The organism is Lacinutrix himadriensis (genome assembly GCF_001418105.1).
Taxonomy (GTDB): Bacteria; Bacteroidota; Bacteroidia; order Flavobacteriales; family Flavobacteriaceae; genus Oceanihabitans; species Oceanihabitans himadriense.
The window spans coordinates 403,700-519,042 of the sequence record NZ_LIQI01000022.1 but is presented as its reverse complement, the minus strand read 5'-3'; the positions used below and the strand labels follow the sequence as shown (position 1 = coordinate 519,042).

The following is a 115,343-nucleotide window of genomic DNA, read 5'->3' as shown; positions in this document are numbered from 1 at the left end:
ATGTTATAAGTAATGCTTTATTCATATTCATTAAGACTTGGTTAATATTATTTGCTCGTTATAAATAGCGTTTAATTTTGTTATTGCATCGTTCCAAGCTTCAAAATCGCTAGTAGTAATCGTTGCATTTTTTATTTCGAATTCCTTTTTGTACACAATAAAATCTGTTTCTTTTTGTAAAGAAATACTTATTTTAAAATTAGCATTATCTACACTAAAAGATTCAGGTAATGCGGAAACCGTATACGATTCTGGGATTTTCAAACGCATTTCTGTAATAACATCTTTCTTGTATGCAAAGTTGTAATTGGTTTGTCTTTCTTCAAAAGTATAGTTATCAAACTCTTTGTAAAAATCTAAATCGATATACATTTCATTGTCGAAAGATGAAACTGCTTTGTTGTGTTTTAAAACGTATTTAACATCTATTTCTGCTTCTCTATTTTCTAGATTAGAAGTTTCTATATCACTAATAAAAATGTTTCTGTTGTTTCTAGCTAGGTAGTCTTTTAAGGCTTCTTGTTTTTTATTGCTTTCTAAATTATTGAAATTATATAAAAAATCTGCTCTACTTTCCCCTTGATATTTTCTACTTGCTTGTCCTTCTATTTCTTCGTTTACAATACTTGCATTAAATAAAAAATACTCCTTGTTTTTTTTAGAGGTACTTGTTGGTACTTCTTCTAATAAAAAGGAATCTTTGTTTTCTATCATGCTTTGCTTCCCTTGAATTCTTTCGGCATATTCGCCAAAAGCACTAAATTTTTCGGTAGGATCTAAAAATATTTTTTTACCATCTTTAAACAAAGTACAAATCATGTGGTTGTCTACCGCTAAGGATGGCGTACTGTAATTGTAAGCAATTCGTTTGGTGCCAATCCAAGTTAATCTCGCATCAAAACCAGCAATAACTAGCATTTCTTTGGCTAAATTTGCCATTCCTTTACAGTCTCCATATCTTTTAGTAAGTACGCTTTCTGCGCTATCTGGTTTAAAACCAGCGATGCCATCTTCAAAAGCAATGTATCTAATATTGTCTTGAATCCAATAGTAGATGTTTTTAATTTTCTCTTCGTCTGTAGTAGCGTCTTTTGTTAATGCGGTTACTTTTTCATTTAACAATTCGCTTTCATGACTGATGTCTTCGGTTAAAGACTTATACCAAGTATATAAATCTTTGGTTTCGTTAAAAAGGATTTGTTTTTCGCCTTTATTGGTAAAGTCTTTTGCTAGTAATAGTACATGCGGATAAATATAACTTGGTCCAGGAGAACTATTTTCATCATAATAAGCTTCTATATTTGCTGTTGTATACGTGATGATTTTTTTATCTCCGACTTGCTCTTCGGTTTTTTGAATGTCGAAATTCTCAAAATTCTTTTCAAATAATTCTACATTTAGCCAATCGGGAATTTCAACAACAATCTTTCTACTTACACTAGGATATTCGCTAGTGAAATAAACACTTGTAAAATATTTAATGTCTTTGGTGTGTTTTATAGATTCGAAAAAATACGTATAACCTTGTGTTGGGAAATCGACATTAGCGTACTTTACACGAGCGTCATTATGAAATAAATCGTTATCTGTATACGAAACATCTTTGCTAAGAATGCGTGCTTCTTTTTTATTTCGATAATAGAATTGAAATTTTTGAATTTCGGATTCTCCATCATAAAAAACAGGTTTTTGAATATCCGATCGAGAGTTGATATTCATTAAATGTTCTTTGGTGTAATTGTTTACAGCAACTTTATTGTCTTCTATAGAAAAAGTAATTAGGTTATCACTTTCTAATAAAACAATATCTTCTTCGTCATAAAGACTTCTTAGTTCTTTTGCTTTGGAAATATCTTCTGGCGTTGGGTCAATTTTTTTCTGACAGTAGCCAATAAACGGAAGTAGCAAAATGATTAAAAATATTTTTTTCATTTTGTAATAGATTTGAGGTTGATTTTCAACTTAATATTAGAGTGAATGATCTCTATATGTTGTGCAATATTATCATTTAAATTGGTAAACAGAAATCTTACTTTTTCTTTATGGCTATTCGCTCTAATGATTTTGCGGATTTCTGGGGATTCAAAGTAATAGTAGGTTTTATTGTCTAAACTTGTTTTTTTGATGATTTTATACGCAATAGCGTATGTCTTTTCAGCTATTAAATGCTCCGTAATTAGGACTTTAAAATCTTTTTTCAATACGTTGATTAGTATTTTTTTATTGAGATCGTCTAGAATGTAATTTACGGTAAAATCGTCTTTATTAAAAGTAAAATCGAAAAGCTTGTTTCCCATTTCTGTGGTAAAAACAATTCTGTGGTGTTGGTCGCCTATTTTTTTGACAATAAAAATACCGCCAAAAGCATTATCATAGACTTCTATGTTCGCTTTGTAAATATAGTCTTGATTGGGATTTGCAAAATACGGATTGCTAATATTGCTAGTTACAGTCGTTGCTACAAAGTTGTTTTTTTTAGGAAACGATGCACAGCCAAAAAAGATAAAGCATATACTAATTAGTAAATATCGCATTATCTAATGTTTGGTTTAGTACTTTATTGCTGAATACTATTTTGGTGTAATCTTGTGAAGGCTCTATCATTTTTACTTCAATAACATCTCCTTTTGTGTTGAATGTAATATGAAAAGCTTGAATGTATTTGGCGAATTTTTTGTCTCTCGGCATAAAATAAACCAAGCTGTTTTGTCTTTATGGAAGTATTCTATAGTAAATTCTGCTTCATCAAACATATCGCCTTTTACACTGCTAATAATAAGTTTGTTTAGCTGTTTAAACATTTTATTGCTTCCAATATCGACATTACTTTTGTTGCCTTCGTCATTTATAAAAAGGGTTTCGTCTTTAAATAAAACCGCATATTTAAAAGGATCGAGATATTCCCATTTCACTAAATCTGGCGCTTTAAAAGCTAATTTACCAGAGGTTTCAATATCATTATCTAAAAAGTCTAAATGTTTGTATTGTATAAAATCGCTAGAAATGGTTTGCGTAGTGCTTGCCAATGCTTTTACTTTTGTTTTTAAAGCTGCTGCTTCTTGCGTACTCATTTGGGTTTGTGCTTGTGTAGCAAAAACGGTGAAAAACAATATATATACTAATTTACGCATACGCTTTTATATGAAATAGGTTGTCTATGGTAACAGACGTTATTTTTTCTTGTTGTAAAAATAACAATAACTGTTCCAAAACAGCAATTGTTTTATCGCTAGTATCGTGTAATAAAATAACATCGCCTTTTTTTAGGTTTTTGGTTACTCTATTAAAAATTCTTTTCTCTGTGATATTTCTGGTGTCTAGCGAGCGTTTGTTCCAACCAACAGGTTGTAGTTTTGTCACTTTTAAAGCACGTTTGATTCTTGGATTAGTAACTCCAAAAGTGGGTCTGTACAGTCTTGGTTCTAAACCAATTTTCTGGGTAATTATAGAATTGGTTTTTTGTAATTCTGCTATGACTTCTTCCGTAGAAAAGAATCCGAAATTAGTACTGTGTGAAAAGGTGTGATTGCCAATGGTATGTCCTTGTTCTATAATGCTTTTGAAGATTTCCGGATGCATTTCTATGTTTTTTCCAATACAGAAAAACGTAGCTTTTGCATTATATTTTTTAAGAAGTGCTAAAACTTTTGGCGTGTATTCTGGATTTGGACCATCATCAAAAGTAATAGAAACTTGATTTTTATTGATGGATGGGTTTGAAATTAAAGAGGTAAAATGATAGTTCCAACCTATTAATGAAGAACCTGCAACAGTAATTAGAAACCAGGCAAATAAGAATAAAATAATATACCCAAACGAAAAATTATAAAAGCTGTAAGCAAGTAACAAACCAATAAGAATTAGGCTTGAAATTATATTTACAGATTTAAATTTTAGCATTGTTTTAGTAACGTGAAACTATGATTTTCTCCACGATACTGATTGTATAACAAGATGGTTTTAAAGGATGTTGTGTCTGTGTTATTCGTTTTCACAACCTCAGGAAGCGTTTGTGTTTTAAGTACTTTAGAGGCTAACCAGAATCCAAAAGAGGACGCTGTGTTAAACTCCCCACATAAATGTTTATAACTAGCTTGTTGTGTGTTTTTAAAACCTTCGGCTAAAGTAGTATAGAAAGCATCGAAATCTACATCGCCATTATTTCCAAGAATTAAAACATCTACATCTTCGATATTTAAATTACTTGCATTTAAAAAGTGGATAGCTTCTTGTAAAACTTCTGTTTCCGCTAAAGTATTATAGGTTTTAATAGCAACGACTTCGGCATAGGTTGTAGCTTGTTTTTCGTTAGAAAGCACAAAGAAATTGGCACCTTCACCAAAAACTGCTCCTTTTGTTTTAGAATCTAATACTTCGGAAGTTTTCACGGCTTCCGCTTTAACTAGGTGTACTAATTTTTGAATTTCAGTAGTATGTTCTCCTAATTCGTCTACACCACCAATTAAGATGTTTTTTTCTTCGTCTAATTCTAATTGCAATTTAGCGTCTATCAAAGTAGATTCAAAAGAAGTACTAGCATGTACGTAGGTGAAATTATAGCCTTTACATTGTAATTCTAAAGCTATTTGTCCGCCAACCGTATTGTGTGTCGATTGAATAAAAGAAGTAGGAGTAAGGTATTGCTCGTCGTTATCAATAATAGCACTTACAAATTTTTCGGAATCGCGAACACAACCCATTCCTGTTCCTGTAATAATGGCGTCTACATTGTCTAATCCAGATTCTTGTATTGCTATTTTTGAAGCTACCACACCCATTTTAATTCCTTTTGCCATACGTCGTGCGGCAGCTGGCGGAATATATTCTTTGTAATTAGGGTTGATAACAGGAAGTACATTGGTTTCGTAATCTTCAATTGCATCTAAAAACGAAGTGTTATCCAATGTTTTTTGAGCAGAAATAGAAGCGATGCTATTTATATAAACGTTCTTCATAATTATTGCTCTTTTGAAAATATTACGGTAGAACAATTTCCTCCAAAACCAAAGGAGTTAGACATCACAGATTGCAATGGCTTTTCTTTTAATTCTAGTTGTGGTGTAATGTTAAATTCCTTCATCTGTGTTTTAAAATTCAGATTAGGGTAAATGATATTGTTTTGTAATGCTAAAATAGAATATACCGCTTCAATGGCACCAGCAGCAGCCAAGGTATGTCCGGTGTATGCTTTGGTAGAACTAAAGTCAGGAACGTTTTCGCCAAAGACTCTAATAATTGCTCTTCCTTCGGATAAATCATTATTTCCAGTTGCGGTTCCATGGGCATTCACGTAATCGATATCTTCGGGGTTGTAACCAGCAATATCTAATGCTTTTTGCATGGCAAGGGTTGCTCCGTCTCCGTTTTCGGAAGAAGCCGTTTGGTGATATGCATCATTCGCATTCCCATAACCTTTTACGTAAGCAAGTACTTTTTTATTTTCTGCTTGTACTACTTTATCGGATTCTAAAACTAAAAAAGCAGCAGCTTCCCCAAGGTTTAAACCTTTTCGGTTTTCATCAAAAGGTGTGCTATAGGTATCGGATAAAATCATCAAGGTTTTAAAACCGTTGATGGTGAATTTAGATAAGCAATCTGTACCTCCAACAATAACACGATCTAGTTGTCCCGATTTTATTAAGCGTGCACCAAGCATTATAGAATTTGCAGCAGAAGAACATGCCGTACTTATGGTGGTAACTAAGCTTTTTTCAATACCTAGTTGTTCTGCAATTTTTTGTGTAGAATCACCAGCATGATGACCTTCAATATATTTTTGAGTGCTTTTATCTTCTAAATAATCATAATAATAACGCTCTGTCATGTCCATGCCACCAACACTTGTTGCCGAAATTAAACCTGTTTTGTATGCATTAATATCTGTAATTCCAGCATCTTGTATTGCTTGTTTTGCAGCTACTGCACCAAGAAGTGCGGTTCTAGAATAATTATTGTCTGAAGTTAAACCAAGTTGTTGCTCTAAAGCTTCATTGGTAAAATCAATCTCTCCAACCATAATATCATTTACATGATTGGTTTTAATTTTAGAAACTCGAGAGATTCCTTTTTTACCAAGTATAAGCGATTGGTAATTTTCTGCAACATTGTTTCCAATGGCAGATATAATTCCCATTCCTGTTATAGCAACTCCTTTACTCATACTTAATTTTTACTTAGATCTGTTTTCTGTAATGTAAGCAGCCATTGTATTAATAGACTCAAAAATAGAACGTCCTTCTTTTGGGTCTGTTAATTTAATACCATAACTTTTATCTAACATTACAATTAACTCTAAAGCATCAATGGAGTCTAAACCTAAACCATCACCAAAAAGCATGTCATCATCTGCAATGTCTGCAATAGTCATGTCTTCTAAGTTTAATTGCTCAATAAGGTTTTCTTTTAATTCTTGTTTTAATGCGTCCATACTATGTATTATATAATTTTATTATGTCTTGTTTACTGTTTGTTATTGTGCCTTCTGTAGACACTAAATATAAAAATGCTTCGTAGTTGTCTTCCCCATCAAATTCTACCCAACCACAAAGTACTTGATCTGCTTTGTTGCTTGATAATAAACTATTTGAATACGTTAACAAATGCGTTGCGTTAAAGTTTTCAAAGATAAAAAAACTATTTTCAGAATACAGCTTATATTTTATACTTATCTCACCAATGCAAATATTTGGTAATGTATACACAAAAACGGCAGGGCTAGGAAAGTAGCTTTCTTTATTTTGAATGGATTCTTGGTGTTTTCTATCGGTATCTAAACTAGAGGCTTTGTTAGAAAATACAATAGCAATATTGTTTTCTTCTTCTAGATTTAGGTTTTCGTTTTTTAATAAAACATCTGCAGCTAAAAAAGCAAGTTTACTCAATTTATCCATTTTAAAAAACTTTGGATATTTTGTGTTTTGGTCTTTGTATGCTGCTTTTATAAAAGGAGAAAACGATTCCTCTTCATCTTTATATACCACAGAACCGTTTAAAGAAACTTGATTGTTCTTTATACTGCAATAGGATTTTATGTGGTAATTGGTATTCATCTATTATGCTTTGCTAAAAGTAAACATCGTGTGATATTCACCAATTTCTACATCTTCATTAAGTTGTAAGCCAGCTTCTTTTGCTATGTCTTTAAACTCTGTTGCTTTATACATTTTAGAATTACCATTTGCAATTACGGTAAAGTAAAGCGATGTTGCTTCTAAAATAAACTTAGCGTTATCAAATTTTTGTCTGTCGGTAAAAGTTTCTATGATGATTAATTCTGAATTTTCATTCATAGAATTCACACAGGTTTTAAGCACTTTTAGAATTTCCGCTTTTGAAAAACAATCTAAAAATTGACTCATCCAAATGGTTTCCGCATCACTTGGTATGGTTGGGTTGTCGGAAAGCCAATCGATTTCATGACCTTTTACTCGGTCTTGAAAACCTGCTTTTTCTACATTTGCTTTCGCTTTGTTTAATTGTCCGGGAAGATCAATCATGGTTATGTTCACATCGCTATTGTACGTACAGCATTTCACAGTGAATTTTCCTGTATTTGCTCCTATATCGAATATTTTTTTGCGGTCTTTTTTGAATAATAACTCTAAAGCTTCTGCAAAAATATCGTCGGAATAATGATGGTCAAAATCAAACCAAGATTTTTGTTGTAATGGTGTTAGTTTTGATAAGCCTTCGTAAACCGTTGGCCAATCTCCAAGTTCTTTTAATCCTGAAGGTTTTCCTGTTTTAATAGCTTCATCTAAATGAAATAAGCCTTTGTAGCAAACCTCATTGGTGAAATTAAGATTTACATTTACTGTTTCATTATATGCTAAAAAGTAACCAATAGTAGTAAGTTCATAATGTTCGGTTTCGTTTTTGGAAACGATATCGGAACTTTCCGCAATTTCTAATAATACACCAACACCATAAGTGCTAAGTTTTAATTCTTCAGCAATAGCTTCTAAAGTGATTCCTCCTTTTTTTCTTTTCTCGAAAATAAGATCGAAAATACCGAGTTTTCTTAAAGATACTGTTGCTTGAAACACAAAAGGAGCCATTGCAATTTTTTGTGCTTCTTGAATTGCGTCTATAGCTTTTATAGATTGGTTTGACATATTTAATTCGTTTTTTGAAATAAGATTGCTGTATTACAACCTCCAAATCCGGAAGCTGTTTTTAAGAATCTATTAATATTTTTTTTAGTTGTTTCAGTAATTACGTTTATTGGTTTAGTAACTCCAGAAGTTTCAAAACCTAACGATTTATACAAAGTGTTATTTTTTAATGCATGCATACCAACAATGGTTTCTACCAATCCGGAAGCGCCTAAACTATGACCAAAATAACCTTTTAAACTATTTAACGGTACAGTGCTTAAATCCATTCTGTTAAATGCAATAGCTTCCATTTCATCGTTGAACATGGTTGCTGTTCCGTGTGCAGAAATAAAATCTACTTCTGCTGCAGAAATATTTGCTTGTGTAAATGCAGATTGCATACTTCTATATAAACCTTCTCCAGTTCTGGAAGGACCAGAAATATGATTGGCATCATTGCAAGAACCTTCACCTAAAATGGTAACAGCTTCTTTTGCTAAAGCATCTGCATCTTTGGTTACTAAAACACTTGCAGCTACTTCGCCAATATTTATTCCTGTTCGGTTTGCATCATACGGTTTACAAGGTTCGCTGCTTAACGCTTGAAAAGAATTGAAACCAGATAAAATAAACTCTGTAATGACATCACCACTGGTAATAAATACATGATCGTACGTCCCTTGTTGTATATATCTTTTTGCAATGGCAACGGCTAAAATTCCAGAAACGCAAGCATTAGAAACTACAATAGCATCGTTTTTAAAATGAAAAAAATCTTTGACTTGATTACCAAGTTCGCTTAAATATGCTCTGTCTTTATGAAAAGGATTGTTTGCATCTAAAGCATCTATGTTTCCTTTGGTGGTAGAAATAATTAAACCTACACGATCGTTGATTTCTATGTTGGAAGCATCTATAACGCTACTTAAAGAAGTAATCATCATTTGCTCTAAACGCGTATATGCTCCTTTCGGATTACGTTTGTTAAAGTTTTCTTGTAAGTCTTCCGTAGAAATTAAGGAAGTATAAAAAGGTTCTGGTAAAATGGATTTGTCATCTATACGTTGTAAACCAGAAACTTCGTTGCTTATTTTTTCAACAACAGCTTCACTAGTAAAACCTAATGACGAAATAATATTATTATGTGAAACGTACACTTTACTCATCTAATAAGCCTACATTTTTTTTCCATTCCATAAAAAACTCAGGAATAGTTAATGATAAATCTCCTTCACCAATTTTATCTACAAATACTTGAACCGTTTCTCCTTTGCATACCAATTGATCCTTTTGGTTATAAATTTCGTAACGAAATATCATTTTAGCAGCAGGATTATCTACGTAAATTGTTTTTATAGTTGCAACATCACCATAACGTAAAGGATGTTTATGGTCTGTACTAGATTTTACAATTGGTGTTGCAAAACCATGTTCTTTTTGATCTAAATAAGATATGCCATGTTTTCTACCAAAAGATTCGCGACCATCTTCAAAGTATTGAATATAGTTACCATGCCAAACAATACCTAAAGGGTCTGTTTCTACAAAGCGTACACGTACCTGATTGGTATGTTCTACGAGTTTATTAGACTGCATTTTTCTTTTCATTATAAACAATAGCGATTAGCGTGGTTACTATAAAAAACACGAATAGTAAACCTATTTCTGGTAAAATTTCTACAAGACCGGAATTTCGTAAAAATACGTCGTAAAAAGCATTTAATCCCCAATTCATTGGAGAAATATTAGATAAAGTTTGCATAAACTTAGGCATAATAAAAACCGGAACCCAAACACCTCCAAGTGCTGCTAAAATAACAACAAATGTAGCGCCAAAAGGAGCCGATTGTTCTTGTGTTTTTGCAATAGTACCTAGTAATAAGCCTAATCCAATTGCTGCCAATCCTGAGAATATAGCAACAACGAAAAGGAGTGGTAAACGTCCCGAAATATCTAGCGTTGGTAAACCCATTACAGGGAAAAGATAAACGCCAATAGCAAGCATTAACATGAATTGAATAATGCAAACACACAGATAGACCAACGTTTTACCTCCTAAAACCGTGGCATAAGAAACCGGATTTGTACGTAAGCGCACAAAAGTACCTTGACTTTTTTCTTTAACAATATTGATAGATAATGGTACGATGATAAAAAAGATAGCAAATAATGTCCAAGCAGGAACGTTGTGTTGTACCGAGTTTGGTTTTATTTCTTCATCGTTTTTTATTGGGAGAATTTCTTTAAAACTAATAAAATTATCCGTTTCAAAAATAGCTTCTGTTGGGTCGTCTGTTATTTGTTGTTGAAAGGCTTTATAGATAGATTGTGTTTCAATTTTTGAAATCATTTTATCTATTCCATTTTTTACCGAAGACTTAAAGGTAAGCTGCGTTGCTGGATCAAAATAGAGTTTTACTTCTTTTTTAGGAATGACAATTGCTTCCGTTTCGCCTTCTTCATCTAAACCAAATTTAGAAAGAATACCATCTACGTTTTGGGTTACTTTTTTATTTAAATCGGAAGAAAGATTCTCTGGAATAATAATCGCGAGTTGATACTTTCCAGAAAAAACTAAATCTCTAGCAATGGTTTCATTTTCCTTTACAATTACTTGAAAAGTATTAGAAGTTGCTAATCCGTCTTGTATAGTTTGTGAAACGGTACCTTTATCATTATCTACAATTAAAACAGGGATTTTAGCATCGCTAATCGTTTTAAATGTGCTGTCTTGAATGATGGTGATGGTAATAATAAGTACTAATGGCATTACAAATAATACCACAAGACCTCCAAAATCTTTTATTAGAAGTAAATACTCTTTATATGCTGAAGCCCAAAGTTTACGCATGATCTCTTAAGGCTTTTCCGGTTAAACTTAAAAACACATCTTCTAGATTATGAGCACCTGTATGGTTGCTTATTAGTGTTGCTGGTTTTCCTGTTATTATTAATTTACCATGATCTATAATGGCAACTCTAGAACAGAAAGATTCCGCTTCATTTAAATGATGCGAAGTATAAATGATAGTCGTTCCTTTTTTATTTAAACCTTGAAGAAATTCTATAATTACATTTTTAGATTGTACATCTACACCAACAGTTGGCTCGTCTAAAAACAAAACCTTAGGTTCATGTAAAATACTTGCTATAAGGTTTATACGACGTTTCATTCCTCCAGAAAAAGTATCTATTTTTTTATGGGCAAATTGCGATAGTCCTAATATTTTAAGATATTCTTCAATTTTATTTTTTAGATATTTTCCATGTAAACCGTACATGCTTCCAAAGTATTTTAAGTTTTCGAAAGCGGTAAGTGTAGGGTAGAGGGCGTACTCCTGTGGTACAATACCAATAAGTTGTTTTAGCTCGTTTTTATTGTTCTGATATGTTAAACCATTAATGGTAAAAGAGCCGAAGTTGGTTTTATAAGCGAGCAAAGTATAGAGATTAGCGTCGTTTTTCCTGCACCATTGGGACCAAGAAGACCGAAGATTTCTTTCTCTTCAATGAGCAAATCAAAATCTACTACCGAAAAATCTTCGGCAGTTTTATACTTTTTAGATATATGCTCAATGTTAATCATATTATATAGCTTTTTTTAAAGCTTTAAAAAACACTTCTTCTTTGTCTGCAATAGTTTCTAATTGTGAAGCTACTTCATTATAACCATCTGCTTTTGCGCCTCTATTTTTATAAATTCGAGAAGCATCTACAGCAAAATCACGCCATAAATCGCCAATTTGAGTCATTTCTTTGGAAAGATCTGCAAGTTTCGGATTGTTTAAAATCTTACTAGATTCTTGTAAAAATGCTGCAAAAATATAACGGAAGCCTCCGCCACCAGTTCCTATTTCTTCTTGCATTCTTACTATTTGTCCTAAGTAATGATTCGCTTTTTTTACACCTAATTTCTTAGGCCATTTTCTTATTTGCTTTGCAGTAAAACGAATTCCTTTAACACCAAGAACAGGCATTGGAGCTAGCATATCTCTACAGGTATGTTTAATTCCTTTTAGTATTGCTTTCTCTAAATCAAGCTCTTTTGGGAAATTCGTTGGGTAATAAATATGTCCTTTTGGAGGTAAAGCTCCTTTAGCAAATCTAACTTTTTCAAGCTCTTTATCTGTTAAAGTGGTTACCGTTTCCATAACCGGATCACTTATCAAATAGGTGTCTTCTGTTTTTCCGTAAACGACTAAATTGTGTGCGTTAAAATGAAAACGATATTCATCTGGAAAATACGTTAAATTATAAACACCAACTTGTAAGCCAACAGGATTATTGTTGTTTAAGTTCTCGTCTAAAACAGCTTTCGCTTTTTTAGGATCTTTAAATTTTTCGCGTTCTATTTTTATTCCAACACGTTTTGCAAAACGTTTAAATATAAATCCAGGCATTGCTCTGTACGTAATTGCAGGAGCATGATTCACCTTTAAAAACGGGATATAACAAAATAGTAATCCCGAACCAATACCAAAAACCATTGGCTCACTTACGTTAAAGCCATGATGTTTCATTAAATTAGAAACCACACCATTTTCGCAATGCGCAGATTGATGATGTGTAAAGTTAATTTGCATGTTGTAGGTTTTTAAGTTGGTCTATGGTAATTTCAAAAACATCTGCATATTTTTGAAGTATTTTATTCGATAATTTGTGAAATACTTTTGGTTTGAAATGTCTTTTAACACGCCATTGCCAAATACCAACATAGCTGGCTAAAATTGGAAGATCCATTTTATGGAATTCCATATAATATTCTATCGGACTGGTTTGATTGTTTTGTACTCGGTTTTTTGCGTCTTCAATACGTTGATGGATATCCTCAATAGCATTGTCTAAAGCAATGGTTTTTGGGTCCCAACCTGTGGTATGCGCTGTGGTATATTCGCCATTTTCATCTACAGCATAGCAAAGTTCTCTGAAATTTGCAGACTCTAAATTACTTTTATCCTGAGGTACTTCGCTCTTTTTCATAACCTTTAGTTTTTAGGTGTTTCCTGAATAAACAAATTCAACTCACAAGATAATAATTCTTTGTTTGAAGTAGCAATAGTACAGGCTAAAGTGCAAATGCTATAATTATCTGTATCAAACCTAGATTTTAAATTTGCTTTAGATATTATAATGTCTCCTATAGCAGGACAAGCAAATATGGTTACTTTTTTTATTGCAGAAATAAAACCAATAAGTTTTGTTCCTTCGCCTTCAAGATCGTCTTCTTCAAAGTAACTTTTACCAACAATAGAAGAACAAGTCTGTGCTGCGTTTTCAATTAATCCTACTTCATTAAATTGCATGTCTTCATCTACAAAAATGCAATCTTCTTTTATTTGGAAGGAAGTGGTTACGTGTTCATCATCAATAGATATAACATGGTCTACCATTAAGAATGGCGTACGATGTGGTAAAAATTTTGTGATATCTAGTGACTGAAACTTATTCATTAGCTAGCAATAACGGTTTTCATTTGTGCAAAGGCAATTTCCTCTTTATCTTGATTAAAGGCTTTCACTTCTACCATAGTTACTCCCATAAATTCATGAAGTATCAATGCTTCGGTGGTAATAGTTTCATTAAGCTTTGGAAGCTTAGTAACTTCCACTTTTTTTATAGAACCAATATAACCTGTTGGCGCTTGTTCGCCTTTTAAAAAAAAGTCATAACCCGTATGTAAAGCAACGGTTTGTGCTAAGTTTTCTATGAGACCAGATTCTAAAAAGTAATTATCTTTTACAAAAAGGTTGGTATCTAAAATAGTGAAACTAGACACAACTTTATCTGCAGTGAAATCCAACAAAGTGTCTACCATTACAAATGGCGTTTTTTGCGGAATTAAATGCGATATATCTGTTATTGGTAAACCCATTTAGCAAACAGTTAAAAGTGCATAAGCGTAAGCAAAACGAGCACTTTCAGGAACAGAAAGTAATATTTTCTCTCCTTTTTTAAGCTTTCCAGAATTTGCTAATTCTTCTAACATGATGTAGATAGAACCTGCTCCTACATTACCTACTTTGCTTAGGTTCATGAACCAGTTTTCCCAAGGGATTTCAACACCTTGCGCTACCATTTCTTTATATAAACTGTCTTTAAAGTAATACGAAGAAACGTGTGGTAAATAATAATCTATATCTTCTGGTTTTAGGTCGTGTTTTGCAATAGCCATTTTTAGGCTATCCACACCTTTTACTAGTATGTTTTCACTTAGGAGTTTTACATCTTGCTTCATAGCAAATAATGATTTTTTACTCCATTGGTCTGAAGGATATTCGCTCCAAGGTTTTAAAAATCCATCTTCTAATTTATCTCCTCCAGCATACATACACGCTTCAACTTCATGAGCGTATGAGTAGCCTTCCATCCAATCTATTTTTAAAGGATGGTCCCCTTTTGGTTCACTTTCTAATAAAAATGCTCCAGCGCCATCGGATAACATCCAACGTAAGAAATCTTTATTAAAGGCTAATATTGGGTTGTCTTCTAATGTTTCTAAATGCTTTACTTCTTCTTCAAAAGTATCCGACATCATCCAAGAAGATGTACGTTCCGATCCTGTGCAAACCGCATTTTTAGTTTCACCAGATTTCACAGACATGTAGCCATATTTAAGGGCATTCATCCCTGAAACACATGCGCCAGAAGGCGAATTGATCTCTAGGTTTCCGTTTTTTAGAAAACCATGAACCATTGCTGCGTGTGATGGTAAAATTTGATCTGGACTAGATGTACCACAAGAAAGCAGTTCAATATCTTCTGCTTTAAATTCTGCATCACATAAGGCAACTATTGCTTCTTTTGTCAGTTGTGCATTATTGTGTGTGATATTGCCATTATCATCAATAGCATAATATCTAGTTTTTATTTGATTGTTACGCAAAACAATACGTCTTCCTTTTGAAGTCTTACCGTTTATGGTACCTAATTTATCTTCCATTTCGTCATTTGAAATTGGACGATTTGGTAAAAATTTTGAAATTTTGTTGATGTAAACTTCCTTCATATTAATGCCTTACTCTATATAATTTACAGACGAATAGTATAATTTGTCTTTTTTTATTTTATGTATTGAAAACACATAAGTCAACAAAAATAAGATAAAAACAATTGGTGCAAGAATCCAAATCGCAAATAATAAGTAATAACTAAAAAATTTAACCCAAAAACTGCGTTTAGGGCTGTTTTTGTCGCCTTTCGATTGAATTAATTTTGACCATTTAGAGAAAATAACGTTTGCGCGTCTATCTGTAACTACTAAAAAGGGCTTAATTAGGATTGCACCTTGTTTTAAAAGGTTGTCTTGTAAATTGTTGAAATTGTTTTCTTTTAAATGTTTTAATATAATTGGACCAAACTTTACCGCTTCATCGATATCCTTTTGCGACACTCCGGGTTTTGGAAAAACACCAAGGTAGCGTTCTTTTTTTGCAGAGAACATCCATTGCGCAATAGTGATAACACTTACGTGGTTTATATGTCGGTCTACCAAAGCAATATTACCAACTAAATTAGCTTCTAATGCTTTTAGTTTTTTCTTCATTTTTTCTTGCGCCATAATCCACATATTTCTGCAACCAATCACAGTAATTACTGGTGTATTCTTTAGGAGTTGCTTTGCTTCTGGTGTGTTTAAAAATGAATTTATAGGAATAGATGGTGTTAAGTACCAAACTTGATATCCTAAAATAACGAGGTCGTATTTTTTGTTAAGAATCTCTGATGAAACAGGTTTTACTTTTTCTGGAACTTGTTGAAAGGTTTCTGGAAAAGCGCCATAAAACGCATCTGCTTTCCATGGAAAAGGAAAAGGAGTTTCCATTTTTATATCATGATAATCTATTTGTATAGTATCATTGGCTAAAGGAGAAACTATATTCTTTACAATTTCTGTTAATTGTCCAGATTGAGAATAGTGTATGACTAAAACGTTTTTCAAAAGATAGATTTTTTGGTAATTTCCGAATAAAAGTCTAGATATAGAAGTTTCATTCTTTGTAAATAGTAGAACTTATTAACTTTTGCGAAAACGATAAAAAAACAGGAGTGTTCTTAGTTTTTTTTATCGAAAGTTCCCCAAAAATCAAAATAGTTAAACCATTGTAAAGGATATTTGTTCAACATCCAAGATACACTTTCTGTATATTCTTTTAAAAGTGCTTGTGCATCTCTATGTTTCGCTTCTGCTTTTCTTGTAAAAAGATGGTAATGTTTGTTGGTTTCTTTCATTACATACACAAAAAGCACAGGGACTTTTAAACGAGATGCTAGCATAAAGGGACCAGCAGGAAATTTTGCAACTTGGTCTAATAGATCTTGAGTTAAGTATTTGGAACCAGTGATGTATCTGTCACCAGTAATTACAACAAGTTCATTTCTTGTAAGCGCTGCGTTAATTTCGAAAATATGGCCTAAGTCTTCTTGAATTAGAATAATCTTTACTTTCGGTTTATCTGTAACGCTTTCTAAATATTCTTTAATATTAGAATGTTCGGCGTCGGTAGTTAAAATACTAATGGAAGTATTTTCTTCTAGTTCACCAAAAAAGTGTTCAGCAATTTCAAAATTACCAACATGTGCACTTATTAAAATACCTCCTTTTTTTTGTTTTAAGGCTTTGTCAATAAGTTCGAAGCCATCAAAATGATAGGTGAATTTGTCACGTAATCCAGAAGATATTGCAATTTTGTCGATGATGGTTTGACCAAAAACATAGTAGCTTTTATAAATGTTTATAAAGCTTCTAAGTTTAGAGTTTTTACGTCTTTTATGGAAATAATAGTAACTGGCTTTAGTGCTATCTCCTGCAAAAAAGCAAAAGTATAGCGCAACAAAATGCAGAATGAAGTATGCAGAACCAATTCCGAAAGTCTTCATACAAAACACAAAAATCTTGTATCCAAAAACAGTTCCTCTGGACTTTCCTTGCCATTCAGCAGCCATAAATATTTAAAGTAAAGTGTTTAGCTTAATTTTTTTTCTATTAAATTATAGAAATCTTGAAGGGATTCTACATTCACAAAATCTTCTCCAACTAATTTTACGCTGAAGTTAGACTCTACTGCAACCACAAGGTCGACAAAGTCTAAACTATCTAATTCTAGAGTGTCTTTTAAGTTTGCTTCAGGAGCGATGTCATCTGATTCTACTTCAAACTCGTCTATAAGAAAATCGTTTATCTTTTCAATAATAACCTCTTTAGTCATATTGTATTATAATTTTTTTATTATTAATGCTGAATTTGTTCCACCAAATCCAAAGGAATTCGACAAAAATACATCAAATTTTTTATCTAGCGTTTTACTTACTAGATTTAATTTTTTTGCGTCTTCATCTGGCTCTTCCAAATTAATGTTAGGGGCAATAAAATTATTTTGCATCATTAGCATAGAATATACTACTTCACTAGCTCCAGCCATCCAGCACTCATGTCCAGTCATCGATTTTGTAGAACTTACATAAGGGCCATTTTCTCCAAAAACTTTAACTATAGCTTTTGCTTCATTGGTGTCTCCTACAGGAGTTGAGGTAGCGTGGGCATTAACGTACTCTATTTCGGATGGTTTTAAATTAGATTGTTCAATTGCTTTAGCCATTGCTCTAGATGGGCCATCTACGTTTGGTGTAGAAATGTGTTCGCCATTGGAAGAGAATCCATAACCAATAATTTCGGCTAAAATTGGTGCTCCACGTTTTATAGCAGATTCATAGCTTTCAACAACTAGTGTTGCTGCGCCACCACTTGGCACTAAACCATCTCTGTTTTTATCGAAAGGTCTAGATGCTTTTTCTGGGTTTTCTAAGTTCATGGCAAAAACACCAAGACCATCAAAACTTCCCATGGCATATTTATTTATTTCTTGTGCTCCACCACAAATAATACAGTCTTGTAATCCGCTTCTTATAAGTTGAAACGCCATGCCAATAGCGTGAGATCCACTAGCACAAGCGGCACTTATTGTGAAATTTACTCCAGTAAGATTAAAAAGTGTAGAAAGATTCATGGTTACTGTAGAATTCATAGCTTGAAAAATAGCGCCAGAACCAACAAGTGTTGTGTCTTTTTTTTCTCTAATTTTATCTACGGAATCTACAATAGCCTTTGCTGTACTATCGTTTCCGTAAAGAATACCTACTTCGTTTTTCTTTAAAAAATCGATATCTATTTTGGCGTTCTCTAAAGCTTCGGTAGTTGCAACGTATGCATAAGCACCTTCATCGCCTAGACTAATGCGTTCTCTTCTTGTAAGTTGTTTTTTTAGATTTGGTTTTTCTACCATTCCGGTTAACGGAGAGCGATACCCAAAATCTTTTCTTTCTTGATCGTAGATGATTCCAGACTTCCCATTATATAATGAATCCTTTACTTCTTCTAGATTTTTTCCTATGCAGGAATAAATTCCCATTCCTGTTATAACAACACGCTTCATATTTACAACAAAATTATTTTAAGAGTAAATTCCTCCATTAATATTTATTACTTCGCCAGTAATATAAGAAGACTTTTTGGAAACTAAAAAGGAAACTAAATCTGCTACTTCTTGTGCTTCACCAAAACGATTAGCGGGAATCATTTTTTTGAGTTCTTTTTCATCCAACTCTGCAGTCATATCTGAATTTATAAACCCAGGAGCAACAGCATTTACCGTTATTTTACGTTTAGCAACTTCTTGAGCTAGTGCTTTGGTAGCAGCTATAATTGCGCCTTTTGCAGCCGAATAATTGGTTTGTCCAGGAGTTCCTTTTACACCAGAAACGGAAGCGATGTTTACAATGCGACCGTAGCGATTACGTAGCATTTTTTGAATACCATAATTGGTAACATTAAAGAAACCGTTTAAAGAGGTGTTGATAACGCTTTGCCAATCTTCTTTAGGCATCCACATAAATAGACCATCTTTTGTAATTCCGGCATTATTAACTATTACTTCTATTAGTGCATCTGGATTTGCTTCTTGCCAAGCATCTAATTTTGATGTTACTTCTTCAGCATCCGTTACATTAAAACCAATAATTTCTCCAGTATTTCCTGCTGCCTGTACTGCTTTTAAAGTCTCTTTTGCAGCTGCTTCATTACTGTTATAGTTTATTAATATGTGATAATCTGTATCTATTGCAAGTTGTGAGCAAATGGCTTTACCAATTCCTCTGGAACCACCAGTTATTAGGGCACATTTCATGTGTTAGTGTTTGTTTTTTGTAAGTGTAATTAGATTTGGAAATTTTAATAGATATGTTATCTAGATATTTAAGATTATTTAAATAATTCTAATTGTTTGTACCATTTGTTTTTTAGTACTTCCCCTTTAGTATTTATATAACCCCAAACTTTTTCTTCTTTTACTCTAGCTATACCATTAATAAAACCTTTTTCGTTGTTCTTTTTAAAGATAGAAAAACCTCCAGCTGTAATATTGTATTTGTCGTCTATTACTTGTTCTCCTGAAGTGTTTATGAATCCCCAAAGTTTGTCTATTTTAATAGGAGCTAAGCCGTCTTTACTAAAAATTTCGGCATCTCTGTATTGTAAGGATATAACTACTTTTCCTGTAGTGTCAATATACCCCCATTGTTTATCTCTAGAAACTGGAGCAAGACCATTAACAAAGGCTCTAACTTTATCAAAGCTTGGCTCTATAATCCAATCTCCTTTTTTATTAATGTAGCCAATTTTATCGTTTTTCTTAGCGTAAGTAATGTCTCCATTAACTGAGAAGTCCCAGATTTTTTGAGCACCATCTACTTTTTTAAATTCCCCATTAATGATTAATCCGTGACTTTCGCCAAGCGTTGCTACAACATTGCCATTGTACACATTACTAACACCATCATATTTGGTTTCTACAAAATAGTTTCCAGTTTTGTCTACTAATCCCCATTTTTCACCTTCTCTAACTTTTGCATATCCATTTTCAAAATCGAAAGCTTTGTTAAATTTTGGTTCGATTACTACAGTTCCAGAAGTGTTTATAAAACCTACATTATCTCCTTGTCTTATTTGAGCAAGACCTTCTGTGAAATCATAAATTTTATCGGTAGCAACATCTGTTAGTGTTTTTTCACCTTTAGTATTTATATAAAACCATTCTTTTTTACTTAGAACAACAGCTATTCCAGAGTTGAATGCTTTAGTTTTATCAAAAGTAGGCTGTATCACCCATTCTCCTTTTCTATTAATAAATCCCCATTTTTTGTTGCTATTCATAGCTTCGGCTAAATCTTCAGAAAAGTTTTTAGCAACTTTAAATTCTGGTTCAATTACCCATTCTCCAGCTTTGTTTATATAGCCGAATTTTCCATCATCATTTGCAAGAGCAAGTTCTTGAGCTCCAACTATGGTGCTTAAAAATAATAATACGATTAATAGCGATTTTGTTTTCATGTGTTTGTTTCTTTAATCTATTGTTTTAGACATTTATTCATTTCTTGGTTAAGGAAATGTTTGTTTATAAATGCTTCATAATTAGTGATGCATACGTTATGCTTTGCTATTAATAGTATAGTCTTTAGAAAGGTTAACATTAAGTAGCTTAATAAGGTCTTTTGTAAATATAGGAACTAATTATCTTTTTTCTTAATAGTATTTTAGAATTTTTAATGGAATAATTCCAGGTTTTTAAACCAAGTATTATTTAATAGTTCCCCTTTGGCGTTCACAAATCCCCATTTTTTTTTATATTTTACTCTAGCTAAACCATTGTTAAATCCTTTGTTAAGGTTTTTAAATTTTATAAAACCAAAACCTTGTTCTAATAAGATATCGTATTTAGGTTCCACAACAACTTTACCTTCTGTATTTATAAAACCCCATCTTCCTTTTAAGAAAATAAGAGCAAAACCATCTTCGCTAAAGGTTTCGGCTTCATCAAAAGTACAAGGTATAACGATGTCTCCAGTAGTGTTAATAAACCCCCATCTTTTGCCATTGTAAACGGGAGCTAAGTTGTTAGAGAATGCTTTAGCAGCTTTAAATTCAGGTTCAATAACCCAGTTACCTTTATGGTCTACAAAACCTATTCTCCAATCTTTATAAACAGGAGTAAGATTACTATTTTTTGGGAATTCCCAAATTCTGTTAGCATCGGCAATAGGGTGAAATTCTCCATCAATAATTACTCCAGGAGAACCTTTCTTTTTAACACCAATTCTGTTTTTATCGTATATAAATTTTGGAACAAAAGTGTATTCCGGTTTTAATAAATACGCTCCAGTGGTGTCAATTACACCAAAATCATCTTTATAAATTATTTTAGAATAGCCATTAAAAAAATCATCAGCTACTTCAAACTTAGGTTCTACAATTACTTTTCCGGTAGTATTTATAAAACCAATTTTTCCTCTTTTTTTTATTTGAGCAAATCCTTCAGAAAAGTCAAACATGTGATCGGTGTCTACATTATTAAGAATTTGTTCTCCCTTTTTGTTGATGTAAATCCATTTTCTTCCATCTAAAACGACAGCAATTCCAGAATCGAAATATTTAGCTTTTTTAAATTTAGGAGGAATAGCCCATTCCCCTTGACGATTTATATATCCCCATTTTCCTTTGTCATTCATGGCTGCAGCCATATCATCAGAAAAGTTTTTTGCAACTTTAAACTGTGGTTGAATATGCCAATCCCCAGTTCTTGAGATATAACCAAATTTACTGTCCAGTTTTGCTAAAGCGAGCTCTTGTGCATTTATGGAAATACCTACTAAAAGGAATGCAAGTAAAAGGAATCTTGTTTTCATAGAAGAAACCGTTTTATGCTTCATTGTTAATGATGTAATCTTTTACAAGATTCACATAAGGATACATAATAACGTCATCTTTAAATGCTGGAACTATTTCTCGTATCTCCTCATACATTTTTTTAGTTTTTGATGAGACTTTATCTTGTGCTTTTAAATATTCTATAGCTTGCACTACTGTAATTAATTCGATAGCCATCACCTCAAATGCATTTTCAATAACTTTTTTAGTTATTAAAGCAGCGTTTGTTCCCATACTTACAATATCTTGATTGTCGTTGTTGTTAGGAATAGAGTGCACATACATTGGGTTAGACAATGTTTGATTTTCGGCAGTTGTAGAAGTAGCAGTAAATTGCACACCTTGCATACCAAAATTCAATCCTAATTTCCCAAGATTTACAAATGCTGGAAGTATATTATTTAAGCTAGGATTTAATAAGTAGTTAAGTTGTCTTTCTGCAAGCATACTCATTTTAGTAACTACTATTTTAAGCTTGTCCATTTCTAGAGACACATAATCACCATGAAAGTTTCCTCCGTGATATACGTGTTGTTTTTCTACATTTACAATAGGATTGTCATTTGCAGAGTTCACTTCTTCTATTAAAATATTTTCTACGCTACTTAAAGTATCTAGTACAGGACCTAAAATTTGCGGTACACAACGTAACGAATAATATTCTTGTACTTTATCTTGAAAAACAGAAACATCATCATTGTTTGCCTCGTATAAATGGTGTTCTCTTTTTCTAGTAAGTTTACTATCTGCTAAATGCTCACGCATGCTTTTAGCAATATTTTGTTGTCCTTTATGTTTTTTTGAATTGTTTAATTCTTCCGATAAATGATCATCATACGCTTCAACAATTTCATTAATTGCAGCAGAACAAGAAATCATCCAGTTTAATAAACGTCTGGTGTACATGGTGTTTACAATACCAATTCCGGTCATTACCGAAGTACCATTCATTAGTGCTAAACCTTCACGAAGCTCTACAGAAATAGGCGTTAAATTCTCTTTTTCAAAAACGTCTTTAGTCGCTAATCTTTCGCCTTTATAAAACACTTCACCTTCACCAATTAAAACTAATGCTAAATGTGCAAGTTGTACTAAATCTCCACTAGCACCAACACCTCCATGTTCGTAAATTAAAGGAGTAATGTCTCTATTTATAAGTTCTGTCATTAATTTAATAACAGAAACATGCACACCAGAATTACCTAAAGATAAGGTGTTTAATCTAGCAAGCATTGCTGCTTTTACATATTCTGGAGCAATTGGATTTCCCGTTCCAGATGCATGACTACGAATTAAATTGTATTGTAATTGAATACGTTCAGAATCTTTAATTTTATATTGTGCCATTGGTCCGAAACCTGTATTCACACCATAAATTACTTTGTTTTCTGAGAATTTTTTAAGAAAGTTAAAACTCTGCTCTACCGTTTCAAAAACGGAGTCGTCTACCTTAATATTGCTGTTTTCTATTATTATTTTGTAAAAATCTTCTAATCCTAGTTTTCCGTTAAATGTTAGCATCTATATGTTTTATTCTGACTATTTTTAATATTAAATTTAATAACTCCAAGTAAAGTAGTTATTTTTGTGTGCGCTAATTTAATATAATTAAGATAAAATACTATAATGATTATGAATGAAATACATGTGGATGTTTTAATTATAGGAGCTGGACCTTCTGGTTGCGTTGCTGCTTCTTATTTGCACAATCAAGGAAAGCAGCTTAAAGTTGTTGAAAAGAGTACTTTTCCAAGGTTTGTAATAGGAGAAAGTCTGCTACCAAGATGTATGGATCATTTTGAAGAAGTTGGCCTTTTAGATGTATTAAAAGATTTTGGATTCGAAAAAAAACATGGCGCTCGTTTTTTAAGAGGAGATATCGTTTGTGATTTTGATTTTAGTAAAAAGCATACGGAAGGTTGGAATTGGACTTGGCAAGTGCCTCGTGCAGATTTTGATAATGTACTTGCAACCGAATTAGTAAATAGAGGTGTAGATATTGCCTTTAATCATGAAGTGGTAGATGTTGTGTTTGCAGCAGATGGCGCTTCTGTTACTAGCATAAAAGATGAAAATGGAGAGGAATATAAAGTACACGCAAAACATATTATAGATTCTAGTGGTTATGGTCGCGTTTTACCAAGAATGCTAGGGTTAGACAAACCCTCTTCTATACCAGAACATTCTTCTATTTTTACACATGTAAAAGATTTAAAAAGACCAGAAGGAGTAGAAGGAACCATGATTACTTTTGATGTTTTAGATAAAGATACTTGGTTTTGGGTGATTCCTTTTTCTAATGGAGATACTAGTATTGGTTTTGTTGGTCTAACCGATTTTATCGATTCTTTTGAAGGAGATACTACCGAAAGAATGCAGCAAATGCTGAAGCTCTCTAAGTATTACCACAAGCGTTTTGAAGGTTTAGATTTTAAATTTCCACCAGTTAGTATTAAAAACTATGCGAAATCGGTAAAACAGCTTTACGGAAAAGGATATGCTTTAACAGGAAATAGCGCAGAGTTTTTAGATCCTGTTTTTTCATCTGGAGTAACTTTTGCAACAGAATCTGCTCTTTTATCTGCAAAGCTAATAACGAAAGAGTTAAATGGCGAAACCGTAGATTGGGAAACAGAATACACCGGTTATATTATGAAAGGAGTCAAAGTCTTTTCAACATATGTGAAAGAATGGTACACAGGAAACTTGCAAACTTTGTTTTTTCATAGACCTGAAAACCCAGATATTAAAAAACAAATTTGTGCTGTACTTGCAGGATATGTTTGGGATGATACCAATCCTTTTGTTAAAAAACACGATAGGTTAGTGAAAAATCTAGCGTATTTAATAGATATGGAAGTACAAGAAAAAGAAAAAGCGAACCAATAGGTTCGCTTTTTTTGCTTTGAAATATAAAAGAGATTTATTTAATTTCTACTTTAATTAAAATATCTTCTTTTCTTTTTTTATTTACTTCCATTATAAATTCATTTTCAAAAACTTTAAAAAGTCTTTTTTTGCTAAAATCTTCAATGTTGTACTTGCCATCAACATCATCTGTATTGAATAGATTTTTTTTTGAAACTTCACCACTAGCATCATTCACTTTGTAATATGTAAAATAGCCACCATGATTATTGGTATGTGGTTTTGGTTTATCCGTTTGTGTTAGGTTTTTGTTTTTTAGATTATCTAGAAACAAAAAATAATGAGCGTTATCGATATTAAAGTAGTTATAAGACATATCTCCCAATAACGCTTTGTGTGTATAAGAGTGACCAGGTTTTGAGTTTCCTTTTTGTTCTTTAGGAATCTTGCGCATCCATAATAATTGATTTTCTGAATCCATTTTAGTTAAATAGATGTCATTATATCTAAAGTTATATCCTCCTTGATTTTGTAGATCCCATTTATGCGATTGTTCTGCAATTAGTAATAGGCTTCCATCGTTATTTTCTTTTATTTCTTTCAGTATAATATCTTCGAATTCTCTTTTGTCATTATGTTTCGCATTTTGTTCGATAATGCTTGTAGGGATATTATAAGCAATATTGGTAAGTATAGTACCATCTGTAGCTATTTTAGAAATGAATACACCATCAGAATGGTTTAGGTTTTTATGAAGACCATTGCTGTAATATCCAGAACATAATAGGTTACCATTAGATAATTCAAATAGATTGGCTGTGTTTATATATTTATTGGGTAATTCGATTTTGGTTTTTTGTATATCGTTAGCGTTTTTTGCTAAGGTTAACAGCTCTAAATAATAGTTTGCTTCGTTTTCTCGCTTCTTCTTTTTTTCAACACCACTATCATCTAGAAATACTTTCGTTAAAATGTATAGATTACCATTATCGTGCGTATTGTAATTTAAAGCTTTCATTCTGCGTTCAGAATATGGCATTTTAAACTTTTTATTAGAAATCCTATTAAGATTAGTGTCAAAATAATTAAGAACTAGCGTATCCCAACTTTTAACATCTTTCTTGTTTTTTCTATATTCTCTATAAAGAATAAAGATTTCATTCTCGTTTGTAGGTACTAGTATGTCGAATTTTACACTTGGTATTTTTCTGTTTTTAAAATGTTCTTGAACACCTCTGTAAGTGGATGTTGGAGATTTTGTGATTTTACCTTTAACTTCAATGAGTAGTTTTGAATCGGTAATAAACTCACCAGTTTTCATATTAATTTCACGATAATATAATTGTTCTAATTGCGACTCATAGCCGGTCCACATAGAATAGAAAAAGTAAACTTTATTTTGAACTCTAATTACATTTTCAATATCATAATTTAAATCTGGTTCGTCATATCTTTTTTCGGAGATTAAAGTTAAATTTTTAGCATTAAATCTTTGAATTATAACCGATTCGTCCCATGCTTTTACCATAAGCACTTCCTCTTCATTGTTGAAATAATAACGTTTATCGATATCAAAATTTTTATACGGTTCGCTAACCAAATAATTTTGATTTTCTTGAGCATAACAAATGGTTGCAAGTAAGTACAGGGAAATAATAGAAAGATATTTTAGCATAAAGAAGTATTTAAATATAAACGTAACTAATTTTGATTAAATAAGGAATAGAAACATAAAAAAAGCGAACCAATAGGTTCGCTTTTTTTTAATGAAATAAAGGTTTACTTAATTTCTACCTTAATTAATACGTCTTCTTTTTTCTTTTTGTAAAACTCAATTACAAATTCATTTTCAGCTGTTTTAACAACTCTATTGTTACTAAATTGGTAGACTTCTAGTTTGTCTGTTACATTTCTTGTGTCTAGTATATTGTCTTTAGAAACAGTACCTGTTGCATCATCAATTTTATAAGCGGTTAAATAACCTCCATGACCATCGCTGTGTAAAGCTGGTACTTGGTCTAGTTTTAAATCTATATTTTTCACATTATCTAAATATACTAAATAGTGATTTCCGTTGGTATAAAAATAAGAGTAAGACATTCCTCCTTGATAGGTTTTACTCATGTCGTATACTTGACCTATTTTTGGTGCTCCAGATTGTCTTTTTGGAAGTTTTTTCATCCATGCTAAATTACCAGATGCATCCACTTTAGAAAGTAGCATATCATTATTGTGGAAGGTATAATATACTCTTCCTTGAGAAGTACGATGCTGAATTACAAATGTTTGCTCTCCAATTAAAACAAGGCTACCATCAGTATTAATTACTAAATCACGAAGTTGTAAATTAGCAAATTCTGCCTTGTCTTTTTTATCTTTTTTAGCGTTCTTCTTTTGTGTTCTTTTGCTAACATATTGGTTTAAAACTTCTACTGGAATTTCATGAGATGTTTTTTCAACTAATTCCCCTTCCTTAGTAATTTTAAAAGTAAATAAACCATCCGAGTTTCCTAGTTTATTATTTAATCCATTGGTGTAAAAACCTGCACAAATCATAAAACCATCTTCAGATTCAAACAAAGAAATTCCGTTAATAAATTTATCATTTAAAACAATTTTGCTTTTTTCAATCCCTTCAGAACCATCTAATAATCTAAACAGTTCCATGTGGTAATTAGCGTCTGTATCTTTTTTCTTTTTCTTGTCTTTATTACTGTCGTCATGAAAAACTTTAGTTAAAATATAACCATGACCATTAGCATCTACAGCAAAATCTAACAAATCCATTCTTCTTTCGGTATAAGGCATTTTGTGCTCTTTAGCCCAAAGAGGTTTTAAATTCATGTCAAAAACATTAACACCAATAATGTCGTAACTTTTTGTGTCTCTTTTTACTTCTGGCTTTTTTCTGTATTGTACTAATAATTTAGATTCATCTTTAGAGGTTAAAAAATCAAACTTATCTACAACTCCAAATCCACCAAAGCTCATACCAAATCCACCAGCAGAAAAACCTCCTCCAGACGTGTATGTTGCCATTGGAGAACCTGCTAGTTTACCAGAAACATTAATTAACTCAATACCTTCTCCTGCAAATTCACCTGTGTTAAAGTTAATTTCTCTGTAGTATAAACGTTCTTCTTTTGTTTTTTTACCAGACCAAGAAGAGTAAAAGAAATAATATTTGTCTTGTAATTCTATCATACCTTCAACCACGTAGTTGTCTGGTAAGTCGTTATATTCTTTTTGAGAAATTAGATTTAAATCATCTACTCCAAATTTTTGTATAACCAAATATTTTTTCCAAGGTTTCACCGAAAGGATCTCATTGTTTTTACTGAAATAATATTTTTTAGCGGCATCATAAACCTGATAAGGTTCACTTACATTAAAATTATAATCTGGAGATATTTCATTTTGTGCGTTAGTTGTAAAAGCAAAAAAACAAATACAAAGCAGTAGGTAGATTTTTTTCATAGTTAAGTTTATAAGTTAATTCTTGCAAACATAACTAAATATTACACCATCCTCAAAAAGATGTTTATTTTCAATAGGTTATCAAGGTTTTATTTAGAAACTATTCTAATTTTTTTAGCAATATAATTTGCTAATAAGGCATAAGAATATGCAATTCTATCTCCAGAATTATAGTCAAATCCTTTGGCTCCTCCTCCTTTAATCCCTTTAATATTCGCAGAAAATAAAATGTTGTTTGGGTTTTTAATAGAATAGATAGTAACCGTTACACGAAGTTTAGAATCTTCTCGCCATACACCAACATTATAACCAGGGTATATAAAGGTAGTTTGTATATGCATCACATAGTTTGCATCTTCTCTTTTGTTGGATACTTTTACATTAAAATCTTCATGGTAGCTGTTGAAAAAGTCTATGAATTGTGGTTCATACTTGTCTTGTCTGTCTGCAAACCAAGACTTTTTAAAACGTTCTCCATCGCCTTCTTTTCTTTCTTCACGAAGTTGCATTTTATCTTTTAAAAAAGCTTCTTCACTTTCGTAATCTGCAATTTCTAAATGGTGATAGTCAAATTCTACTTTGTATTCCTGTATGTCTTTTAGATCTTTCCATTTGCCTTTATCAATTTTTGCTTTTTGCGCAAATGAATTTGATATAAAAAATAAAAGAAAGAGTATAGCTGCTAGTTTTTTCATTAGATTTTTTTAGATAATTACAAGATAAAGTTAACCTGTTACTTTTTACCTAATTGCAAAAGCATTTCTTTAGTAATATCTTTTAAAGAAAAAGCATGTTTCCAGTTCCAGTCTTTTTTTGCAGTAGTGTCATCTATGCTTTTTGGCCAAGAATCTGCAATGGCTTGTCTGAAATCTGGTTTATAGGTAATTTTAAAATCGGGAATATGCTCTTGAATAGAATTCGCAATTTCTTTAGGTGTAAAACTAATAGCAGCTAAATTATAAGAAGATCTTATTTTAATAGCATCTGCATCTGCTTGCATAATGTCTACCGTTGCTTTTATGGCGTCATCCATAAACATCATTGGAAGTTCTGTGTCTTCACTTAAAAAACATTCGTATGCTTTATTCTTAAGTGCTTCATGATAAATCTCAACGGCATAATCTGTGGTTCCTCCTCCTGGTAACGTTTTCCAACTAATAATTCCAGGATAGCGAATACTTCTTACATCTACACCATATTTTTCATGGTAATATTCGCACCAACGTTCACCAACTTGTTTGGTGATTCCGTAAACGGTTGAAGGTTCCATAATAGTATGTTGCGCAGTGTCTTCTTTTGGAGTTGTAGGGCCAAAAACAGCAATACTTGAAGGCCAAAAAACATGATCTACTTGTTTTGTTTTGGCTAGGTTTAATACGTGAAAAAGAGAATTCATGTTTAAATCCCAAGCTTCCATCGGGTATTTTTCGCCAGTAGCACTAAGTAAAGCAGCCATTAAATAAATGGTCTTTACATTATGATGGATGCAACAATCTTTAATTGCATTAAAATTTTTAGCATCCAGAATTACAAAAGGGCCAGCGTTTACTAACGCTAACTTTCTGGTATTAATATCACTTGCAATAACATTATCTACACCGTGAATTTCTCTAAGTTTATAGGTAAGCTCAGAGCCAATTTGTCCGCAAGCACCAATAATTAAAATTTTTGAAGTCATTAATCCATGTAATTTAAGGTGTTCAAAAATAATAAGATTTTAAAGAAGAAAATGTAAAATACTATTAAAATTACAACAGTGTAAAGTATTTAATAATAAAAGTAAAGAATACAATATATTTGTAAATATAATAGTTGATTAAAAATGAAAGCATTACTATACATTACCTTAATTTTTTGTGTTTTTTCTTGTAAAGAAGTAGATAAGACACAAGAACTAGAAGCAGAAACAGAAGTCGTTTCTTTAAAAATAACCAAAAGCGATATCGCTAACCTTAAATATGCACAGTTTCTTTTAGATGCTAAAACAAGAAATTCTCAAGAATTTTGGCAAAAATATGGCGAATTAAATACCGTTGTTTTAAAAGTGAATCAAGCAGATTTATCTTTTTTTAAAGAAAACAAAGAAGCCCTAATCGCTTTTATTAAAGACCTAAAAGAAACCATACCAGAAGAGATCAATACGCCACTTATTAACGCAAGATTAATCGCTTTAGAAACCCAAATGCTAAAACTGGAAGGTGAAATAAACTTATCTAATCCTGAGAAAAAAGAGGTGCTTTTGGTGGTTAAAGATTTTTTAACTGCGTTTTCAAATCTTAATCTTCAAATAAATAAAAAGGTAGAAAAAGAATCTCAAAATATTGTAAAACCATATTAGTATGAAACATCTTTACATATTTCTTTTAGTACTAGCAATTAGTTCGTGTAGTGTTAAAGTTAACGGGCAACAGCTAGCTTCTGCTTCCGATATTAAAAAAGAAATTAACACCAATTTAGACGCTTGGCATAAAGCTGCTGCTACTGCCAATTTTGATACGTATTTTAATTTAATGACTAAGGATGGTGTTTTTATTGGCACAGATGCTACCGAAAACTGGCAAAATGAAGCTTTTAAAACTTTTTCAAAACCTTATTTTGATCAAGGCAAAGCATGGAGTTTTACAGCAATAGAAAGAAATATTTATCTGTCTGATGATGAAAACTTTGTTTGGTTTGACGAATTACTAGACACACAAATGAAGATTTGTAGAGGGTCTGGTGTTATGAAATTAGAAGATAATACATGGAAAATTGCACACTATGTTTTATCTATTGCCATACCTAATGAAAATGTAAAAGAGGTAATTGCTATTAAGAAAGATTGGGATAATGTGTACACTAAAAAACTATTGGAGAAAGCTACCAATTAGTTTTATTACGTTTTATAAAAGCAAAAGCCTTACTATTTTTAGTGAGGCTTTTTTTATTAATATTTTGTTAAAGATGTAACTAGATTAATCTTTAGCAGTCTATTTAACATTAAATTGTAAACCAAAAAACAAAACACTAATTAAAAATGAAAACCAACTTTAAAAAACTATCACTACTTAGTGCAGTCGCTTTTATAGGTTTAGTATCTTGTAAAGAAGAAGCTAAAAAGGAAGTAGCAGTAGTAGAAACAACTCCAGGAATCAATTTAGATTATATGGATACTAGCATATCTGCTAGCGAAGATTTCTTTAAACACGTTAACGGAAAATGGCTAGAAAATAACGAAATCCCAGACGACCAATCTACTTGGGGAAGTTTTCAAGAACTACGTAAAAAAACAGACGAAGATGCTTTGGCTATTTTAAAGTCTGCAATTTCTAACAATCAAGACTTAGGAAACATTCAAGTACTTCCTGGTTCTGACCAAGAAAAAGCAGTATTTTATTACCAAACGATAATGGATACTATTAGCAGAAATAAAGCAGGTATTGATCCAATAAAACCATATTTAGCAAAAATTGAAGCGATTAATAATGTAGATGACTTACAAGCTTTCATGATTGAAATGGAGCCAAAAGGTGGTGCCGGTTTATATGGATTTGGTGTTGGTAGTGACCCGAAAGATAGTAATAGAAATGTTGCCTATTTAGGAGGAGGAAGTACTGGATTACCAGACAGAGATTACTATGTAAAAGAGGATGCAGATTCTAAAGAAAAGAGAGAAAAGTATGTAGCACATATTACTAGAATGTTTCAATATTTAGGAGATAGCGAAGCGGATGCAAATGCGCAAGCAGACCAGATTTTAGCTTTCGAAACTAGATTAGAAGAAGCTAAAATGGATAAGGTAGATCGTCGTGATGCACGTAAACGTTACAACCCTCGTTCTATTGCAGAAGTTCAAAAAATGGTTCCTGCAGTAAACTGGAAAAACTTTTTATCTGGTATTGGTGTAAAAGAATTAGACACGGTAATTATTGGTGACTTAGGATACTTTAATAGATTACAAGAAGTATTAGCAGACGCTAATGTTAACGATTGGAAAGCTTATTTAAAATGGGATACTTTTAGAGGAGCAGCTGGATACTTAAGTACAGATATAGAAACTGCTAATTGGGAGTTTTACGGAAAAGAACTTAATGGAGCCAAGGCACAAAGAGCAAGAGATGAACGTGCTTTAGGATCTTTAAATGGAACAATTGGTGAAGCTTTAGGGAAATTATATGTAGATAAAAAATTCCCGCCAGAAGCGAAAGTGAAAGCAGAAAAAATGATTAAAAACGTGATTTTAGCTTTCGAACACCGAATCAATAAACTAGAATGGATGAGTCCAGAAACAAAGCAAAAAGCGATTGAAAAACTTCAAGCAACGAAAGTGAAAATTGCATATCCAGATGTATGGAAAGATTATTCTGCTTTAGATATTAATAGTGTAGAAGATGGTGGTACTTACCTTCAAAATTCTTTAAATGCTAGTGCATGGAACTTTAAGAAAAGTATTGATAAATTAGGGAAGCCAGTAGATAAAAGTGAATGGTATATGGCGCCACAAGTGGTGAATGCATATTTTAATCCTGCATACAACGAGATTGTTTTTCCTGCGGCTATTTTACAACCACCTTTTTATAACTTTACTGCAGATGATGCTGTAAATTATGGTGGAATTGGAGCTGTTATTGGTCATGAAATCTCGCATAGTTTTGATGATTCTGGTTCTAGATATGATAAAGATGGAAACTTAAATAACTGGTGGACAGACGAAGATTTAACACAATTTGAAGGATTAGGAAAAGCATTAGCAGATCAATATAGTGCGATTGAAGTATTACCAGAAATCAACATTAATGGAGCCTTTACTTTAGGTGAAAATATTGGTGATTTAGGTGGTGTTCTTGCAGCTTATGATGCTTTACAAATGAGTTTTGAAGGAAACAGACCAGCAGATATTGATGGTTATACCGCAGAACAACGTTTCTTTATGTCTTGGGCAACCGTTTGGAGAACAAAAATGCGTGAAGATGCTTTAAAAACTAGAATTAAAACAGACTCACATTCTCCAGGAATGAATAGAGCGGTACAACCTTTATTAAATATAGATGCTTTTTATGAAGCGTTTGGAATTCAAGAAGGAGATAAAATGTACATCGCTCCAGAAGATAGAGTTAGAATCTGGTAAGATAGAATAGTAATATTTTAAATATCGTCATTTTGAAGGTAGTCGAAAAACCGTAAAGAGTATTAAAAATAGACTTCTTCACTTTGGTCGAAAGGATAAAAAAAAAGGCAACTCCATGAGTTGCCTTTTTTTATGATATAAACTAAAATTAGTCCTTTTTTACGTCTTGTGCTTTTTGAGTTAATAAAGCATTTTTACTTATTAGTGCTAAGTTAAAATTAGGATTTAAAGCAATAGCTTCATCTAAAATAGTAACAGCAGCATCTAAGTTTGTAGCCTTATTTTCATTAAACTTCAGCATTGCTTTTAAATATAAAAAGGCAGCTTTTAAAGAAACTTGATAAGGTGTTTTTGTTTCGTAATATGCATGTTGCATTTCTGCTGTAGCATTTGTTAATCCATAGGTTATGTACTTGTTTACTTCGTCAAATTTCTGAGTAGATAAATTAAGTTCTGCTAATTCATAAGCAATATTTACGTTGGGAGCACGCTTAAACAATGCCTCAAAATGTTGTGCTGCAAGTGCTGGCTGATTAATAGATTTTAAAGAAATAGCTTTTATTTCTAAAGCCATATCCGAATCTGTAGGAACAACATCTACACCAATAGTATTTAAAGCTTGCATGTATTTGTTTTCACTCATGTATATATATGCTAAAGTATCTTTTCTAGCAACAGATGGAGCAATAATGTTTAAATGTGTTAATCCATTTATAATACCTTGCACATCGCCTTGTGTTCGCATCTGCTTATAGTAAGCTTCATAGTGTTCTTTTAATTCAGAATTGTTCTGCGCACTTAAAGAATAACTAGCGGATAATAATGCGATAAAAAGTAATTTTTTCATTTGTTTTGTTTTTTCTGAGGCTAAAACTAAAAAAAATATGCAGTTATACTCTTAAAACTATACTAATTATTTAAGGTAACCTTTGTTTTAGTAACTATAGCATCGTTTAATATGAAAGGTTTCGGAATCATATTTTCTTCTCTTGGTGAAATAGTAAAAGCTTCGTTTTTTAATAAATCATAAGTAGCTTCATATACTTGTATGCTTGTTTTTTGCGAAACAGGAATCGTGAAAATCATGTCTAAAGGTTCGTTGTCTGCTACGTAATAACTAAACAAACGATTGTTTAATCTTTCCCTGAAAACGGTTCCAGTGGCTTCGTCTTTTTTAGCAGAAACACCATTGATTGTGAAAGAATTAAAAACATTAGTACTGTCTGAAAAAATTTCAAAACGTGCAGCATTTCGTCGCGAGGTTACACAAATAGCAACTTTTCGTTCCCCATTAATAATCGTATCGTGTGATATTTCAATCTTAGGTTTGGCAATATCTTTTACTGCGGCATTTTTTGTAAACGTAAAACTAGACTTATACTTACTACCAATGGTGTTTTTAGAAAGCGCTGTAGCACGATCAGGATTGTCGGTTAAAAAGCTTTCGGTCCATGTGTCTAATATATCATCATAGGTTGCCCAAACCGCAGTATTTTCATTCGTATCTAAAACATATAAAAGACTGTTTGGTTTTGGCGTGTCTTTGGTGAATTTAGAGTTGAAATGTGCCGTTATAAGAAAACCAATTCCGAAGACTAAAAAGAAATATGACCAGCGTTTTTTATGTTTTAAAAATCCGAAAACAGAAACTAATAATCCAAAAATTAATACTACAAATATGGCGGAAGCAAATAAGATTTTTAAACCCAAACCAACCGGAAACATTTTTACAAGAGGTGAGATGATAAACAACACCGGAATCGCTAATAACGCTAATAGAATTAAACTCGGTTTTTGCTGTCTTATCATTAAAAATAAGCTTAATAAACCAAAGTAAACCGGAATAATAAAAAAGCTAGCACCTTCTAGTTGTAAAGCAACAATAACACAAATAAGCAACCAGAAAACTATTGGTGCAATGAGTAGGTTCACGGGTTTTTCAGAACCTTTAAACACATGATAACTATAAAAACAGATTGCTAATGTTAAACAGGTGAATGCTGCAATGTAAGTATGACCATTATACGTAAAGCCATGAAGCATTTCTTGATACTGCGGATACAGAAATTTTAAAATTTCCCACCCGAAAAAAGTAAATAAACCGCCAACGACAAGACTTAGTGAAAATGGAATAAAACCTTTTAATATATCTTTTGCGTTTAACGACTTTTCTTTAAACCCATAAATAAGTAAACCAATAAATCCAATAATTGCTAGAATTAGCATGGGCCAAATCCATGAAAAAGGATAGATAATCGTTTTAAAAAATGGAACATTAAAGTACATATAATCTTCGGTACTTTTTACATTGTTGAGGTTCGCATTACTAAAATGATGGAGTAGTGGCATGAGGTAAGAACCTTGATGCTCTAAAGTGTTTCTATCTAATCTTTCATAGGTGTCTAAAGCGGTATGGTAATCAAAATGGTCATCAATAAAAGCAAAATTAAAACCATCAATATCTTTATCTGCTCTAAAACGCGTTAAATCGGTATCATTAGGAAGCATTTTATAAATGCTATATGCTAAGGAATTTGCCACAGGATATTTGGGGTTCGCCTTTACAAAGGCTTTCATTAGGTTTGCATTTCCTTGGTTGGTTTCAATAAGCATATAACTTGGTCCGCCAGAACCACGAGCTTCAAAATTTAAAACCAAACCAACATCTTTAGACCAAGGATGCTTGTTTACAAAAATATCTGCGCCATTTAATCCTAGTTCTTCACCATCCGAAATGAGAATAATAATGTCGTTTTTCGGAGTTTTATTTTCCGCTAAAAAAGCGCGAACACCTTCTAAAATAGTTACCACGCCAGAACCAGCATCACTAGCTCCAAAAGAAGAATGCGGATTGCTATCATAATGCGAAAGCAGGAGTAGTGCTTTGCTGTTATCCCTTCCTTTTATTCTTGCTAAAATGTTTTTAGGCTTCGATAGATTTCCCCATTGACTCATGGAATAATCCTCTTGTATTTGGGTTTCTAAACCAAGTTTTTCAAGTTCTTTTACAATATAATCTCTAACCTCTTGATGTGCTTGGTTACCAAGGAAATGAGGTTTTTTAGAAATTTCTTTCAGTTGAATTAATGCACGTTGGGTAGAAAAAGAAGTTTCAGGTGCATCTATTGTCGAAATGGTATTTGGCAGTAAAGCATCAAAACTACAATAGATAGCTAGGCAAATAATAAGGATTGCAATAATTTTTTTAAACATGGTTTAGGATGTATTATTTACCTATAAAAATAGGAAATAATAATTAGCATTTTTTGGTTTAGGATAAATCGTTTATAATCAGTATATTTAAGTGAATCAAACGCTATTATTATGGGTATTAAAAGTTTTCAAGGAGCAAGGAAGCAGCAGAACGCTGTAGACCAAACGCAATTAAGAGTAAGTGATTATATGACCAAGAATTTAATCACTTTTAGGCCGGAGCAATCTGTGGATGAAGTTATAGAAGCCCTTATTACCAATAAAATTTCTGGAGGACCAGTTGTAAATGCAAACAATGAATTGGTTGGTATTATAAGTGAAGGAGATTGTTTAAAGCAAATTAGCGAAAGTAGATATTATAATATGCCAATGGCGCAAGACAATGTAGAAAAACGCATGGTTAAAAATGTGGATACTATGGATGGTAATATGAATATTTTTGATGCTGCCAATATGTTTTTAGAATCTAAACATAGACGTTTTCCAATATTAGAAAATGGTAAATTAGTAGGGCAAATTAGCCAGAAAGATATTCTTAAAGCTGCTTTGCAATTAAAAGGACATACTTGGAAATAGCGTATTAACTTTCTCTTTTTACCAAAGCATAATAATCGCCTTCTAGAGGCAAATAACCTTGATCGTAAACAAAGTAGTACACCGTTCCTGCTTTAGTGGTGTAAATGCTTGTGAAGTAATTAAAGTCGAAGCCTTTTTCTATAAGTTTTGCTCTAGAACTTTTTGTTTTTTTATCCGGGTTCAGTGCTTCGAGAATTCTATAGTTTTTTCGCAACCTATTATTGGTGTTGCGTATTAAATTTTTACTGTCTTTATTTACACTATTGTTGTATGCATTTCTGCAGGCATCACTGCAAAATTTCTTGTCTATTCTACCAACAATTTTATCACCACATTCCGGACATTTTTTTTGCATAGTTATTTGTTTTCTAGTGTATACCAACGTAAGTTCATTTGCTCTTGTTCAAAATAAAAATCTTCCACATAATGTAATCCTAATTTTAATAATGCGTTATGTGAAGCTTCATTTCCAATTTCTGTGGTAGCATAAATTTCAGGAAGTTTTAAAACATTAAAAGCATAATCTACCGATGCTTTTCCAGATTCTGTTGCATAGCCTTTTCCCCAAAAACGTTTTATAAGTCGGTAGCCAACATCATAATATTCGGTAAAACCATTCATGTTGTATTCTGTGTTTAAACGCAAACCAGACCAGCCAACAAAATCTCCTGTGCTTTTTTCTATAACAGCAAATCTACCAATACCTCTTTCTTTGTATTGCGTTAATACACTTTCTAGTATTTTTTTAGATTCATTTATAGATTTTACGGGTTTATTACCTAAGTATTTATGTACTTCTGGATCCGAATCTAAAGCAAACATTCCTTCAAGGTCTGTTAATCTAAGTTCTCTTAAAAGAAGTCTTTCTGTTTCGATATGGAATTTCATTTAATCTCTTTTATAAGTGAATTTTATTTCTTCAGCTTTACCGTTATCTTTCACAACGACGTATATATTAATCTCGTTTTCGTTTATTTTTTCGAAAGTGAACTGGTCAAAGTAGATACGATTTTCTTCTATTTTAACGAGTTTAGCGTCTATAGTTTCGTCTTTTTCTTCCCAGCCTTTAAAATCATTTCCAAAATGTTTTAGCTGAAAAATTAAGGTGTCGTCAACTTGTCGGATGCCACCAAGTTCATAAAACACCACTTTATTATCTGCAACAAGTTTAAAGGAAAACATCATGGAATCTCCAAGCGGTGGACTCCAAATTTCTTCGGTAATTCCGCCAAAGGCTTCCCCTTTCCAGGAACCTGAAATCCAAGAAGCCTCTTGCAAAGTAGCGCTAGGTGATGTGCTTCCTTCTATAAATTTTAATGTATTTTCTTGTGCTGAACAATTTATTGCAATAAAAAATAGAATTGTAAAAACGGATGCGAAGTGCTTCATAAGTGCTGGTTTATAGGCTAATATAGTAAATTATTTTCCGTTTACAAACGACTACAAACATTTACAAACGATTTTAAATGTGTAACAACCGACTAATATTTGCATGTTGTTTCATCTTTGCAGTGTTGAATGGAACTAATGAAATTCAATATAATAAAAACCTTATCTTATGAATACGTTAAGAAACAAAGTACAGTTAATTGGAAACTTAGGAAACGATCCAGAAATCATTAATTTAGAAACGGGTAAAATGTTAGCCAAGTTTTCTATAGCAACCAATGAAAGCTATAAAAACGCAAAAGGCGAAAAAATAACAGATACGCAATGGCACAATATTGTAGCTTGGGGTAAAACTGCCGAGATTGTAGAGAAGTATGTTACCAAAGGAAAAGAAATTGCAATAGAAGGGAAGCTTACCACCAGAAGTTGGGAAGATAAAGAAGGTGTAAAGCGTTACACCACAGAAGTAGTTTGTAACGAATTGTTGATGCTAGGAAAATAGTATTTTATGAACCAAATTAAAGAAAAGCGACTTATGTCGCTTTTTTTGTTTTGTATAACGACAAAAATTGTTAAATAAATTATAAAAATGTAATATCGAGGAACTAAAAAACCCTCCAATGAAAAATATTACTTTTATAAAAACACATTATGTTTTGTTTTTAGTGGCTTTGTTTTTAACAACAAATATGATGGCCCAAAAACCTTCCTCAAAAAAGAATTTTGAAATTGATTTGCCCAAATTAGAGCAAGCCTATGTATTTAACGATAATAAAAGGATAGATAGAAGTACAGGTTTTCCCATTGCTATTTACGGTATTGAATATCAATCAAAAGCAAGTAGCCCAGAAAATATGGCAAAAGAATACTTGTTAGAATTTAAGAAAAGCTTAGGTCTTGAAAAAGAAGAAATCGAGGCACTTAACTTGCATGCCGTTAGAACCAGCCTTTCTGGAACCATCGTAAGGTTAAGACAATATAAGTATGGTTTGCCAGTCAACAAATCTGAGATTACAATGAATATTAATTCTAATAATCAGGTTACTTATGTAATGAATGGATTGCAATATAATGTAGAGCTATCCTCTGTTTCGCCAAGTATTTCTTTAAGCACAGCAGAAGATATCGCTTATAGACATGTAGGCGTGAGTGGCTCTTTTCAATATAAAAACAATAAGTTATTTATTTATCATCAAGGTAAATCTTCTAGGTTAGCGTATCAAATTAATTTTATTTCCAAAGATTTAATTGGGGAATGGGATGTTTTTGTAGACGCTAATAGCGGAGAAATTTTTAAAGCTCTTGATATTTCTTTCTACTGTAATGATGGAGAAAAGGATAAAAAGAAAAGTATTGAAAAAGAGAACAAAATAGAATGTAACCAAGAAAGTGTAAGTTATAGATTTGCTACAGGTGATGGTAATGTGTTTGATCCAGATCCATTATCTTCAGCAATGGTTGCTTATGGTTCTGGAGGAATTACAGATGGCAGCGATGCAAATTCTACAGCTTTAACCGCGCAAACATTTAACAAAACACTTTTAGATTTAGAATTTTCGGGAGGTACTTATCAACTAAAAGGGCCTTACGCTGAAGTTGTAGATATTGAATCTCCATACAATGGACTTTTTTCTCAAGCTAGTTCTAGTTTTAATTTTCAAAGAGCAGATGATGCATTTGAAGCGGTAAGTGTGTATTACCATATTGATGCTTCCATGCGTTATATTAATACGGTACTAAACTTAAATATTGCTCCAATTCAATATACTGGTGGTGTACGTGTAGATCCTCATGGTTTAAGTGGGTCTGATAATTCGCATTATCTAAGTGGATCTGGATCTCTTGCTTTTGGTGAAGGAGGTGTAGATGATGCTGAAGATTCTGATGTTGTTCACCATGAATTAGGTCACGGAATTCATGATTGGGTTACTAACGGTAATCTATCTCAAGTAAACGGACTTAGTGAAGGAAGTGGCGATTATTGGGCGCAATCTTATAATAGAAGTTTAGGAAATTGGGGATCAAGTGATCCTGCTTATAACTACGTTTTTAATTGGGATGGACATAATGAATATTGGGGTGGAAGAACAACAGATTATAGCGCATCTTATCCTGGTGGTTTAACTGGAGGTGTGCATGCCGATGGTCAAATTTGGTCTACTTGCCTAATGAAAATATATGATATTATTGGTCGTGCGCAAACAGATAAAATATTTTTAGAAGGTCTTGGTATGACAAATGGTTCTTCTAGTCAAGACGATGCCGCAAATGCCGCTTATCAAGCAGCAATAAATATGGGGTATTCTGCAAGTGAGTTGACTACAATTCATACTCAATTTACAGATTGTGGTTATACTTTGCCTGCTTTAGTTGCAGAACCAATTGCAGACTTTAGTGTAGATAATTCGAGTATTTGTATAGACACTAATAACACAGTAAATTTTACAGACATATCTACAGGAACTCCAACATCTTGGTCTTGGACTTTTGAAGGTGGTAATCCAGCAACTTCAACAGCAGAAAATCCAACAGTAACTTACGCTACTTCTGGAACATACGATGTGACTTTATTGGTCACCAATGCTATTGGTTCTGACTCAGAAATGAAAGGAAACTATATCACTACTTTAACAGGGATAAGTTGTCCAATTATAACTTGTGCTACAAAAGCTAGTCCTAACGTACCGCTTAATATACCTATAACAGGAACAAGTGGAACTACTACCTCTACAGTTGCTATATCTGGTGGAGATGTTATTACAGATGTTAATGTTTTAAATCTAATTGGTACCCATAGCTATTTGGGCGATTTACAAGCAACTTTAACTAGTCCTAATGGAACGGTAGTTTCCCTCTTTAGTTATATTTGTGGAGGTAATGATGATTTTGATATTCAGTTTGACGACGCAGTAGCTACTGGATCATTGCCTTGTCCGCTTACTGATGGAGGAACCTATCAGCCAGTAGGGAATTTAGCAGATTTTAATGGAGAAGATCCTAATGGTACATGGACTTTAACTTTTGTGGACAATGCAGGAGGTGATAGTGGAGCATTAGCTTCATGGTCTTTAGAGGTTTGTTCTGAATCTACATTGTCTGTTGCTGAACAGGTTGAAGTAGAGGATTTTGTTATTTATCCTAATCCGAATAGAGGGACATTTAATATTAAAATGAATACGGTTTTAGAGGAGGATATTAATCTTTCCGTTTATGATGTTAGAGGAAGATTGGTCTATGATAATAGATTTGTAAATAGCTCTAATTTTAATGAAACAGTTACATTAAATAACGTACAATCTGGATTGTATCTAGTAGAAATTAAAACAGGAAATAAAGCAATTATTAAGAAAATAATTATTGAATAATATTTTTGATACGATTTGTGTAACCATAAAAAGAAGCGACCTAAGTCGCTTCTTTTTATTATATTAATTTAATTTTTTAGATTGTTTTACCATGACATTTAAAACCAATCCTATAATAATTAAAAGAATAGCAAATAAACTTAGTAAGCTATAGCTTTCTTGTAACCAGATAGCACCAATGATCATGGTAAAAATGACTTCAATATATTTTAACGGCGCTATTTGATTGATTTCACTGCTTTGTAATGCTTTGGTCATGTATACTTGTCCGAAATAGCCAAAAACACCAAGGCTTAATAAGAGTAACCATTCTATACCTATTGGGTTTTTCCAGTTATTTATTGCTAATAGCCCTCCAATAATGGCAGATATTATCATAAAATAATTAACGATAACTATTGGGTGATCCTTTGTTCCAATTTTTCGAATTATAATAGGGACTAGACCTGTAAATATTGCCGAAATTACAGCAAGCGTTAAACCAATATTGTTAATTTGATTATCAAATCCTTTTAAAAGAACAACCCCTAAAAAAGCGATACCAAAACAGAACCATTGTATAGGTTTTATTTTTTCTTTAAGTAAAAGAAGAGCAAATAGAGCGGCAAAAATTGGTGATATATATCGAATAGAAACTGCAGATCCCATGGACATATGTTTTATTGCCATGAAAAATAAGGTCATACCAGCAAAACCAACAAGTCCTCTTGCAACAAGAAGTGCTTTTTTATTACCAAGAAAGGAAATTTTGTTTTTTATAAGGTAAGGAATGGTAAAAATTAAGGAGCCAATAGATCTAAAAAAAACGATTTGATAGACATTAAAATCGCCTAATTTTTTAACAAAAACGTTTAGTAGTGCAAAGGCTAAAGCACTAATAGACATATAAATTATAGCTTTTTTGTGCATGAACTAAATGATATTGCGCTAACTAATTAATCGTTTAAGAGATGCTTTAAAACTGACAATTACCTCTTCTTTAAGTTTTTTTCTAGTTGTTGTATTAGAAATTTCAATATACTCAATTGGTAATTGGTTATTAACAAAAATGGAAGAATTATCTTGTTTGAAATTGGAGACCATAATGGCAGCATCTACACTACCATCATTTATATTTTTTAAGCATTGTTCTTCTTTTTTTTGAGAAGAGAAAGATTGAAACACAAGCAGTCTATACCCATGTTTAAAAGAAAATTTTTGTATTTCTGAAATGATACAACCATAAAAAGAATCTGCTATTTCCGGAACAATTATCGCTAGTGTTTTCGTTTGCTGCTTCCTTAAAGATAAAGCAGTAAAGTTTGGCACATAATTGTGTTTTTGGGCAATCGTTTTTATTAAGGTTCTCGTTTTAGTGCTTATGTCTGCTTTATCATTTAAAGCCTTAGAAACTGTAGAAACAGAGAATCCGGTTAAAATGGATATACTTTTAAGTGTTATTGTAGATTGATACATTAACAGTTAGTTTTTTAGCTTTTGAATAATCTCTATAGACGTTTTGGTAAGCATTTTTATTTTTTCTAAATCGTAATTACCATCTTTTGTTTTGGCAATAAGTTTAGAACCTATTCCTACGCAAGTAACACCAGCATTAAACCAAGATTCTAAGCTTTCTTGAGTTGGTTCTACACCACCAGTTGGCATAATGCTTGTCCAAGGTTGTGGTCCTTTTATTGCTTTAACATAACTAGGATCATATGCATTTCCAGGAAATAATTTTACTATTTCGCAACCAAGTTCTTCCGCTTTAGCTATTTCTGTTAATGTTGCGCAACCAGGAGACCATAATACTTTTCTTCTGTTACATACCATAGCAATGTCTTCTCTTAAAACAGGTGTTACAATAAAGTTTGCACCTAACTGCATATATAGGGAAGCAGCAGCTGCATCTGTAACCGAGCCAACACCCATTATCATTCCAGGTAATTCTGCTATTACGTATTTATTAAGTGCAGCAAAAACTTCAAAAGCGAAATCACCTCTACTTGTAAATTCTAAAAGGCGCGCTCCACCATCGTAACAAGCTTTTACTATTTTTTTGCTTACTTCTATATCTTCATTATAAAACAAAGGAACTAAGCCTGTATTTTGCATTACTGTTGCAACTTCAATTCTTGAGTATTGTGCCATTTTATTTTTTTTATCTGGAAACCTTTCCTGAGGCATCACCATTTAATAATTTTTCAATTTCATCTAGTGTAATTAAATTACAATCGCCAGAAATGGTATGTTTTAAGCAACAAGCTGCTACTGCTATATTTAATGCTTTTTGTTTATCGGTTGCATTGTTTACTAATCCGTAAATTAATCCACCCATAAAAGCATCTCCACTACCAACTCTATCTACAACAGGAGTTACTTCTTTAACATCTGCATTGTAAATGGTTTTACCATCATATAATATCCCTCCAATACGTTGGTGGGATGCACTAACAGAATACCTTAGCGTTGTAGCCGCAGTATGTAAATTAGGACATAATTTAAATATTTGATCGTATAAAAATGGTAAGGATTTTTCGTCTTGATAGTTAGGGTTCGCTTTATCTTTTCCTAACATGAAAAATGCGGTATCAATATCTCCTAAAATAATATTGCTATACTTTAAAAGTTCTGGCATTACTTCGTTTGGTTCTTTTCCGTATTGCCATAATTTAGATCTATAGTTTAAATCGGAAGAAATAGTAATCCCTAATTTATGTGCTACTTTAATTGCTTCTAAACATTCGTCTGCAGCAGATTGAGAAATAGCAGGAGTAATACCACTCCAATGAAACCAAGTAGCATCTTTTAAAACTGATTCCCAATCTATGGAACCTTTTTCAATAGTTGCCATAGAACTGTTTGCTCTATCATAAACTACATTACTACCACGAGTTCCAGCACCAGTTTCTAAGTAGTAGATACCAAGTCTGTCGCCGCCGTAAATAACATTTTTAGACTCTACATTAAATTTACGCATCTCTATTAATGCGCAATTTCCCATTTCATTTTTTGGTAATCTGGTAACAAATTCGGCAGGAATACCATAATTTGCTAAGGATACTGCTACATTAAATTCTCCACCACCATAAGAAGCTGCAAACTTTTTTGCTTGCGAAAATCTTAAATGACGCTCTGTAGAGAGTCTTAACATAATTTCACCAAATGTGACAATCTTACTCATTTCTTGAATTTAATTATTTTACTTTAAATGAAAAGCCAAATAGTTTTATTTTATAATAATGCTATTTGGCTTTTAAATCTTTAATTCTAGATTCCTAATGCTTGTCCACCACCAATTTGGATAGTTTCTGCAGTTATGAATGAAGCATCTTTACTTGCTAAGAAAGAAATAACTCCAGCTACATCTTCTGGCTGACCTAATCTTCCTAACATAATATTGTTTGCCCAAGAAGCGAAAACTTCTGGTTTCGTTGCTTTAATTTGTGCGTGAAATGGCGTGTCAATAGTACCCGGAGATACTGCATTCACTCTAATACCATATTCTGCTAAATCTTTTGCTAATGCTCTAGTAATTGCGTGTACACCAGCTTTAGATGTACCGTAGATACCAGCTCCTGGTCCACCTGCAGTCCATCCAGCATTAGATGTATAGTTAATTATAGAAGGATGTTCTCCTTTTTTAAGAAATGGTATAGCTGCTCTTGAAGCAAAAAATACAGAATCTAAGTTTAATGCCATTACAAATCTGTAAAAATCTGTTGTCATTTCTTCGAATCTAGATCTTCCACCTAAACCACCTGCATTGTTTACAAGCACGTCAATTCTACCATATTTTTCACCAATTTTAGTGATGTTAGCAGTTACTTGCTCTTCATTAGTAACATCAAAACCGTAATATTCTGCAGTAATTCCTTCGTCTGTAAGTGCTTTTAATTTTTCAGCACCTGCTTTATCATCTATACCGTTTAAAACTACAGTATATCCATCATGACCTAATCTTTTAGCTACTTCAAAACCGATTCCTCCTGTTGCTCCTGTAACTATTGCTACTTTACCTGTATTTTTACTCATTTTTTTTTATTTTAATCTTTAATATTTTATTTTTATTGAATTTGATTATTGTTTAGGTTTTAATGGTTCAATTTTAGGACATAATATCCAAACCGATAATAGTGCTATTATTGCTAAGGCACCACCTATTAAAAAGGCAGGTGTGTAATTTCCTCCTGTTGTGATGAATGTAACTAAAATAGTAAGTCCAGCTGCACCAAGTTTCGCTGCCATACCGGCAAAACCAGATAATGTACCGACTATTTTTCCGCTAAAAAGATCACTTGGCAAAGTCTGTATGTTACCGATTGCGACTTGAAATCCGAAAAGTAAAACTGCCATAATAATCACTGCGTTCATAGCAGATGATGGTGCTTTCAATAGGAAGAAGCATGGAATCATAATTAAACAACCTAAAGTGATTGTCATTTTTCGTGTTTTATCCACAGACCATCCTGCTGTAATTCTATTTTTAGCAAGTAAACCACCAAAGATAGCTCCAATCATTGCTCCAACATAAGGTACCCACGCCGAGAATGCTATTTGTTTAACATCCATTCCAAAAACTTCGGAAAGATAGATTGGTATCCAAACTATAAAAAGCCACCAAATAGGATCAATTGCTGCGGAAGCTATTATTACTCCCCAACTCTCTTTGTGTTTTAGTAATTGACCAGTGTCTGGCGTATAACCTTCATCATAACTACCATCTTCATCAATATCCTGATTTCTTTGTCCGGATAGAATATATTTTTTTTCATCATCAGTCAACCAAGGGTGTGATTTTGGGGCTCCCTTTACTACGTATAACCAAGGTAGTAACCATAAAAACCCAAGAGCAGCAACCACTATAAATATTGCTTTCCAATCGAAATAAACAGACAACAACCCAATCACTGGATAAGCTACAATACCTCCTATAGCTGCTCCAGAATTAAAGATTCCTTGAGCAAGTGCTCGCTCTTTAGTTGGAAACCATTCTGCATTAGCTTTAGCGGCACCAGGCCAGTTTCCAGCTTCTGCAATTCCTAATATAGATCTGAAAATGGAAAAACTTAGCATTCCTTGAGCAAATGCATGCATTAGTGTAGCGATAGACCATACACCAATTGAAATTGCAAAACCAATTCGGGTTCCTATCCAATCGAAAATTTTACCAAAAAGTGCTTGACCACCAGCATACGAAAGTATAAATACTGTTGAAATGGTACCGTAGATTGCTTTATGTCCATCCTTATCCATTTCTGGGAATAAATCATTAGCAATGTCTGGCCATAGCGCTCCAAAAGCTTGTCTATCTATGTAATTAATAACTGCAGCCAAGGCCACAAGTCCTACTACCCACCATCTTAGTCCTTTTACTTTCATGCTTGTTTCGTCTAGTTCGTTAATATTTTTTAATCCTTATAGCAATATTGATATAATTCACTAAAGTGATCTTTCATTTTTTGTTTTGCTAATTGCGGATCTTTCATTTCAATTGCATCGTAAATAGCTTGGTGTTCTTCAATACCTTTTTGTGCTAAGTTTTTATCACAAACATGATATTTTTCAAAATTGGTAATAATTTGAGGTGTAATAATTAACATGAAAGTATTCATGGAACTATTACCACTCGCTTTCGCTATAGATAGATGAAATAGTAAATCTTCTTGAACAGCATCTTCGCCATTTAAAACCTTTTTGGAATATGCATCTATTGTTGCTTTTAGTTTTTTTAAATCTTCATCTGTTCTTCTTAAAGCTGCTAATCGTACTGTTTTTAATTCTAATAATATTCGGGTTTCTACTAAGGATTTAAAATCTGGATCTTCCAGTCTTAGGATATCTTTAATCATACCATTCATGGCAATTACACCTATGTTTGCTACAAATGTTCCGCTTTGCGGAATGGATTTTAATAAACCGTATAATTCTAATTTTTGAATAGCTTCTCTAACATTACTTCTAGACACTTCAAATTTTTCGGCTAGTACGCGCTCTGCAGGTAATTTATCTCCAGGCTCCAGGTTTTTTAAATTTATTAAATCTCGAATACTAGCAATTATATGTTTTTGAACATCAAATTTTTCCGTTTTTGTAGTAGCCTCTAATTTCATAAATTAATGTTTTTTTTCCTATTTTGTTTAAGAGGGTAAATTTACTAAAATCAACTAGAAGTATAATCTATAAGCCAAACTTTAAGGCCTTTTATAGGCCTTTAAAGCTCAACTAAATCACAATAAGACTAATCAAAATATTTTTAATGTGTGACTTCTAATTTGTAACATTTAATTTGTACGAAACCGATTACCTCTTTTTTGAAAATAGTTTACTACTTTCAAAGATTCCCCATTTTTTCATGCGTATATTTTCATATACTTTGTATTCGTTTTATTTAAAATATTAATAGTTTATCATCAGAAGTTTTTCTTTCTAATGTTGTTTTTTAATCTGGATAATTTAATTCTATAAATTCTTTCTTTGTAAGTATAATATTTCCGTATGTCTTGATTACGGTTGATAGAACTTACAAAGAAAGAAATAGGTAGTATTAGTAACCTGTGTTTTGAGTAATTATTCCATTAGTAGCTAGTACTTCTGAAACTGGTACAGGGAATAAATAGTAATTGCTATTAATCACTTCTCCCATTTCAGCATCTACTGTTCCTGTTCTTATTAAATCAAACCATCTGTGTCCTTCAAAAGCTAATTCTAATCTTCTTTCGTTTAGAATAGCTTGTTTAACTAAAGGTTTTGTGTTTATAGTAAGTGGATCTAAAATACTTAAACCTGCTCTTGTTCTAATATCATCTAATAAAGGAAGTACTGTAGTTGCAGGAGAATTGTTTGCGTTCAATGTTTCTGCATATAAAAGAATAACATCTGCTAATCTTATTTCTATCCAATCGTGTTCTGATCCTTGACCTCCTTCTTTAGGAAATTTTATAGCGGTTAAACCATCAGGGTTAAGCGTAACTTCTCTTCTTAAATCTACACCTTGATTACCAGCAGTAGTAGGATCTGTATCTACTATGTCTCCAGCAACTGCATCAAAAGCAGCAACTAAATCTGGATCTACAGGATAATCTGCTTTTGGATCATCACCAACAAACCAATTCCAAAAATCGGTAGCAGGAGAATATTCATCTACTACAGAACTAACTATTTGTGTAGAAAATATAATTTCAGAATTTTCTATCTCATTAGCAGCTCCGAAGATATCATTATAGTTTGCTTGCAAGCTGATACCTGCTGAAGATGCTCCGTTTACAACGGCAGCTAAATGTGGTTCTGCGCTAGCATAATTACCCATAGTAGCATATACTTTTCCTAATAAAGCTTGTGCGGCATATTTAGATGCTCTTCCATCTGAAATTGTTGCACTTAAAGCCATTGCATCATTTAAATCTGGAATGATAACATCATTATAAATAGTAGCAGCTGGCTGTCTTACTAAAATGGAAGAATCATATACATCTGGATCTGGAGATAAATTAAGTGTAGTATCGCCAAAAACTTGTACTAATTTAAAATAAGATAAAGCTCTTAAAAATTTAGCTTCTCCAATATGTCCATCATTGGAAGAATTTTCAATGACATTATTTGCACTTAATATAGACTTATATAAAGCGGTATAGAAAGGACTAAAAAATTGATCTTCCATGGCTGTTAAACCGTTGTCGTATTCATCAAACTCCGTGTATGGAGCTTCATCCATGACTGCGTTATCTGATCTAAATTCTCCCATTACTGCCATTGGTGTAACGGTACCAAGTTGGTAGTAATATGCGGCATTCAATACGCCTTCATAATCTGTTAAAGAATCTGAATTAGCGATATTAGATGGCGCTTGATCCAAATCGGTCGAACATGCTGTTATGAAAAGCAATGACCCTAATATTATAGATATTTTTTTCATGTTTTTTTTTTAAAAATTAATATTTAAACCAATAGTGAAACTTCTTACAACAGGACTCGCTCCAAATTGTGCTCCATATGTTGTTGGTCCTAAATAATCACCACCTGAAGTATTTACACCTTCTGGGTTATAGGATGTATAATCGTCTGCCCATAGGTATAATAAGTTAGTTGCTGCAACATATGCTCTAACAGAACTTAATCCTATTTTATTGATTACATCTTCTTTAAGTGTATAACCAATAGTTAGGTTTTTTAAAGCTACAAAAGAAGCGTCTTGTATCATTGCATCTGTTTGATTTCTACTTGCGGTATAATGTTGTCCATTATGATCTGCAATACCATCGTCATCTGCATCAAAACTATCTACTAATCTTCCTCCCCATTGTGAACCGTAATAAAGTGGGTCAATATTGTAAACCTCAGCACCATGTGATCCTTGAATTTGGAAAGACATATCAAAAGATTTATAATTTAAGTTATGAGACATTCCCCAGTAAAAATCTGGTGTGTTTTGTCCTATTTTAACTAAATCTCCACCGTTTTCAACCGTTCTAGTATTATCAATTTCACCATATCCAGGTTCTCCAGGAGATTGTTGATCTACCACATAAGATTCTCCAGATACGTTATTAGGACTTCTAGTTCCATCTGCTAAATATTGCATTTCAACTTCTCCTGTGGTTTCTAATCCCCACATTTCACCAATACCACCACCTATATAATTTCTAAATACTGGACCTCTACCGCTTGTTCCGTAAATAGTTTGTGGTAATTCAGTAAGACCACCTAAATCTGTAATTTCTGTTTTTACCGTAGATAAGTTAGCACCTACCGTCCAAGAAAAATCATCACTGTTTACTACTCTTGCATTGATATCAAATTCCCAACCAGAACTTCTAACATCTCCAGAGTTCACTACTATAGAAGGAGTACCATATACTTCAGAAATACTTTGGTTAATTAATATATCTTCAATATCTGAAGTATAGTAATCTACACCTAATGTAAATCGGTTATTTAAGAATCCGAAATCTACACCGTAGTTTGTTTCTGTATTTGTTTGCCAAGTTAAATCTGGATTTTCAGTATTTTCTGGAATTAAGAATCCAGTTCCATAATAGGTTGCTTGTGGTTCTAAAAGTTTTAAAGCATCATACGAACCTAAAAAGGAAGCAGTACCTAAAGATCCATAACTAAATCTTAATTTTAACTTACTTAATATTTCACTATCTTCTAAGAAAGCTTCTTTATCTACATTCCAACCTAAAGAAAATGCTGGGAATGTTGCGTATTGTTCATTCGCTCCAAAACGGGAATCACCATCTCTTCTTACAGATACGGAGAATAAATAACGATCGTCATATGCATAGTTAACTCTTCCAAAAAGACTCTTTCTAGCTCTAGTTTCATCTCTTTCTGTTACTGTGATATCAGCAGGGTCAAATAAGTTGTAGTTAAGAATTGCTGTATCTGGTACATTCACACCATCTAAAGCAGTTCCTTTAAGTTTTGTTGTTTGAAATTCCATACCAACAACAGCAGAGACGTCATGCTTACCAAATTCTTTAGCAAAATTTAAAGTAGTTTCACTTAATACAGAAGATACTTTTAAATCTGTTTGATCCATATAGGTTTGAGAGTTTCTTGCTCTAGAATCAAATCCTAGTAATCTGTGTTCGTAGTATTGGGTATCTTTAAGATCTCCACCTAAAACCGTTTTCATATTTAATCCATCTATGATTTCGTATTGTAAATAAGAACTTACGTTACCAAAAAATGTTTTTTCCCAACGTTCTGTATTGTCAAGCTTTGCTGCAGGACCTGCATCACCAGAACCTCCAATACCATTATTGTTTCTTCCATAATGCCAATCTTGCGCTGCCATACCAGGTTCTAAAGTGTAAATACTATTTGCTTCGTATCCAGACCCTCTATAACCAACATCAAACGCTTCTAAACCTAAAGCTTGTGCTTGCGCATCTAGCGCTTGAACGAATGCAATAGATTCTGCGGTATGGTAAATAGGAGTAACAGGAGTTGCTCTTAAAAGATCTCTCATGTCGTGACCTAAGATATCTCTATCCGATGTGAATCCATTAAAGCTTATTCCAGTTTTAAATCTATCTCCTAATTTAGCATCGATATTTAGACGAGCATTTAGTCTTTCGTAACCTTCAGTGATTATAACACCTTCTGCTTTTTGATAACCAATAGATCCAAAATAATTTACATCGTCAGTACCACCGCTCATGCTAAAATCATGACTCGTAGTATTACCATTTCTAAATAACCAATCTTCTGGGCTAATAGCTCCAGGTGAATTTTCATAAGCACTAAGTCTATATTCTAAAAATTCTGGATCTACATTGTCTACAGTACCTTGCCAGTTCCCAGCAGCGATTTGCTCTCTAGAATAAGCACCCCATTCTTTACCTGATTTAAGTATGTTTTTGCGGTATTTACTAGAGAAACTTGTATATACATTATAATTAAAACTAGCTTTACCTGATTTTCCTTTTTTGGTGGTAATCAAGATAACACCATTTGCACCTCTAGAACCATAAATAGCTGCAGAAGCTGCATCTTTTAAAATTTCTAGACTTTCAATATCGTTTGGATTAACCGTTTCTAAACCTCCTGAAATAGGGTAACCATCCACAACAATTAATGGATTGGAATTACCTGAAATAGAAGAAGCTGCTCTAATTTGAATCTTTGGAGCTGCACCAGGTGAACCATCTTGGTTTTGAATTAATACACCAGGTAACTTACCTGCTAATGCTTCATCCACACGTGTAGCTTGTACCGCAGCAACATCTTCACCACCTATACTTGAAATAGATCCAGTAAGGTGCGATTTTTTACGTGTACCATAACCAACAACAACAACCTCATCTAAATTATTAGCATCTGCTGCTAAAGAGATATCAATTGTGCTTTGACCATCAATAGTTACATTTTGCGAAATATAACCAATATAAGAGAATTGTAATATTTCTCCTTTTTTAACTTGTATTTGATAGTTACCATCAAAATCTGTACTTGTTCCTGTACTTGTACCTACAATAATAACATTTACACTTGGTAAAGGCATATTATCTTCAGCATCAACAACTACCCCTGTTATCGTTACTTTTTCTTGGGCAAAGGCAGAAATGCACATAAAGAGTAATGCAAATAATGCCGATTTAGCTTTTAAATTCATAATTAATTTTTAAGTTTTAGTTAATTAATTTGTTTTACTAAAAACACAATTATTAGGCAAGTATCAATATGTTTGTTACTTTTGTAATGTTATGTTTTGTTACATGATTACTTCCCGACGAAGAAGTATTTTATAAAAAAGGATAGGTTTTTACTTGTCCTTTTTTTTTTGGTTTTAATCCGGTAAAATAATTGGTTTACCAGATTGGTTTACCAAATATATATAAAATTTTGTTAATTACAACGTTTTCGTGAATTTTATATGTTAATTGAGTATATGTTTAAGTTAAAATAGCAAACATTTACTTTAAACGTAAGAGTTTTACCGCTATTTCATAAAGTGCTCATGTATAGGAGTAAAGGAATTATTTCTAAATATTCCTTCTTTATGGTAAGTTGCTACATGTATTTCTAGAGGTGAAATGTATATAGAATCTCTAAAATCCCATAAAACTGTTTTAACCTCTAGAAATAGCTAGTAATTTTTTTTCTTAGGATTTATCTGCAAAATAAGATACTGCATCACCACTTAAGAAATCTTCTCTTACTGGACTAAAGGTGTCAATAAGTTCTCCTTCTTCTAAACAAATGGCACTATGCAATAAATTAGGTTCAATATAGACACCATCTCCTGCTTCTACAATTTGCTTTTCTCCATCAATTTCAAATTCAAATTTACCAGAAACACAATAGGTAGCTTGTGTGTGAAAATGTTGATGTGGAGCACCTAATGCACCTGTGTCAAACTTCACTCTTACCATCATGATTTGGTTATCGTAACCTAAAAATTTTCTAGATACTCCGCCACCTAGTACTTCCCATTCCATGTCTTTTGTGATGACATACTTTTCGCTAAATCTTTTCATATGTTTATTTTTATTGTTTTTAAAAGGTCATATCTTGCTTCCATATAATCGTTCTCTTGCGTATTAAGTTACAGATATGGAAGGTTCATAATCTTAATTGTTTTGTTTTATTTGAAATAATAAGAACCTGACCACTCGTAATTCTTATCGTTAATTTTTATGTTATGTTTCGCTTCTTTTGAAGCATTTGTGTTTGCTGTTATAAACAGTTTGGTATTCCCTTTTATATTGGTGATTTGTATTGCAGTATACGCTTCGGTATCTAAAATCACTTTTAATGCTGTGATACTACTATTGGAGTTTACTGCAGATTCTGTCACTGGACTATAATTTCCGTGTGCTTCAATTGCCGAAACAAAAATAGTGTTTTTAGCATTTTTTCGTCTTAGCATGAAAGCTGCTTCGCGTCTTAAATTAAATTCTGGATCGTTTGCTCCAATTCTAGTAAACAACAATTCATCACTAGTATTAGTTGCAGTTGTTAAGGTGTAAAAATTTCCTTTGTTTAACCAGGATAGTTTGCTATTATCACTAGACGCTTTTGCTGTTCCTTCTACAAATAGATGTTGATATCCATTTTTTGTTCCTAAAGGATTTAATGTCTTAGGTGTTTTGTAGTCAAAATTTGTTTGAATTACTTGTCCTAAAAAGTAATACGGAAAATCATATTGATTGGCTTTATCTGAAGTCACCTTCATAATATCTAACATATATGGCTTTTCAAAATCTTCATCTTTTATAATTGCCATGGTACGAAGCATTTTTGTTCCAGGGTAGGCATTGCTTTCTTTGGCGCTTGCTACTTGTACGTTTTCATTTTCTGAAGAAAAATAGTTTAGTACCGAATGATGCTGACTTCCTATTTCATACTTCGCATTAAAATGAGACGTTTCGTTTTGTGTTACCGTATTATGTGCAATGGTTTGTTTTGCCCAAGTCTTGTTTTCCTTTAGGTAATTTCCACCACCTTTTTGTTCGATATTTACAAAACGCGCTAAACCGTAATCCTGAAGAATTTCTTCGCCTTTTTCGTATAACGAATACGACAACTTATCATAATGACCATGGCTAGAGCCTTGCGCAGCATACTTAAATACGAGTTCTATATCTTCATTTCTTAAAATAGCAACTCCGCCTTGTGTTCCGTTTGGTCCATCCGAAAGATTAATTGATTTTTTATCGAATGGTTTTGCTTTCCCGTTTTTGATACCAAGTGCTACTGCAAGACCAGAATCGTCTAGTAATACACGGTCTTGTGCTGAAGCTATGCTTAATAAACCTGGGTCTTGCGTACCAAAATGATACGAAATATCTACAGCTGTAACTAAAGCGCTAGTGTAATACGACATGCCTTTTTGACCATCGTTAAGTGGAAAAAAATCGCCATCTGCATCCGATAGATTTAATAAAGCATGTATCGATTTTAGTAATACCCCATCTTTATATTCAAAAATCTTCAATTCTGGTTTCACGTTGTGCAATCCTTCCGCAAAAATTAAAAACGGATACATCGCATAACGTTGGTAATATGGTCCTTCGTTATAATAACCATCAGGAGAAAAAGGTTCTTCAATATTCGCAAGAAAGCCAGCTTTTCCGTCTTTATTTAAAAAGCCACCATCGTCATCTTTTTCATTCGTATCTAATTTTAAATCTTTAATTCCGTACAAAGCGCGATCAATTAATTCTTGATCATCCATTACTAAACCAATCATGCCAACTGCTGCATTTCCCCAGGTACTATGATTGTGTACTCTTTGGTAGAATTGCGGACTGTCTATAGAAATGTGATCTGCAAATGGTTTAAATAAGTTCGTTTCTAGTTTGTTTCGTTCTTCTTCAGATAAATAATTATAAATACAATCGTAAGCCTGACTTACATATACTAACCAATTAGAATCATTTAGACATTGCCAGAATAATTTACCTCTTGCATAGGATCTTGTTTTTGGATGCAATGGTAATGTTTTGTACATCGCTTCATATTGCATCAACATGTCTTTTACATACTTCGCATATTTTTCATCGTCTAAAATTTGATACAAAACACCTGCTTTTTGCAAAACAATCATGTTTCGTTTATGACGTACATGTGTATAACCACCAGAATAATCTAATGGTATTGGTGTGTCTATTCCTAATGCAATTTCGGCATCTATTTCCTCTTGAACTGCTTTTAACGTATTATCAAAAATTGGAATATTCCCCAATTGTGCTCTAATATCTTTTACACCTTGTGCAGTTAAAATTAACTTTGGATGCGCTTCTGTACTAGGTATTATTGTTTCCACATTGGATACAGACGTGTTCTCTTTCTTGCAGGAAAACATCGCGCATAAAACAAAGACTAAAATAAAGCAAAAAGAGAATTGATTTTTCATATTAAAAAAGATCTATTGTATTGTTAATATAATAAAACTACATATTATATACACCACCATTAATATCAAGTGTAGCTCCTGTAATAAAGCCATCGTATTCTGAGGCTAAATATAAAACCGCTCGAGCTACATCGGCAGCATTACCTGCTCGTTGTATTGGTATTCCTGCAGTTGTTGCAGCTGCAGATTCTTTTGTGGTATGTGTATTGTGAAAGGAGGTACCAAGAATAAGACCTGGAGAAACCGCGTTCACTCGAGTGCCTTGTGCACCTAATTCTGTAGACAACGCACGTGTAAATGTTAAGATGGCACCTTTACTTGTGGAGTACACTAAAGATCCTGGATGACCACCTTTACGTCCTGCAAGGGATGCTAAATTAACAATACTACTGTTGTCTTGTTTTGCTAAATATGGAGCTGCTGCTCGTGTAACAAACATCATCGAAGTAAGGTTGATGTCCATTACCTTATGCCAGAACTCCGTTTCCATTTCGTTTAGCATTTTTCTTGCAACCAAAGAACCTGCGTTATTGATAAGTATGTCTAAACCTCCAAATGCTTCTACCGTTTTTTCTACCATGGCATTTGCATCGGCTTCTTTTGTTAAGTCACCAGATATAGCAACTGCTTTTACACCTTTACTATGGGCGTACGCTACTAATTCATTCGCAGTATCTGCACTAGAAAAATAGTGGATAGCAACATTAGAACCACTATCTATAAAATGTCTAGTGATAGATTCTCCAATTCCTTGAGCTCCTGCTGTGATTAGTATGTTTTTTCCTGTTAATTTATTATTTGTCATCGTAATTATAATTTATTTTACTTTGTCGTTTTTATTGAAATAGCCATCGTTAGATACCGCATTTTCACTTACCGAAATACTTCCTGTTTTAAACCATACTTCCGCATAGTTTCCATCTGCATATTGTTTTGCAATATCGCCACCATGTGTTTCTGCACCAGAACACCAGTTTTTATTTACTTCTGGAGATTTTCCGTTGGTTTGGTTATAAGCACCTAATTTGAAAAAACAACCTTCACCAGTGTAAGCAGCTTTTCGCTCCACACCATCTTGACCAATTGGTACAAATAATTTTTGTGTTTGTTCTGGGATATCTGCTTTTGTTGTGTATTCAGATGTTAATAAATTTTTTGTAAACGTTCTTGTTTCATGTCCTTCACTTGTGAAATTTAAGGTCATGATACCGTCTTTAACTAGTACTTCATAGCTGAATGTTTCACCAAGAGCAATACCATCTTTAGGCTCTTCAGGATACGTATCTGCGGTTTCACCAACTACTGAAAAATCATTACCCCAAACAGCGGAAGAATAATCCCATCTTCCAGAATTGTCTTCCCCTTCCGTATTTATTTCGTAATGCCAAAAAACAGAACCTTTGGTATGTCCTGGGAATTTTTTGTAAAATATTTTAAGCGGTTCGTTTTCATGTTTATCGGCACTATGAATTTGACCAACAACTACAGCATGAGAAGCAGCTACTCGTGCATCTCCAGTTGCAGATACTTGCATCACTTTAAGTGTTGCAGTTAATTTGTCATTTGCCGTTTCTGGATACCATTTTTTGGTTTGTGCCAATTCGGTTCTTGTATTATTTGAAGTTCCATGTGTGCTTCCAGCATTTGGTGCTTTGAAAACTACCCAATCCCCGTCACTGTCGTTTGCAGTGTAAAAGAAATCTTTGTCTTCAAAATCATTTGCAATACCAACATTAGCTCCATTTCCTAAAACTAATTTCCAATCATCGAAAAACGGAATGACATCACTTGCATATACTGTTTTATCTATCTCTTTTTCTTTGGTTTTTTTCTCTACTTTTTTATCTGTATTCTTACAGCTATTCAGTGTGAAAATGGCACATAAAAGACAAAGTGCTATTGTGGTTGTGGTTTTTTTATTCATTTTTATATTTTTTAGTTTCATTTTTTTAGGTTCTTAAGTACCGATTAGAAATATTCTGTTAATGCTATGATTCCGTTATACGAAATAATCAAAGAAAATAGTAAAGCTGCAGATAATCCTACATTAACAAAAATTCCTGTTTTATATCCTTTCATTATTTTTTTGCTGTTTACTATCATTATAATCCCAAGAATTACTAGTGGTAAAACAAAGACATTAAACACTTGAGAAAGTATTTGTATTTCAATAGGATTTGCTCCAAATGCAGGGCCAATTAATGCGACTAAACAAGCGATGGCTGTAATTATTCTAAACTGACGTGAGTTGGTATCTAATTCTCCCGATTGATAATCTGCAACTAGTAAAGGTGCGATTAATAAACAAGGAAAGATAGAAGACAAACCAGCACTTAATGCTCCGAAAAAGAAAATAGTAACGGCCCATTTTCCAGCAACAGGTTCTAAAGTATTTGCCATATCTAATACATGGGTTACTTCTTTACCTTGATAAAACAAAGCACCTGCAGCAACAGCCATGATAACACCACTAATTACAAAAATTAAAATGGCAGCTGTAATCGCATCCTTTTTTTGCTGATCTAAGTTTTTGATAGTCCATCCTTTTCCTTTTACAAAAAGAGGTCTGGATAAAAATGTAGCCGAAGCCATAGTCGTTCCAACAAAAGCAGCAACCAACATTTTACCGCCAACCACATCTGGTATTGTTGGTATTAATCCTTTTACAACATCTATTGGAAGTGGTTGCACAAAGCATAAGGATAACACAAAAGATATTCCCATTAAGGTTACAAAAATGACAAGTATTTTTTCGAAAAAAGTATACTTACCAACCAACATTAAAAGATAAAATGTAACGATAATTACAATGGCTGTTATTAAAACGGTTTCATATTTATGGGTTGCTAAACCTTCAAAGTTTACAGATAAGATTTCAAAAATAATATTGGAAGAGATTCCTAAAATTCCCATTAGCGAATTCCATTGCCCAAACGTAATACCAACGATAATTAATATGGCTAGAATTTTTCCGTATTTAAAGTGTTTTTTAAATCCGTAAAGGGCAGTTTCGCCAGTTAATAAGGCGTAATTACCATAAGCAAACATTAAAATACCAGAGAACAAACAACTTAATAAAAGTACCCAAAGTAATTGCATGTTAAACTTACTTCCTGCAACAATCATAGAGGTAACACTACCTGTACCAATAGTATAACCAATTGCGAAAATACCAGGGCCAAACCCTAATATTAATGCGATAATTTTTTTGAGAAAGGATTTTTTAGGTTGCGTTACGTCCATAGTATATGTTGGTTTGGTTAGTTCGTTTTATTTCCAGATGGTATGGTGGCTTTTTACACCATCATCATCTATTCTTTTATAGGTATGCGCTCCAAAATAATCCCGTTGCGCTTGTATGATATTTGCGGAAGAATTTTCTGTTGTAATTCCGTTAAAAAAGTGAATAGATTCCCCTAAACTAGGTGCAGTAATATCATTAAGAATACATTGCGAAACCACCTTTTTTGCAGAAGCTTTGTATTCCTTTATCGACGCGATTAATTGTGTATTGGTTAAAATATTTGTTGTCTCTTTAAAAACGGCAACCAATTCTTCCATTAAAGTGGATCTTATGATGCAACCATTCGTCCAAATTCTAGCAATTTCACTTAGGTTTAAATCCCATGAAAATTTATTGGAAGCTTCCGAAATGAGTTTAAATCCTTGATAATGGTTTATAATTCTTGCAAATTGATAGGCTTCTAAAACTTCAATGGAAGTCACATTTAATGCGGAAGTATTTTCGCTTTTAAAATGCTTGTTTAACTGAATTCGTTCTTCTTTGTAAAACGAAATATAACGAGAGAATAGGGCAGAAGCGATTAATGTACTTGGTACACCAAGTTCTGCGGAAGCAATAGTTGTCCAGTTTCCTGTGCCTTTATTTCCTGCTTTATCTAGTATCTTTTTTACTAGCCAATCGTTGCCTTCCTTTTTTCTTAGAATGTCTATGGTTATTTCTAGCAAGTAACTATTTGCTGTGCTTTTCCAAGTTTCTAGAGTATTAGCAATCTCATCTAGATTTTGTCCGGAAGCTTCTAAAATGGTACAAACCTCAGCAAGCAATTGCATTTCTACATATTCCACACCATTGTGTACCATTTTTATAAAATGCCCACTTCCTTCTGGTCCAACATAGGTGCAACAAGGTAAGTTGTTTTTGTCTTTTGCTGCAATTTTATCCAGAAAAGGCTTCACCTTATTATACGCTTCTAAGTCGCCACTTGGCATTATAGATGGTCCGTTTAATGCACCTTCTTCACCTCCCGAAACACCAGTTCCTATAAAATGAATGCCTTTAGATTTTAAATAGTCACCACGTTCTTTAGTTTTTAAATAATTGGAGTTTCCGCCATCAATTAAGATATCGTTTTTTGATAAATATGGAAGCAGATCTTCAATAACATAATCTATTGTTTTTCCAGCATGCACCATGAGCATTATTTTTCTTGGTGTTTGTAAAGCATTCACAAAAGCGGCAATATCATCAAAAGCGGTAGCTTCAGATAATTCGGAATGGTTTGCTTTAAAGTTTTTAGCAACATCCACCTCAATAGTATCTACATGTCTATTAAACATGGCGATTTTAAATCCATTTTTAGCTAGGTTTCGACATAAGCTTTTCCCCATGACGCCTAAACCAAATAATCCAAATGCTGATTTATCCATTAATCCGTTTTTTATCTTTTTTATAATATTTTCTGGTGTTGTGGTAATATCGATTTTCAAAGCATCTTTAGGTTCTTCTAAAGCATCAAACTGTGATTGTAATAATTCGGAAGGCATAAAATGCTCCGGTCTCTTATTCACTCTATTGTAAATCTGATTAAAAGCGCCACTTAAATACACCCATTTTGTTTGGGTTTCTATATCTAAATTTAATGTGTCTCGATACTTTTGCTTTAAAGCAGAACACACAATCACGCAACTATTTTTAGTCAGTTGCTTTTTCGCTAAAGCATTTAATGTCTCTAGCCAGCCTTGTCTATCTTCATCATTTAAAGCTTGTCCGCTAGACATTTTTTTTATGTTCGCTTTTGGATGAAAATCGTCACCATCAAAAAAAGGAATATTTAATTCTTGGGCAAGTAGTTTTCCGATAGTGCTTTTTCCACAACCTGAAACTCCCATTATATATATTACTTTTTTCACCTGCTTATACTTATTTTTTATTTGTCAGATGTAACATCCATACAATTATTCCGCTGTGCGACTAAATTTCCGCTATGGATGTTTCCATGTTTCTTCGTTTTATTCGTTTGGGTTTGTTCCTTCTCCTACCGTAGCATCTTTAAACCAAACTTCAGCATAGCATCCATTTGCGTATTGTTTTTCTATATCTCCATTGTATGTTTCAGAACCAGTATACCAAACAATATTGTCTTCCGGGTTCTTACCATTGGTTTGGTTGTAAGCACCTTGTTTAAAATAATTTATTTCGCCAGCATAAGCACTATCTCGCTCTACACCATCACGACCAATGGCTGCGTATAGGGTCCATATTTGCTGTGGAATAGCTTCCTTTGTTGCAAAATCTGATTGCAATAAGTTTTTAGTGAATTTTACTGTTTCATGACCTGCGCTTTTAAAAGTAAGATACATGATTCCTTGGTACACATTTATTTCGTAGCTAAATTCTTCACCGAGCTTAATACCATCTTTAGGTTCTTCGGGATACGTATTAGGACTAGTACCAACAACAGACATATCATCTCCCCAAACTGCTGTAGAAAAATCCCAACGGCTAGAATTATCATCACCATCGGTGTTAATTTCATAATTCCAAAAAACAGAGCCTTTAGTGTGCCCTGGAAATTTTTTGTAAAATATTTTAATAGGTTCATTTTCGTGACCTTCATCACTATGAATTTGTCCAACCACAACAGAATAAGAAGCCGCCACTCTTGCATCTCCTGATGTAGAAACATGCTGCACTTTTAATGTTCCAGTTAGTTTGCCGCCAACTTCAGGGATCCAATGTTTTTTCTGACCTAGTTCTGTTCTTGTATTGCTAGATGTTCTAGAGGTAATACCAGAGTTTGGTGTTTTGTAAACCACCCAATCCGTTGTACCATCATTTTCCACATAAAAGAAATCGTCTTTCGAGAAATTTACTAATGTATCTTTATAGGTACCATCCCCTAAAAGAATTTTCCATTCGTCCATAAATGGAATCACGTCACTAGGATATTTTGTTTCCATTTCAACTGTTGCTTTAGTAGTTGTTTTGGTATTGTCTTTACATCCAACGATTAGTAAAATAGTAAAAATGGTAAATAGCGATTTTTTCATTTTAAGCTTTTTTATTTCATTTTATGAGATTCCTATCTGTATAGGAATAAATTAGTACATCAGTGTCATCACTAAATTTTCTTCCGTTTTAATTTGTCCGGAATTTGTTACTGTATTTTCAGATTCCACATTGTTTTTTGCGCCCCAAAGAATAGACACAAATTGTACGGGATTGTTTTTAAATGTGTTGTTGTTGATGTTCACATTTACAATTCCGTTATGGTTTAGTAGCCTTTTGTTTTTCTCTTTTGCTCCACAATTCGTGAATGTGCTGTTAGATACTAAAAGGTTTCCTCCAATAGTAGACTCATCATAACCACCTCTGTAATAATCCACAACATTTTGTTTTACGTTGTTGAATTGACAGTTGTTAATGGTTAAATATTCGGTATTATAATCTCCTCTATCGTTTGTTTCTTCCGATAGTTCTATACCGTTTTCACAATCTGAAATAGCAGTATTTTTAAAAGTAACACGTTCTGAAAAAGATTGTTTGTATGCTCTTAAAACATAGTTGAAGTTACTTATTTTAGAATTTGAAACGGTTAAACCGAAATGATTCGACATATTCTCTTTTAAACTAGCAAAGGCATAGTTGGAAGCATTTCCTTTTAAAATCATGTTGTTTACGGTTAGTTTTCCTTTAGGTTGTAAAGAAAATAATGGCGTATCCGTTGCGCCAGAAAAAACAAGTTGTGCATTTCCTTCCGACTGGATAGTAAGTGTTTTGTTAATTACCAAAGATTTTGAAATATTATAAACACCTTCCGCGAAAGCGATAATATCACCACTATTAGCAGCATCTATTTTAGTTTGTAATTGTTCTGCTTTAGTTATGATGTGCGTTACTGGATCTTTTGCTTTCATTTCGTTAGAATACCAAGAAGCACCATATTTGGATTTATCTAAAATGTTAGGATTATTAAAATCTACACCTACCGTTGCACCAATACTTTTGCTGTCTTTTCTTGAGTTTCCAAATAGGTCGTTTTCAATAGTTTCAAAATCAAAACCATGATACGCTTCTACATCATTCGGAATTCCTGTTGGAAGCATGATGTTATCTGATACTTTTTTCAACGCTAAAGATGCAGCAGTAATGCCGCCATTAAAGTCCTTAAACTTCACACCTTGATTATCTACAATGTTATTTTTGAAAGTAACACCATCTGCTTTGTCATTTTCAACAACAATGCGTTCTAGACCTTTTTCATTGTAAACAACATTATTAGCAACCGTAGTTCTAATGGCTCTTGCAGAACGGATTTCCGATACGGGTAATACATCTGCTTGTGCAATGTTGGTACCAACGCCAAATTGCCAAGGCGAGCTACAATTTACGTAAGTGTTATAAGCAACCACCACATCGGTTACTTGATTGTAACGATTTAAAGGCGATTTTGGAATACCATTCATAACTGCCAACGGACTTCTAAAGCTTTTTCCTTTTAAGTTGAAGAAATAATTATTGGTAACCCAGTGTCCTGTGTTTATAATTCTAATTCCACCATATTGTTCATTTACGCCATCACCAATAAAATAGTTTCCATCAATGGTTACGTAATTTCCATGACGAGTAACAACAGAACCTTCACTTTTATAAAAGACATTATTTCTAATTTCGTTGAAGTTGGTTTTGCTGGAAATGATTTCTACTTCGCCATTACATTCCTCGAATAAATTATTAGCAATGGTTGTATTACTAGGACTCATAGAAGTAAAGCTACTTCCTAACTGAATAGTTTCTCCTCTTGCTCCACCTTTTCTTGGGCGAGGTCCAAAATGGTTATTGACAATTTTGTGATAATTCTTAATGCTTTCCACTCCTTTTAGATCTACTCTAACTGTTGGTCCGCCGTTTGTTTTTCCAGCAAGATAGGAATTGCTTAACTCGTTATGTCTTCCGTAGAACTGTACCCAAAGATCATCATCATCACGTTGTGGTTTGTTGAAATCTACAATAACACAGTTTGTAACTTTACAGTTATTTGCTATGGTGTTCTCGTCTAATCTAAAAGCGATTACATTTTCGCTTGGTGCATATCCATTTCTAAAATGTAGACCACTAACTTCTAAATATTCACCACCAAAAGCTAGGTTGGAAATCCCTTCAATAAAAACTTGTCCTTCAGTTTCTGCTTTAATAGTTATTGGATTGTCTTTGGTTCCTTTTCCTGTAAATTTTATTTCAACATCTTTCCAAACGCCATTTGCTAAAACAATGTTGTCTCCAGGTTTACTGTCCTTAATGGCATGGTTTAATTCCTCTATATTGGATACTTTATTTACACTAGTGGTTTCTGTGTTTCCGCAAGCGAATAGTAATATGGATAGGATTAAAATAGAAGCTATTTTTTTCATAAAAAGAATTGTTAATACGTTGTTATATTTTATAAAATACAAAAAGCCTTTCGTTAAAAAAGGAGTTATAGTTTTTAAATAACACAAATTGGTTAACCAGATTGGTTTACCAAAAATAACGATATTTATTTAATTCGCAAGTTTTTGTTAAAATAATTTGATAAAAAGCAATTTATAACGCTTTTTTTTGTTAAATTTATTACTAGTAATTTTCTCCCTAAATTTTAATAGCATCATATTAATTCTTTAATTTAACTATTATGTTAGGTGATACTTTGAAGATTGCTTTTGGCGAACTTGGCCAAAAAGAAATTAGTGGTTCTACACACAACGAGCGTATTTTAAAATACCAAGAAATGACAGGTTTAGATTTTGGTAATGATGAGGTTGCTTGGTGCAGTATTTTTGCTAATTGGGTGGCTCTACAAGCTAATTTAGAAATGTCTAATAGTGCCATGGCTAGAAGCTGGTTAAAGGTGGGTAAAAAAACCGATTGGCCACAACCAGGAGATATCGTTGTGTTTTGGCGTACCGATATTAATAGCCTTTTTGGGCATGTTGGTTTCTTTTTGGGGTATACCAAAAGTGGAAAGTCTATTTATTGTCTTGGTGGAAATCAAGATGATCAAGTAAATATTCAAACATTTACACTAGATAGGATTATTGAATTTAGAAGCTTGACAGATGACTTGGAAGACGACTTAGAAATTCCTACAGGATATTTACGCATTACAGAAAGTAACGGAAATGTAAAACTATTGCAAAAGATACTTGTTAAATTAAATTATTTAACGGGTAGTGCTGATGGTGTTTTTGGACCTAAAACATATACGGCTCTTAAAGCTTTTCAAGAAGCTAATTCTATTACAATAGATGGTATTTATGGTAATCAATCTAGAGAAACCTTAGAAAGAATCCTAAATGGATAAAGCTAAAAGGATGCTTGCTCAGTAAAGGTTGCAGTAACTTTTTATCTAATAAATTATGATGTTCTATTCGTTTTATCGTTTGCTATAAACAAATATAAAAAGCGTATGCTACAAATTTGTAGCATACGCTTTTAAGTTAATTAGTTATGTTAGGAAATTATTTACTTATTAGTCTTTGAAATCTAGCGTACTAATTAAAATGTTATTTTTTAAGAAAGCTCATTTTAATAGTATACGGTTTTTTATTTACCCAAGTAGTGTAGTTCCATTGCATGGATTTATCCGTAATTTCAGTAATTTTTATTTTGAATTTATCCGTTTCCCCATTTTCATTTTGATGTTTTAATATAACATCATATAAACCATTTTTTTTCGAAGATTTAGAAACATCAAAAGAGATATCTCTTTTTCCGTAAGAACAATAAAGATCATTTATAGCATAACTTCCTGTATTGTTTGATGGACTAAACCTCCAAAGGCTTTGTTCAAAACAAAAATTGGTTACATCATTAAAAAGTGTGATTCTTTCATACATATCTGGTTCCACATAAGATACTTTATTAAGTAACCAGAAGTCTTTTAAGATTCTTTCTGAAGAAACATCGTTAGATGATTTAAAAGAAAATAATAGAATACATGCTAAGGGGATAAATACTAATTTTTTAATCATTTTGCTATTAATGTTGTTAGCATTACATGATTAAGATTCTTGAAAAACCAGTCCCCTTTCTTGGTAATTCCGTCTTCTAAATAATGTTTTAAAAAATGTTTAATGAAAAGCAATCTTCATTAAACATTCCTATGCTATTGTTAGGGTTTTTAGGGTATTTTGACAATGATTTCATCGACAAAGTACGAATATAGCACATTAACGGTTATTTTTCCAAAGATTAAGTGGTTTTTTTTACGATTTTTTACAACTATTTGTGTAATTTTAACTGAATACGCTTTCTAACTACATCTATTTCAAGAACTTTTACAGTGATTTGTTGGTGTAAATGTACATGGGCATTTACGTCTTTAACAAAAGAGTCGGAAAGATTAGAAACGTGTATCAAGCCACTTTCTTTAATTCCAACATCTACAAAACATCCAAAATTGGTAATGTTATTTACAATTCCTGGTAATAATTGCCCTTCTTCAAGGTCGTTAATCGTTTTAATGTTTTGATTAAAAGCAAAAACCTTCGCTTCTTCTCTAATATCTAAGCCTGGTTTTTCAAGCTCCTTTATGATATCCTCAAGAGTTAGTAAACCTACTGTTTGGGTACTGTAATTTTTTAAATTTACTTTCTGAAGTAATGTTGTATTACCAATTAAATCTTCTACAGTTACTTTTAGATCCTTTGCCATTTTTCCTACTATTTTATAACTTTCTGGATGTACTGCAGAATCGTCTAACGGATTTTTGGCATCTTTAATTCTTAAAAAAGCAGCACCTTGCTCAAAAGCTTTTCCTCCTAATCTTGGCACCTCTTTTATTTCATTTCTAGAAGAAAACACACCGTTTTCGTTTCTGTAATTAAAAATGTTTTCGGCTAATTTTGGTCCGATACCAGAAACATAACTTAGTAAACTTTTGCTTGCTGTATTAATATTTACACCAACACTATTTACACAATTCTCTACTACAACATCTAATTCTTTTTGAAGTTTGCTTTGGTCTACATCATGTTGGTACTGACCAACACCAATTGATTTTGCGTCAATTTTCACAAGTTCTGCTAATGGATCTTGTAAACGTCTACCAATAGAAACAGAGCCTCTTACGGTTACATCATAATCTGGAAATTCATCACGAGCAATTTTAGATGCCGAATAAATACTTGCTCCAGCTTCGCTAACCACAAATATTTGCATGTCGTTTTTAAAATGAATTTTTCTAATTAAAGTTTCGGTTTCACGAGAAGCTGTTCCGTTACCAATAGCAATAGCTTCAATTTTGTAGGTGTCTGCTAAAGTGCTAATAGTATTCATCGCTCCAATACTATCGTTTTTTGGAGCATGCGGATAAATGTTTTCATTGTGTTTGAGTTGTCCTTGTGCATCTAAGCAAACCACTTTACAACCAGATCTAAAACCAGGATCTATAGCAAGTACTCTTTTTTCACCTAAAGGAGAACCTAATAAGAGTTGTTTTAAGTTTTTCGCAAATACGCTAATTGCAGACGCATCTGCTTTGTCTTTTGCTATTTGTAAGGCTTCATTAGATAACGAAGGGAAAAGCAAACGTTTGTATGCATCTGCTATTGCTAATTCTATTTGATTGGCACATGCGTTTTGAGAGCGTATGATTTTGTTTTCTATTTTATGTAAAGCGCTTTCATTGTCAATCTCCATTTTTACACGAATAAAACCTTCGGCTTCTGCTCTTAAAATAGCCAATAGTCTATGCGAAGGAATGCGGCTTAAAGATTCTTCCCATTTAAAGTAGTCTCTAAATTTTTGTGCTTTTTCGTCTTCTGCTTTTGTTTTTATCACTTTCGTGGAAATGATTGCGAAACGTTCCAGCTGTTTTCTAATGTTATTTCTAACATCTGTACGCTCGTTAATCCACTCGGCAATAATATGTCTTGCGCCTTCTAAAGCATCTTCAACAGAAGTAATTTCACCTTTTACATATTTAAAAGAAATAGATTCTATGTCATTCGCATTTTGACTCATGATAATCTTTGCCAATGGTTCTAATCCGTTTTTACGAGCTGTTTCTGCTTTGGTTTTACGTTTTTTCTTATATGGTAAGTATAAATCTTCTAGTGTGGTTAAATCGGTACAAGCTTCCACTTTGGTTTTTAACTCTGCCGTTAAAACATCTTGTTCTTCCAAGGCTTTAATAATTGCTGCTTTACGTTTTTCTAAAGCTTCAAATTGTTCTTTATATTTTACAATATCTCCAATTTGTACTTCGTCTAAATTTCCTGTAACTTCTTTTCGGTACCTAGAAATAAAAGGAATGGTGCAGTCTTGGTTTAATAATTCGACGGTGTTTTTAACGGAAGTTTCTGGTAATTGGGTTTTGGAAATTATATAAGAAATCATAAGACAGTTTTAATTTTAGAAAAGTAATAAAAAAAACCTTGTAGCACTAGACTACAAGGTTAATTATTATGATTGTTTTTGTGTTTATTCTACAGCTTCAAAAACAGCAAGTGGTGCCATTTTAGCTTTGTTAAGTGTCATTTTATTCGCATTTAAGGAGTAGTTGTCTACTTTTTCAAGAATACTTAAAAATGGTGTTTCTGTAGACATGTCTTCACAAGACATCATGGTTGAGGCTATTTTAGAAAGTACGATTCTATTACCTTCTTTTAATGTGAAGGCACCATTAAAGTTGTTGCAACTTCCATTTCCATACACTTTATTATCTTCTGTAGAAAATGTAATAAAAGCATTTTTAGAACTCACATCTTTACCTAGTAAATTGGTTAATTTCCATTTGGTGTTTGTAAAAGCAATAGCCTCCTTTTTAGAAATAACTTGTTTTTTTAAAATGTAAAACTTTGCTAATTCTCCTGTTACTTTATTTCCAGAAGCATCTAATTGGGTTAGTGTATTTTCTCCTACAAAATAGCTTGTTTCATCAGCATCCGATAATATGATTTTTTGTCCGTTTTCAATCCATTTAAAATAGCCTCTACTATTAAATACGCCATCTTTTTTACCTTCATATTCATGAATTGCAGAATAGGTTAGGTCTTCGTTTAGTTGGATGGTAGTTTTAATACCAGAACAATCTGCACAAGGTAGTGTGCCTTTGTAAACGCCTTGCCAATCTAAAGCGGTTTTGCTAGTATGATCGTCTATAGTAATTTCCTTTGTTGTTTCTTTTTCTGTATTTTCTTTTTTTGTGCTATTGCAACTTGTCAATAATACAAGGATTACAACTAGATTTAATATCCGTGTTTTCATTATATAAATGTATGTGGTTTTTATGCTTTTTCAAACAACATATTAATAGTATGTCTTTCGTTTTTAATGTAAATAACATAGTGCCATTGCATAGAAGTACTTGAGATCTCTGTTATTTTTATTCTATAATCTTTAGATGTACCCGCTTTATTTTTTGTCTTTAAAACAATGTGAGAATAGCCTGTTTTCTCTTCTGTTTTTAAAAACCTATAGGATATTTCACGTTTACCAATAGTGCAATAAAGGTCATTTATTGCATAGGTGCCAATAGTGTTTTTTGGATTAAATTGCCAACGACTATCTTTAAAACATTGATTTGTGGCGTCATTAAAAAGTATTGTTTTTTCGAAGATATTTGGATCTACAAAAGATACTTTTTTAAGTAACCAGTTATCCGAAAGACGAAACGCAGTCTTCTGTTTTATAGGAGTAGCTGTTTTACAAGACACTATCGATATTGCAATAAATAGCAAGAATAGCCTTTTCATTTTAGCTAATATGCAATCCGTTACTAACATTAGCATCATCAGGATTTACAAAAACCAATTTACCATCTGGTGTTTCGGTCATTAAAATCATTCCTTGGCTTTCTACACCACGAAGTGCTCTAGGAGCAAGGTTTACTAAAACAGTTACTTTTTTACCAACCACTTCTTCTGCTGTAAAACTTTCTGCAATACCAGAAACAATAGTTCTTACATCAATTCCTGTGTCTACTTTAAGTACTAAAAGCTTTTTTGCTTTTGGCATTTTTTCGGCTTCCAGAATAGTACCAACGCGAATATCTAATTTAGTAAAATCTTCAAAAGCAATCGTTTCTTTTTGTGGCTCCACAACTGCGTTTGCTATTTCGTTTGCTTTTTTACTAGCTTCTAATTTATCTAGTTGTTTCTGTATTTCGCTGTCCTCAATTTTAGAGAAAAGTAATTCTGCTTTTCCTATTTGATGTCCAGCTGGAAGTAATACTTCTTTGGTTGTTACTTCGTCCCAAGACGTCTCGACTGCGCTCGACGTGACATTAAGAATAGATTTTAGTTTAGTAGAAGTAAACGGTAAAAACGGTTCGCTTAATGTTGCTAAAGCCGAAGCGATTTGCAATGCCACGTACATGATTGTTTTTGTTCTAGCTTCGTCTAGTTTAATAACTTTCCAAGGTTCTTCGTCTGCTAAATATTTATTTCCTAATCGAGCAAGATTCATTAATTCTTGACCAGCTTCTCTAAATCGGTATCTTTCAATAGAACTAGAAATCACATTTGGATATGCTTTAATTGCAGCAAGAGTTTCTTGGTCTATTTCTGAAAAAGCGGTTGGTTCTGGAACAATTCCTTCGTAATATTTATTCGTTAAAACAACCACACGATTAATGAAGTTACCAAAAATGGCTACTAATTCGTTGTTGTTTCTTGCTTGAAAATCTTTCCAAGTAAAATCGTTATCCTTACTTTCTGGTGCATTTGCTGTTAATGCATAACGCAATACATCTTGTTGATTTGGGAAATCTTCTAAATATTCAGGTAACCAAACGGCCCAGTTTTTTGAGGTAGAAAGTTTTTTACCTTCTAGATTTAAAAACTCGTTTGCTGGTACGTTATCTGGAAGAATATAAGAACCTTCCGCTTTTAGCATTGCTGGAAAAATAATACAGTGAAACACAATATTGTCTTTACCTATAAAGTGTACTAGTTTCGTGTCTTTATCTTTCCAATATGGTTCCCAATCTTTTCCAACACGTGCTGCCCATTCTTTAGTAGAAGAGATATAGCCAATTGGTGCATCAAACCAAACGTAAAGTACTTTTCCTTCGGCTCCTTCAAGTGGTACAGGAATTCCCCAATCTAAATCTCTGGTTACGGCACGCGGACGTAAACCATCATCAATCCATGATTTTACTTGTCCGTAAACATTCGGTTTCCAATCTTTTTTATGTCCCTCTAAAATCCATTCACGTAAAAATTGTTCGTGTTTATTTAAAGGTAAAAACCAGTGTTTGGTTTGTTTTAAAGTAGGAACATTTCCTGTGATAGCGGATTTCGGATTAATTAAATCGGTTGCATTATGGCTAGTTCCACAGTTTTCACATTGGTCACCATAACTTTCTTCGTTTCCACATTTTGGGCACGTACCAACTACAAATCGATCTGCTAAAAACTGATTTGCTTCTGCATCATAAAGTTGTTCTGAAATTTCTTCAACAAATTCGTTTTTATCATACAAAGTTGTAAAAAACTCAGAAGCTGTATCGTGATGAATCTTCGCAGAAGTACGGGAGTAGTTATCGAAAGTAATTCCGAAGTCTTCAAAAGATTTTTTAATAATTGCGTGATATTTATCTACAATGTCTTGCGGAGTTACACCTTCTTTTTTTGCTTTAATAGTGATTGGAACACCATGCTCATCACTTCCGCAAATAAAAGCAACATCGTTTCCTGTTAAACGCATAAAACGTGCATAAATATCTGCTGGCACATAAACTCCGGCTAAATGACCAATATGAATTGGACCGTTAGTATATGGTAAAGCAGCAGTAATAGTATATCTCTTTGACATTGTAAATTTCTTTTTGAAGCCACAAAAGTACGCATTTTAAGAGGGATTTAGAAAAAAAATGTACATTTACATTATGACTAAAAAACGAATCTTTTTGCAACTGTTTTGTGTGGTTTTTTTCTTCGGAATGATAAGCCTAAACGCACAAGGAAATAGCATTAAAAACACGACTACTTTGATACAACCAGATTATTTAAAAGCAGGAGATACTGTTGCTATTGTTGCGCCTTCAGGAATATTAAAAAACAGAAATGGCGAAGTAGCACAAGCTACAGCATTACTTAAAAGTTGGAGTTTAAACGTAGTTGTAGGTGATCATGTTTTTAGTAAAGACAATCACTTTGCAGGAACAGATGCACAGCGTTGTGAAGATTTTCAGAAAGCATTAGACGACCCAACAATTAGCGCTATTTGGTCTGCAAGAGGTGGTTATGGAACGGTTAGAATTTTGGATAAATTAGATTATACTACGTTTAAGAAAAATCCGAAATGGGTTATTGGTTATAGTGATATTACCGCTTTGCATAATCAAGTGCATAATGAAGGTGTAGAGTCTTTACACGCTTTAATGTGTGTAAGTTTAACCAAAGATTTAAGTGAGATAGAAGAAAGCATAAATACTTTTAAAGATGCTCTTTTTGGAAAACCAATAGCATATACTTTAAAAGGATCGCCCTATAATAGAGTGGGAGAAGTTACAGCTCCAGTGGTTGGAGGAAATTTGACTATTTTACACACCATGTTAGGTTCTAGTACTAGTATCGATACTTCTGGGAAGATTTTATTTATAGAAGAAATTGGCGAATACAAATACCATATTGATAGAATGCTGCAAAGTTTAAAACGAGCAGGCTATTTTGAAAACTGTAAAGGACTTATGGTTGGAGATATGAGTAGGATGCGAAAAAACACCACACTTTGGGGGACTTCTGTAGAGCAACTTATTTTAGATGCTTTAGCGGAATATGATTTCCCAATAGTTTTTAATGTTCCAGCGGGACATGAAAAAGATAATCGCGCTTTGATTCTTGGTAGAAATGCTACCATAACTGTAGGAAAGGATGTGAGTACTGTTGTTTTTTGGAAATAATATTTTATCATCGGGAATGGGATTGAGGATCCACTTTTAAAATAGATTCCGCATCTAGTGCGAAATGACAAAACAGGAAATTAAATGTAGTTGGTAGGTAGAGATTCCAGCCTGAATTATTATAAAGTAAAATTAATAAGATTCCCACCTTCGTGGATAAAAATTTAGGTAGACAGGATGAGATTCCTGCCTGCGCAAGAACAAGATGGCACAACACAATGAACTTGGAGAAAAAGGAGAGGAGTTAGCAGTAGATTTTCTATTGCAAAATGGCTATGAAATTATGGAACGTAATTACCGATTTCAAAAAGCCGAAGTAGATATTATTGCCAGACAAAAAGATGTTCTAGCCATAGTGGAAGTAAAAACCAGATCTACTATCGATTTTGGGAATCCGCAAGACTTTTTAAAACCGAAGCAAATTCAGCGCATAGTAAAAGCAGTAGACCATTATGTAACCACGAATAAACTAGATGTGGAAGTGCGTTTTGATATTATTGCAATTGTTAAATCCGGAAAGACCTTTGAAATAGAACATTTAGAAAATGCTTTTTATCATTTCTAATTCCTGCTTATAAAAAAATGCTAAATAAGAAGAAGGAAAATAAACCTGAAAAAATAAAGCAACCTTGGCCAACTAAAGACGCTATGGAGCAAGTGTATGCCATGAACCTTTGGGGAAGCAATTCTTCTGCATTTTATTCTGGAGCAGGATCGCATGATCCAGAAATAGTACAACCATATATAGATGTTGTAAGCTCTTTTTTACAATCTTTTAAAAATCCACTTGTGGTTTGTGATTTAGGTTGCGGTGATTTTAACATAGGAAAGCAATTGGTAGAACACACCAAGAAGTACGTGGGTGTAGATATCGTTGCGGATCTTATACAGTATAATAAAGAACAATTTATAGCAGACCATTTAGAATTTTATTGTTTGGATATTGCTGTAGCTGATTTGCCTTCTGGTGATTGTGTTTTATTACGACAAGTATTACAGCATCTCTCGAATGCTGAAGTGCAAAATATACTGAATAAATTATCGGGTTTTAAATATGTGATTATAACCGAGCATGTGCCAGAAGGTGATTTTATACCCAATGCAGCTATTATTTCCGGACAAGGAATTAGGCTAAAAAAGAAAAGTGGTTTAGATGTATTAGCAGCTCCATTTCACTTTAAGGTACAAGATGAAAAACGGTTGTTATCTATTCCTTTAAAAGAAGGGAAAGGTGTTATTGTAACGACGCTTTATACCGTTTAGAAACTGAGTTGGTGTTAGGGTTTTAATGAAAATACTTCTTCCTGAAATGTATTGGTGTTTCTCCAGTTTTGGCTTTGAAAAATTTTGAAAAATAGGCGTAATCCGAAAACTCTAGCGTATTTGCAACATTGGCTAAATTATTATTAGAATGAACTATCAACCTTTTAGATTCTAGTAATATTCTTTCTGAGATTAACTGACTTGTGGTTTTGTTTATCGTCTGCTTTACAACTCTATTGAGATGCTTTGTGGTTATATGTAACTGGTTGGCATAAAACTTTGGTAGTTTCTCTTTATAAAAATGCGTGTTTATGGCATTTTCTAACTTTTCCAGTATGATAGAATAGCTAGGCGAAATAAGTTTTTCAGGATTTATATCTGCGGTGTATTCACGTGTTAATGCTATATAAATGCTATTTATAAGGTTCGTTATTTTTAATTCTTTTAAAAGATGGTCTTCCTGATATTCGTAATAAACCTCTTGGAATTTTAATTGTAATTCGTGTCTTTTCTCTTTCGGGACTTCTAGTAAAGGCGGATTTTGATAGGAATAATAAAATGGAAACGAATGCAGTGTATGGTCTAAAAATTTCATGTCGTAAAACGCTTGCGAATGAAAAAAGATATAGCCTTCCGGTTTTGTGTCAAATTTCCAAAAATGGGTTTGTCCTGGTTTTAAAAAGAAAACCTTCCCGGGGTTTATAGTATAAGAATTGAAATCAATTTCATGGGTTCCAGTGCCTTCCGTAAAGAGTACGCAGAGATAGAAATTATGACTGTGTGGTTTGCTTATTAAGTCCTTGTTGCGTGCTATGTGGTTGGAAAAAGAGTTGATATACAAATCTTTTAAAGGTTTCGATTTTTGAAACTGATCAATTTTTAAAACAGGTATCTTCATAGTAAATGTCTTAAAAGTACAAAAAATGGCGATTATTCTATAGGATTGTTCAGGTTTTATTCTTCTAGTTTTGTAGCACCATTAATTCATAGATTATGAGTGTAGTTCTTAATGCATTAAATTGTAAATGTCCCAATTGTAAAAAAGGAAATATCTTTAATACTAGAGGTAGTTTGTTGTTGTTTAAGATTCCTAAAATGAGTGCTAGGTGTAACGAATGTGATTTTAAATTTGAAAGAGAACCAGGTTTCTTTTTTGGCGCTATGTTTGTTAGTTATGCACTTGCAGTAGCACAAATGATAGCAAGCCTTATTGTGTTTTGGTATTTTATTGATTTATCTCCTTTAAGAGTTTTTTTGATTATTACTTTAATAGCCTTTTTGCTTGGTGCAGTTAATTATAGAATTTCAAGATCTATTTGGATTTACCTGTTTTATTAAGATTGGTTTTCACGTCTTAGTTAGGTGTTTTCTTCGGCGCGTATATGAAGACAGAGCTTTTTAGAGTAATTCTTTGTAAAACGAGAAAGTAAAAAAGAGTTAATCTTCTAGCTCTTCTTTTTCTTCTTTCTCCAGAACAATAGGATGTGCTTTATAAAAAGCTTCTAACCCAGAAAAATCATCTGGTTTATCTATGATGTTTTTGTCTGCATCTAGAATAAAATAAGTTGGTGTTGCCGAAACACCGTAAGCGTTGCCAATTGGGTTGTCCCATTTTCCTTCCCCATACACATGATTAAATACCGGAAAGTCATAGGTTTTATCTTTCCATCTGTAAATATCATTCTCTAAAGCAACAGCAATGACTTTTAGTTTGCCTGCTTCTAGGTTTTTTGTGTATTCATGAAGTTTTGGTAATTCTTCTAAACAATGCGAACAAGTACTACTCCAAAAAACGACTACATATTGTGCCGCCTCTTTATAATCGTAAAGTTTCACAAGGTCTACTTTTTCGTCTTTAGGAATTTCTAAAGTAAAGTTAGGAGCAAGCGCACCGATAGAAGTGTTTTTGTAAACGGTAAGTTTTTCAATTAAAGCATTATCCTTTTTTGCTTTTGCTATTGGCAATAAATACGTCTCTGCTATGTGGTTTGCAACTACCTCTTTTTTACCATCTGCAAATTGGTTAAAAAGTACTTCTGTAATAATTTCTTTAATAGTAGCATGCTCTCCAATAGCTTTAATAACGGTATCTACATTGTTTATATATCCAACATTTTCGTCTGTTGGATTTGTAAACGTAAATACATAGTTTAAAACGGTTTCAATTAAAAAGCTAGAGCTTTGTAAGGTCGCATTGCTAAAATCGATATTGTTAAAATAATTCGCTTTTAAGTTTTTTGAAAACGTCTGTGCATCTTCCATTTCTGTTGGAATATATGGCTTACTTGCTTTAATAAAATGAGAAGCTAGCATACCTTCGGAAGCTTTTTCAAATTCGTTTTGTGTTTCCGATAATACATCAAAAGCTTTACGGAATTCTTTTTTACTTTCTTTATTACTAGAATAATATGCGTTTATGTTCTTACTAACTGCTTGTAAACTTTCAGTATAAGCACCTAATAATTTGTTTTCTTGAGAGGTTATGTATTTTACGCCTTCGTCTAAATTAAAAGTAAGTTCTACGTCTTCTTTAGCATTATAAATAAAATCGAAATTGTACTCATCTTGCGGTAAAGCATACACGATTCGGTACATCCCTTTGGTAACTGTTGTATCCAATTTGAATTGGAAGTTACCAATGCTATCAATTTCAGCATTATTGACATAAAGCGAAGTGGTTGGTGTAACTTTATAAAGTATAGCGAATTTAAACTCATCTGCAGGAGTAAATGTTCCTTTAATGGTGTGTTGTGCTAATAAAATGCTTGGTAAAAAAGCGATTAAAAAAAGTAATTTTTTAGTCATTGTAATTGGTTTTCTTATACTATTTCAAAGGTTATGCCAAAATAGGTTTTAAAGCGTTTAATGCTTTGTCTACCGTGTTTATTCTATCAAAAGTAAGCAATAATCTTAAACCTGCTCTGGTCTGTTTTTCTTTCATTTTACATGCTTGCGGATTTGTTTGAATGTATTGCAAGACTTTACTAAAACCTGGACTTTGGTAAAAAGCACTTTGTTGGTCGTTAATAAAATAACCAACGAGCTTGCCTTTTTTCATTATGATTTTTTCTAAACCTAATTTGGTGGCAATCCATTTTATTCTAACCGAATTTAATAAGTCTACAACCTGCGTTGGTAGCTCGCCAAACCTATCGATAAGATGGGTTTCAAAAACGGTAAGTTCTTCTTCGGTTTTAATATTATTTAATTGCGTGTATAGGTTTAATCTTTCGGTGATATTGTTTACATAATCGTCTGGAAAAAGTATGGAGAAATCACTGTCTATAGTAATGTCTTTTACAAACTCTTTTTCTTTTCCGTCGTCTTCATATAAATCTTTAAACTCATTTTCTTTAAGCTCTTGAATGGCTTCGTTTAAAATTTTCTGATAGGTATCAAAACCAATATCATTAATGAAACCACTTTGTTCACCACCAAGTAAATCTCCAGCACCACGAATTTCTAAATCTTTCATGGCTATGTTGAATCCGCTACCAAGTTCTGTAAATTGCTCAAGAGCAGTAATACGTTTTCTGGCATCTGCTGTCATTGCCGAATATTCTGGTGTTATAAAATAACAGAATGCTTTTTTATTCGATCTACCAACACGACCACGCATTTGGTGCAAATCACTAAGTCCGAAATTATTCGCATTATTAATAAAAATGGTATTTGCATTTGGTACATCCAGACCACTTTCTACAATGGTTGTGCTTACTAAAACATCAAAATCACCATTCATAAAAGCAAGCATCAATTGCTCTAGCTTCTTACCATCCATTTGCCCATGACCAATACCAATTTTAGCATCTGGAACCAAACGTTGTATCAATCCTGCAACTTCCTTAATGTTTTCTATCCTATTATGAATGAAGAAAACTTGTCCGCCACGTTGTATTTCATAACTAATCGCATCACGAATACTTTCTTCGCTAAAGCGGATCACATTACTTTCTATAGGGTAACGGTTTGGAGGAGCCGTTGTAATTACCGACATATCTCTTGCAGCCATTAAGCTAAACTGAAGCGTTCTTGGTATGGGCGTAGCTGTTAAGGTTAACACATCTACATTGTCTTTTAATGTTTTTAGTTTTTCTTTTACAGCGACACCAAATTTTTGTTCTTCGTCTACAATAAGTAAACCTAAATCTTTAAATTTTACTTTTTTATTTACCAGTTGGTGTGTACCAATGATAATATCTACATGTCCTTTTTCTAGTTTTTCTAGCGTTTCGCGTTTTTCTTTCGCGGTTCTAAAACGGTTTAGATAATCTACCGTTACCGGAAACTCTTTTAAACGTTCTGCAAAAGATCTAGAATGTTGGTATGCCAAAATAGTTGTAGGAACTAAAACGGCAACTTGTTTACCATTATCTACAGCTTTAAAAGCGGCACGAATAGCAACTTCTGTTTTCCCAAAACCAACATCACCACAAATTAATCGGTCCATTGGTCTCTCACTTTCCATGTCTACTTTAATATCTGCAGTTGCTGTGGTTTGGTCTGGTGTGTCTTCGTAAATAAAGGATGCTTCCAACTCGTGTTGTAAGTAAGAATCCGGATTGTATTGGTAGCCTTTTTCTAGTTTTCGTTTTGCATATACTTTAATAAGGTTGAATGCAATTTCTTTAACTCTAGATTTAGTTTTTTGTTTTAAAACTTTCCAAGCTTTACTACCAAGTTTATACACTTTTGGCGGTTTACCATCTTTACCATTAAACTTGGTGATTTTATGTAGCGAGTGAATACTTAAATAGAGTATATCACGTTCGCCATATACCAATTTAATAGCTTCTTGTTTTTTGCCTTCGACATCTATTTTTTGCAGTCCGCCAAACTTACCAATACCATGATCTATATGTGTAACATAATCGCCAATATCTAGATTTGTAAGTTCTTTTAAGGTTATGGATTGCTTTTTAGCGTAGCCATTTTTTAAGTGGAATTTATGATAACGTTCAAATATTTGATGGTCTGTATAGCAGATGATTTGATTGTCGTTATCTACAAAACCTTGAAAAAGCGAAAGCACAATGGTTTTATAATGTACTTCTTGTTCTACGTCTTCAAAGATATCATGAAAACGTTTTGCTTGTTGCTCACTTACACAAGCAATATAATTGGTGAAACCTTTGTTGTGATTACTGTTTAGGTTATCAATAAGTAAGTCGAAATTTTTATTGAAAGCAGGTTGTGGTGTGGTATGGAATGCAATAGTCGTTGTGCTGGACATGACAGATGTGCTCCCAAATTCTACTACAGAAAACTCTAAAAGTTGCTTTTTTAATAAGGTTGCATTACAGAATAATTCTTTTGGTTCTGCGTGTTTAATTTCCGGCGAAAGATTTCCAAAAGCTTCCACTGCTTTTTCAAAAAGGGAATCTACTCTTGCGAAAGTTAAGTCGGCATTTTTTGTGAAAACCACCGTTTTTTGCGCAATGTATTTTAAGAAACTTTGTCTGCTTTCTTCTAAAAACTTATTAGCAACATTAGGTATGATGCTAATTTTTTTAATTTGCTCTGTAGAGAGTTGTGTTTCTACATCGAAGGTACGAATGCTATCTACCTCGTCACCAAAAAACTCAATTCTATAGGGTTCGTCATGACTAAAGGAGAATACATCTACAATTCCTCCACGAACGGAAAACTCTCCAGGTTCGGTAACAAAGTCGACACGTTTAAATTTGTATTCGAATAGTACTTCGTTTACAAAATCTATAGATAAATCATCTTGAACAGAAATTTTTAATGTGTTTTTTTCCAGTTCCCGACGGGTTACTACTTTTTCGAATAGTGCATCTGGATAGGTAACAATTACTGCTGGCTTTTTACGAGAATTTATTCGGTTTAAGACTTCCGATCGTAGTAGCACATTTGCATTGTCTGTTTCTTCTATTTGGTAAGGTCTTCTATAGCTTCCAGGATAAAAGAGAACGTCTTTACTATTTAGTAATTGTTCTAAATCGTTGAGGTAAAAGGCTGCTTCTTCTTTATCGTTAAAAATAAGGAGGAATGGTTTTTCGGCTTGTTTAAAATTTTGTGAAATAATAAACGAAAGGGAAGAACCAACAAGCCCTTTAATATGTGTTTTTGTTTCGGTTTTGGCAATAGCAGTTTGCAGTTTTTGCGATTGCAAAGACTGTGCATAGGCTTGCGAGAGAAGTGTTTTACTCACGTATTTTAATTTTGTGTAAAGATATGTTTTAGATATTGGAATTACCAATTACAAAATATGATTTTTAATGGAACTTGTTTTTGCATTAGCGATAGCAGTGGCATCCTTTTTTGTGTGCAAAAAAGATATAACGAATAGCGCGACACTACGAAGCTTTTGCGTAGTGGTGTAATGCCCAAGTTATACAAGTTAAGTTTGTTTTATTAGACCTAAAAAAAGCTATTAATAATGTTTTAAATCGTGTTTTGTTTAATTATCTTTGTGCCACTTAAAAAAAAGAATATATGTCAATTTCAGATTTATTTGATAGTGGATTTAAAAAGCGTAATGAAGACCATTTTGCTTCAATTGTTAGAGTTGCAATGGAAGATGGGGTTATTACAGATGAAGAAAAAGCGTTTTTAGATCGTTTAGCTAGAAATTTAGATATTAGCGAAGGAGATTATGCAATAATTTTAAAGGATTATGCTTCTCATAATATTAATCCTCCAACGTCTTATGATAGTCGTTTAGAGCGTTTATATGATTTATCTAGAATGGTTTTTGTGGATCATATTAAAGGAGATGATGAAGAACATGTTTTACGTAAGATTGCTGTGGGATTAGGTTTTAAACCTGAAAATGTAAAGTATGTTGTGGATAAAGCGCTTACTTTGGTGAGTAATAAAGTAGATTTAGATACTTTTATTGAAGAAATTAAAACAATGAATAAATAATAATTTTAGATTATTTAATCGATAAAAAAAAGGCGAACTATTTATAGTTCGCCTTTTTTTTATTTTAAGTATTTGTGGATGGTTTTTAGCAAGCTTTTCTCGTCAAAAGGTTTACTAATCACATCGTTTATTTTTGCTTTTTTGTAGCGTTTTAGGTCTTCAGGGAACACTTTTCCTGTTAAGGCTAGAATGGGAATTTTTTTAAGTTCTTTTTCTGGTAGTTGTCTGATTTCTATGGCAAGTTGATCTCCAGTAGTATTTGGAAGATTGATGTCCATTAAAATAATGTCAGGCTTTTGGTTTTGGATGGTTTCTATTAGCGTATCTGGATTGGTAACGATATCTAAATAAAATTTTCCTTGCGCTGCTAATATTTTAAGAACCGAGAGTTGCGTTATTTCTGAGTTTTCTACTAAAAGAATATGGTATTTATCTTTTCCTAGTTTTTCTACAGTAGCAACTTCTACTTTTTTATCTTTTGTTTTTGTATCTAATTTAAAACTTAAATTTAAAGCGAAAGAGGTCCCTTCGTTAAATTCACTGTCAATAGAGATGTTACCATCCATTAACGATACTAGGTTTTTTACAATGGCTAAACCTAATCCTGTTCCTTTGTTTCTTTGGGTGGTGTCTACTTGGGTGAAGCTTGTAAAAACTTTGTCTAGGTTTTCTTTTTCTATACCAATTCCTGTGTCTATAATTTGAAAATGAATACTTGCTTTATTAGCTCTTACTTGATTTAAAGAAACATTTAAAGTGATACTACCTTTTGTGGTGTATTTAATAGCGTTGTCTATTAGATTACCTAGTATTTGCTTTAATCTATAAGGGTCACCAATGATTTGTGGTGGTAATTTTTCTCCAATAGTATTAAGAAAAGTTAATCCTTTTTCTTCGGCTTTTATTTTATAGGTAAAAACAAATTCTTCTAAAAACTCGGATAGGTTGAAAGAGTCTTCAATTAAATTAAGCTTACCAACTTCTATTTTAGAAATATCTAAAATGTCTTCAATCATGTGTTTTAAATGATTGGAAGATGTGTTGATAATGTTTAGATAATCTTTTTGTTCGGAGTCTAGATTGGTTTTGCCTAGAATATCTACAAAAGTAATTATCCCAGAAAGAGGTTCTCTAATTTCATGGCTAAAGTTAGCGATGAAGGTGTTTTTGAACTCTTCTTTTTCTATTAAGTATTTATTTTTTAATTCAAGAATTTGGGAGTCTATAACCGATTCGTTTCTCTTTTGCGCAGTTAATTGATAATTGTCGTAATGCGTTGTTAGGTCTTGAATGATTAGTAGCGCGTGTTCTTTAGAAAACGTTTTAAGCGTAATATCTGCTATTATATTTCTATTGTCTGTTTCTAAATGAATACATGAGAATAGATATTCTTGATTTTCCTCTAGATCTAATAAGGTTGTAATACTTTCAAAAAAAGGATGTAAACTTGTTATACTTTGCTTGGTAACATTTGAAAAGAAAGCATCATCGGACTCTAAGATAATACTTTTTTTGTCTACAATAAGGTATTGAATAATAGCCTTTTCATGTGCTAATTTGTGTTTTGCAAGCATTATTCTTTGGTTTAAGAAATTAGTTGTTTAGCTAATGTAGAGAATAGATCATTAACTTTAGTATTTGCTTTTGCACTTGTATAAAAATCGGTGAACGACCCAAAAACATCGCTGTTCTGCTTAATAAAGTCTTTGGTAACTAAATCTTTTTTGTTTCCTACTACTTTTATTGGGATGTTTGGATAGTTTGTTTTTATAAAATTTAGATCGCTTTCTAATTGCTCATAGGTTGCAGGTCTGGTAAGATCAAATACGTATATCATACCACTAGTACCCAACATATAAGAGGCTCTTGTGTTTGTAATATCATCATTACCTTCTAAATCCCAAATGATTAAAGAAACCGTTTCCTTTGGAGAAATTACTACTTCTTTTTTTAATATATGTACACCTATGGTTACTTTGTAGTTGTCTGTAAAAGTATCTTCGACAAAACGTCTAATAAGCGAAGATTTACCAACACCAAAGTGACCAAGTAAAACTATTTTTTTAGAGATATTCATTAGCAAAATATGCTTTTAATTTTTTAGTTAAAGACTCTTTATTTTTTAGATCTGTTTCATTAATAATGTTTTGAGCAAAATCTAATAGTTTGTCTTCTAATTCTGTTTTATGACTAGCATTAAATATGCCAGAAATTACTACTGCAATGTAATAAGATGAGAAATTTTGAATATAAATACTATAGGTTTCATATTCAATGAGTTCTAGGTTTTGGTCGTTTTTTTTAAAAGCATCTTCTACAAAGCTTTTAATAGCAGTTAACATTCCTGCAACCATATCTTCATCTATATCATCTGTTTTAGAGTATTTTGAAATAAGTAAACCAGATCCTTTTTCAATAACCATAAACTGGTTTAGTTTTGGAGCAAATTGATTCTGTAAGATTAAATCGGCCTCACTAACTCCAGAGGTTTTAGCTTTAAATTTTCGTTTAAAGCCTTTAAAAGAAAAGGTGTTGTCTATTTGTTGGTTTATTTTTTCGGATAAAAGTTTGAATTCGTTTTGAATGTACTTTTTTATCATTCTACCTAGAATTGGGTACAATGCTTCTACTACAGCATCTTGAGAGTTTTTAATCTCTTTTTTTAATGCTTCTGTAATAGTTGGACCTAAAGTATCTGGTATTTCAAGAACAAATTTGTTTAATTTATCGTCAATAATAGGGTCTACCTTTTCGGATAAATTTGTTTTTTTATTTATTGTTTCTTCAAGGATTTTGATTTTTTCATGAATTGATAAAGCATATTCTCTTTCATCTGTTAGTAAGATGTCTTTAAGAACTTTAAGTTTATCTTCTTGATTCATGATTGCTAGTAATTTGTGTTACTTGCTTATTTTTTCACCAAGATTCATTAACAAGTCACCTAACAATTTTCTGTCTAATTTTTTGTCGTCAAGCGTATCTGCTTTATCGTTAAAAGAATTTTCAAGGTCTGTAATTCTTATGTTAATGTCTGTGCTTAAATTATCAATATTTTGAAGTAATTCTTTTCTAACATCATCCATCAAGTTTTCTAATTCTTGCTTTTTGGCGAGGATGTCATTTTTTACCGCTTCAAACTCACTATCGTAAGCTTGCATGTTTTCTCCAAAAATAAGCTGTTTTATAGCGTCAATTTTTGTAGTAGCTTCTACATTTGAATTAAGTGATTCGGTGTTGTTATTTGTAAGTTTTTCTTTAGCCATTATCGTTTAGCTTTTGTTTAAAAAAGTAATGTACAAAAATAATGAAAAAGTAATGACTTAATCTAGTAAATATTAAGCCTTTTGCATAAATTCTTCTGCTTTTTCGACCATATTTTTACTTCCACACAAAAACGGTACTCTTTGGTGTAATTCTGTTGGATCAATTTCCATAATTCTAGTGTAACCATCACTTGCTTTTCCGTTAGCTTGTTCTGCTAAAAAAGCCATAGGATTACATTCATATAACAAACGTAATTTACCTTGTGGGTTTTTAGAGCTTTTTGGGTACATATACACACCTCCTTTTATCATATTTCTATGAAAATCAGAAACTAAAGATCCAATATATCTACTTGTGTAAGGTCTGTCGCCTTCTTCCTCTTGGCAATATTTAATGTAGTTTTTAACCCCTTGTGGAAATTGTGCATAGTTTCCTTCATTTACAGAATAGATATTACCATCCTCAGGGAACTGCATATCTGGGTGCGATAAATAAAATGTACCAATTGCAGGGTTAAGTGTAAATCCGTGTACACCATCTCCAGTAGTATAGACTAACATGGTAGATGTTCCATAAACGATATATCCAGCAGCAACTTGTTGTTCTCCTTTTTGTAAGAAATCTTCCAAAGTAACAGGTGTTCCAACAGGTGTTACACGTCTGTAAATAGAAAAAATAGTACCAACAGAAACGTTGACATCTATGTTAGAAGAACCATCTAAAGGATCTATTAAAACAATATATTTGTTTTGGTTGTTTTCGTCTTGGCTATTAATTGCAATAAAATCATCTTCTTCTTCACTTGCAATACCACAAACTATATTTCTTTTAGTAAGTGTTTGAATAAATTTTTCGTTAGCATAAACATCCAGTTTTTGTTGGTCTTCTCCTTGAATGTTGGTGTCTCCAGCAGCTCCAATAATATCAACCAATCCGGCTTTGTTTACTTCATGGTTTACTACTTTTGCCGCCAAACGAATGGAATTAATAAGTCTAGATAATTCACCAGAAGTATATTTAAAAGATGTTTGGTTTTCTATAATAAATTCTCCTAATGTTTGTTTTGTTCTAGACATAATAGCTTTTTAAAGTTTGTACAAATATCGTATTTTTTAACAAACTATAACGTTATCGTTTTACTTTAATGCATAAAATTTAATGGCTTTAAACTATATTTGAGAATAAAATTAGCAGATGGACTTTATAATTAGAGAAGCAACAATAAACGACGCAAAACAAATCTTAGAATTAATTGTAGAATTGGCAGTTTTTGAAAAAGAACCGGATGCAGTAGAGGTAACGGTTGAAGATTTAAAAAAAGATGGATTTGGAAGTCATCCTGTTTTTAAATGTTTTGTAGCAGAATACAACAATGAAATTGCAGGAATCGCTGTGGTTTATAATAGATACTCTACTTGGAAAGGCAGAATAATTCACTTGGAAGATCTTATTGTTAGTCAGAAATATAGAGGCAAAGGTCTTGGTACTTTGCTTTTAAACCAGGTAGTTGTTTATGGAAATGCACTAGGTGCTAAAAGAATAAATTGGGAAGTAATTGATTGGAATGAATCTGCAATTCGTTTTTACGAACAAAAAGGAGCAAAAGTACTTCGCGATTGGGATGTTGTGCAATTAGATGAACAAGGAATAAAAAACTATTTATTGAAAATATGAGGGTTTTTAAATTTGGAGGAGCCTCCATTAAGGATGCAGATGGTGTAAAAAAATTAGTAGAAACATTACAAACAGTAGGATTTGATAATACCTTGATTGTGGTTTCTGCAATGGGTAAAATCACCAATGCTTTAGAAAAAGTTATTGATAAATATTATAACGAGAAAGCAGCATTGCAAAGCGCTATTCAAGAAGTGAGAAAGTTTCATAATGAAATTTTGTTAGATTTATTTCCTAATGAAAATCATGTTGTTTTTACTAAAGTAAGTACTCTGTTAGATACCTTAGATTCGTTTTTTAAAAGCAATAAATCACCAGATTACAATTATGTATATGATCAAACTATTTGTTATGGAGAGTTAGTTTCTACTACCATTATTAGTGAATATTTTAATGAAGTAGGTTTAAAAAATAGTTGGTTAGATGTAAGAGAATATATCAAAACAGATAATTACTATAGAAGAGCAAATGTAAATTGGGAGGTAACCCAAGAGCAAATTACTGCTAATTTCAATACCAATACGTTAAACATTACACAGGGTTTTATTGGTAGCGATGCTAATAATTTTACAACCACCTTAGGAAGAGAAGGAAGTGATTATACCGCGGCAATTTTTGCATATTGCTTAAATGCTGAAAGTGTAACTATCTGGAAAGATGTTCCTGGTGTTTTAAATGCCGATCCGCGTTATTTTGAAAACGCACAATTGTTACGTAAAATATCGTATAGAGAAGCCATTGAATTAGCGTTTTATGGTGCTTCTGTAATACACCCAAAAACGTTACAACCATTACAGAAAAAGGAGATTCCGTTATATGTGAAATCTTTTTTAAATCCCGAAGCAGATGGAACCAAGGTGAGTAAAGGTGTCGATTTAGATCCAGAAATACCGTGTTTCATTGTTAAAAAGAATCAAGTTTTAATTTCCCTTTCCTCTTTAGATTTTTCTTATATCGTAGAAGAAAATATTAGCGAAATATTTAATTTGCTTCATTTGTATAAAATGAAAGTAGATGTTATCCAAAACTCGGCAATTAGTTTTTCGGTATGTATAGAGAATAATTATAATAATTTAGATAAATTATTACAGCATTTAAAGGCTAAATTTAGAGTGATTTATAATGAAAATGTTTCTTTGTACACGATACGGCATAGTAATGATCAGGTTGTAAAGGAGATAGAGAAAGGGAAAACGGTGCTTTTAAAACAATTAACACAAGTTACTACGCAATTAGTTACTAAGTAAACATTTATTACATTTGCGATTGCTTATCGTTTTTCGTTAAGTAAATAATGGGATTAATTAGAATAAAAAAACAAACATGAGTTTAGTAACAGCAAAGGAAGTAGCAAAAGCCATACATGTAGATAAGTATGGTTTTCTTGGTACCTTTTTTGGTTGGCTGCTAATGAAAGTTCTTAAGATATCGACCTTAAATAGAGTTTATAATAGAAACAAGCATTTAGAAGGTTTGCCTTTTTTAGAAGCTATTTTAGATGAATTCCAGATAAAATTCGAAATTCCCGAAGAAGATTTAAAACGTTTACCAAAAGATGGCGCATATATAACAGTATCTAACCATCCGCTTGGTGGTATCGATGGTGTTTTGCTTTTAAAGTTGATGTTAGAGCAAAGAAAGGACTTTAAAATAATCGCTAACTTCTTACTGCATCGTATTGAACCTATGAAGCCTTACATCATGCCTGTAAATCCTTTTGAGGACAGAAAAGATGTAAAGTCGAGTATTGCAGGATTTAAAAATTCCATTTTGCATTTACGCGACGGACATCCACTTGGTGTGTTTCCTGCAGGAGAAGTTTCTACCTATAGAGATGGTAAATTGGTAGTAGATAAACCTTGGGAAGAAACAGCAATCAAGCTTATTAAAAAAGCGGAAGTTCCTGTAGTACCTATTTATTTTCATGCAAAAAATTCTAAATTGTTTTATAAGCTATCCAAAATTAGCGATACGTTTAGAACTGCTAAATTGCCATCTGAAGTTTTAACACAAAAACGTAGAACTATTAAAGTTCGAATAGGGAAACCAATTAGTGTAAAAGATCAAAGTGAGCATGAAACGATTGAAAGTCTTTCGGAGTTTTTAAGAAAGAAAACCTACATGTTATCCCATGCTTTTGAAGATGAACCTAAAATTTTAGAGAATCTTTCTAATACCTTAAAAACGCCTGCAAAACCGCCAAAACGTATTGTAACTCCAGTAAGTATGGAGACCATGATACAGGAAGTGGAAGCGCTACGAAAAGACGATTTAAGATTGTTGCAAAGCAAGAACTATGAGGTCTTTTTAACACCAGCAAACAAGATTCCTAATATCCTTCATGAAATTGGTCGTTTACGCGAAATTACATTTAGAGAAGTTGGTGAAGGTACTAATGAAGCTATAGATTTAGACGATTTTGACAACTATTACCATCACATGTTTCTTTGGGATAATGTAACCAATAAATTAGCAGGAGCATATAGAATGGGACTAGGTTCTCAAATATTTGCTAAATATGGTATTGATGGTTTTTACCTTCAAGATCTATTTCGATTTGAGCCAGAATTATATAAAATGATGAGCCAATCTATAGAAATGGGTAGGGCTTTCATTATTAAAAGTTACCAGCAAAAACCAATGCCTTTATTTTTACTTTGGAAAGGAATTGTACATACTACATTACGTTATCCGGAGCATAAATTTTTAATTGGAGGTGTAAGTATTAGTAATCAGTTTTCAAATTTCTCAAAATCTTTAATGATTGAGTTTATGAAATCGAATTACTATGATCCTTATGTTGCGCAATATGTACACCCTAAAAAGGAATTTAAAGTCGTTTTAAAAGATGCAGATAAAGACTTCGTTTTTGATGCTGCTGAAGCAGATTTAAACAAGTTTGATAAAATTATTGATGAAGTAGAACCAGGTGCATTGCGTCTTCCTGTATTGCTTAAAAAGTACATTAAACAGAATGCTAAATTGGTAGCATTTAATGTAGATCCTTTATTTAATAATGCTGTCGATGGTTTAATGTATATTAAAATTGCCGACTTGCCAGAAAGTACTGTTCGTCCTGTAATGGAAGAATTTCAAGCAGAATTAGAGCGTAAGTTTGCTAATGGTGAAAATACCGAGAGTGAGTAAATTTCTTAAATTCACTTTAATGAAAACATTTATGGTATTCTTTATTTTTAAAACAAAGAGTAAATAATTTAGTATACTTTAAGAACTTGCATTCACCTGTGTTTTTACAAAAAAGTCATTAATAAGTCTTCTACACGCATTTAGTTTATCGGTATTAATAGAATAGCTTAAACTTTTACCACTTGCAGATTGGTCTAATAAACCAATTTTTTTTATTTCGCTTAGGTGTTGCGAAATGGTTGGTTGTGCTAATCCAATTTCTTTTACAATATCATTACATATACAGCCAGAATCGGAGCTGCTAATATATTTTATAATGGCAACTCTAGCAGGATGACTAAAAACTTTAGCAACTTTGGCTAAGTAATTATTTTCTGCATCATGAATGTTTAATTTAGTAGATCCCATAATTGTATTTTAAATTAAAACACTAATATAATAGTAATATTGCAATATTACAATAGCCGTTATAATAATAAAGCCAAAACGAATGTTCTGGCTTTATTTAATTTATAAGGATTTAAACCAATCTTGAAAGTATTCGCCAAGAATTGGAGTGAGTTTTTTCTCGCCACTAAAGGATCCAATGAAACTCATTAACCATAGTACCGCAAAGATTAGAAATATAGGCCAACCTACTACAGGAATAAAGCCTAATAGTAAACTAAAAATACCTAAACCTAACATTTGTCTAATGTAAAAAGAACCGTATTCCGATTTTTTGTCACCATTATTCATCACTAATGCTATTATCCATCCTATAAGCCACAAGTGTGATATGATGGCAACATTTTTTCCATCGCTTAATACTTCTTTAGCATCATTAGCAAAGTCTTTGGCTGCTTCTTTAGCTTCTTCAGCAAAATCACTTGCTTTTTCTTTAGCATCATCGGCGAAGTGACCAGCTTTGTCTGCTGCTTTTTTGGCTCCTTCTTTTACATCACCAATCATATCTTCTAGATCGTCACTTAAATTTTTATCGTCAGCCATAGTTTCTTGTTTTTTAATTAGTTGCCTTCTAATTTAATGAAAAAAAGCTAGATTTTCATCTAGCTTCTTAAATTTAATGGATGGATTATTATTTACTTAGAACCAAAAAGTCTTTGAAAGAATCCTTTTGTTTTTTTAGTAGCTTCTTCTATAACTTCTTGAGCATCTTCTGCTATGTCTTCCAATTTCTCACTTGCTTCACTAGCAAATTCTGTAGTTTTTTCTGCTACATTACCTAATACTTCCTTGGCGTCTTCTGCAAATTCATCCGCTTTTACTTTAGCAGCATCTAGAGTTTCTTTAGCATCTCCTTCTATAAATGCTGTAGCTTTTTCTTTTACGTTTGTAAAGGCTTCTTTAGCGTCTTCAGCGAACGCTCCAGCTTTTTCTTTAGCATTAGTAAAGGCTTCATTAGCATCGTCTGCTAAATCGTCTAATTTTTCTTCAGCTTCATCTGCTAATGCACTTGCTTTTTCTTTTGCGTTATCTAGCGCTTCATTAGCACTTGTTTTTAAATGATCTGCTTTATCAGTAATAGCATCCGTAGAACTATCTACCGTATTTTCTGTATTCTTAATTTTATCTTCTAAATCTTTATTTTCTTCATTCATCGTGTTCCTTTTTAAAATGTTATTTTGGGTTAAAGCTTCTATATTTATTTTTATTTATAAAAAAGGCTTATCTATTGGTTCCCAAAGTTCAATCTTGTTACCGTCGTTATCTAAAATCCAGCCAAATTTTCCGTATTCATATTCTTCAATTTCTCCTAGAACAGTTACTCCTTCTTCTTTAAGGGCGACTATTAGTTCTTGTAAATTTTCTACACGATAGTTAAACATAAAGTCTTTTTTAGAAGGCTCGAAGTGTTTGCTGTCTTCGGCAAAAGGGCTCCATTGTGTGGTGCAATCATTACCTTCTGTATCTTTCCATTTAAAGGTAGATCCATAATCATCTGTATTAAATCCTAAATGTTTTTTATACCAATCTTTCGCTGCTTTTGGGTCTTTTGTTTTAAAGAACAAACCTCCAATTCCTGTAACTCGTTTTTTCATCTAAACAATTTTTTTCATTCCCTTGAAGAAGGGAATCTTGTTATTATTCCTTTTATGTTGTAATACCTATAAGGTTTTTAAAACCTTGCAGGTGGATAGGCTACTAATTTTTCTCTCTACTATTGCCTACTTATTATCTATTTCTTTAATGCTTTTTCATAAATAGCAATCCAATCTTCTACGGTTAATTTTGTGCATAGTTCTGCAATTAAATCGAAAGGAATTTCTTCTATCTTTTTAAAACGAATACAGCTTTTTCCCATATCTAATTTGCGCTTGCAATGTTTTGGGTATTGGGCTACAAACCAATCGTGCAATTCTGGTTTTGCATAAATCCCACTATGATATAAATTTATTGAATTTTTTTGGGATGCAAAACTCATAAAAGGTAAAGGTGTTTTTGGATCACAATGATAACCTTCTGGATATATGGAATGTGGTACCACGTAGCCAATCATACCATAAGTAATTACTTCTTGAAATCCTTTTGGTAAGTTCTCTTTAATGGTTTTGCGCAATTTTTTTAAAACCGCTTGTCTCTCCTCTGGAACTTGATTTATATACGCTTCGGGTGTGTCTGCCTTATACTGCATTTTGCTTCGATTTATTAATGGCTATTTTACCACCAAGCCAAGCCATTGGAATGTAGGCTATGGCAATATCTGCAACTGCAAACCAAGTTGGACCTGGTAACATATAGTTTACTGCTATTCCTCCTAATAAGAAAAGAACACCAATAGCTAAGGCGAATTTCATTTTGTGATTAAAGGCAATAAAACCAGCAACCATTGCTCCAATAAAAGTACCTAAAGCATGTGCTAAAAACGGGAAAATAAAGTGTTGCGCATCTAATGTTGGCATTACTTCTGCCAATGCCTGCATGTTATTTGGGTCTACACCTTCTATAGGAAATAATTTATTACCCAATTGAACGAGTGACATATTCACCACGCTTCCTGCAATCCAACCAAGGATTACAGCTAAAATATTTCTAAGAATAGGATGCATATTTTTTTGTTTTTAGATACTTCAAAATAGGGAATTTATTTTTATGCTTAACTAGACTTTAGCTAAGCTTAAAAATATCTTTGATTTTGTCTACAATGGTTTGTGCTAACTTTTCTTTACTTTCTTTAGTCCAACCAGCAACATGCGGAGAAAGTAAAACGTTTTCGGCTTGTATTAAATACTGAAAAGCTTCTGGCATGTTGGAAGAGAATAAGTTTTCAAACGATGCTTTTTCGTATTCTAAAACATCGAGTCCTGCTCCAAGGATTTTACCAGATTGTAATGCGGAAACTAAATCTTTAGTAACCACACTTTTTCCTCTTGCGGTGTTTATTAACCAGAAAGGTTTTGCAAATTGATTAATAAAATTTTCGTCCACCATATTCGTGGTTAATGGTGTTTGTGGAGTGTGTAAACTTAAAATATCGGCTTCTTGAAATAGAATTTCTAAAGGTACTTGTTCTGCATTTTTATCTCCAACATTGGGTTTGATGTCATAGCATAAAACATCTACTTCAAAACCTCGAAGTTTTTTAGCGAATGCTTTTCCCATGTTTCCATAACCAATTAAACCAACAGTATTTCCGTCTAGTTCTATGCCTCGATTTTCCTCACGCAACCATTTTCCAGATCGTACTTCTTTATCTGCTTTATTGAGTTTATTAAATAAACTAAGTAGCATGGCTAAACTATGTTCACCTACTGCATTTCGGTTTCCTTCTGGTGCCGAAATTAAATGAATGCCTTTGCTTTCTGCATATTCGCAATCTATGTTTTCTAATCCTGCGCCAACACGACCTATAAATTTTAGGTTTGTGGCAGCATCTAGAAATGGTTTGTCTATAGAAAAACGACTTCTAATTATAAAACCATCATATTCCTGTATTTTATTAAGAATGTCTTCTTTGGAAGACGTATAATCTTCATGATTAGTGCATCCTAAATCGTTTAACTGATCTATTAATAGGGAATGATTGGAATCTAGGTGAAGGATTTTCATGACAAATGCATTTGTTTAGAAAGTAAAAATACAATCTTTTTTCTAGCCTTCTACCTTTGGTTTCTTTTTTGGAATGGAATGCCCTTCCTTTTAAAAAAGGGAGGGAGATATTTTGTTGTTTTGCGTTAGGGATTGAGCGGCATGTTTGAGCTCTTTTTGTTTTTCTCCAAAAAAAGCGAGTAGTGAAAGCGCGACCCTTGTGGTAACGCCATGAAAATTAAAAACCTAGTATAAGTTTTGCGATGGTAAAATAGAGTAAAATACCAAAAACGTCATTACTTGTGGTGATAAATGGTCCTGTTGCAACGGCTGGATCAATACCTCTTTTGTCTAGAAATATTGGAATAAATGTACCAATTAAAGCGGCCATTACAATTACTGCGATTAATGCAATTGCTATGGTTATAGAGACATTGTAAGGTGTGCCAAACACAAAATGCGTAATTAGTAAACCGATAATAGCAATGGCTATTCCGTTTACTAAACCTAGTATAAATTCTTTAAAAAGGCGTTTTAAAATGTTGCCATCTATGCTGTTATTTGCTAGTCCTTGCACTACAATTGCAGAAGATTGTACGCCTACGTTTCCTGCAGTTGCTTGTATTAATGGGACAAAACTTAGTAGTACGATAAAACTGCCCATGTCTTGGTTAAAATGTTCTATAATACTTGCTGCACCTAAACCACCAAACATACCAATTAAGAGCCAAGGTAATCTTGCGATGGTTAATTTCATGATGCTATCATCTGCTTCTACATCACTGGTAATACCTGCTGCTAGTTGGTAATCTTTTTCGGCTACTTCTTTCATGACATCCACAATGTCATCAATGGTAATGCGACCTAATAAGGTTCGTTCTTTGTTTACTACGGGAATGGCCTCTAAATCGTATTTTTGCATCACTTTCGCAACGTCTTCTACATGTTCGTCTACAAATACGTAATCTACATTTGGGTTAGAGATTTCGGCTATTTTTTGTTCGCTTTTTGCGGTAATTAAATCTTTTAAAGAAAGACGACCAATAAGTTTGTCTTTTTTATCTACTACATAAATGGAGTGTACTCTACTCACATCTTTTGCTTGTCCGCGAATTCTACGCATGCATCCTGCAACAGTCCAAGTTTCATAGACTTTTACTAGTTCTTTTGCCATGAGTCCACCAGCGGAATCTTCATCATAGGCTAAAAGTTCTTTAATTTCGTCTTTATGCTCTAAGTCTTCAATTTTATTGATTACTTCTTGCTGACGTTCTTCTGGAAGTTCGGCAATAATATCTGCCGCATCATCGGTATCTAATTCCTGAATTTCTTCAGCAATTTCTTTTGCGGAAAGGTTTTCTAAAACTTTTTCACGAATATCTTCATCCAGATCCATCAGGATATCTGAAGTGGTCTCTGAATCTAGAAGTTTTATAACATAGGTTGCCTGTTCTAGCGTTGCTTCGTCTAGAATTTCGGCTATATCTGCGTGGTGAAATTCATTTAACAATTTACGAAGCTCCTTATCGTTGTTACTTTCGATAAGCTGCTCTACTTGTTGAATGAGTTCTTTGGTTAGCTCAAATTGTATGTTTTCTTTTTCTTCTACCAAGCTACAAAGTATTAAAGATTTTGGGTGTCTTGTTCAATTTTTAAGGTAAGGGCAATAAAGTCTTCTACGCTTAATTGTTCTGGACGTTTGCCAAAGATAACATCTTCTCTTAAACTATCGGATAGTTGTAGTGTTTTTAAACTATTACGAAGTGTTTTTCTACGTTGCTGAAATGCTGTTTTTACTACTTTGAATAGCATTTTTTCATCACAAGCTAACGCGTAATTCTCTTTTCTTGTAAGTCGAAGTACTCCGGACTCTACTCTTGGTGGCGGATTAAATACTTCTGGAGGAACGGTAAATAAGTATTCGGCATCATAAAATGCTTGTGCTAATACCGAAAGAATTCCGTAGACTTTAGATCCTTCTTTAGAGCAAATACGTTGTGCTACTTCTTTTTGAAACATTCCAGAAAATTCTGGAATTTGGTCTCGCATTTCAATTGTTTTAAAAACGATTTGGGTAGAAATGTTATATGGGAAGTTTCCAATAATAGCAAAAGGTTCGCCTTTAAAAACTTCGTTTAAATCGTACTTTAAAAAATCTTTTTCAATAACTCTATCTGCAAGATTGAGGTAATTGTTTTTTAGGTATTCTACCGATTCTGTATCTATTTCTATAACATGCGTGGTAACGTCTTTTTTTAGAAGATACTTGGTTAACACACCCATTCCTGGACCAATCTCTAAAACGGTATTGTAGTTTTTAAGTGTTAGCGAATCTGCAATTTTTTCTGCAATGGTTTCATCGTTTAAAAAATGCTGACCTAAATGTTTTTTTGCTTTTACTTGATGGTTATATGCCACGAAATTGGTTTTTATTGAAATGAGATTGTACGATACTTATAATTGCAAAATTAGACTATTTAAAAGTAACATGGTATTCGTTTACAATTTGAAGTTCTGTTCTAAAGGATAGTATTTTGTTTGCAAACTTTTCAGTTACTTCTGCTCTTAGTCGATCTGCGTCTTCTTTATAGTATGCGTCTAAAGTTTCTCTAGAATAACTGGTGTATTGAATAGAGTAGGTGTGTCCTTCTATTTTGTCTTCTACAAGTACTTTGGTTAGTGTGGCTTTTTCAAATTTACCAGTTCCTAATACTTGTGGAATATGTTCTTTTATCCAGGTTAGCCATTCGTCATGAATTTCTTCTTCAAAATTGACTGTAACGTTATATATGTATTTTTCTTGTTGCATGTGTTAATTTAAAGTTTTTGCAAATAACAGAAGTTCTTTATCATCTTCAAAGGGTTTTACTCTTTTTTGATAAGATAGCCCTAATTTTTCTATTAGTTTAATGGATGCTGTGTTTGTTGGTAATGTTATTGCTATTACTTTTTTAAGTTTAAAGGATTCTTTGGCTAATTTTAAAACGGCAAGAGAAGATTCGTGACCATATCCTTTTCCTTCGTTTTCTGGTAGCATGGCAAAGCCAATCTCGATATCTTCTAAAGTATCCCTTTTAATAAGTCCGCAAGTACCAATTGGTTTGTTATCTCCTTCTTTTAGCCTTAGTACATAAAAGCCAAAACCTTGGGTATTATAGCTTTTTATATGGCTTTCGGTAATGCGGTTTTGAGCATCTTCTATGGTTTTAACATTTCTGTCTCCAATATATTTTAGCCAATGTGGTGTGTTTACCAGTTCTAAAAAAAAGGGAGCGTCTTCTAGTGTGAATTTAGATAAGGTTAGTCGTTCTGTTTCTGCTACAATCATATTATTCAAGTTCAGAGTTAAATAAAATCAAATTTTCACCATCCTCTTCAAGTTTACCTTTTATTCTAATCTGAAGGTTTTCTTTCAATTTTAATTCATCAGATTTTTTAGCAAAAAGCACAATCAGTTTTCTAATTTTGCCATTGTACTCCACTATGGTTAAAATATAATAATGTCCACCATCTGCTCCAGTTGATTGTACTTTATAGTCTTCAATAACGAATTCAGTCAGCATTCCATTTAGGATTTATTTATTTTTAGAGATTATAGATTTATCGACAAGCGCAAAATGACATATGTTTCAGTCATCAGTCATCAGTCATCAGTCATCAGTCATCAGTCATCAGTCATCAGTCATCAGTCATCAGTCATCAGTCATCAGTCATCAGTCATCAGTCATTAGTCATCAGTCATTAGTCATCAATTAATAGCATCACCACGAAGCATTCTATAGTTTTTTCTAGCTTCAATAAAGTAAATACTGTCTTGATGGTTAAAGATAATTTCTTCGTAGAGTTCTTTTGCTTTTTCTGGTAGTGCTAAATGATTGTTGTATAATTTTGCTAGATAGAAAAGCGCATCGTCTGCAAGAATCTCTTCTTTGTAATCTTTGATAATTTGTTGGTAATTGTCGGCAGCCTTTTGGTATTGTTTTTTACTTTCAAAAAGTTGTGCTTGTTTGTATAAGGCTTGATCTATTATGGTTTCGGTTTTATGCGCGGCCATAATTTTGTCTAGTATGCTAATTGCTTCTTGGGTTCTATTTTGAAAAGCTAACAAATCTGCTTTCGCATATAGTTTTAGAGCCGTTTGTGTAGAGTCTTCGTATTTGTTATCTGAAATTAGCAATTTTAAATCTAAAGCATCATTTGCTATAAGTTGTGATGTGGAAGATTTTAATATTTTTAATTGGGATTCTGCCCATTTAAAATCGCCTTTATAATAACTTGTTTTAGCAACTTTAAAACGTGCTTCTTGTGATATGGTACTGTTTTTTAGGCTACGCTGAATTTGCGTATAATAGATTAAAGCCTCGTTAAATTTTTCTTGGAATACTAAAATATCTGCTAGTTCTAGTTTTACTTTAGAAGCTTGATATGTGGTTAATCTTAGTTTTAAGCTTTCTTTTAAAAAGGTGGTTGCTTGTTCTGTGTCTTTTAAATTAAAAGCTAAAAAATGTGCGTAAGCGACTTGTAAATCTATAGTGCCAGGATGCTTACCATAGGTTTCTAACAAGGTGATGTATTTTTTGTTTAAAGCAGTGTAATCTTTTGGTACTGCATTTTTAGTTTCAATTTGTAAAATGTTGTTTTCTGCTTTTAGCGTAATTTCAGGGTCTTGAGCAATTTTCACAATGTATTCAAAAATTTCTATTGCAATAGCATCTTGGTTTTCGTTGGCTGCAATGGTAGCTACATTTTCTATTCGGTTTAGGCTTTCTGGGTTTCTTTTAAAAATGGCCTTTTCTTGTGTAAATGCTTTGTAATATTCTTTTTGCTGAATGAACAACCAGCTTAATAAATTATTAAAAAGTAAGTCTGGAGTTTCTTGAATCTTTTTTAGTAAGATTTTTTTTAGGATGATATTGTTGGGATTGCTTTTGTCTTCGCTTATAAACTCACTAAAAGCACGTTTTATGGTGTTTACATAATTTTCGTTAGACTCAATAAAATTCACATAGCTATAAAACATTTTTTCTACGTTGCCTTGCTCCCCATAAATTCGTGCCAATTGCACATTAAAATTATATTCTGGTTTAAGCAGCATGGCTTTTTCGTAAGTAATAATTGCTTGGTCTAAAAGGGAGTGTTCTTCAAAAGCACGAGAAACATAATAGGTTGCGCTAACATCTATATCTAAACTTTCTATAGCTTTGTTGTAGTATGTGTTTGCACTTTCTATATCGTTTTTTAATTGGTAGTTATAGCCAATCTCCACTAATAAAGCAGGGTTTTTTAGTTTGGAATTTTGTAATAATTCTTGTGCTTCCTCTAACTGCTCTAATTGTTGGTGTGTTTTTACTAATTGTATGAGGAAAACGTAGTGTGTTGGGTGTTTTTCGTGTATTTTTTTATAAAGGATTTGTGCTTTTTCAAACGCTCCGTTTTTAAAGTATTCTTTAGCTAAAATATCGTCTTGCGAAAACGCATGTAAGCTAAAAAGGAAACAAATTATATATAAAAATTTCATAAGGTTATAGCAAGTACTTTGGGTAAATATAAGAAATGTAACTAGTAGATATTGTAAATAATAGGTTAAAAAAATGCCTGAAATGTTATTTCAGGCATTAACCAATCTAAATAATTGTGCTATTAATCGATGTCAATTTAACATGATTCAAATACTTGATCGGGGCAATATTATATGGTTATTAATTCTTTCGTTATATTTTTTTGCAAATACATTAATCCGTAAAAGGAAAAGAAGTAGGAGCTTTTCATTTTAAAGTAAGTTTAAGCACTTGATATATAAACTTCAGGATTTTTTTTTAATTTACCATACGAAAAAGCATAAAATCGTTGAACAACGCAACATTTTAACCTTTTATCGATAAAATTGAGAGAATTTACTACATCTTGTGCGTTTTTACAACACGGTTTTAGTTAATTATTTTAAAGCCTGTGTAAGGAACTAATGCTTCTGGAATAACAATTCCGTCTTCGGTTTGGTAATTTTCAAGAATTCCAGCCAATACTCTTGGTAATGCTAAAGAGCTTCCGTTAAGCGTATGTGCAAGTTCGTTTTTACCTTCGCTATTTTTAAAACGTAATTTTAAACGGTTTGCTTGATAGTTTTCAAAGTTAGATACACTTGAGATTTCTAACCATCTGTCTTGCGCTGTTGAAAATACTTCAAAATCATACGTCATAGCAGAAGGAAAACCAGTATCTCCACCACAAAGTCTTAATATTCTATATGGAAGATTAAGTTCTCTTAAGATGCCTTGTACGTGCTCTATCATGCCGTTAAATGCATTATAAGAGTTGTCTGGATGTTCTACACGAATAATTTCTACTTTATCAAATTGGTGTAGTCTATTTAATCCTCTTACGTGTGCACCATAGCTTCCTGCTTCTCTTCTAAAACAAGGCGTGTAACCTGTAATACCAATAGGTAATTCACTTTCGTTTAAAATAACATCTCTAAAAATGTTAGTTCCAGGAACTTCAGCAGTAGGAATTAAATATAAATCATCGCGAGAATCATGATACATTTGTCCTTCTTTATCTGGTAATTGTCCGGTACCATAACAAGACGCTTCGTTTACTAAAAGAGGTAATTGGTATTCTGTATAACCAGCGTCTGTATTTTTATCTAAGAAATAGGCGATTAAAGCACGTTGTAATCTTGCTCCTTTACCTTTATAAACCGGAAATCCAGCACCTGTAATTTTGTTACCAAGCTCGAAATCGATAATGTCGTATTTTTTTGCAAGTTCCCAGTGTGGCATTGCACCATCGTATAAAGTAGGGATTTCTCCTTCTTTAAAAATTTCTTCATTGTCTTCTTCTGAATTTCCTTGTGGTACAGACTCATGCGGTACATTCGGAATTTTGTATAACAAGTTAGTTAAAGCTTCTGTTTTAGCGTTTAAATTATCGCTTAATGCTTTTGAAGCTTCTTTTAATTCTGAAATTTTCGCTTTTAAACCATTTGCTTTTTCGGCTTGACCAGATTTATATAAAGCACCAATTTCTTTAGAGATCGTATTGGATGCAGCAAGCGTATTATCTAATTCTGTTTGAATTTGTTTACGTTCTTCATCAAAAGTAATTACCTCTTCAATGATTTGCGTAGCATCAAAATTTCTTTTTGCTAAACGAGTAATTACTAAGTCTTTGTTTTCTCTAATAAATGGTACTTGTAACATGTTTTGTTTTTTATGTTCTAAAATGTATTCCGTAAGGAATAAGCAAAAATAAGAAATAGTTTAGATTGCGCGTTATGTTTGTTTGGTATTAATCTAGTTTTGACGGTAAAATCCATTCGCTGTGTTTAAAAGCACTCCATGTAACGGAAGCGATGTCTACTTCAGGATCTATATACTTTTCATAAGGTCTTCCGTTAACGCTCAGGTTACAGGTTATAAAAACGCTAATATCTTGTCCTTTTTCCGCATATTCTTTTTTTAATCTTTGGGCAAATTGCCACATAACGTCTGGGTGTGTGCTTATTACACGTTTTTGTTTTTTACTTAAATAATCATCTAGTTTAACAAAAATCATTTTGTTTGCTTTTTTGTCTTTCACTTTAAAGCTAATGTGTGCTGCTTTAGATCTAAGCATCATGCGCCAAGACATTTTATGACCTTCTTCTGTCCAAAGTACATTGTCTTTTATAAAGTGCTGGCGTAATGGTAATGCAATTTGTATTATAAAATAAACAGCGAATAAGGCAACTAGGGGTTTTTTAAATTTTGGTTCTATTATTTCGGCGTCGTTATAAAATTCTTTTTTCTTGAAAAAGATGTTTTTAATGGTTTTAGGATTAAAAAAGAATAAGCTAAAACCTAAAGCTAAGTATGGAAAAATGCCAACTTGAAATACAATAGAATTAAATAAATGGAAAAATATAGAGCCAAAAAAAGCAATTTTTCGAGTAGGCTTAAAAAGTAAAAACGGAACTACTAATCCATCATATAAAATACCACCATAAGCAAGAAAATAATGCATCCATTCTTGTTGTAAAAAGTCACCAATAATAAGGTAATGCTTTTTACCATACATAAAGAGTTTCATAACGGTGCCATCTAGCCAATCTGGATATATCTTAGCAATAGAACCATAGGTATACACAATAAACATTTGTAAAATAAAAACCCATCTACACCACTGTGGCATAGAATTACTTTTTATTTTAGGGTTTTGTTTGGCATCTACAGCATAGTATTTATTAGCTGGTAGAAATGCCATGATAGCACTCAATAATATTAGTAAATAGTAATGATTGTTATAGGAAGCCTTTTGCATTAAGTAGGTGGTTGTCCACATTAATGTAAACATAATAACGCTAAATCTGTATTTGTAACCAATCATGATTAGGAAGCCAAAAATACCCATTATTAGATAATAGAAATACATGCCATTTCCGGGAAGTGGTTGTAACCATTCGAAGCCAATAAATGTAAAGGTGAATTTTGGTTCTACAAAAGCCCTAGTAACCCAGCCAGTAAAAATGGCACCTACAGATTCTAGAAAACATAGTAACCCGAAAATAATTCTAAAAACTATTAACGGACTATTATCTATATGTTTAAATAAAAAACTATTCAATATTGTTTTGGCTTATATAGTGTAGTGCAATTTCTTTGTCTTGCTCTATTTGTTTTTTCAATGCTTCCAGAGACTCAAATTTTTGTTCGTCTCTAATTCTGTTTAAGATTTCTACGGTTAAAATTTCGCCGTAAATATTTTCATTAAAACTAAAGAAATGTACTTCAATAGTTTGTTTTGTATTATCACTAATTGTTGGGTTGGTACCAATATTCATTACACCAAAAAGAATTTGGTTTTTGTATGTAGAACGAACCACATAAACGCCTTGCTTAGGTATTAGTTTATAATCTTCGCTGATATGTATATTTGCTGTTGGAAAGTTAATGGTTTTTCCTAAACCTTTGCCTTTGGTTACTATTCCGTTGAGCATAAAATTATTACCCAAAAAGGAATTAGCGGTTTCTATATCTCCTTCCGTTAAGGCGGTTCTAATTTTTGTAGAACTTACAGATACATCATCTATATCTTGTGCAGAGATTTCTTCCACTTCAAAATTATAGATTTCTCCAAATCTTTTTAAATCATTAATATTAGCAGATCTATTTCTACCAAAGTGATGATCATAGCCAATAATTATTTTTTTGATATTAAGTTGTTTTACTAGAATATCTACCACAAATTCTTCGGCAGATAATCTTGAAAATTCTTTAGTAAATTTTTTCACACATAAATAGTCAATACCTAGTTGGTCTAAAATATGCGTTCTTTCTTCAATGGTATTAATAAGTTTAATGTTTGCGTCTTTTTGCAATACCATTCTAGGGTGTGGAAAAAAGGTTAATACAACCGATTTCAAATTTTCTTGTTTTGCAGTATTCACTAAGCGCTCAATTATTTTTTGATGACCAATATGCACGCCATCAAATGTACCAATGGTAACTATGGTTTTATGCGCATTTAGATTTTGAAAAGATTGAATTACTTCCAACTGTATTTATGTTTTAGGCAAAAATAAAAAAAGAGGATTGATATAGTATCAATCCTCTTTCAATAATTAGCGTATTACTGTATTATTTTTTTACAAAAGGTAAAGAAACCGTGTTTCCTTCTTTTGATATTTTAATAAAGTACATACCGTTACTTAATGCTGAAGTATTTATAGATAAATCAGAATTATTAGAAATAGTTTTATTGCTCATAACTTGACCTAGCATGTTATAAATCACATACGTATCTGGTAAATTATTATCACTTGTTTTAATGTTTAACACACTACTTGAAGGGTTAGGGTATATTGAAATACCTGTATCTAGAGTTAGTGAGTTAGTAGATAGTGCAGTTTGTACACCAAATACATAAGTACCTTCTAAACCTGTTGTAAAGCTTGCTGTTAATTTAAGATCTCCACCAAATGCTGTAACAGTAACTGGAGCTACTTCATTTGTTCCTTCTTTTTTAACATATAAGCTAGTTCTAGAATTACCTGTTTCAGATTCCCAACCTGCTAATTCTGCTTCTGTGAAGTAAAAGCTTAAAGTGGAAGCATCAGCGGTATTTTGTATAGCTGTTGTGATATCGAATGTTTTAGCACTAACAAAACTAGAAGGATCGGTATTTGCAGTATACATAGCAGAAGCCGCACCAACTGTTGCTACATCTCTTGAAACATTAATATCTGTACATCCATAAGCAAAACCTCCAAAGTTATCTATGGATAACATTAAGTTTTGGGAAGCAGTATCAAGAGCAAAAGCTTCACCAGGACCAGTTATATTTAATTGGTCTGCAGTAGCAGTATTTATTGTTTCTTGAATAGCAGTGGTAACATCTGCAGTAACAGATATATCATCTAGCATAAATGCAAAGGCATCATCAGATATTACATGTATTGTTACATAGATATCTTGTCCTTCGTAAGCAGATAAGTCATACGTATATTCTGTCCATGTTGTAGGGGCCTCTTCATAAGGAGAGTTTGAAAGGTATGTAAAACTAGCAGGGTTTGTGTTTGTAGTAGAAATACCTACTTGAAAACGTTCTAAACCATACGTGTCGATTGCCGATTTAGCCCATAATTTTAGTTCTCCATTTGCTCCAAAATTTTGCATTTGAGGAGTGAAAATATAATCGTCATTAGATGCAGGGTTTGCAGCAAAACAATTGAAGGTTTTGTCGCCAGTATGAGGATCCCAATTACCTGGTGCTAGAGAAGGTGTTGTTGCGCTAGAATTAAATACAATGAATGTTCCTGTATAGTTCGTATTTGTGAAAGTATGATCTTGTATACCCCACGTTGAATTTCCATCCACATCTAACATAGTCCATTGTCCAACTGGTGCTAATTCGAAATCGGTATAACTTTCAAAGCCATCTTCAAAAATTACTGCAGAACCAGAAGCTGATGCGGCAGTATCATCATTAATTATGGTAATAGATTTTGTTGAAGTGGTAGCTTCAGCATCTCCAGTTGTAGAAAGATTTATAGAAAGTTCTAAGGTCTCATCCGTTTCCACAAAACTATCTTCATATATTCTTAAAGTTACATCGTTGCTTGCTGTAGTAGTTCCTTGAGCAAAAGTTACCGAATTATTAATTAATTCGAAATCTTCATTTTCTGTAGCTGTTCCAGTTGCTAGTAAAGATACTGTTGCACTAGCAGAAGCACCTTGTGTAAGAGCAAAGCTAATTGTGTAATCTGTAAATCCACAATCACTTCCTTCGTCTAAGTCTCCTGAAGGAGAAGATTCAAAGTAGATGCTTGGTGCAGTAGAACAAGCAGTAGATGAATTTAATTCCATTCTACGTGGAGAATTAGTCATTACTGTTTGTATTCTATCCATTTGATCTTGCGTGAATGTATCCATACAGTAATCGAAAGAATAGTCCATGTAGTTTTGATATTGATCTGCAGACCCACAACTTGTTACAGCAACACAATCGTAATTTGGGTTTTCTGCATTTGGTGTGTCGTCACAATAATCATCATAAGCACAGCTACCGCTATTAGGTCCATCACCCCAAATATGGCGTAATCCTAACCAGTGACCAACTTCATGCGTCATTGTTCTACCAAATTCGTAAGAACCGTTTAGAATAAAAGTTCCATCATCTAAATCTTTTGTTCCCATAGCATTATATCCTGCAACAACACCATCGGTATTGGCAGCACCTCCAGCAGGAGCTCCGGCTAATCCAGAGTTACTAGGGAATTGTGCATAACCTAAAAGGCCTTCTAATCCACCTTGTTGTAAAGGTAGACCTCCAGGACGTATTACCCACATGTTTAAATATTTTGTAGGATCCCATTGGGTTGCAGCTTTCATTAACTGTACATCTGCAGTCGTTTCCCAATCTGGTCCAGTAAATCCGTCTGCAACATTGTTAGAATAAGGTGTGATAACATGTCTTACAACACCTGTGGTAGCAACACCGTTTTCATCAATATTAGCTAGACAAAAATTTATTTCAGTATCTACTGCTGCACCGGTTGTATTAGCACCACCACGAGTACCTGTAAGTTTTCTGTAATCTTCATTCATTACTGTGATTTGAGAAATTGCTTGTGCATCGGTTATGTTTTCTCCGGTTCCAAGTGCATCACCATCATGAATAATGTGTATAACTACTGGTATATTATAAATAGTTCTATTTGATGCTCTGTTTGCTTTTACCTGTTCCACTTTAGGAGCTAACCATGCTTCAAATTCATCAGAAGATAAACGTTCTGGATATTTTTGTTGTAATAAAGCTTCATTTTCTACAGTTAAACATCTTGCAAAACCTGTTTGATTTATAGACTCTAAAGTAGCTGGAGTAAGTTCAAACACCTGTGAAGATGCACTTGATCCTGTGCTTTTTGATTGTCCTTGAGCATATACAGTGACCTGAGATACTAAAAGAAAAATAAAAAGACTAAAAGTAATTTTTTTCATTTTTATTAATTTAAAATAATTGGATTTGTAGCCATAAAAGTAATGAAAATATGTTTATGAGAAGTATTTGATGGGAATAAAGAGTAAATTTTAACACTTGCTTTAGTAAATATCAACTCTTTATTTTGGCTTTTTAAGGCTAGCATATAATGGGGTTTTTATTTATTGAAATAATGTTTGTTGTCTTGATAAAATTAATGTCATCAGCAGTAATTTGGAATGAAGTTGTGAAAAAAATAATAACAGCATTGCTAATTAATTTATTTGTATATTTAATACGAATTTTAACTGACTAAAAACCAATATTATGCAAAAAATTACGCATTACAAATTCGCTTGTTTTACATGGCTAGCAATTTTGTTTTCATTGAACGTGTTAGCGCAAAAACCAGTAGAAAAACGATCTTTTGAGATACGTTTAGAAAAGGACGAAGCGATACAGACAGAAATTAAAAACAACCAAAGAGTTAATGTAGAAACAGGATTACCTGTTGCTCTTTATGGTTTAAATTACGAAGTTCCTCAAGGTTCGCCCGAAAGTATGGCGCTTTATTATTTAGAGCATGAATCTAAGACGCTTGGGTTTTCTAAAGAGGAAATTCAGAATCTAAAACACCATGCTACAAGAACTACAGATGTAGGATCTGTTGTTCGTTTTAGACAACATGCAGATGGGTATCCAGTAAATAAAGCAGAGGTGACGATAACTATTTCACCAGAAAACAAAGTAGTTTATGTAATGAATAGTTATCAATCTATTAATTCTTTTAATAGTGCACCAAGTGTTTCTGAAGACTTAGCATATACGTTAGCATATAATTATTTAAATGTATCTAGTGATGTTTTATTTAAAGCCAATAGATTAATGGTTTATAATAATCCTAAGATGACACGTTTGGCAAATGAAGTAACCATTCTAACAAATAATCCTGCAGGAGAATGGCACGTGTTTGTAGATGCACAAACCGAAGAGATATTTAAAGTTATTGATTTAAATCAATACTATTCGGATGAAAAGCATAAACATAATGATGCGTGTTTGCATGCTTCGGCTAAAATTTCAGAAGATAGAAGAAGAGTAAGCGGAACGGGTATGATTTTTAATCCAGATCCATTAACTTCAAACATGGTTGCTTATGGTGGTGGTTATATAGATAATAATGATGCAGCTTCTGCAGAATTAAATGCAGCAAGAATGAGTGTAACTTTAAACGATATAACTTTAACAGGAAGTACGTATTCCCTTGTTGGTCCTAGAGCAGAAATTGTGGATTTCGATACACCTAATACAGGGCTTTTTACACAAAACTCATCGGTATTTAATTTTGATAGAGAACAAGACGGTTTTGAAGCAGTAAACATATATTATCATATAGATTATATGATGAATTATATAAATAACACCTTAGGTTGTGATGTTATGCCTTATCAATATGCGGGAGGTGTGCAATTTGATCCACATGGATGGAGCGGACAAGATCAATCTTCTTATAATAGTGGAAGTGGACAATTAAGATTTGGTGAAGGTTGTGTAGATGATGGTGAAGATTCGGATGTTATTCATCATGAATTAGGCCATGGATTACATGATTGGGTTACTTCAGGAGGAAACAGTGGCGCTGAAGGACTTGGTGAAGGTACAGGAGATTATGTTGCACAGTCTTATAACCGTGCTATTAATAATGCCAATGGATATTGGACCGCTGCAGATCCACAATATAATTATGTGTTTAATTGGGATGGTCATAACGAATGTTGGAATGGTAGAGTCACCAACTATAGTGCTACTTACCCTGGAGGTTTAACGGGTTCTATTCATACAGATGGACAAATTTGGGCGACTTGCCTAATGGGTATTTGGGATCAAATTGGTGGTCAACAAATGGATAAAATATTTTGGGAAGGTTTAGGAATGACCGCAGGAACTACAGGACAAAATGATGCAGCTGTAGCTGTATATCAAGCAGCAGTAAATTTAAATTATAGTCCAGCAGATATAAGTACAATTCATACATCATTAACAGGTTGTGGTTATACATTGCCAGCTTTACCTGGTCCGCCAGTTGCATCTTTTGACGCTAGTACATCGTCGGTTTGTTTACAAGGAGATACGTCCATAACATTTATGGATACTTCTGCTCCAAGTGCAACCTCTTGGTCTTGGACTTTTGAAGGAGGTACACCTGCTACATCTACAGATCAAAATCCAACAGTTACTTATGCAGCAGCTGGAACGTTTGATGTTACGTTGGTTGCTACCAATTCGTTTAACACAGATACCATTACAATAACCGATTATGTTTCTGTTTTAACTGGTGCTGCTTGTCCAGCGTGTACAGATTTAGGTTCAGGAGCTTTAGGTTTAGTAATTCCAGATGGTGTTGGGGCAAATACAGCAGGAGCTGCTTTAACAACTACCATGACGATACCTGCTACGGAGAATAGAAATATTAATTCTGTGATCTTGAATGTAGATATTACGCATTCTTTTATTGGAGATTTGGTAATAGAGCTGAAACATCCAAATGGTACTACTGCTGTTGTGGTTTGGGATAGAGATTGTGCCAGTGAAAATGAAATGAATGTTACTTTTGAAGATGGGCAACCTGCTATAGTGTGTGCAGATCCTGCAGTTGGAACCTATAATCCAGTAAATCCTTTATCTGCTTTTAATGGTTTAGAAAGTGAAGGGGAGTGGACGCTCTCCATAACAGATTGGTGGAATGTAGATACAGGTACTTTAGAGAATTGGTCTTTAGAGGTATGCGGACAATCTTTATCTATTGCAGAAAATGCTTTTAATACGTTTTCACTATTCCCTAATCCGAATAGCGGAGCATTTACCATTAACTTAAACTCGTCTTCTAATAAAGACATTAATGTTGAGGTATTTGATATTAGAGGTCGTTCTGTATTTAATAATTCGTATGTAAATACTACAGATTTCAACCAAGAAATTAACTTAAGTAATGTGCAATCTGGAATGTACTTAGTAAAAGTTAGTGATGGAGAGAAAGAAACTATTAAAAAGATTCTTATTGAGTAATACTAAAATAGTGTTTAATAAAAAAGGAAGCCAATTGGCTTCCTTTTTTTATTTTCCGTTAAACGTATTCATGGTGTTATTTGTACCTGCAGTGCCAAAAGATCTAATAATCTCTGAAGCTTTATCTAATCTTTCTGTTAGTTTGCTCTCCTCTTCTGCAGTCCATTCTCCAAGAACATAATCCACTTGTCTTCCTTTGCTAAACGCATCACTAATACCAAATCTAAATCTATTGTATTTTGTAGTATTTAATTTGTCTTGTGTGTCTTTTAATCCGTTATGACCTCCATCACTTCCTTTGGTTTTAATTCTAATGCTTCCAAAAGGCAAGTTTAAATCATCTGTGATAACCAGTAAATTTTCTAAAGGAATTTTTTCCTTAGTTAGCCAATAAAGAATTGCTTTTCCGCTTAAATTCATATACGTACTTGGCTTGAGTAGAATAAAGGTTCTTCCTTTAAATTTATAAGTGGTTATATCTCCTAGTTTTTGAGTTTCAAAAATAAGATTTTCTTTTTCCGCAAAATGGTCTAATATTTTAAAGCCAATATTATGTCTGGTATGTGTGTATTTTTCACCAATATTTCCAAGACCAACGATAAGATATTTTTTCATGGGATCTATTTCTTCTGTTTTGTGTAAAGCTTTCTTTTTTTTGAAAAGCGATGTTAAGAATTTACACATGGAAGGTTTTTGTTTTTGTAAAAATAAAAAAAGCATCCTGAATAAACAGAATGCTTTTTATAATTGTGTAAATAAATAAATTTATTCTTGAGTACCTTCAGCTGCTGGAGCATCTCCTTCTGCACCTTCTTCTTCGTCTTCATCATCAACAACTGCTGTTCTTGAAGTTTTAATCTGACAAATTACTGTGTTTTCAGAATGTAATAAAGTGTATTTAGATTGATCTAAATCTGCTACAGATACTTTATCACCAATTTTTAAATTAGTAATATCTATTTCGATTAAATCAGGTAAGTTAGCTGGTAACGCTTTAACACGTAATTTACGGTTGTTTTTTCTTAAAACACCACCATTTTTAACACCTTTAGAGTTTCCAGTTAATTCTACAGGAATATTTAATGCAATTTCTTTATCATCAAATAATTGATAGAAATCTATGTGTAAGATTCTATCTGTTACAGGATGAAATTGAATGTCTTGAAGTACAGCATTAAATGTTGTTCCGTTAGCAAGCTCAATAACAACTGTATGCGCATTAGGAGTGTATACAAGTTTAGAGAAAGCTAATTCTGGTGCGTGAAAATGCACTGGTTTGTCTCCTCCGTATAATACGCAAGGAACCTGACCAGCATTTCGTAAGGCTTTTGTTGCTTTTTTGCCTACGATTTCTCTTTGAGATCCGTTGATTGTAATTGATTTCATTGTTTTGTTTTTATTTTAATTATTAATTACATTAAAAATTTTGAGCTAATAGATTTGTTATGATGTACGTTTTGCATCACTTCAGCAAATAAATCAGCACTACTTAATACTTTGATTTTTGAACATTCTTTTTGAAGAGGAATAGAGTCTGTTACTATTAACTCTTCCAATTTAGAATCTTCAATTCTTTCGTATGCGCTACCAGATAAAATAGGATGTGTACAAATAGCTCTAACACTTAAAGCACCTCTTTCCATCATTAAATCTGCAGCCTTAGTTAATGTTCCGGCAGTATCTACCATATCATCTACTAATACTACGTTTTTACCAGTAACATCTCCAATAAGTTCCATGTGAGAAATTACATTTGCTTTTGCGCGTTGTTTGTAACATATTACAACATCACTAGCTAAAGCTTTAGAATATGCATAAGCTCTTTTAGAACCTCCCATATCTGGCGAAGCAATAGTTAAATTATCTAAATTTAATTCTTTTAGATACGGTAAAAATATAGTGGATGCAAACAAATGATCTACAGGCTTTTCAAAGAAACCCTGTATTTGATCTGCATGCAAATCCATAGTTATTATTCTAGTTGCTCCAGCTGTTTCTAGCATTTTAGCTACTAATTTTGCAGCAATAGGAACTCTAGGTTTGTCTTTTCTGTCTTGTCTTGCCCAACCAAAATAAGGTATTACTGCTGTAATATGTCTTGCAGATGCTCTTTTAGCGGCATCCAACATTAACAACATTTCCATTAAGTTTTCTGGACCAGGATTTGTAGAACCAATAATAAATACGCGGGTTCCACGGATAGATTCTTCATAAGATGGTTGAAATTCGCCATCGCTATAAGTAGATGTGATTACATTACCTAAATGTGTACCATAGGCGTCAGCAATATTTTTTGCTAAAACTTTACTTTGCATACAAGAAAATATCTTTGCTTCAGTAATGGTGTTTGACATGATTAATCTATTATTAATTAGGCTTTTATATAGCCTGTTTTTTAATGAGGTGCAAATTTAGAGTTTTTTTTCATTCTATACAGCATTTCTATGCGATTTTTAAAGGATATATAGAAAAATAAATTAGTTTTGCATTATACAATTGCTCAAGTGGCGGAATTGGTAGACGCGTCGGATTCAAAATCCGATTCTTCGGAGTGCGGGTTCGATTCCCGCCTTGAGTACAAACCTTAACAGAAATGTTAAGGTTTTTTATTTTAAATTGTATATTTACACGCAACCCAAATATCTATATCTATGCTAGAAGAATTCTGGTTTAACGTACAATATGGTATTAACCATGTGTTAGACATTAACGCTTATGATCACGTACTTTTTTTAATAGTTCTTGCTGTTCCTTATATCTTTAAAGACTGGAAACGCATTTTAATGTTAGTGTCTATTTTTACACTAGGGCATACATTGTCTTTAATATTAGCAGCCTATGGTGTGGTTTCTGTAAATGGTAAGTTGGTAGAGTTTCTAATTCCTATTACTATTTTAGTAATGGCTATTTTTAATGTATTTACAGCTGGTAAAACGGCTAAGAGCGATAAAGTTGGCGTTTTGTTTTTTTCTACACTGTTTTTTGGATTAGTACATGGTCTTGGTTTTGCAAGAGAATTTAAACTCATGGTAGGTAAATCGGATAACAAATTAGTAACCCTTTTAGAATTTGCATTAGGTATTGAGTTAGCGCAAATAATTATCGTTTTTGTGGTGCTGTTTTTAGGTTTTTTAATGCAAACTATTTTCAGATTCTCTAAACGGGATTGGGTTATGGTCGTTTCTGCTATTGTAATTGGTTTAGTAATACCAATGATTATAAATAGTAATATACTTTTCTAGGAGCCAAAGTTTGGTAAAACTTTAACTTACAAGTGTTGTAATTAAAATACGAAGCAAGTATCTTCGTTATACCTCTTGGTATGAAATCTTTATAACACAAAACTATTTTAACTGCAAAATAAAATATGTCAGAAAAAAAGAAGCTTAAATATGATAAAGCGTATTTAAGAATAGCAACAGAATGGGGAAAACTATCTGCTTGCGAACGTAAACAAGTTGGTGCTTTAATAGTAAAAGACAGAATGATTATTTCTGATGGCTTTAATGGTACACCAACAGGTTTTGAAAACTATTGCGAAGATGACGAAGGGTATACCAAATGGTATGTATTACACGCCGAAGCTAATGCTATTTTAAAAGTAGCGTCTTCTACACAATCTTGTAAAGGGGCAACCTTATATATTACATTGTCACCTTGTAAAGAATGTAGTAAGTTAATACACCAAGCAGGAATTGTAAGAGTAGTTTATAACCAAACATATAAAGACGATTCTGGTCTGCGTTTTTTAGAAAAAGCAGGAATAGAGTTAGAATTAATTGAAGCATTAAAAGCATAATGAATATCAAAAAAAAATACTTACCACTAATTCTTGGGGTTGCAATTGCAGCTGGTATTTTTATTGGCGGAAAATTAAATTTCACAGATTCTTCAGATAGGTTATTTACTGCTAACAGTAAAAAAGATAAGCTTAACCGTCTTATAGACTACATAGATTATGAGTATGTAGACGATGTAAATACAGATAGTATTGTAGATGTAACCGTAAACGGAATTCTAGAAAATCTAGATCCGCACTCGGTATATATTCCAAAAGAAGATATGCAACGCGTTAGCGAAAACATGAAAGGTGATTTTGTTGGTATTGGTGTTAGTTTTTATCCTTATAAAGATTCTATTGCGGTAATAAGAGCTGTAAAAGGAGGTCCGAGTGAGAAAATTGGTATTCAAGGCGGTGATAGAATTCTTTTTGCCAATGATGATACGCTATTCGGAAATAACTTTTCTAATAAGGAAATTGTTGTTAAGCTGAAAGGGAAAATAGATACAGAAGTAAATTTAAAAGTCTACAGAAAAGGGGAAGAGGAATTACTTGATTTTAAAGTTACCAGAGATCACGTGCCAATTACTAGTGTGGATGCATCCTATATGCTAACGAATACTTTAGGTTATGTGAAAATAAATCGTTTTGCAGAATCTACTTTTAAAGAATTTAAAACAGAATTAAATAAGCTTGAAAAACTTGGTGCAACACAAATAGCTTTAGATTTAAGAAGTAATCCTGGTGGTTTTTTAAATATTGCCGAACAGATTGTGGATGAGTTTTTAGAAGATGATAAACTGATTCTATTTACCAAAAACAAAAGAGGAACCATAGAAAAAAGCTTTGCAACCAAAAAAGGAGACTTCGAAAAAGCAGATGTTTTTGTGCTTATAGATGAAAATTCTGCGTCCGCAAGTGAGATCGTTGCAGGAGCTTTACAAGATAATGATAAAGGAACCATTGTTGGTAGACGTTCGTATGGAAAAGGTTTGGTACAACGCGAAATGCAACTTGGTGATGGTAGCGCAGTACGATTAACTGTTTCTCGTTATTATACGCCAACAGGAAGGTCGATACAGCGTTCTTATAAAAACGGAAACAAAGATTATTATGATGAGTATTTTTCACGTTTAGATAGTGGCGAATTACTAGACTCTGATAAAATAGAAGTTGCCGACTCTCTAAAATTCACAACTCCAAAAGGTAAAGTAGTTTATGGTGGTGGCGGAATTATTCCAGATGTATTTGTGCCTTTAGATTTAAGTATGCAAAATGAAACCTTTAACTATCTGCAACAAACTGGGTTTTTAAATTATTTTGTTTTCGAGCAATTAGATAAGCAAAGAGAAGCTTATGATAATTTAACACGAGAAGATTTTGTGAAGGATTTTATAATCACAGACAATGTTGTACAGGATTTTCAGGAGTATTTAAGAGAGCGTTTAAAGAGAAATCTTACTTTTTTAACCTTTAAAGAGGAAATTAAACTGCTTATTAAAGCGGCTTTAGGAGAACAATTGTTTGGTGAAGGTACCTATCAAGAAGTGATTAATCAGCAAGATATTATGATTGAAGAGGTGGTTAAGTTAAGTGAAGAACATTAACTAGGTCTTTTCATTCGGCCGATAGCACGGATTCCGATAGCGCGGATTTGCAATCCGTGAATCCTATAGTTTGTAAACCGATAGCGCGGATTTGTAATCCGTGAACCCTATAGTTGTAATCCGTGAATCCTATAATGTAGATTTGCAATCCCTATCCATAAGAGTACGTTAATATAGAGCATCGTTTTTGACGCTCTTTTTATATTTATAAAAAAGCTTAAATGATATAAAAACAATTAGGTCTACAAAATATAAAGGAACAATGGCAGAATATTTTTAAAAAGCCTGTATATATTTACAACGAGAATTCGATTAGATCCCGATAACGCGGATTTGCAATCCGTGAATCCTATAGTCCGATAACGCGGATTTGCAATCCGTGAATCCTATAGTCTACTAAACATAAAGGAACAATGGCAGAATATTTTTAAAAAGCCTGTAGATATTTACAACGAGAATTCGATTAGATTCATAACAGTCACGGATTACAAATCTGTGCTATCCGTTAGTTTAGAATACGTTTTAGTTTACGTTCACGGATTACAAATCCGCGCTAACCGGTTTAAGTTAAGTGAAGCTTACTTATTATACTTTGTCATGCACTTTGTCATGCGCTTTGGTATGCACGCCGTTATTCCATAGCGTTAAAATATCAGTAGCTACTTGCGCACCACTTCCAGAAGCTATTGCAAATTGACTACGCCAACCAGCTAGAGTACCTGCAACATATAAGCCTTCTTCAATTTTGTGATCTATATTTTTCAACCAAATTCTGTCTTTTTCTTTTACAGCTCTAGGATGTGGTTCTATATAATTTTCTAAACCTTTTATGCCTAGCA

Annotated in this window: 105 protein-coding genes, 1 tRNA gene and 2 pseudogenes (2 of these 108 running past the window's edge); 21 read left to right on the top strand and 87 right to left on the bottom strand. The window is 32.8% G+C overall.

The features are described from left to right. The 27 genes and pseudogenes from AMD28_RS09975 to flxA all read right to left on the bottom strand — a co-directional run. Nucleotides 1–31, bottom strand: the beginning of a protein-coding gene (locus AMD28_RS09975; RefSeq protein ID WP_055443976.1) for a DUF3857 domain-containing protein. It extends 2,144 nt beyond the left edge of the window; the window shows 31 of its 2,175 coding nt (coding positions 1–31); its start codon is at nt 29–31; its stop codon lies beyond the left edge, outside the window. Next, on the bottom strand, nt 31–1,932 hold the full coding sequence (locus AMD28_RS09970; RefSeq protein ID WP_055443975.1) for a transglutaminase-like domain-containing protein: 1,902 nt from the start codon (nt 1,930–1,932) through the stop codon (nt 31–33). Before AMD28_RS09970 ends, AMD28_RS09975 begins: the two co-directional genes overlap by 1 nt. Beyond that, the gene (gene lolB2, locus AMD28_RS09965; RefSeq protein WP_055443974.1) at nt 1,929–2,534 is read right to left on the bottom strand and encodes a flexirubin biosynthesis protein LolB2; all 606 of its coding nucleotides are present in this window, start codon (nt 2,532–2,534) and stop codon (nt 1,929–1,931) included. Before lolB2 ends, AMD28_RS09970 begins: the two co-directional genes overlap by 4 nt. Continuing rightward, nucleotides 2,515–3,131: pseudogene (gene lolA2 / locus AMD28_RS09960) on the bottom strand (flexirubin biosynthesis/transport protein LolA2). The gene lolB2 and the pseudogene lolA2 overlap by 20 nt, the downstream one beginning before the upstream one ends. Next, the gene (locus AMD28_RS09955; RefSeq protein ID WP_055443973.1) at nt 3,124–3,900 is read right to left on the bottom strand and encodes a polysaccharide deacetylase family protein; all 777 of its coding nucleotides are present in this window, start codon (nt 3,898–3,900) and stop codon (nt 3,124–3,126) included. The pseudogene lolA2 and the gene AMD28_RS09955 overlap by 8 nt, the downstream one beginning before the upstream one ends. Next, the gene (locus AMD28_RS09950; protein WP_055443972.1) at nt 3,894–4,955 is read right to left on the bottom strand and encodes a beta-ketoacyl synthase N-terminal-like domain-containing protein; all 1,062 of its coding nucleotides are present in this window, start codon (nt 4,953–4,955) and stop codon (nt 3,894–3,896) included. The genes AMD28_RS09955 and AMD28_RS09950 overlap by 7 nt, the downstream gene beginning before the upstream one ends. A 2-nt stretch (nt 4,956–4,957) precedes the next feature. Beyond that, complete coding sequence (locus tag AMD28_RS09945; RefSeq protein WP_055443971.1) at nt 4,958–6,160, bottom strand: beta-ketoacyl-[acyl-carrier-protein] synthase family protein; 1,203 nt, start codon at nt 6,158–6,160, stop codon at nt 4,958–4,960. Between the two features lie 9 nt (nt 6,161–6,169). Further along, nucleotides 6,170–6,427 (bottom strand): phosphopantetheine-binding protein, encoded by a 258-nt coding sequence (locus AMD28_RS09940; RefSeq protein ID WP_055443970.1) that lies wholly within the window; start codon nt 6,425–6,427, stop codon nt 6,170–6,172. Between the two features lies 1 nt (nt 6,428). Further along, the gene (locus AMD28_RS09935) at nt 6,429–7,049 is read right to left on the bottom strand and encodes a hypothetical protein (protein ID WP_055443969.1); all 621 of its coding nucleotides are present in this window, start codon (nt 7,047–7,049) and stop codon (nt 6,429–6,431) included. A 3-nt stretch (nt 7,050–7,052) separates the two neighbouring features. Continuing rightward, on the bottom strand, nt 7,053–8,114 hold the full coding sequence (locus AMD28_RS09930; RefSeq protein ID WP_055443968.1) for a methyltransferase: 1,062 nt from the start codon (nt 8,112–8,114) through the stop codon (nt 7,053–7,055). Nucleotides 8,115–8,116: 2 nt separating this feature from the next. Then, nucleotides 8,117–9,262, bottom strand: coding sequence for a beta-ketoacyl-[acyl-carrier-protein] synthase family protein (locus AMD28_RS09925; protein ID WP_055443967.1), 1,146 nt, complete (start codon nt 9,260–9,262; stop codon nt 8,117–8,119). Next, entirely contained in the window at nt 9,255–9,692 is a 438-nt protein-coding gene (locus AMD28_RS09920) for an acyl-CoA thioesterase (RefSeq protein WP_241492479.1), read from the bottom strand. The genes AMD28_RS09925 and AMD28_RS09920 overlap by 8 nt, the downstream gene beginning before the upstream one ends. Next, complete coding sequence (locus tag AMD28_RS09915; RefSeq protein WP_055443966.1) at nt 9,682–10,947, bottom strand: ABC transporter permease; 1,266 nt, start codon at nt 10,945–10,947, stop codon at nt 9,682–9,684. The genes AMD28_RS09920 and AMD28_RS09915 overlap by 11 nt, the downstream gene beginning before the upstream one ends. Then, a pseudogene (locus tag AMD28_RS09910) lies at nt 10,940–11,682 on the bottom strand (ABC transporter ATP-binding protein). The gene AMD28_RS09915 and the pseudogene AMD28_RS09910 overlap by 8 nt, the downstream one beginning before the upstream one ends. Nucleotide 11,683: 1 nt before the next feature. Next, on the bottom strand, nt 11,684–12,679 hold the full coding sequence (gene darH / locus AMD28_RS09905; RefSeq protein WP_055443965.1) for a BtrH-related acyltransferase DarH: 996 nt from the start codon (nt 12,677–12,679) through the stop codon (nt 11,684–11,686). Continuing rightward, on the bottom strand, nt 12,669–13,076 hold the full coding sequence (DarG, locus tag AMD28_RS09900) for a flexirubin biosynthesis protein DarG (RefSeq protein ID WP_055443964.1): 408 nt from the start codon (nt 13,074–13,076) through the stop codon (nt 12,669–12,671). The genes darH and DarG overlap by 11 nt, the downstream gene beginning before the upstream one ends. Nucleotides 13,077–13,081: 5 nt before the next feature. Next, entirely contained in the window at nt 13,082–13,546 is a 465-nt protein-coding gene (locus tag AMD28_RS09895; protein ID WP_055443963.1) for a hotdog family protein, read from the bottom strand. Next, nucleotides 13,546–13,968 (bottom strand): hotdog family protein, encoded by a 423-nt coding sequence (locus tag AMD28_RS09890; RefSeq protein WP_055443962.1) that lies wholly within the window; start codon nt 13,966–13,968, stop codon nt 13,546–13,548. The genes AMD28_RS09895 and AMD28_RS09890 overlap by 1 nt, the downstream gene beginning before the upstream one ends. Beyond that, on the bottom strand, nt 13,969–15,102 hold the full coding sequence (darB, locus tag AMD28_RS09885) for a dialkylresorcinol biosynthesis protein DarB (RefSeq protein WP_055443961.1): 1,134 nt from the start codon (nt 15,100–15,102) through the stop codon (nt 13,969–13,971). Between the two features lie 9 nt (nt 15,103–15,111). Further along, nucleotides 15,112–16,035 (bottom strand): hypothetical protein, encoded by a 924-nt coding sequence (locus tag AMD28_RS09880; RefSeq protein WP_055443960.1) that lies wholly within the window; start codon nt 16,033–16,035, stop codon nt 15,112–15,114. Between the two features lie 113 nt (nt 16,036–16,148). Further along, a complete protein-coding gene (locus AMD28_RS09875) occupies nt 16,149–17,039 on the bottom strand; it encodes an LpxL/LpxP family acyltransferase (RefSeq protein WP_055443959.1) in 891 nt (296 codons plus the stop codon). Nucleotides 17,040–17,059: 20 nt separating this feature from the next. After that, the gene (locus tag AMD28_RS09870; RefSeq protein WP_055443958.1) at nt 17,060–17,302 is read right to left on the bottom strand and encodes a phosphopantetheine-binding protein; all 243 of its coding nucleotides are present in this window, start codon (nt 17,300–17,302) and stop codon (nt 17,060–17,062) included. A 6-nt stretch (nt 17,303–17,308) separates the two neighbouring features. Next, nucleotides 17,309–18,526: a beta-ketoacyl-[acyl-carrier-protein] synthase family protein gene (locus AMD28_RS09865; protein ID WP_055443957.1), complete on the bottom strand. Its 1,218-nt coding sequence runs from the start codon at nt 18,524–18,526 to the stop codon at nt 17,309–17,311. A gap of 18 nt (nt 18,527–18,544) precedes the next feature. After that, on the bottom strand, nt 18,545–19,276 hold the full coding sequence (flxB, locus tag AMD28_RS09860; protein ID WP_055443956.1) for a flexirubin biosynthesis SDR family reductase FlxB: 732 nt from the start codon (nt 19,274–19,276) through the stop codon (nt 18,545–18,547). Between the two features lie 74 nt (nt 19,277–19,350). Then, a complete protein-coding gene (locus AMD28_RS09855) occupies nt 19,351–20,478 on the bottom strand; it encodes a WG repeat-containing protein (RefSeq protein ID WP_055443955.1) in 1,128 nt (375 codons plus the stop codon). A gap of 212 nt (nt 20,479–20,690) precedes the next feature. Continuing rightward, complete coding sequence (locus tag AMD28_RS09850; RefSeq protein WP_055444358.1) at nt 20,691–21,830, bottom strand: WG repeat-containing protein; 1,140 nt, start codon at nt 21,828–21,830, stop codon at nt 20,691–20,693. 13 nt (nt 21,831–21,843) lie between these two features. Continuing rightward, nucleotides 21,844–23,373, bottom strand: a complete 1,530-nt coding sequence (gene flxA, locus AMD28_RS09845) for a flexirubin biosynthesis tyrosine ammonia-lyase FlxA (protein ID WP_055443954.1) — start codon at nt 23,371–23,373, stop codon at nt 21,844–21,846. A gap of 111 nt (nt 23,374–23,484) precedes the next feature. Between flxA and AMD28_RS09840 the strand changes: the two genes are divergently transcribed. Continuing rightward, on the top strand, nt 23,485–24,741 hold the full coding sequence (locus AMD28_RS09840) for an NAD(P)/FAD-dependent oxidoreductase (RefSeq protein WP_055444357.1): 1,257 nt from the start codon (nt 23,485–23,487) through the stop codon (nt 24,739–24,741). A 34-nt stretch (nt 24,742–24,775) separates the two neighbouring features. On the opposite strand, the gene AMD28_RS09835 is transcribed toward AMD28_RS09840, so the two are convergent. From AMD28_RS09835 to AMD28_RS09820, 4 genes are all read right to left on the bottom strand, one after another. Next, complete coding sequence (locus AMD28_RS09835) at nt 24,776–26,395, bottom strand: hypothetical protein (RefSeq protein WP_055443953.1); 1,620 nt, start codon at nt 26,393–26,395, stop codon at nt 24,776–24,778. Nucleotides 26,396–26,499: 104 nt separating this feature from the next. Continuing rightward, nucleotides 26,500–28,197 (bottom strand): hypothetical protein, encoded by a 1,698-nt coding sequence (locus AMD28_RS09830; RefSeq protein WP_055443952.1) that lies wholly within the window; start codon nt 28,195–28,197, stop codon nt 26,500–26,502. Nucleotides 28,198–28,286: 89 nt separating this feature from the next. Beyond that, complete coding sequence (locus AMD28_RS09825) at nt 28,287–28,892, bottom strand: hypothetical protein (RefSeq protein ID WP_055443951.1); 606 nt, start codon at nt 28,890–28,892, stop codon at nt 28,287–28,289. 38 nt (nt 28,893–28,930) lie between these two features. Beyond that, nucleotides 28,931–29,875, bottom strand: a complete 945-nt coding sequence (locus AMD28_RS09820; protein ID WP_055443950.1) for an NAD-dependent epimerase/dehydratase family protein — start codon at nt 29,873–29,875, stop codon at nt 28,931–28,933. A 144-nt stretch (nt 29,876–30,019) separates the two neighbouring features. Between AMD28_RS09820 and AMD28_RS09815 the strand changes: the two genes are divergently transcribed. From AMD28_RS09815 to AMD28_RS09805, 3 genes are all read left to right on the top strand, one after another. Then, the gene (locus AMD28_RS09815) at nt 30,020–30,535 is read left to right on the top strand and encodes a hypothetical protein (protein ID WP_055443949.1); all 516 of its coding nucleotides are present in this window, start codon (nt 30,020–30,022) and stop codon (nt 30,533–30,535) included. Nucleotide 30,536: 1 nt separating this feature from the next. Continuing rightward, a complete protein-coding gene (locus AMD28_RS09810; RefSeq protein ID WP_055443948.1) occupies nt 30,537–31,067 on the top strand; it encodes a nuclear transport factor 2 family protein in 531 nt (176 codons plus the stop codon). A gap of 146 nt (nt 31,068–31,213) precedes the next feature. Further along, nucleotides 31,214–33,304: a M13 family metallopeptidase gene (locus tag AMD28_RS09805; protein ID WP_055443947.1), complete on the top strand. Its 2,091-nt coding sequence runs from the start codon at nt 31,214–31,216 to the stop codon at nt 33,302–33,304. 148 nt (nt 33,305–33,452) lie between these two features. Here the strand turns inward: AMD28_RS09805 and AMD28_RS09800 are convergent, their stop codons facing one another. Both AMD28_RS09800 and AMD28_RS09795 read right to left on the bottom strand, forming a co-directional pair. Next, a complete protein-coding gene (locus AMD28_RS09800) occupies nt 33,453–34,151 on the bottom strand; it encodes a hypothetical protein (protein ID WP_055443946.1) in 699 nt (232 codons plus the stop codon). Between the two features lie 62 nt (nt 34,152–34,213). Beyond that, entirely contained in the window at nt 34,214–36,517 is a 2,304-nt protein-coding gene (locus AMD28_RS09795) for a M28 family peptidase (protein ID WP_055443945.1), read from the bottom strand. Between the two features lie 111 nt (nt 36,518–36,628). On the opposite strand from AMD28_RS09795, the gene AMD28_RS09790 reads away from it, so the two are divergent. Beyond that, a complete protein-coding gene (locus AMD28_RS09790) occupies nt 36,629–37,093 on the top strand; it encodes a CBS domain-containing protein (protein ID WP_055443944.1) in 465 nt (154 codons plus the stop codon). Nucleotides 37,094–37,097: 4 nt separating this feature from the next. On the opposite strand, the gene AMD28_RS09785 is transcribed toward AMD28_RS09790, so the two are convergent. Genes AMD28_RS09785 through AMD28_RS09775 form a run of 3 tightly spaced genes read right to left on the bottom strand, consistent with a single transcriptional unit; the run spans nt 37,098 to nt 38,482 of the window. Continuing rightward, nucleotides 37,098–37,448, bottom strand: a complete 351-nt coding sequence (locus AMD28_RS09785) for a hypothetical protein (protein WP_055444356.1) — start codon at nt 37,446–37,448, stop codon at nt 37,098–37,100. A 2-nt stretch (nt 37,449–37,450) separates the two neighbouring features. Beyond that, nucleotides 37,451–37,981 carry a GNAT family N-acetyltransferase gene (locus AMD28_RS09780; protein WP_055443943.1) on the bottom strand — a complete coding sequence of 177 codons (531 nt, stop codon included), beginning with the start codon at nt 37,979–37,981 and terminating at the stop codon, nt 37,451–37,453. Next, complete coding sequence (locus AMD28_RS09775; protein ID WP_055443942.1) at nt 37,982–38,482, bottom strand: DUF6265 family protein; 501 nt, start codon at nt 38,480–38,482, stop codon at nt 37,982–37,984. Between the two features lie 169 nt (nt 38,483–38,651). On the opposite strand from AMD28_RS09775, the gene AMD28_RS09770 reads away from it, so the two are divergent. Both AMD28_RS09770 and AMD28_RS09765 read left to right on the top strand, forming a co-directional pair. Continuing rightward, nucleotides 38,652–38,984, top strand: coding sequence for a single-stranded DNA-binding protein (locus AMD28_RS09770; RefSeq protein ID WP_055443941.1), 333 nt, complete (start codon nt 38,652–38,654; stop codon nt 38,982–38,984). Nucleotides 38,985–39,102: 118 nt separating this feature from the next. Continuing rightward, nucleotides 39,103–41,847 carry a T9SS type A sorting domain-containing protein gene (locus AMD28_RS09765; protein ID WP_055443940.1) on the top strand — a complete coding sequence of 915 codons (2,745 nt, stop codon included), beginning with the start codon at nt 39,103–39,105 and terminating at the stop codon, nt 41,845–41,847. A gap of 63 nt (nt 41,848–41,910) precedes the next feature. Here the strand turns inward: AMD28_RS09765 and AMD28_RS09760 are convergent, their stop codons facing one another. The 17 genes from AMD28_RS09760 to AMD28_RS09680 all read right to left on the bottom strand — a co-directional run bounded on the left by AMD28_RS09760 (nt 41,911) and on the right by AMD28_RS09680 (nt 64,849). Next, nucleotides 41,911–42,756 (bottom strand): DMT family transporter, encoded by an 846-nt coding sequence (locus tag AMD28_RS09760; RefSeq protein ID WP_055443939.1) that lies wholly within the window; start codon nt 42,754–42,756, stop codon nt 41,911–41,913. An 18-nt stretch (nt 42,757–42,774) separates the two neighbouring features. Further along, nucleotides 42,775–43,302: a LacI family DNA-binding transcriptional regulator gene (locus AMD28_RS09755; protein ID WP_055443938.1), complete on the bottom strand. Its 528-nt coding sequence runs from the start codon at nt 43,300–43,302 to the stop codon at nt 42,775–42,777. Between the two features lie 6 nt (nt 43,303–43,308). Next, a complete protein-coding gene (locus AMD28_RS09750) occupies nt 43,309–43,977 on the bottom strand; it encodes a bifunctional 4-hydroxy-2-oxoglutarate aldolase/2-dehydro-3-deoxy-phosphogluconate aldolase (RefSeq protein ID WP_055444355.1) in 669 nt (222 codons plus the stop codon). 10 nt (nt 43,978–43,987) lie between these two features. Next, nucleotides 43,988–45,010 (bottom strand): sugar kinase, encoded by a 1,023-nt coding sequence (locus AMD28_RS09745; RefSeq protein WP_055443937.1) that lies wholly within the window; start codon nt 45,008–45,010, stop codon nt 43,988–43,990. 86 nt (nt 45,011–45,096) lie between these two features. Then, on the bottom strand, nt 45,097–45,861 hold the full coding sequence (locus tag AMD28_RS09740; RefSeq protein ID WP_055443936.1) for an SDR family NAD(P)-dependent oxidoreductase: 765 nt from the start codon (nt 45,859–45,861) through the stop codon (nt 45,097–45,099). Between the two features lie 45 nt (nt 45,862–45,906). Then, nucleotides 45,907–47,208 (bottom strand): MFS transporter, encoded by a 1,302-nt coding sequence (locus AMD28_RS09735; protein WP_055443935.1) that lies wholly within the window; start codon nt 47,206–47,208, stop codon nt 45,907–45,909. 29 nt (nt 47,209–47,237) lie between these two features. Continuing rightward, nucleotides 47,238–47,939, bottom strand: a complete 702-nt coding sequence (locus tag AMD28_RS09730; RefSeq protein ID WP_055443934.1) for a FadR/GntR family transcriptional regulator — start codon at nt 47,937–47,939, stop codon at nt 47,238–47,240. Between the two features lie 434 nt (nt 47,940–48,373). Then, nucleotides 48,374–49,741, bottom strand: coding sequence for a RagB/SusD family nutrient uptake outer membrane protein (locus tag AMD28_RS09725; RefSeq protein ID WP_055443933.1), 1,368 nt, complete (start codon nt 49,739–49,741; stop codon nt 48,374–48,376). Nucleotides 49,742–49,750: 9 nt separating this feature from the next. Beyond that, nucleotides 49,751–52,948, bottom strand: coding sequence for a SusC/RagA family TonB-linked outer membrane protein (locus tag AMD28_RS09720; protein ID WP_055443932.1), 3,198 nt, complete (start codon nt 52,946–52,948; stop codon nt 49,751–49,753). 490 nt (nt 52,949–53,438) lie between these two features. Further along, a complete protein-coding gene (locus tag AMD28_RS09715) occupies nt 53,439–53,813 on the bottom strand; it encodes a cupin domain-containing protein (RefSeq protein WP_055443931.1) in 375 nt (124 codons plus the stop codon). A 107-nt stretch (nt 53,814–53,920) separates the two neighbouring features. Continuing rightward, the gene (locus AMD28_RS09710) at nt 53,921–56,194 is read right to left on the bottom strand and encodes an alginate lyase family protein (protein ID WP_055443930.1); all 2,274 of its coding nucleotides are present in this window, start codon (nt 56,192–56,194) and stop codon (nt 53,921–53,923) included. Nucleotides 56,195–56,231: 37 nt separating this feature from the next. Continuing rightward, nucleotides 56,232–56,999, bottom strand: coding sequence for an SDR family NAD(P)-dependent oxidoreductase (locus tag AMD28_RS09705; RefSeq protein WP_055443929.1), 768 nt, complete (start codon nt 56,997–56,999; stop codon nt 56,232–56,234). Between the two features lie 12 nt (nt 57,000–57,011). Next, on the bottom strand, nt 57,012–58,118 hold the full coding sequence (locus AMD28_RS09700; RefSeq protein ID WP_055444354.1) for a polysaccharide lyase family 7 protein: 1,107 nt from the start codon (nt 58,116–58,118) through the stop codon (nt 57,012–57,014). A 44-nt stretch (nt 58,119–58,162) separates the two neighbouring features. Continuing rightward, on the bottom strand, nt 58,163–59,437 hold the full coding sequence (locus tag AMD28_RS09695) for an Nramp family divalent metal transporter (RefSeq protein ID WP_055443928.1): 1,275 nt from the start codon (nt 59,435–59,437) through the stop codon (nt 58,163–58,165). Nucleotides 59,438–59,464: 27 nt separating this feature from the next. Then, nucleotides 59,465–61,348, bottom strand: a complete 1,884-nt coding sequence (gene gndA, locus AMD28_RS09690) for an NADP-dependent phosphogluconate dehydrogenase (RefSeq protein ID WP_241492478.1) — start codon at nt 61,346–61,348, stop codon at nt 59,465–59,467. 99 nt (nt 61,349–61,447) lie between these two features. After that, on the bottom strand, nt 61,448–62,488 hold the full coding sequence (locus AMD28_RS09685; RefSeq protein ID WP_055443926.1) for a polysaccharide lyase family 7 protein: 1,041 nt from the start codon (nt 62,486–62,488) through the stop codon (nt 61,448–61,450). A gap of 51 nt (nt 62,489–62,539) precedes the next feature. After that, nucleotides 62,540–64,849 (bottom strand): chondroitinase-B domain-containing protein, encoded by a 2,310-nt coding sequence (locus AMD28_RS09680; RefSeq protein WP_055443925.1) that lies wholly within the window; start codon nt 64,847–64,849, stop codon nt 62,540–62,542. Between the two features lie 260 nt (nt 64,850–65,109). On the opposite strand from AMD28_RS09680, the gene AMD28_RS18385 reads away from it, so the two are divergent. Continuing rightward, a complete protein-coding gene (locus tag AMD28_RS18385) occupies nt 65,110–65,778 on the top strand; it encodes a C40 family peptidase (RefSeq protein WP_083478277.1) in 669 nt (222 codons plus the stop codon). 202 nt (nt 65,779–65,980) lie between these two features. Here the strand turns inward: AMD28_RS18385 and AMD28_RS09670 are convergent, their stop codons facing one another. The 5 genes from AMD28_RS09670 to metG all read right to left on the bottom strand — a co-directional run bounded on the left by AMD28_RS09670 (nt 65,981) and on the right by metG (nt 72,236). Then, on the bottom strand, nt 65,981–66,448 hold the full coding sequence (locus AMD28_RS09670) for a hypothetical protein (protein ID WP_055443924.1): 468 nt from the start codon (nt 66,446–66,448) through the stop codon (nt 65,981–65,983). Nucleotides 66,449–66,698: 250 nt separating this feature from the next. Beyond that, nucleotides 66,699–68,816 carry a Tex family protein gene (locus AMD28_RS09665; RefSeq protein ID WP_055443923.1) on the bottom strand — a complete coding sequence of 706 codons (2,118 nt, stop codon included), beginning with the start codon at nt 68,814–68,816 and terminating at the stop codon, nt 66,699–66,701. 84 nt (nt 68,817–68,900) lie between these two features. Then, entirely contained in the window at nt 68,901–69,686 is a 786-nt protein-coding gene (locus tag AMD28_RS09660; RefSeq protein WP_055443922.1) for a copper resistance protein NlpE N-terminal domain-containing protein, read from the bottom strand. Nucleotides 69,687–69,706: 20 nt separating this feature from the next. Further along, nucleotides 69,707–70,174 (bottom strand): hypothetical protein, encoded by a 468-nt coding sequence (locus AMD28_RS09655; RefSeq protein WP_152975578.1) that lies wholly within the window; start codon nt 70,172–70,174, stop codon nt 69,707–69,709. Between the two features lies 1 nt (nt 70,175). After that, complete coding sequence (metG, locus tag AMD28_RS09650) at nt 70,176–72,236, bottom strand: methionine--tRNA ligase (RefSeq protein WP_055443920.1); 2,061 nt, start codon at nt 72,234–72,236, stop codon at nt 70,176–70,178. Between the two features lie 58 nt (nt 72,237–72,294). Between metG and AMD28_RS09645 the strand changes: the two genes are divergently transcribed. From AMD28_RS09645 to AMD28_RS09635, 3 genes are all read left to right on the top strand, one after another. After that, nucleotides 72,295–73,326, top strand: coding sequence for a S66 peptidase family protein (locus AMD28_RS09645; RefSeq protein ID WP_420806049.1), 1,032 nt, complete (start codon nt 72,295–72,297; stop codon nt 73,324–73,326). Nucleotides 73,327–73,531: 205 nt separating this feature from the next. Beyond that, complete coding sequence (locus tag AMD28_RS09640; protein WP_055443918.1) at nt 73,532–73,891, top strand: YraN family protein; 360 nt, start codon at nt 73,532–73,534, stop codon at nt 73,889–73,891. A gap of 17 nt (nt 73,892–73,908) precedes the next feature. Then, nucleotides 73,909–74,589, top strand: coding sequence for a class I SAM-dependent methyltransferase (locus AMD28_RS09635; RefSeq protein WP_055443917.1), 681 nt, complete (start codon nt 73,909–73,911; stop codon nt 74,587–74,589). Between the two features lie 22 nt (nt 74,590–74,611). Here AMD28_RS09635 and AMD28_RS09630 read toward each other — a convergent pair whose 3' ends face one another. Further along, the gene (locus AMD28_RS09630) at nt 74,612–75,487 is read right to left on the bottom strand and encodes a helix-turn-helix domain-containing protein (RefSeq protein ID WP_055443916.1); all 876 of its coding nucleotides are present in this window, start codon (nt 75,485–75,487) and stop codon (nt 74,612–74,614) included. Between the two features lie 95 nt (nt 75,488–75,582). On the opposite strand from AMD28_RS09630, the gene AMD28_RS09625 reads away from it, so the two are divergent. After that, nucleotides 75,583–75,927: a DUF983 domain-containing protein gene (locus tag AMD28_RS09625; protein ID WP_055443915.1), complete on the top strand. Its 345-nt coding sequence runs from the start codon at nt 75,583–75,585 to the stop codon at nt 75,925–75,927. Nucleotides 75,928–76,026: 99 nt separating this feature from the next. On the opposite strand, the gene AMD28_RS09620 is transcribed toward AMD28_RS09625, so the two are convergent. Continuing rightward, a complete protein-coding gene (locus AMD28_RS09620; RefSeq protein ID WP_083478276.1) occupies nt 76,027–77,394 on the bottom strand; it encodes a TlpA family protein disulfide reductase in 1,368 nt (455 codons plus the stop codon). A 31-nt stretch (nt 77,395–77,425) separates the two neighbouring features. Then, entirely contained in the window at nt 77,426–80,764 is a 3,339-nt protein-coding gene (gene mfd / locus AMD28_RS09615; protein WP_055444353.1) for a transcription-repair coupling factor, read from the bottom strand. A 284-nt stretch (nt 80,765–81,048) separates the two neighbouring features. Here mfd and AMD28_RS09610 point away from each other — a divergent pair, with 284 nt between their 5' ends. Then, complete coding sequence (locus AMD28_RS09610) at nt 81,049–81,480, top strand: TerB family tellurite resistance protein (RefSeq protein ID WP_055443914.1); 432 nt, start codon at nt 81,049–81,051, stop codon at nt 81,478–81,480. Between the two features lie 59 nt (nt 81,481–81,539). Here AMD28_RS09610 and AMD28_RS09605 read toward each other — a convergent pair whose 3' ends face one another. From AMD28_RS09605 to fbp, 5 genes are all read right to left on the bottom strand, one after another. After that, on the bottom strand, nt 81,540–83,054 hold the full coding sequence (locus tag AMD28_RS09605) for an ATP-binding response regulator (RefSeq protein WP_055443913.1): 1,515 nt from the start codon (nt 83,052–83,054) through the stop codon (nt 81,540–81,542). Between the two features lie 11 nt (nt 83,055–83,065). Beyond that, nucleotides 83,066–83,557, bottom strand: coding sequence for a Rab family GTPase (locus AMD28_RS09600; protein WP_055443912.1), 492 nt, complete (start codon nt 83,555–83,557; stop codon nt 83,066–83,068). Next, complete coding sequence (locus tag AMD28_RS09595; protein ID WP_055443911.1) at nt 83,544–84,362, bottom strand: hypothetical protein; 819 nt, start codon at nt 84,360–84,362, stop codon at nt 83,544–83,546. The genes AMD28_RS09600 and AMD28_RS09595 overlap by 14 nt, the downstream gene beginning before the upstream one ends. 18 nt (nt 84,363–84,380) lie before the next feature. After that, nucleotides 84,381–84,743, bottom strand: coding sequence for a hypothetical protein (locus tag AMD28_RS09590; RefSeq protein ID WP_055443910.1), 363 nt, complete (start codon nt 84,741–84,743; stop codon nt 84,381–84,383). A 72-nt stretch (nt 84,744–84,815) separates the two neighbouring features. Then, nucleotides 84,816–85,820 carry a class 1 fructose-bisphosphatase gene (gene fbp, locus AMD28_RS09585; RefSeq protein WP_055443909.1) on the bottom strand — a complete coding sequence of 335 codons (1,005 nt, stop codon included), beginning with the start codon at nt 85,818–85,820 and terminating at the stop codon, nt 84,816–84,818. Between the two features lie 118 nt (nt 85,821–85,938). Here fbp and AMD28_RS09580 point away from each other — a divergent pair, with 118 nt between their 5' ends. The 3 genes from AMD28_RS09580 (at nt 85,939) to AMD28_RS09570 (ending at nt 89,565) form a co-directional block, all read left to right on the top strand. Further along, entirely contained in the window at nt 85,939–86,418 is a 480-nt protein-coding gene (locus tag AMD28_RS09580) for a GNAT family N-acetyltransferase (RefSeq protein ID WP_055443908.1), read from the top strand. Beyond that, nucleotides 86,415–87,665: an aspartate kinase gene (locus AMD28_RS09575; RefSeq protein ID WP_055443907.1), complete on the top strand. Its 1,251-nt coding sequence runs from the start codon at nt 86,415–86,417 to the stop codon at nt 87,663–87,665. Before AMD28_RS09580 ends, AMD28_RS09575 begins: the two co-directional genes overlap by 4 nt. 76 nt (nt 87,666–87,741) lie before the next feature. Continuing rightward, on the top strand, nt 87,742–89,565 hold the full coding sequence (locus tag AMD28_RS09570; protein ID WP_055443906.1) for a GNAT family N-acyltransferase: 1,824 nt from the start codon (nt 87,742–87,744) through the stop codon (nt 89,563–89,565). Between the two features lie 78 nt (nt 89,566–89,643). Here AMD28_RS09570 and AMD28_RS09565 read toward each other — a convergent pair whose 3' ends face one another. The 17 genes from AMD28_RS09565 to AMD28_RS09485 all read right to left on the bottom strand — a co-directional run bounded on the left by AMD28_RS09565 (nt 89,644) and on the right by AMD28_RS09485 (nt 106,070). Next, nucleotides 89,644–89,973, bottom strand: a complete 330-nt coding sequence (locus AMD28_RS09565; RefSeq protein WP_055443905.1) for an ArsR/SmtB family transcription factor — start codon at nt 89,971–89,973, stop codon at nt 89,644–89,646. Nucleotides 89,974–90,075: 102 nt separating this feature from the next. After that, a complete protein-coding gene (locus AMD28_RS09560; protein ID WP_055443904.1) occupies nt 90,076–90,555 on the bottom strand; it encodes a hypothetical protein in 480 nt (159 codons plus the stop codon). Nucleotides 90,556–90,647: 92 nt separating this feature from the next. After that, a complete protein-coding gene (locus tag AMD28_RS09555; RefSeq protein WP_055443903.1) occupies nt 90,648–91,166 on the bottom strand; it encodes a hypothetical protein in 519 nt (172 codons plus the stop codon). A 54-nt stretch (nt 91,167–91,220) separates the two neighbouring features. After that, complete coding sequence (locus AMD28_RS09550; protein ID WP_055443902.1) at nt 91,221–91,607, bottom strand: VOC family protein; 387 nt, start codon at nt 91,605–91,607, stop codon at nt 91,221–91,223. Nucleotides 91,608–91,744: 137 nt separating this feature from the next. After that, nucleotides 91,745–92,200 carry a DUF1801 domain-containing protein gene (locus tag AMD28_RS09545; RefSeq protein ID WP_055443901.1) on the bottom strand — a complete coding sequence of 152 codons (456 nt, stop codon included), beginning with the start codon at nt 92,198–92,200 and terminating at the stop codon, nt 91,745–91,747. Continuing rightward, the gene (locus AMD28_RS09540) at nt 92,190–92,615 is read right to left on the bottom strand and encodes a hypothetical protein (protein WP_055443900.1); all 426 of its coding nucleotides are present in this window, start codon (nt 92,613–92,615) and stop codon (nt 92,190–92,192) included. Before AMD28_RS09540 ends, AMD28_RS09545 begins: the two co-directional genes overlap by 11 nt. A gap of 58 nt (nt 92,616–92,673) precedes the next feature. Continuing rightward, the gene (locus AMD28_RS09535; RefSeq protein WP_055443899.1) at nt 92,674–93,615 is read right to left on the bottom strand and encodes a 2-hydroxyacid dehydrogenase; all 942 of its coding nucleotides are present in this window, start codon (nt 93,613–93,615) and stop codon (nt 92,674–92,676) included. 217 nt (nt 93,616–93,832) lie between these two features. Beyond that, complete coding sequence (gene mgtE, locus AMD28_RS09530) at nt 93,833–95,206, bottom strand: magnesium transporter (protein WP_083478275.1); 1,374 nt, start codon at nt 95,204–95,206, stop codon at nt 93,833–93,835. An 11-nt stretch (nt 95,207–95,217) separates the two neighbouring features. Then, complete coding sequence (rsmA, locus tag AMD28_RS09525) at nt 95,218–96,012, bottom strand: 16S rRNA (adenine(1518)-N(6)/adenine(1519)-N(6))-dimethyltransferase RsmA (RefSeq protein WP_055443898.1); 795 nt, start codon at nt 96,010–96,012, stop codon at nt 95,218–95,220. Nucleotides 96,013–96,067: 55 nt separating this feature from the next. Then, nucleotides 96,068–96,403: a DUF4286 family protein gene (locus tag AMD28_RS09520; protein WP_055443897.1), complete on the bottom strand. Its 336-nt coding sequence runs from the start codon at nt 96,401–96,403 to the stop codon at nt 96,068–96,070. Nucleotides 96,404–96,406: 3 nt separating this feature from the next. Beyond that, nucleotides 96,407–96,922: a GNAT family N-acetyltransferase gene (locus tag AMD28_RS09515; protein ID WP_055443896.1), complete on the bottom strand. Its 516-nt coding sequence runs from the start codon at nt 96,920–96,922 to the stop codon at nt 96,407–96,409. Nucleotide 96,923: 1 nt separating this feature from the next. Next, the gene (locus AMD28_RS09510) at nt 96,924–97,157 is read right to left on the bottom strand and encodes a hypothetical protein (RefSeq protein WP_055443895.1); all 234 of its coding nucleotides are present in this window, start codon (nt 97,155–97,157) and stop codon (nt 96,924–96,926) included. Between the two features lie 185 nt (nt 97,158–97,342). Then, nucleotides 97,343–99,112, bottom strand: a complete 1,770-nt coding sequence (locus AMD28_RS09505; RefSeq protein ID WP_055443894.1) for a tetratricopeptide repeat protein — start codon at nt 99,110–99,112, stop codon at nt 97,343–97,345. A 409-nt stretch (nt 99,113–99,521) separates the two neighbouring features. Further along, nucleotides 99,522–100,793 (bottom strand): serine--tRNA ligase, encoded by a 1,272-nt coding sequence (gene serS / locus AMD28_RS09500; RefSeq protein ID WP_055443893.1) that lies wholly within the window; start codon nt 100,791–100,793, stop codon nt 99,522–99,524. Between the two features lie 88 nt (nt 100,794–100,881). Continuing rightward, nucleotides 100,882–102,198 (bottom strand): HTTM domain-containing protein, encoded by a 1,317-nt coding sequence (locus tag AMD28_RS09495; protein ID WP_055443892.1) that lies wholly within the window; start codon nt 102,196–102,198, stop codon nt 100,882–100,884. Then, the gene (locus AMD28_RS09490; protein WP_055443891.1) at nt 102,188–103,126 is read right to left on the bottom strand and encodes a bifunctional riboflavin kinase/FAD synthetase; all 939 of its coding nucleotides are present in this window, start codon (nt 103,124–103,126) and stop codon (nt 102,188–102,190) included. The genes AMD28_RS09495 and AMD28_RS09490 overlap by 11 nt, the downstream gene beginning before the upstream one ends. Before the next feature lie 82 nt (nt 103,127–103,208). Further along, nucleotides 103,209–106,070 carry a M43 family zinc metalloprotease gene (locus AMD28_RS09485; protein ID WP_055443890.1) on the bottom strand — a complete coding sequence of 954 codons (2,862 nt, stop codon included), beginning with the start codon at nt 106,068–106,070 and terminating at the stop codon, nt 103,209–103,211. A gap of 307 nt (nt 106,071–106,377) precedes the next feature. Between AMD28_RS09485 and AMD28_RS09480 the strand changes: the two genes are divergently transcribed. Beyond that, nucleotides 106,378–109,116, top strand: a complete 2,739-nt coding sequence (locus AMD28_RS09480) for a T9SS type A sorting domain-containing protein (protein WP_055443889.1) — start codon at nt 106,378–106,380, stop codon at nt 109,114–109,116. A 48-nt stretch (nt 109,117–109,164) separates the two neighbouring features. On the opposite strand, the gene pth is transcribed toward AMD28_RS09480, so the two are convergent. From pth to AMD28_RS09465, 3 genes are all read right to left on the bottom strand, one after another. Then, nucleotides 109,165–109,800 carry an aminoacyl-tRNA hydrolase gene (gene pth / locus AMD28_RS09475; RefSeq protein ID WP_055444351.1) on the bottom strand — a complete coding sequence of 212 codons (636 nt, stop codon included), beginning with the start codon at nt 109,798–109,800 and terminating at the stop codon, nt 109,165–109,167. Between the two features lie 81 nt (nt 109,801–109,881). Next, entirely contained in the window at nt 109,882–110,502 is a 621-nt protein-coding gene (locus AMD28_RS09470) for a 50S ribosomal protein L25/general stress protein Ctc (RefSeq protein ID WP_055443888.1), read from the bottom strand. 26 nt (nt 110,503–110,528) lie between these two features. Beyond that, a complete protein-coding gene (locus tag AMD28_RS09465; RefSeq protein ID WP_055443887.1) occupies nt 110,529–111,470 on the bottom strand; it encodes a ribose-phosphate pyrophosphokinase in 942 nt (313 codons plus the stop codon). 144 nt (nt 111,471–111,614) lie between these two features. Here AMD28_RS09465 and AMD28_RS09460 point away from each other — a divergent pair. The 4 genes from AMD28_RS09460 (at nt 111,615) to AMD28_RS09445 (ending at nt 114,504) form a co-directional block, all read left to right on the top strand. After that, a tRNA-Leu gene (locus tag AMD28_RS09460) sits at nt 111,615–111,694 on the top strand. A 73-nt stretch (nt 111,695–111,767) separates the two neighbouring features. Beyond that, nucleotides 111,768–112,358 (top strand): HupE/UreJ family protein, encoded by a 591-nt coding sequence (locus AMD28_RS09455; RefSeq protein WP_055443886.1) that lies wholly within the window; start codon nt 111,768–111,770, stop codon nt 112,356–112,358. A 125-nt stretch (nt 112,359–112,483) separates the two neighbouring features. After that, entirely contained in the window at nt 112,484–112,915 is a 432-nt protein-coding gene (locus AMD28_RS09450; RefSeq protein ID WP_055443885.1) for a deoxycytidylate deaminase, read from the top strand. After that, a complete protein-coding gene (locus AMD28_RS09445; protein ID WP_055443884.1) occupies nt 112,915–114,504 on the top strand; it encodes a S41 family peptidase in 1,590 nt (529 codons plus the stop codon). Before AMD28_RS09450 ends, AMD28_RS09445 begins: the two co-directional genes overlap by 1 nt. Nucleotides 114,505–115,089: 585 nt before the next feature. Here AMD28_RS09445 and AMD28_RS09440 read toward each other — a convergent pair. Next, nucleotides 115,090–115,343, bottom strand: partial view of an FAD-dependent oxidoreductase gene (locus AMD28_RS09440; protein WP_055443883.1) — the 3' end only. It continues 361 nt past the right edge of the window; only the last 254 of its 615 coding nucleotides appear in the window; its start codon lies off the right edge, out of view; its stop codon occupies nt 115,090–115,092.

Excerpts from the sequence above, each read along its gene's own strand:
- AMD28_RS09970 (WP_055443975.1), bottom strand. The coding sequence starts at position 1,932 with ATGAAAAAAATATTTTTAATCATTTTGCTACTTCCGTTTATTGGCTAC.
- lolB2 (WP_055443974.1), bottom strand. The coding sequence starts at position 2,534 with ATGCGATATTTACTAATTAGTATATGCTTTATCTTTTTTGGCTGTGCA.
- AMD28_RS09955 (WP_055443973.1), bottom strand. The coding sequence starts at position 3,900 with ATGCTAAAATTTAAATCTGTAAATATAATTTCAAGCCTAATTCTTATT.
- AMD28_RS09950 (WP_055443972.1), bottom strand. The coding sequence starts at position 4,955 with ATGAAGAACGTTTATATAAATAGCATCGCTTCTATTTCTGCTCAAAAA.
- AMD28_RS09945 (WP_055443971.1), bottom strand. The coding sequence starts at position 6,160 with ATGAGTAAAGGAGTTGCTATAACAGGAATGGGAATTATATCTGCCATT.
- AMD28_RS09940 (WP_055443970.1), bottom strand. The coding sequence starts at position 6,427 with ATGGACGCATTAAAACAAGAATTAAAAGAAAACCTTATTGAGCAATTA.
- AMD28_RS09935 (WP_055443969.1), bottom strand. The coding sequence starts at position 7,049 with ATGAATACCAATTACCACATAAAATCCTATTGCAGTATAAAGAACAAT.
- AMD28_RS09930 (WP_055443968.1), bottom strand. The coding sequence starts at position 8,114 with ATGTCAAACCAATCTATAAAAGCTATAGACGCAATTCAAGAAGCACAA.
- AMD28_RS09925 (WP_055443967.1), bottom strand. The coding sequence starts at position 9,262 with ATGAGTAAAGTGTACGTTTCACATAATAATATTATTTCGTCATTAGGT.
- AMD28_RS09920 (WP_241492479.1), bottom strand. The coding sequence starts at position 9,692 with ATGCAGTCTAATAAACTCGTAGAACATACCAATCAGGTACGTGTACGC.
- AMD28_RS09915 (WP_055443966.1), bottom strand. The coding sequence starts at position 10,947 with ATGCGTAAACTTTGGGCTTCAGCATATAAAGAGTATTTACTTCTAATA.
- darH (WP_055443965.1), bottom strand. The coding sequence starts at position 12,679 with ATGCAAATTAACTTTACACATCATCAATCTGCGCATTGCGAAAATGGT.
- DarG (WP_055443964.1), bottom strand. The coding sequence starts at position 13,076 with ATGAAAAAGAGCGAAGTACCTCAGGATAAAAGTAATTTAGAGTCTGCA.
- AMD28_RS09895 (WP_055443963.1), bottom strand. The coding sequence starts at position 13,546 with ATGAATAAGTTTCAGTCACTAGATATCACAAAATTTTTACCACATCGT.
- AMD28_RS09890 (WP_055443962.1), bottom strand. The coding sequence starts at position 13,968 with ATGGGTTTACCAATAACAGATATATCGCATTTAATTCCGCAAAAAACG.
- darB (WP_055443961.1), bottom strand. The coding sequence starts at position 15,102 with ATGAAGGAAGTTTACATCAACAAAATTTCAAAATTTTTACCAAATCGT.
- AMD28_RS09875 (WP_055443959.1), bottom strand. The coding sequence starts at position 17,039 with ATGGCTGCTGAATGGCAAGGAAAGTCCAGAGGAACTGTTTTTGGATAC.
- AMD28_RS09870 (WP_055443958.1), bottom strand. The coding sequence starts at position 17,302 with ATGACTAAAGAGGTTATTATTGAAAAGATAAACGATTTTCTTATAGAC.
- AMD28_RS09865 (WP_055443957.1), bottom strand. The coding sequence starts at position 18,526 with ATGAAGCGTGTTGTTATAACAGGAATGGGAATTTATTCCTGCATAGGA.
- flxB (WP_055443956.1), bottom strand. The coding sequence starts at position 19,276 with ATGAAATGTGCCCTAATAACTGGTGGTTCCAGAGGAATTGGTAAAGCC.
- AMD28_RS09855 (WP_055443955.1), bottom strand. The coding sequence starts at position 20,478 with ATGAAAACAAAATCGCTATTAATCGTATTATTATTTTTAAGCACCATA.
- AMD28_RS09850 (WP_055444358.1), bottom strand. The coding sequence starts at position 21,830 with ATGAAAACAAGATTCCTTTTACTTGCATTCCTTTTAGTAGGTATTTCC.
- flxA (WP_055443954.1), bottom strand. The coding sequence starts at position 23,373 with ATGCTAACATTTAACGGAAAACTAGGATTAGAAGATTTTTACAAAATA.
- AMD28_RS09840 (WP_055444357.1), top strand. The coding sequence starts at position 23,485 with ATGAATGAAATACATGTGGATGTTTTAATTATAGGAGCTGGACCTTCT.
- AMD28_RS09835 (WP_055443953.1), bottom strand. The coding sequence starts at position 26,395 with ATGCTAAAATATCTTTCTATTATTTCCCTGTACTTACTTGCAACCATT.
- AMD28_RS09830 (WP_055443952.1), bottom strand. The coding sequence starts at position 28,197 with ATGAAAAAAATCTACCTACTGCTTTGTATTTGTTTTTTTGCTTTTACA.
- AMD28_RS09825 (WP_055443951.1), bottom strand. The coding sequence starts at position 28,892 with ATGAAAAAACTAGCAGCTATACTCTTTCTTTTATTTTTTATATCAAAT.
- AMD28_RS09820 (WP_055443950.1), bottom strand. The coding sequence starts at position 29,875 with ATGACTTCAAAAATTTTAATTATTGGTGCTTGCGGACAAATTGGCTCT.
- AMD28_RS09815 (WP_055443949.1), top strand. The coding sequence starts at position 30,020 with ATGAAAGCATTACTATACATTACCTTAATTTTTTGTGTTTTTTCTTGT.
- AMD28_RS09810 (WP_055443948.1), top strand. The coding sequence starts at position 30,537 with ATGAAACATCTTTACATATTTCTTTTAGTACTAGCAATTAGTTCGTGT.
- AMD28_RS09805 (WP_055443947.1), top strand. The coding sequence starts at position 31,214 with ATGAAAACCAACTTTAAAAAACTATCACTACTTAGTGCAGTCGCTTTT.
- AMD28_RS09800 (WP_055443946.1), bottom strand. The coding sequence starts at position 34,151 with ATGAAAAAATTACTTTTTATCGCATTATTATCCGCTAGTTATTCTTTA.
- AMD28_RS09795 (WP_055443945.1), bottom strand. The coding sequence starts at position 36,517 with ATGTTTAAAAAAATTATTGCAATCCTTATTATTTGCCTAGCTATCTAT.
- AMD28_RS09790 (WP_055443944.1), top strand. The coding sequence starts at position 36,629 with ATGGGTATTAAAAGTTTTCAAGGAGCAAGGAAGCAGCAGAACGCTGTA.
- AMD28_RS09785 (WP_055444356.1), bottom strand. The coding sequence starts at position 37,448 with ATGCAAAAAAAATGTCCGGAATGTGGTGATAAAATTGTTGGTAGAATA.
- AMD28_RS09780 (WP_055443943.1), bottom strand. The coding sequence starts at position 37,981 with ATGAAATTCCATATCGAAACAGAAAGACTTCTTTTAAGAGAACTTAGA.
- AMD28_RS09775 (WP_055443942.1), bottom strand. The coding sequence starts at position 38,482 with ATGAAGCACTTCGCATCCGTTTTTACAATTCTATTTTTTATTGCAATA.
- AMD28_RS09770 (WP_055443941.1), top strand. The coding sequence starts at position 38,652 with ATGAATACGTTAAGAAACAAAGTACAGTTAATTGGAAACTTAGGAAAC.
- AMD28_RS09765 (WP_055443940.1), top strand. The coding sequence starts at position 39,103 with ATGAAAAATATTACTTTTATAAAAACACATTATGTTTTGTTTTTAGTG.
- AMD28_RS09760 (WP_055443939.1), bottom strand. The coding sequence starts at position 42,756 with ATGCACAAAAAAGCTATAATTTATATGTCTATTAGTGCTTTAGCCTTT.
- AMD28_RS09755 (WP_055443938.1), bottom strand. The coding sequence starts at position 43,302 with ATGTATCAATCTACAATAACACTTAAAAGTATATCCATTTTAACCGGA.
- AMD28_RS09750 (WP_055444355.1), bottom strand. The coding sequence starts at position 43,977 with ATGGCACAATACTCAAGAATTGAAGTTGCAACAGTAATGCAAAATACA.
- AMD28_RS09745 (WP_055443937.1), bottom strand. The coding sequence starts at position 45,010 with ATGAGTAAGATTGTCACATTTGGTGAAATTATGTTAAGACTCTCTACA.
- AMD28_RS09740 (WP_055443936.1), bottom strand. The coding sequence starts at position 45,861 with ATGAGTAAAAATACAGGTAAAGTAGCAATAGTTACAGGAGCAACAGGA.
- AMD28_RS09735 (WP_055443935.1), bottom strand. The coding sequence starts at position 47,208 with ATGAAAGTAAAAGGACTAAGATGGTGGGTAGTAGGACTTGTGGCCTTG.
- AMD28_RS09730 (WP_055443934.1), bottom strand. The coding sequence starts at position 47,939 with ATGAAATTAGAGGCTACTACAAAAACGGAAAAATTTGATGTTCAAAAA.
- AMD28_RS09725 (WP_055443933.1), bottom strand. The coding sequence starts at position 49,741 with ATGAAAAAAATATCTATAATATTAGGGTCATTGCTTTTCATAACAGCA.
- AMD28_RS09720 (WP_055443932.1), bottom strand. The coding sequence starts at position 52,948 with ATGAATTTAAAAGCTAAATCGGCATTATTTGCATTACTCTTTATGTGC.
- AMD28_RS09715 (WP_055443931.1), bottom strand. The coding sequence starts at position 53,813 with ATGAAAAGATTTAGCGAAAAGTATGTCATCACAAAAGACATGGAATGG.
- AMD28_RS09710 (WP_055443930.1), bottom strand. The coding sequence starts at position 56,194 with ATGAAAAATCAATTCTCTTTTTGCTTTATTTTAGTCTTTGTTTTATGC.
- AMD28_RS09705 (WP_055443929.1), bottom strand. The coding sequence starts at position 56,999 with ATGACAAATAATAAATTAACAGGAAAAAACATACTAATCACAGCAGGA.
- AMD28_RS09700 (WP_055444354.1), bottom strand. The coding sequence starts at position 58,118 with ATGAATAAAAAAACCACAACCACAATAGCACTTTGTCTTTTATGTGCC.
- AMD28_RS09695 (WP_055443928.1), bottom strand. The coding sequence starts at position 59,437 with ATGGACGTAACGCAACCTAAAAAATCCTTTCTCAAAAAAATTATCGCA.
- AMD28_RS09685 (WP_055443926.1), bottom strand. The coding sequence starts at position 62,488 with ATGAAAAAATCGCTATTTACCATTTTTACTATTTTACTAATCGTTGGA.
- AMD28_RS09680 (WP_055443925.1), bottom strand. The coding sequence starts at position 64,849 with ATGAAAAAAATAGCTTCTATTTTAATCCTATCCATATTACTATTCGCT.
- AMD28_RS18385 (WP_083478277.1), top strand. The coding sequence starts at position 65,110 with ATGTTAGGTGATACTTTGAAGATTGCTTTTGGCGAACTTGGCCAAAAA.
- AMD28_RS09670 (WP_055443924.1), bottom strand. The coding sequence starts at position 66,448 with ATGATTAAAAAATTAGTATTTATCCCCTTAGCATGTATTCTATTATTT.
- AMD28_RS09665 (WP_055443923.1), bottom strand. The coding sequence starts at position 68,816 with ATGATTTCTTATATAATTTCCAAAACCCAATTACCAGAAACTTCCGTT.
- AMD28_RS09660 (WP_055443922.1), bottom strand. The coding sequence starts at position 69,686 with ATGAAAACACGGATATTAAATCTAGTTGTAATCCTTGTATTATTGACA.
- AMD28_RS09655 (WP_152975578.1), bottom strand. The coding sequence starts at position 70,174 with ATGAAAAGGCTATTCTTGCTATTTATTGCAATATCGATAGTGTCTTGT.
- metG (WP_055443920.1), bottom strand. The coding sequence starts at position 72,236 with ATGTCAAAGAGATATACTATTACTGCTGCTTTACCATATACTAACGGT.
- AMD28_RS09645 (WP_420806049.1), top strand. The coding sequence starts at position 72,295 with ATGTACATTTACATTATGACTAAAAAACGAATCTTTTTGCAACTGTTT.
- AMD28_RS09640 (WP_055443918.1), top strand. The coding sequence starts at position 73,532 with ATGGCACAACACAATGAACTTGGAGAAAAAGGAGAGGAGTTAGCAGTA.
- AMD28_RS09635 (WP_055443917.1), top strand. The coding sequence starts at position 73,909 with ATGCTAAATAAGAAGAAGGAAAATAAACCTGAAAAAATAAAGCAACCT.
- AMD28_RS09630 (WP_055443916.1), bottom strand. The coding sequence starts at position 75,487 with ATGAAGATACCTGTTTTAAAAATTGATCAGTTTCAAAAATCGAAACCT.
- AMD28_RS09625 (WP_055443915.1), top strand. The coding sequence starts at position 75,583 with ATGAGTGTAGTTCTTAATGCATTAAATTGTAAATGTCCCAATTGTAAA.
- AMD28_RS09620 (WP_083478276.1), bottom strand. The coding sequence starts at position 77,394 with ATGACTAAAAAATTACTTTTTTTAATCGCTTTTTTACCAAGCATTTTA.
- AMD28_RS09610 (WP_055443914.1), top strand. The coding sequence starts at position 81,049 with ATGTCAATTTCAGATTTATTTGATAGTGGATTTAAAAAGCGTAATGAA.
- AMD28_RS09605 (WP_055443913.1), bottom strand. The coding sequence starts at position 83,054 with ATGCTTGCAAAACACAAATTAGCACATGAAAAGGCTATTATTCAATAC.
- AMD28_RS09600 (WP_055443912.1), bottom strand. The coding sequence starts at position 83,557 with ATGAATATCTCTAAAAAAATAGTTTTACTTGGTCACTTTGGTGTTGGT.
- AMD28_RS09595 (WP_055443911.1), bottom strand. The coding sequence starts at position 84,362 with ATGAATCAAGAAGATAAACTTAAAGTTCTTAAAGACATCTTACTAACA.
- AMD28_RS09590 (WP_055443910.1), bottom strand. The coding sequence starts at position 84,743 with ATGGCTAAAGAAAAACTTACAAATAACAACACCGAATCACTTAATTCA.
- fbp (WP_055443909.1), bottom strand. The coding sequence starts at position 85,820 with ATGTCTAGAACAAAACAAACATTAGGAGAATTTATTATAGAAAACCAA.
- AMD28_RS09580 (WP_055443908.1), top strand. The coding sequence starts at position 85,939 with ATGGACTTTATAATTAGAGAAGCAACAATAAACGACGCAAAACAAATC.
- AMD28_RS09575 (WP_055443907.1), top strand. The coding sequence starts at position 86,415 with ATGAGGGTTTTTAAATTTGGAGGAGCCTCCATTAAGGATGCAGATGGT.
- AMD28_RS09570 (WP_055443906.1), top strand. The coding sequence starts at position 87,742 with ATGAGTTTAGTAACAGCAAAGGAAGTAGCAAAAGCCATACATGTAGAT.
- AMD28_RS09565 (WP_055443905.1), bottom strand. The coding sequence starts at position 89,973 with ATGGGATCTACTAAATTAAACATTCATGATGCAGAAAATAATTACTTA.
- AMD28_RS09560 (WP_055443904.1), bottom strand. The coding sequence starts at position 90,555 with ATGGCTGACGATAAAAATTTAAGTGACGATCTAGAAGATATGATTGGT.
- AMD28_RS09555 (WP_055443903.1), bottom strand. The coding sequence starts at position 91,166 with ATGAATGAAGAAAATAAAGATTTAGAAGATAAAATTAAGAATACAGAA.
- AMD28_RS09550 (WP_055443902.1), bottom strand. The coding sequence starts at position 91,607 with ATGAAAAAACGAGTTACAGGAATTGGAGGTTTGTTCTTTAAAACAAAA.
- AMD28_RS09545 (WP_055443901.1), bottom strand. The coding sequence starts at position 92,200 with ATGCAGTATAAGGCAGACACACCCGAAGCGTATATAAATCAAGTTCCA.
- AMD28_RS09540 (WP_055443900.1), bottom strand. The coding sequence starts at position 92,615 with ATGCATCCTATTCTTAGAAATATTTTAGCTGTAATCCTTGGTTGGATT.
- AMD28_RS09535 (WP_055443899.1), bottom strand. The coding sequence starts at position 93,615 with ATGAAAATCCTTCACCTAGATTCCAATCATTCCCTATTAATAGATCAG.
- AMD28_RS09520 (WP_055443897.1), bottom strand. The coding sequence starts at position 96,403 with ATGCAACAAGAAAAATACATATATAACGTTACAGTCAATTTTGAAGAA.
- AMD28_RS09515 (WP_055443896.1), bottom strand. The coding sequence starts at position 96,922 with ATGATTGTAGCAGAAACAGAACGACTAACCTTATCTAAATTCACACTA.
- AMD28_RS09510 (WP_055443895.1), bottom strand. The coding sequence starts at position 97,157 with ATGCTGACTGAATTCGTTATTGAAGACTATAAAGTACAATCAACTGGA.
- AMD28_RS09505 (WP_055443894.1), bottom strand. The coding sequence starts at position 99,112 with ATGAAATTTTTATATATAATTTGTTTCCTTTTTAGCTTACATGCGTTT.
- serS (WP_055443893.1), bottom strand. The coding sequence starts at position 100,793 with ATGTTACAAGTACCATTTATTAGAGAAAACAAAGACTTAGTAATTACT.
- AMD28_RS09485 (WP_055443890.1), bottom strand. The coding sequence starts at position 106,070 with ATGAAAAAAATTACTTTTAGTCTTTTTATTTTTCTTTTAGTATCTCAG.
- AMD28_RS09480 (WP_055443889.1), top strand. The coding sequence starts at position 106,378 with ATGCAAAAAATTACGCATTACAAATTCGCTTGTTTTACATGGCTAGCA.
- pth (WP_055444351.1), bottom strand. The coding sequence starts at position 109,800 with ATGTGTAAATTCTTAACATCGCTTTTCAAAAAAAAGAAAGCTTTACAC.
- AMD28_RS09470 (WP_055443888.1), bottom strand. The coding sequence starts at position 110,502 with ATGAAATCAATTACAATCAACGGATCTCAAAGAGAAATCGTAGGCAAA.
- AMD28_RS09465 (WP_055443887.1), bottom strand. The coding sequence starts at position 111,470 with ATGTCAAACACCATTACTGAAGCAAAGATATTTTCTTGTATGCAAAGT.
- AMD28_RS09455 (WP_055443886.1), top strand. The coding sequence starts at position 111,768 with ATGCTAGAAGAATTCTGGTTTAACGTACAATATGGTATTAACCATGTG.
- AMD28_RS09450 (WP_055443885.1), top strand. The coding sequence starts at position 112,484 with ATGTCAGAAAAAAAGAAGCTTAAATATGATAAAGCGTATTTAAGAATA.
- AMD28_RS09445 (WP_055443884.1), top strand. The coding sequence starts at position 112,915 with ATGAATATCAAAAAAAAATACTTACCACTAATTCTTGGGGTTGCAATT.